Below are 115,343 nucleotides of genomic sequence, written 5' to 3' on the forward strand. Positions count from 1 at the left end.
ACATGAAGTTCAGGATGATTATTTACTACATAATGCACAAAATTTGAGCCGATAAATCCAGCTCCACCGGTAACAATGATTTTTTTCATTTCAATAGCTCCTAGCATTAAATTTCACCATAAACAAATGGGTTGTTTAACTCAGCAAGAGTCGGATGTTGCATATCTTTTTCAGACAATACCAACTTATCGATCGGCATCGGCCATACGATTCCAATTTCTGAATCATCAAACGAAATTCCGCCATCATTCTCTTTGGAATACACTTCATCCACTTTGTATTGCACATTGCAATTCGGGGTAAGCGTCACAAAACCATGGGCAAACCCTTTTGGAACAAGGAGTTGGCGGTGATTGAACTCACTTAATATATAGCCTTCCCACTTTCCATATGTTGGAGATCCAACGCGCAAATCAACCAATACATCGTAAATCACTCCAGTAGTTGCACGGATCAGTTTCGTCTGTGCCTTTGGAGGTGTTTGAAAGTGCATGCCTCGAAGCACCCCTGGTTCTACAGAAAGAGAATGATTGTCTTGAATAAAGTCATGAGATATTCCAGCTTTATGGAATTTCTCTTTCGTGTAACTTTCCGTGAAGAAGCCCCTATGGTCTCCAAAAACAGCAGTTTCAATAATTTTTACATCTTGTAAGTTCGTTTCAACTATATTCACCATTTTAAAGTCTCCTGTCTGTCTATTTCAGCAATTCGTAATAGATATTGTCCATATCCATTTTTCTTCAATGGTTGGGCTAATTCAATCAATTGTTCACGCGTGATATACCCCATCCGGAATGCAATTTCTTCTAAACAAGCGACTTTTAAGTTTTGACGTTTTTCAATCGTTTCAATAAACATACTCGCTTCAAGTAAAGACTCATGTGTCCCCGTATCCAACCATGCATATCCACGTCCGAGAACCTCTACATCAAGTTCGCCCATTTCTAAGTAACGTTGGTTGATATCCGTGATTTCTAGTTCCCCTCTATCAGAAGGTTCGATGCTTTTTGCGATGTCCACTACTTTATTATCATAAAAATAAAGCCCAGTAACCGCATAATTACTTTTTGGCTGATCCGGTTTTTCCTCAATCGATAAAGCTTTCATGTCATCGTCAAATTCAACGACACCGAATCGCTCAGGATCATTGACGTGATAACCAAACACAATGGCTCCCCTTTCTATAGAAGCAGATCGTTGTAACATATTTGAAAGCCCGCCACCATAGTAGATGTTGTCTCCCAAAATCAGACATACTGAGTCGCCATCAATAAATTCTTCCCCGATTATGAAAGCTTCAGCTAATCCATTTGGTTCTTTCTGAACAGAATAAGACAAATTTAATCCTACCTCGGATCCATCCCCAAATAATCGTTCAAATCTTGGCGTATCCTCCGGAGTAGATATAATTAAAATATCCTTAATCCCTGCCAACATTAAAATGGACATCGGGTAGTAAATCATTGGCTTATCATAAATTGGCATAAGTTGTTTTGAAGTTGATTTTGTTAAAGGGTATAAGCGTGTTCCACTTCCTCCTGCTAAAATAATACCTTTCATATGAACAGACTCCCTTTTATTTTTTTATTTTACTATTAATGCTTTCATAAATCTAAAAGTATCTCTAAAATCATTAAACTTGATACCAATATACAAAATGTATACTGTTAAATATATTAACATTCCAAACCATGCATTAATATTCCAAGCAACGAAAATAAAAATAAATGTCATAATTAATTCCAGAACGATATCATACCAGACATCAATACTTAGAATTCCAGATAAGTATTTTTCAGCTATGATACTTTTTAGTGCTAGCAAAATCACTATGGAAATCATTGCTAAAACTAGGTTCTCTAGAAGAACAGTCGTTACTATAGTTGAAATAACGCTTAAAATTACAGTTATAACATTTATTTTTAGTAATAATTTTTCTTCTCTTAGGGTTTTTAAATAAGTGTTTGTTAATAGTCCGACTTTGCCCTCAAAAATAATTATAGGAAAAACCAAGGCCATGTACTCTAGACTTTCAGCGTATTCAGGTAGCCATATAGAAAGAAGAAAATTTATCGGATAATAAAAAGTCAAAGACCCTAATAGTACTAGCATCAGAATATTCCTTATACCCATATATATTGATGATAACTGTTCTTTTCTTGCATTTCTTAAAATAGGATAAATGACTAAACTTATTGCTATAATAAATTTCATAAGTAAGTTCGATACGCTCAAAGTTAGGGATACTTTTCCAAAAGTTGCCACACTCCAACTTCGTTCTATTCCAAATTTTACTGTACCTAGTATCAGGCTACTCGCAATATTTGCAAACATTAATTTACTACCACTGCTAATATTTGCAACGATTTCTTTAATATCAATATAGAATTCAGAGATTCTTCTAAAAACTATATCTTTACACATAACCATTGTATATATTAATGAAATACATTTTCCTACCAAATCTGCAAAAACAAGTAGATAAAAACTTTTCACCCCCAATAGTATTAATCCTGATATAAGAATAAAATATATTATTCGATCTACAATTGTTGTTTTTGAGTAGTCTTTTATCCGACCAGTGGCTTGAAGAATATATATTAAGAATATTCTTGTATTTACAAAAAGCACATTCAAAGCGATCATACTAAAAACAAATATTTCATTTTCCGAAGAAAATGCAGAGCTTATTCCGATTATGGCTAATATTGCAATAAATAGTTGAAATACTGATAAAGTCCAAAACTGTGAAAAGAGTGGTTTTTTATTTAATTCTTTATATTTCATTCCTCCATATTTTAGGTATACCCCATCATTCCAACCAAAATGCAAGAAACCTACATATGAAGCGTAAAATAAATATATCTGCCAATAACCATAGTCTTCAACCCCAATAACTTTAGGTACAATTAATGTTACTAAGGCAGAAATTAACATTGAAATTAAATTAGAAGATATTGCATAAGAAAAACTCTTCACAATACTGATGAACTTATTATCCATTTTCCACCCCTCTTTCTATTACCATTTTAATTTATAACTTTTTATACAATCGAAACTAATAAATAGAATACCTATTTTTTGTAATTGCAAACATTAATTTGTAAGCTTAATTAGTAATGCTTTCTTCCATTTCACTAATTAATACGTCTACTGATTTTGCCTTAGTATTTCTTACAAATTTTATTTTTTCATCACTTTTTTTATATACAGCATTTGTAGAAACTCCCTCTAAATGTCTTATCTTTATACTAGGAAGATATACACTTTTCAACCTATTTTTCTTCAACTGTACAAACAAAATAGCTTCTTCGCGATACATAAACGTTCTAGGGTCTAAGCCTTTCATTTTTTCGAAAAAAGCAGGGGTGAAAATTATACAACATCCATGTACTATTACGTTTTCTTTTCTTTGATTATTATAATCGCGATATAGGTGTTTTTTTCTTAAAATAATTATTTTTTCGAAAAAGTTCATATTCATAATTTTATTTTTCAATACATCTTTCATTGAATCTTCTTTTTTTAATTTTGCTAATTCTTTGCGGTAGTGCTCTATTCCTCTTAGTTTTTCAGGAAATTTTTGGACTGAACCATCATTTAAAATAATTTCTGGTCCAATTATAGCTGCGTTTGATTTATTAAATTCTTTTTTTATTAGTTCGTGAAAGTTATTTTGTATCAGTAATGTATCATTATTCAGGCAACACACAAATTCTGCTTTTAAAATATCTTTTGCATACTCAATTCCTAAATTGTTCCCCTTAGCAAATCCTAAATTTTCATTTGATAATATAACTATTATTTCATTATTATCTTTATATAATTCTTGTAGTTTCTCCCCAGTACCATTGGTAGAGCCATTATCTACTATTACAATATAATAGTTATCTCTACTTTTTTTTAAGATTGAGTCAACACAATTTTTTGTTAGTTCAATTGTTATATAATGTAATACTACATAAGCTAATTTCCCCATATCTTCTCCTTATCTCTCTTTTTTTTCAATTCTGATTTAATAGATTATTCCTAAAAGAACAATCGTATCTAGTACACAAAAAAGCGATATGCATTTACGCTTAAAAAGTCCTTGAGTGTGTTAATAAGTCATTGAAGAAAAAATTAGAACTAATCATGATCAATACGTATCTTCGATTTATATAAAAGTAAAGTAGTTTTTTAAAGTTAAAAACTACTAACTAAAATATCGAACCAATGTATCTGCATACAAGTTGAAAGCATACCAAATGATTGATCTTTTCAATTTTAATTATTTCCTTTCAACAGACCAGAAAAATTAATGACTACATTTAAAGATGTAAGAACGCTTCAATTCACTATTCAAAACATGTCCGGATGCAACTAAATTATTAATAGTATTTTGTCGATTATTTAAAGCTAATATTTGAACTCTCTTAGTTAAATTGATGATTTTTCTAAGAGAGTTATATAGTGAAACATTATTAACTATATAACGTACAAAAATTTTATAAATCAAAACAAAAGATAGTTTACAAACATATTTGTTTTGAGCCAACTATTTTTTTCTATTGAAATAGGTTAGAATACAAATTTTCGTACATTTTTGACACATTCTTTGTTGAAAAGTTTTTTTCGGCAACTTTTAAACATTTGGTAGCCATACCGGAATTACCTTTAAGCTGTTTTTCGATAAAGTTGAATACGTTTAAATCAATTTCATCATTAAAACTTACCCCCACACCGTGCTCGTCTACTACTTCTTTACCACCTATCGCATTCTTATTGCATATAATCGGGACACCAGAGGATAAGTAATCTACTGTTTTAATACCCATTCTAACGTCTGGTCTTGCCATTATTTGCAATCCACATAAGCATCCAGCAATTTTTTTATGCAGTTTTTCTGGCGATTCATTCTTAACCATGTATCTATCTTTTGGAATTCCAATTTTGTTAAACTCTTTTTTTACAGTATTAATATTCTGTGCCATAACATAATATTCGAAATTAATGTCTGGAAATTTTTCTATAATTTTTTTAGTAAACGCTGCATATACTCTAATGTCATTCCATCCATAACCAATGCTTCCTACATAACATATAGATTTTCTAGATTGAGCGTTGCACAATTTTGTCATTTGACTTTCACTTTTCACTTCTGCATTATTTGGTATCACTATAGTATTATTAGAGTTTTTTGCTAAGTAATCTTGAAAGTTGTGTGTGGTAGCAATTGAAACATCAGATTTTTTTAGAATGATTTTTTCGATTTCCTCCCATGTTTTATATTTTTTAGAATGTTTTTTTACCTTATAAGTACTATTTATCTCAGTTAGATAAGGCGATCTTGCATCAAATACAGATTTAACGGAATTCTCTGTTTCACAAATTTTAGCTGCAATATATCCAGCATTATACCCTCTAGCATGTATAATATTAATATTATTGATTCTTATTATCTTTTTCAATCTATAGATGAGTTGCATTTTAAGGAAATGTATTTGTGTTTTTGATAGTGGGAATTTCAAGACTAAAACAGGTATTCTTATTACTTTAATATTATAACTTTCAAGATAGGCAGCAACTTTATTAAATTCTTCTTTCTTTTTAAACATGTAATCTAATCTACATGCCCACAATAGTACTATTTCATACTTCTCTCTATTTACAGATTTAAGTATATCTATAACTTGTGTTTTTACAATTGGAGAAAAAATTTCTTCTCGAACAATTAAGTAACCTACTTTAAGTTTCATTGGAGCACCTCTCTTTCGTAATTTTTCTATATAATAATGAGATGAAAATTACAAGTATTTCAAAATATGTTCCTGTAAAAAAATAATTGTTTTTTATGGACAATCCGAATGTAATTAAAATCATTATGACAATAATTTGATTAATATAATTAATTTCTCTAAAATTATATTTTTGCTTTATGAGCTGATTCTTAACTCTAAATGTATCTACAAAAACCTTTAAATACCAAATCATACTCAAAGTTAAGCCAATAATTCCAATTGAATAAATAGTTGTTGTGTATCCTGGATCTTGGTTAACATTTGCCGCAATTCCAAATATAATATTAGTTAAACTAAGTCCGTCAAAGTTAAAGTGATTTAAAAATGTACTTTCAATATTAGTATCAGCATAAGAATCCATAAAACCATTTACAACACTATTAAAATGTGGAAAGTAATTACTTAACGTATTTTGTAGATTCCCCCCAATACTTGTAGTAGCAAGGAAAAGCAAAAGAACTGGCACTGCTATAATACTTATAAAGATTATACCTAACCTCACTTCAAATTTTTTGTTTTTGTTTTTCCTGTTTTTTATAATAAACAAAAATAGGATTACTAACAAAATGAGAATTGAAAATCTTGATGTTACTAATGTACCACCCATAAAAAGAATCATCATAATTCTTAAATTAATTTTTTTTGTTGTTTTATAAGGAAATGCAGATGATAGGATATATCCCAGGACACAAAGTAACCCTGCCATATCAAAACCAATCATCAATCCTGTAGAACGTAAAGGCCTAATTTTTTTGTCGAATCCAGTAAACAATGATAACATATGTTGTAATTCTAAATTAAAAGCTGTAACAATTACTAAAAAAGCATGAATTGCTAGAACCTTTATTAATGAATATATTATTGCTTCATTTGATTTTTTTGAGGCCGCAAAAATAGTCCAAATAGAAATAAGTGATATTATACTTCTTAAATATCTTCCAACTAGAACAACTAAAATATTGTCATTTAACAGCATCATAAAAAACGAATACATTAATATTATTAAAATGCCTACTACGTACGAAAAGTAATTCTTATAAAAAACTATATTTTTTTTCTGTGATAATACAATTATCACAGTAAATAAGCTTGCAATTATACTAGTATCAAAATATAGGCCGATTTTAGGTCCAAAGAGCAAAAAAAATAGATATGGAGTTATCAAATAATTAAATAGATTCACCCTTGATTTGTTTTGTAATTTAGAATAATAACCACTTTTATCCATTTCAGTATTTCTCACTAATTCTTCCACACTCCACCCACTCTTCTATTTTATACCGAGAACTTTGAGCCAATAGTTTAAATTATGATTATAGGAGAAGTTTTCTGTCCAATTGACATATGAACCTCTACTATAATTCAGCCATACTTCGAATGAACTACCTAATTTAAGTACAGCTTCGATCCAATCTCTTTTATTATTTTCGTCATTTATTAAAAAGCCCGTTTCATTATTTATCACTTGTGAATTATAACCAACATTTGAACCAATTACAGGTAAACAAGTAGAAATATATTGTACTAACTTAAAACCACCTTTACCTAAAGTGTAGTCGTTTTTATTTAAAGGCATAACTCCAATATGAGCATTATATATTTGTTCTTTTGCTAAACTTCTTGTCCATTTCATATTAATTAATTTTAAATGCTTGGTTTTATACTCTACAGATTTGTTACACACACATATAAGAACTAGCTGTTTTTTTTGTTTTTCATGAAGTATTATTGAGGCTTCATCTAAAGCTTCAATAATGCTAACTAAATGAGGGATATTTCCTGAAGTTGCTACCCAGACTAATCTAATTTCATTATCAAAAGTTTCTTTTCTTTTCTTTTCTAATTTTTTTTGAGAAAAACCTTGTAAATCTCCGTCAGTTGTCGGTAGTAAATCTACTTTTTTTTCATACTTTGTGCCTAGTTTTGACTTCAAAAAATCATTAGTAACAACAATTTTGGAACTGTTTCTCATTAATATTTCTGCCTGCAAATTTGATATTTCACCACTATTAAATATATAATCATCAAAATCCCAAATAAAAAATGTGTTTTTAGTTACTTTATCAATAAGGACTCTCAATAAGAACGGAGTATATCTAGGACAAAAAGACTTCGATAAGATTATATACTCAGGTTTATTCACTAAATCAATTAATAAAAATGTTGTTACTCTAATTAACATAATAATATAATATATTATTCCTAAAAAAGCATGTAATATTTTTTTGTTTTTAGGAACTTGGAGATATAATTCGTATAGTTTATCTGGTGCAATATTTCTAATAAGTACGTCCGTTTCGAATTTTTCAACATATTGAATAATTCGATAATAGCTAGATGGAGTTATATTCGCGTTTCTAACATATACTGTAATTTTTCGGTTATTCATTAAGGACCTCATTCTCTGATGATTTTTAACATAATGATTTAGTTTTTTATTATATATAGCTTTTTCGAAACATCTAAAACATTATTTTGACTTATTTTTTTAATTATTATCAAATTATTTGTAGAGACAAATAACAACTTAAGTTTACTTTCTAAGATTAAAGGGTCTTAATTAAGATGTTTTCTCAAAATGATTATATCGCATGAAAGAAAAAGCACAAAGGAACATTAATAGCTGTAATATTAAATGTTCCTTACTAAGTAATTTTAGATAGTTCATTAGTATAAGCTTCTATTACAATTTTTCGGTCAAACTCTCTTTCAACTTTTTCTCTACCAGCTAATCCCATCTTTTTTTTCTCTTCGTAATTCAATTTAATAAATGCTTCGACTTGCTTAATTAAATCCTTAGTATTTTTTTGTTTAACGATATACCCAGTAATCTTATGATCAACAACTTCTCTACAACCACTTCTATCTGTTGTTATTATCGGCCTGCCACTAGCAGAACTTTCTAAGAGTACGTTTGATAAACCTTCGGGATAATAAGTAGGATGTATCGTGCAATGAGTTTTCTTCAGTATTTTACGAACGTCTCTTACCATACCATGATAAGTTAAAACACCTTCATTATGTAATTCATTTAGTTGTTCTTCATACTTTTCTTCACAAAAACCACACACATGAAATTTAGTGTTTGGGTATTTTGCAGTAATGTATTTTGCAGTTTCTATATATTGATCTATTCCTTTTTCTTTCATAATTCTTGATATAAAAACAAACTCTATCGTATCTTCAGAAGGATATTCTAATACTTGAAAATGATTTAAGTTAACTCCCGATCCAGGAAGTAGTTCATGTTTATCCACTACAATATTGTTCTTTTGGAAAAAATTCATGTTTTCTGTATTTTGAAAAAAAACTCTTTGAATCTTTGAAAAGGCTAATTTGTATAATGCGACAGTTATTTGTTGCATTATACCATTTTTTTCAACGGCAGTTCCTAAACCTGTAATGTTTGCTACATATGGGACGCCATATTTCTTTGCAGCAATTCCCCCGTATATATTGGGTTTTATCGTATACGTCAATACAACATCTGGTTTTATATCTTTCATTATCTTTTTATAGTAATCTAAAAGTTTTATTTCTCTTAAGGGATTAATACCATGACGTTCAATGGTTGCCTCAATATACTCACATCCCATTGCTACTAAATCATCTATTCTCTCCCCATAGGGTGAAGAAATAACGACTTCATGACCATCCAATAATAATCTCTCAACCAATTCTTTTCTAAAATTATAAATTACTACATCATGATTCACTAAAATCAATACTTTTTTAGACACTAATAACCACTACTCTCTGTCATCTCAATAGATTCTCTCAAGCTTCTTATTTGGTAGTTCCCTTTAGTATAATTGCTTAAACATTTATCATATATTAGGTTGCCAAATACTTTGTTTATAATCTCAATTCTACTACAAAATCTAATTATCCTATTAAATTTTTTTGTCATAAAAATACGTTTCCCACTAATTTCTGAGATTATCTTCACTAATTCACTTGTCTTCACATATGCTGCATTTTGCGGAAAGAATAACCCTGTTTCTTTATTATCGACCATTAGTTTTAAAAATTCGCATAAATTGTCGATATATAACATACTACGTTCATTAACATAATCTGGGAATATTGGTGTTGCTTTTGCTAACTTTACTAGTCTAGGGTAATTTCCCTTTGAGTCTTTCCCATAAATCATTGGTGGTCTCACGATCACAACTTTAAAGTTATCTGACTCCAAATGCTTAATTCCTTCTTCTGCTTGGAGTTTGCTATCACCATAAAAGTTACTCGGTGTCGGGATTGTTTCTTTGTCAATTAGTCGCTTATTGCTGCTACTATCACCATATACAATTATACTACTCATAAATATGAACTGTTTGACTCCTTCAAATTTTGCTTTATTTGCAACTTCAATCGTCAGATCTCTATTCACTTGATAATAAAGTTCTTCCATTTTCGGGTCAGAAGAAACGTGAGCTATTCCAGCCACATGGAGAATTGAATCATATTGATAAAAATCTTCATATTTCCAATCATCGTTTCTTAAACTAATTTTATCAACTTTGTAATCGTCTGGTTCTTTCAACAACCATTTCTCGACTGAATTGCCTACATAGCTATTTTTACCAGTAATTAAGATTTTTTTCATTTACTCACTGACTCCTCAACTTTGCTTTTAGAAGATGTCTTGCTTTGTTTTTTCTTCGCAGTGTCTCCTGTTCCGCCTTCTAGAACTCCATCTGACTTAACGACACTTATAATAGTTTCTACAAAACACTTCACATCCATTGTAAATCCAATTTTTTGTACGTATTCTCCGTCCAATTTCGCTTTTTCCTCGATTGGAAGCTCATCTCTTCCGTTTATCTGAGCCCACCCAGTCAATCCAGCTGGCACATCATTTGCGTTGTATTTATCTCGTTCTTCAATCAAATCGTATTGGTTCCACAATGCTGGACGAGGTCCGATGATGCTCATATCGTTTTTTAAGATATTGAGGATTTGAGGAAGTTCATCCAACGACGTTTTCCTCAAAAACTTTCCTACACGGGTGATCCATTGGTCTGGATTCTCCAATAAGTGAGTCGGCATATCTTTCGGTGTATCGATTCGCATTGTCCGAAACTTTAAAATATAGAAGTATTTCTTATTTAAACCGACTCGTTTTTGTTTGAAGAGAATTGGACCTTTAGAGTCCAGTTTGATGGCCATAATTAAGATGAGAAAAAGAGGAAACAAGACAATCAACCCTAAAAATGAAAGGATGATATCCATTACTCTTTTGATGATTTTATAATCCACTGATCCACTCACTCCTCAATCAAGTATGTAAGAGAAATAGCTTCGGTTCTTTTACCGCTCAACCAAGGCTTCCCTCCTTTTATTGTGCAAAGATGACGCTTGGATTTTCCATATCTTCTTCTACGTCTTCCGTTTGTTTGTGCTTGTTGTTGGCAAAATCCACCAACTTCACTTTCAGCTCATCATCGCTATACATTTCCAATCCATGAACAAAATGCATGACTTCTTCAATCGGTAGGTTGTTGACTTTTCCTACGAATATTTTCTCATACACTTGCCGATCGGTATGTTCACCGGTTGCCAAGAGTTCTTCGTAAAGCTTTTCTCCTGGGCGGATACCGGCTTCAGTGATGTTGATTTCGTCTTCTGTGTAGCCAGACAGCTTGATCATTTTTTTCGCTAAATCAACAATTCTAACGGGTTCCGCCATGTCTAAGACAAAGATTTCTCCGCCTTGCGCCAACGCTCCTGCTTGAAGTACTAACCGGCTAGCTTCTGGAATAGTCATAAAATAACGCGTCATTCGAAAATCGGTCACAGTGACAGGACCGCCGTTTTTAATTTGTTCTTTAAATAATGGAATGACACTTCCTCTACTGCCTAGCACGTTGCCAAAACGTACGGCAACAAAATTCGTTTTTCCTTCTTCATTCAATCCTGTGACAATCATTTCAGCAATTCGTTTAGTAGACCCCATCACATTCGGTGGGTTAACGGCTTTATCCGTCGAAACCATAACAAAGCTTTGCACATCTGCCGCTTTAGCAGCTTCTGCCATATTTTTCGTTCCGTAAACGTTATTCTTTACTGATTCTGTTGGATTGTATTCCATTAATGGGACATGTTTGTGAGCAGCTGCATGGTAAACGCGATCTGGTTTATATTGTTCCATGATTTTAAAAATACGTTCTCGGTCTTGTATATCCGCTATGATAGGGACAATTTCTGTATTGGTATGTAAATTCATTAATTCCTTATTGATTAAATAAATGGAGTTTTCTCCATGTCCTAACAATAAAATACGTTTTGGTGAAAAGCGGATAATTTGCCGACAAATCTCTGACCCAATCGAACCACCTGCTCCACTCACCAGAACGGTTTGACCAGATAAGTTTTCAGCTATGGTTTCCATATCTAACTTTACTTCTTCTCGTCCTAATAAATCGACCACGTCAATTTCTTTAAACTTGTTGACTTCATACTTGCCTAAAACGACTTCTTCTACCGAAGGCATTTGATTCACTTTAGCATTTGTTTGAGCACATATCTCTACAACTTCATTCAACTCTTGAGGTGATAAAGAAGGTATCGCTACAGTAATTTGTTCGATTTCATGAAGTTTAACCAATTCTGGAATATTTTCTACTTTGCCAATAACCGGCACACCATAAAGAGTCATACGCTCTTTGGCTGAATCATCATCTATTATTCCAATCAGTTCCACTTCAAAGTCATGTCGTTGAAGACTTTTGATAAACAAACTACCACCTTGTCCTGCTCCTACAATCAAAGTCCGTACTTTTTGAGTAATTTCGCCATGAACAGATAGTTCTTTTAATTTTTGTTGATGTTCGTTATAAATCCGCCAAATAATCCGACTTCCTGGAATAAGGGCTACAGAAAATAGGTATGTCAATAACATGAAGCGAAGACTGATGGATTCTACGAACGGTACGGATATCAATGAAGCTGCAAAAAAAGCTAACGTAACTGCTGCCATATGGTTAAATGTTTCTCGAATACTCGTGTAGCGATTGATTTTGAAAAAAAGGTGGAAACGCAAGGCAAAGAACAAGTAAAACACCCAGCTTAGACCGAGGGCAATCCAAAAATCTCTTGTTAATAACGAAATGTAAGGTTCTAAAAATATGTAAGAAAGAATACTAGAAGCCAGGATAGCAAATGTATCAAACGCTAGCAGTACTCTCCGCTTCATTTTGCGATTTATCACTTAATCTCTCCTCCTCCGTATTTTATACTGAATATAAAACAAAAAATGAATCTGCAATTTTTAATCACCTGCTAAAGAGGTAACGTGGATTCATTTTTTGCCTCCTGTATGATAGTTGCTATCTATTCTTCTCCGTAATAGTAATAATAGCTATCACTTGCTTTGTCTACTCTGTTGAAAATAGCTCCTAAAACATTGGCATTCACCATTTCTAATAACTCTTTTGATTTAAGCACTTCGTCTTTGGTGGCTTGTCCTTTTGGTAATACAAAAATGGTGCCGTCTGCTTTACTCGCCATCACTTGTGCATCTGTTACTGCAAGAACCGGAGGCATATCATAAACAATAAAGTCAAATTCTTCTTCCAATTCCTTCATTAACTCGTCCATTCGCTTAGAGCCTAAGAGTTCAGCCGGATTTGGCGGTATAGCTCCACTTGTTAAGGTATATAAACCTTCAATGTTAGTGCGATAAACCATATCTTCAATTCTTGTCCCACGGTCTGTTAATAAAGTAGTTAGTCCATCATTGTTGCGGACACGGAATGTTTTATGTACAGTCGGCTTACGCAAGTCAGCGTCTACTAAGAGAACTCTTTTGTCTTCTGAAGCAAATGTTGCGGCTAAATTAGCAGATATAATTGATTTCCCGGATCCCGGACCTGCTGAAGTAATGACTAAGCTTTTCAAGTTTTCATCTACCATTGAAAACTGGATATTTGTCCTAATAGTACGGAATTGTTCAGAGACAACTGAATTAGGTTTACTCGAAACAACTAAACCTGGACGTTCTTTTGTTGCTTGTGGTTTCTTTTTCATTCCAAACATTTCATTTCCTCCTTCTATACACGGCTTCTTGCACTGCGCGTTTCTGTATTACGCTGTGGTATTTGTTGTTCTGATTTCAACTCGTCTTCAGACATTTCAGAAACTTTCCCAAGATTTGTCCATCCCAGTTGTTCCGAGATGAATTTTTCATCTTTAACAGTTTTGTCTAAAAATTCAAAGACAAATGCTAAGCCGACTCCAACCATTGATCCCAATAAGAGTCCAATGACCAAGTTTAAAGGAGTGTTTGGTGAAACAGGACTTGTATTAGCAATTGCTTCAGAAATAATAGTTACATTATCTACGTTCATAATATTTCCAATTTCGTTTTGGAAAGTACTCGCCACAGAATTGGCAATTTCAGCCGCATCATAAGGACTTTCATCTGTTACTGTTAATGAAAAAACTTGTGAATTATCTTGTGTTATAATTTGGATTTTCTCTGCTAGTTCACCTGTAGTTAAGTTAGTCTTTAAATTTTGACTAACTTCGTCTAAGATAACCGGTCCTTTGATAATATCTTTATATGTATTAATCATTTGAACATTAGTATTAATGTCGTTTAACTGAATGCCTTCTGCAGATTCAGTGGTACGATTAACCAATATTTGCGTAGTCGCACTGTACTGTGGTGTGACAATAAAAAAAGTGAATACTGAAGCAATGATCAACCCGATTAGACCTAAGCTCACAATCATGCTCATTCGTTTTTTTATAACATCAAACAGCTCAACTAAACTAATTTCTTCTTCCATGATTTCCTCCTGAACGGCGTTTTGCCAAAATATAATGAAACATTACCATTTGGATAGACCAATTTTGACAATGTTCTTTACTACTATAACACATTATTTCCTTGATACTATGGACAAAATGTTAAGAAAACACATTTTGTATAGACAAATTATGCCAAACATTTCTTTCCATCACAACTAGAATATGTGTTATTTAAAAAAGCGTTCTTAGTATATCTAATTTTCAGATATAAATCTACATAAATAAGCAAAATAATACATAAAAACCTCACACTGCACACTTGTAAGTGTAAGCATGAGGTTCTTAATTTATTCCATATTTAATTGATTAATTCTATAAAATAACCATATACAACAATGCTGCAAGCACAGCACCTAAGATAGGTCCTACTACAGGAATCCAAGAGTAATCCCATTCAGAGTTCCCTTTGTTTGCAATTGGCAATATTTGGTGAGCAATACGCGGACCTAAGTCACGTGCAGGGTTGATTGCATATCCAGTTGATCCACCTAAAGATAGACCGATTGAAAGAATCAATACTCCTACTACCAATGGGTTTAATCCATCAGTAAAAGTGTTTTGTCCAAACATCATAAGAGCAAATACCAATACGAAAGTACCGATAGTTTCTGTCATAACGTTGCTGATGTTGTTACGAATTGCAGGTCCTGTTGCAAAAGTACCTAAAATAAATCCTTGGTCTTCTGTTTCTTTGAAATGTGGCAAGTACGTCAACCATACTAATACAGCTCCTACGATACCTCCAGCAACTTGAGCTATGATAAATGGAAGTACTAAACTCCATTCAACATTACCAATCATCGCCATACCAACTGTTACAGCTGGGTTTAAGTGAGCTGGTCCCATAAATCCTGAAACATAAACAGCGATTGTTACTGCTGCTCCCCATCCAAGAGCAATTGCAACCCAACCAGCTGCTTCTGCTTTACTTTTCTTCAAGTTAACGGCAGCACATACGCCGTCTCCCAATAACACCAAAATCATTGTTCCTAAGAACTCACTAAAAATCGTTAGTGTATCTCCACTCATTTGTCTACTCCCCTTTTAATTCTTTTAGATCAGATTCTGCAATCGCAGTTTCTAATTGTTTAGTATAGTTTGCTTTTGCTTCATCTGTCCAATCATAGTAACGAGCCATTTCTGCGATTACTGGTTCAATAATACCATCCAGTGTGTCACGCATGAATAACATATGGTTCGTACGGCGAATTAAAAAGTCGTTTGGCGTCAACGCCATTTCTTCTTCCATCGCATAATGTAAGCTCAATGAGTCAGCTAGCGTTAATCCTTCAATTTGTTCTACTTCATCTAGTAAAGCGAACACTTTAGGAGCATTTGAACCGTAAAGATTTGCCAAGTATAAAGCTTCAGATTGGCTCAATCCTTTTTCAACACCCATTTGGGATAGTTTTTCAGTTTCTTCTTCTACTTCTTGCGCGTTAATGTCTCCACCTGATACAGGGTATTTAGAAGAGTCAATCAACTCGTAAGTTTTGTTAAAGTCATTTTTCAAGATTTCAACAACAGTTCTCATTGCTCCAAGAGCCATTTTACGGTAATCCGTAATCTTACCACCAGCTATAGTGATCAATCCATCTTCATCAATGTCTAATGCACTTCCACGAGAAATCGCTGAAGGGTTAGCTTCTGATTCAGAGTTGCTAGTTTGAATGTCTTTTAATGCATCTTCTACAGTAATACGATCTACTTCACCTTGTTGGTATTTTTCGATTGTAGAGATGACATTGTCAAAGCTTTCATCTGTGATTGGTTGGCTGTTTCCACCATTGTAGTCAGATCCGCCATTTGTAGAAATCAATGGACGTAATCCTGCCCAGCTAGATTCGATATCGTTGATCGTGATACCAGCTGATGGGTAACGGTTGTTTACAACTTCCAATAAGTAGTCTACATCTTCTTGTTCTACTTTTGGATGTGAGAAATCGCCTTTGTAGTCTGTATCCGTTGTTCCAAAGTACGTTTTTTCTTCACGAGGAATCACGAATACCATGCGGCCGTCGTTTTTGCCTGTGTCGAAGTAAGTTGGTTGTGGAACTTGTAATTTTTCACGGTCTACTACCAAGTGAACCCCTTTTGTTGGGCGCATTTGAGGAGCAGCATCTGATTTAGCATCCATTTGACGGATCGTGTCAGACCAAGGTCCTGTTGTATTTAATACAATACGAGCTTTGATATCATATGTTTCGCCTGTTAATAAGTCTTCAACAGTGGCTCCACATACTTTATCATTTTCGTCGTGTAAGATACCGACAACTTTCGTACGGCTGACCATATGTCCGCCATCTTCTGCAGCGCGTTTGATGTTTTCGATTACTAAACGAGCATCGTTGTTACGGTAGTCCAAGTATACTCCAGCACCTTGTAAGCCTTCGCTTTTCAGTTGCGGTTCGCGTTCTAGAACTTCGTCTTTTGACAACGTGTAGTTTTCGTATTTTGTTCCTGTAACATTAGCTAGTCGGTCATACAAATCCATAGCTACTTTTAATGAGAACATTGAGAAAGTAGAACCTGGTTCGTCATAAACTGGCAAGATCATTGGATCTGCTTTAGGGATGTGAGGCGCGATACCTTGAACAACAGCACGTTCTTGAACTGTGTCAGCAACTACTTCTACGTCGAAGTTCTTCAAGTAGCGTAAACCACCGTGAACTAATTTTGTTGAACGAGAAGAAGTTCCTTCTGCAAAGTCCTGCATTTCCACAAGACCAGTCTTCAAACTTGAAGCAGCGGCTTGCAATGCTGTACCGGCTCCTGTGATTCCACCACCGATAATTAAGACGTCTAGCGTTTCTTCTTTTAATGCTTTGATGTCTTGTTGTCTTCTTTTAATTGAAAAAACCATGACTCTTTTCCCCCTTTTAGGATTTTGTGTTTTATTTTGTAACTTTTCTTAAATAAGCAGCTTGTTGATAGGTTTTTGTAGCCGAGAGGCTACGGATTTTGATTTGGTTTCTGCTTTTAAAACGAGTTGCGCGTTGTAGGCTACTCTAAAACGAGCTGCACGAATCAGACTCCCTACGATTTCGTTTTGGCTTTTTGGTGGTAAAGAGCACCACCTAAAAGCCAAAATCGAACTCTACGGGAGTCTAAACGGTTCGCTCCGCTCTCTATGGTTTGAATACTTGTGTTGCTTTTACGGCTAGTTTCCAGTTTTGGTATAATTTTTCGCGTTCTTCGTCGGACATTTGTGGTTCGAATGTGCCGCCTTCTTCGTACATGTCTTTGATTTCTTCGATGCTTTCCCAGAATCCAACTGCTAGTCCTGCCATGTAAGCTACTCCTAGTGCTGTTGTTTCTAAGTTGTGAGCGCGTTGTACTTTTGTTCCGATGATGTCTGCTTGGAATTGTAGCAACCAATCATTGTTCGCTGCTCCGCCGTCTACTTTTAATAGAGGGATTTCGATTTCTGCATCTGTCTTCATTGTATCAATAACGTCGCGTGCTTGGTAAGCAATTGCTTGTAAAGTTGCTTTAACGAAATCTTCTCTGCTTGTTCCGCGAGTCAAGCCGAATACTGCTCCACGTGCGTCTGAATCCCAATAAGGTGCGCCTAGTCCTGTAAAGGCTGGTACCACAAATACTTCATTTTCGTTCGTTGAAGCTTTAGCCATTTCTTCTGAGTCAGAAGAGCTTTCCAACATTTTCAATCCGTCACGCAACCATTGAACAGCTGAACCTGCAACGAAGATGCTTCCTTCTAATGCATAGTAAACTTTTCCGTTGATTCCGTAACCGATAGTGGTTAATAAGTTGTTGTCTGATAATTGTGGTGTTTCACCCGTATTCATGACGATAAATGAACCTGTACCGTAAGTATTTTTCACCATTCCTGGTTCGAATGCCATTTGACCGAATAAGGCTGCTTGTTGGTCTCCAGCCATACCTGCAATTGGAGTTGAAGCTCCGTAGAAGTGGTAGTTCGTTGTGTGACCGTAAACTTCAGAGTTCGATTTTACTTCAGGCATCATTGAACGAGGGATGTTCAATAGGTCTAAGATTTCTTGATCCCATTCTAATTCGTGGATGTTGAACAACATTGTACGACTTGCGTTAGAATAGTCCGTTACAAATGAGTCTCCGCCAGTTAATTTCCATGTCAACCAAGTGTCAACTGTACCGAATAACAATTCACCTTTTTCAGCGCGTTCTTGAGCTCCTTCAACGTGGTCTAAGATCCAACGAATTTTTGTTGCTGAGAAATATGAGTCAATGATCAATCCTGTTTTTTTGTGGATCATGTCTGCATGTCCGTCTTCTGCTAATTTAGCAGCGATTGGTGCAGATTGGCGTGATTGCCATACGATAGCGTTGTAGATAGGACGTCCTGTTTTTTTCTCCCAAACGATAGTTGTTTCACGTTGGTTTGTGATTCCGATACCTGCGATCTCAGCTGGTTTGATACCAGATTCGATGAATGCCCCTGCGATTACAGACTGCACTGAATTCCAGATTTCGTTAGGGTTGTGTTCTACCCAACCGCTTTCAGGAAAAATTTGAGTAAACTCTTTTTGTGAACTTCCAACATTGTTAGCTTTTTTATCAAAGATGATAGCTCTTGAGCTTGTTGTTCCTTGGTCAATAGACATGATATATTTTTTCTCAGTCATTTTAATAGTTCCTCCTTGTGTATGCAAGCGATTTCTAATTGATGTGTTTATTGTAATACGTTTTCACACCAAAAAAATGTCATGTTTTTGGCAGATAAGCAAAATAAATGGCATTTTTGGATACCCTTACAAACAAAAACTAATTTGGTATAGATAGAATTCATTTTATTAACCTTAATATAACAGTGATTGCGATATTTATTCAAATGATTGGTATTGAATAATTTTGGCGTTTTGTGGTGGTTTTTATTAAAATTGATTTATTGAACTCTAAGTATTTTTGAATGTTTAAGTACGATCATAGACCAATAGACATAGAAACTTTCAGTGCTTAGTTTAGTTCTTGATTCAAACCTTAACACAAGTATTGACTTATAAATTTTTATTAACCTTTTAGATACTCATCTGTATTACTGCGCTATAAAATAAAAAGCCCTCATTGATGAGCGCTTCTCTTTTCGATATTCTTCTATCATTTTTTCTCTTTCGATAAAATTCATCGTACACTTGCGGATCATCTGTGATATTTATTCTTTTGGAAACCTATAAAACCGCCTCCGATTGAGGTAGCTTTATTGTCTCTTAATGATTAATATCAATACACGTTGACGCGCAGTTTGGTTCAACTGTTGTATAGAAAATGAGAGTAGCGTTTGCCACTCTCATTCACTTATTAACTCATTGAGTCAGTTTTATTTCTGGGAAGTGTTTCATCGTCTCCCCTTCAATAATTGGAATTGATTCTTTTTCTTTTCTCAGTTTGTACGTTGGACCAGTGGTGTACCCCACTAATTCAACTTTTCTAACAATGTGAATCCCTTGAATATAAAGCGTCTCTTCCAAATAATACTTGTTCCCGTTTCTTTCAATAAACATATGACATATTCCTTTCATAGTTGGGATAGGTTACACTTCATTCCAACCATAAAAGCGGACAAAGTCAAGGACAATTTTATTTTTTTGCACAGTAGGGGTCAATTATGCATATGGGACAGCCATAAACTCCTTGTAATACTCATACAGATAGTTATTAATCGCTTTTTCAATCATAACACTTTCATAATTATAAGCCAGTGCTATCAAATGCCCGTTGTTACTGCCTGCCAATAGACCAGTTCGATAATCATCACAATACAATCCATACAGATCTATCAAATGGACATTTGCGTATAATGCAGCTACATGTCTTATCACTGCATTATAATCAGTAACCGCACTGCTTTCATTTGATGGTAACGTGAATACAAAGACTTTTGCTTTTGGATTGTAAGCCATGACCTGGCGTACTACGAAATCATAGTTACCATAAAAGGAATCTGCATTATTTTGACGGTCTGCTTAAATGTCCGTTAGTGATCCAATAGATAAACCTTGTCTTACATTGTTCACACCTAATCGGATAAGGTAACAGTCTATTTGTATATCTGCAGTCGGAATGTGAGTGTTGCGACAATCTCTTGATGTAGAACCACCAATCTCAATATTATTAAACGTTCGACCTGCACGCAGACTCAAGTGCCGTGCCAGTTATTCTTGGTTTGAACGGCTGCGGCTGAATTGATGAGTGTTCCACCTATATCCGTAAACCCTGCTGTCAGACTATCGCCAATAGTTGCCTATTCTTCAAATGCTTGCATAAGATTGGCTTTATAGCCTGTTGATAATAACTCCGCTTGCTCACTCTTTTTAAGATAAACATCCGACGCATTTTGATTGACTTTGATACTAACACTCTTGGACAAATCTCCAAAGTCTGGACGTTTTACAATCATCTGCATAAACCGGTAGTTTCCAGACACTATAAAACTAAACGTATTAGAAGCGCTGTTAACTTTATAGTCCATTAGTCTGAATACTGTTGTGCTGGTTTCTAAATCATAGAGAAAGATGGTGAGTAATCCGAACTCAATCAATTTTCCAGTTGATTCGGAAATTGTAACTTCTCTTCCATTTACGCCCTTTGATACTCGGGACGCTGTTTGTGCCAACTGCGTGGTAGAGACTCTAAGACACAAAAAAGACGCCATCCCTTTTGGAGAAGCGTCTTTTAAAGCGTCAGGTTTTGAATGATGTTTTGAATGTTTTTCATGTCAAAAGGCGACAAAATTTCAGAAAGCACATAGACTTCGGCTTTCCCGTACGCTGAATTGTCTTTTATGGCCGCGTTGGTCAATACCAAGTCGTAGTCCTTTTTCGGTTGGTACTTCTCTACATGAATCCCGTTGATGTGTCGCATGTTCAAGATCAGCAGATGGTTCAACGCTTCTGTGTAGATGGTTTCCATTTTCAGATCAATACCGACTTTTTTGATTTTTGTCATACTGAACGTCACAATGGCTAATAAGCTGATGTATTTCAGCAGCTCCATTTTCAACAAGCTGTCCTCTGTTGATTCTTCGATCTCGAATTTGCCAATACTGATCATGCGCAATTGTTCCGCGAATGAAACCAAGTCTTTTCCGGTAAACTGCTTTTCTTTCGATAGAATCGTGTCGTATTCATAGACTTCCATTGCGCCTTTTAAGAAATACATTTTCGCGTGGATCTGAGACAAGTAGTAAAACATTTCTCTTTCCAGCATATACGGCAGTCTGCGGAAGTTGTAATGGATGATGATCGTCTCGACGACATACGTATCGATCGTAGCGATCGGTGCTCGTCTAGCCCGCAGCAACGTATATTCATGAAAATCGTGTTCGGTCAATACGGGAAAAGCCAGCATAAAGACGAAATGCAGCATCGCTTCTTCTTCATCTACTTCAATCGAATAGCGGCTGAAGTAGCGCAAAACCATCGAGCGCATTTTTTGGTAAAAGTGGTCTTCCATATAGGGTTCCATCAACCGGCGCAACTCTTTGTAGATTTTCTTTTTACTGTTGACGCGATTTTTGCTGATGTGAAGCCACACCTTCAACCGTTCCTTGCCGTCTGGTTCCAAGTTGATGCCCATGAAGTTCGTGGTCGCTTGCAGCAATTTGGCAACTTGATCGTCATTTTTCTTCGCCGCACTGGTTGGTTTGTCCGAGACATACCAGTAAAACTGATAATAAAAGTAGCGGATCTGCAGCTCTTCCCCTTGCAGTCGACCATTTCGAATCTTGATTTGGAACTCTTTCAAGTAATCGTTCAATTCTTTGATTTTTCGAAACAATGAAGACTCGCTGATCATCAGTTTTTGCGTCAGCTGCACGATTGAAAATTCTTGGTGGCGATACAAGTAGCTGATGATTTTCACTTTGACCGATTCTTTTAAGTAGACTTGATAAATTTGAGCAAGGGAAAATTCATTGCTCATGAACAACGTGATCATCGGTCCATCAAAATCCACTCGGACGCTTTCCTTGAAAGGCTCCAAGCGGTAAGCCAGCGATGCCAAGTCTTTATCTAATGAAGCTCGAGAGACGTCTAGATAGTCGACCATGTCGTTGTGGCTGACTTCTCCTCCGTTCAACACGAGTTTTTTCACCAAATTCACTTCTCTGATTTCATGCTTCTCAAGAAAATTTTCAACTTTCATCCGTATCCCGCCTTATGTGTGGCCAAGCAACTAAGTTTGTCGTTTCAATAGTATTGGTAAAGGTTGGATGGAAAAAGAATTCCTTTTGACTCAGATCCTCCAACGTTTGATTTGTCTGGATAGCAAGAGCAAGTGTGTTGATTTTCTCCAGCACATCAGCTTTTGAGACCAGCTGAGCGCCTAACAGCTCGCGCGTTTCTTCATTATATACGTATTTGATTAGGACTTCTTCTGCAAATGGCAGACTGTTGGCTGGAACGATTTGCCGTTTGACACCTATAGGGTAGTCTGAAAACAAACTGTCCGATTCGGTCATTCCAGTACTTGCGATATGGTAGCCGAATGCTGACGTACCAATCGTCCGCAGCGATCCGTTGAATGTCTGTGCTGGTTTAACTAGGTTAGCTGCTGCGACGATACCGGTCCGTACGGCATTGTTCACTAGCGGAATGTACATCGCTTCTTCTCCCATACAAGAAGGCAATTGGATACAGTCTCCTACTGCTAGTACATCAGGATGTGAGGTCCGCAAGTATTCGTCTACCGCAATCGTGTGGTCCATGTGCAAGTCGATCTGTCCGTCTAAAAAGCTCAAGTCCGGTCTGACGTTGACCGCTAAAATGGCTGTATCGCTTTCAATGCTTCCGCTGCCCAATTGAATTTCTAGTTTGTCTCCTGCTTCTTTAATAGAAGAAACTGTTTGATTCATGTACAGCGCCACACCGGCTTCTTGCATTTCTTCTTGGATCGGTTGGATCATGTCTTTGTCGAAGTATTTGAACAAGACATAGTCCATATTTTCAACCAACGCCACTTGCTTGCCGTTTTTTGTCAGCAAGTCAGCTGCTTCTACGCCAATCTGACCGCCGCCGATGATGGTGACGTGTTGGCTGGCTTGTAATGTCTCCAGAGCATCTTCTGCCCCTTTTAGTCGTTTGTATTTTAGTACACGGTCTGAGTCGCTTCCTTCGATTTTGTGCGACAGCTGACTCGAACCGGTCGCAATGATCAATTTGTCATATTCTAAGGTGATGGCTTCGTTGTCATGTCGGTATGTCAGTTGATGGTTCGCGGTATCAACTTTTTCGACTGTTGATTCCAGCAAAATTTTGATGCGTCGTTGTTCCAGGTCCGCTTCTTTAATGAAGTAAGCTTGTGACAGCGAGTCGATTTTTTTATCTAAATACAAATGCAGTCCATTAGGGATGTAGCCTAATTGAGGCTGCTTCTCCAATAAGCTGATTTCAGCGTTCGGGTGGTGTTTGCGCACTTCTAAAGCTGCCGTTACGCCAGCAAATGAAGCACCAATAATGGCTACTTTCATATAGATACTCCTTTGAATTCGTTTGACTTCAGTATACCATGTTCTTTTATTTAAAAAAGGACTGGCCATTGCAACTTTATGGCAGTACGCAAAAAAGACTCCCATTTATTAGAGGAAGCCTTCTTGGTTATTGTATAAAGTCTGCTCTCGCAGTGCTTCAGCGCTTATTTTTTCATCCATAAGCTATTCATTTCCAACTAGTTTCGTGCTACAATAACTTGAACTTATTTAGAGATTCATATCTAAGGGTATGGACTGTAAAATTTCCTCTTTGTCCCCAGTCACCTCAATAAACTGGATTTCTCTAGCTAAGAAAGTGTTCAAGTCTTCAAAAGTATACTGATTTTTTCGTAAGACCGTATCAAAAGGGCAGTCCAGTATCCCGTCCGCATTGACGATGACATCTCTGTTGTCTACGTTTAAGCGAACGGTTTCATGTTGACCGATAATGACGTAAAAATAATGCTTCTGCTGCGAGTTATCTGAAGTATATTGCTGCTCTTCACTGATCACCACTGTTCGCCTGCCTTTTTATGGGCCTCATATACACAAAGCCTTTTTATTTTTAGAGTCTATAAACGAGCACTTCAACAATAGTATACCTATTAAAAACAGTATTAGAGCAAAAAGTGACAATAGTAACTAGACTATAGTAAGGAGTAATTCACATGGCTTATCAACCGATACCTATTGGTTCAACATTAAAAAAAATCCGCGAAAACAAAGGATATACACAAAAACAAATTTCAGATGAAAAAATGGCTCGATCGACTTACACCAAATTCGAAAATGATACGATCAGTCCTACTCTGCCTAAATACCTTGCTGTCATAGACCATATGGATATTTCGCACGAGGAATTCATGTATATTTTGCATGATTATCATTTAGGAGAAAAAGAATACTTCTTGCATTTATTTAAAAAATTGGAAAAACGCCCTACTCTTGCATTATTGGATGAAATTATTGAAAAAGGGGAAGCGTTAGTCCAAGACCATTACGACCAATTAGTGTTGGATATCTTGAATGCTTGCCGAGGATATAAAGCGTTGTTGGAAGAACACGATTTAGAAAAAGCAAAAGGCTATGCTGAAAAAGTGTGGGAACGAATGGCAACGTTGGACAACTGGTACTTAGCAGAATTGCATGTCATCAATAGCATCTTATATTTGTTTAACAGTGAGACTGCAGTCGCATTCACTGATCGCGCCGTGAAGATCCTCTCAAAATACAAAGATTTTGACGAAGCCGTCACTTTACAGCACAGCTTTTTGCTGCATGTGACCAACTTGTTGATGATGGATAAAAAATACGAGCAGGCTTTGATTTACCTTCGTCTATTGGAAACACCGAATATTATGCTGGAATGTCCTATCCTTTGGGGAGTCACACTGATTCGTAAAGAAGTGTGTATGACTAAAATTGGAGATCTTTCTGAACCGGGGCTGATCAATAAAGCGATTCAGCTGTTTGAATGTTTGAACCAACCGGATCTTGCAAGGTATGCAAAAGAAAATCCAGAGACTGTGTATAATCTCTATGCTCGTTTCCCGATTGCGCATATTAAAGCATTAGCGGTTTAAAAAAAGAGGTTGGAAAATTTTCCAGCCTCTTTTTGTTTATAGCTTTATTTATGAATGCATGACGCAATAATTAGTTACGACGTCCGCCGCGTCCGCCGCGTTTGCCTTCAGTGTTGCGTTTCAATGACGTCAAACGATCATCACTATCTTTTAAGAATGAACTCATCAATGTATCAAAGTCTTCTCTTTTATCTTTTTGTGCGTAAGAAGAACGATTTGTTTTTTGGTAACCTTGTCCTCTTGAAGAAGAACTTCCTCTATCGTTGCTTCGTTGATAATTACTGCTTGGTCTTGAACTTGAACTTGGTCTAGAGCTTGTAGCTGCGCTCGGTGCGCTTGTTGGCGCTGCTGCTTCTGGTTGATCAACTGCTTTACGAATAGATAGACCGATTTTACCATCAGTACCGATTGTTAATACTTTAACCGTTACTTCGTCTCCAACACTTAATACGTCGTGAATATCTTTTACAAAACTGTCAGATATTTCACTAATATGAACCAATCCTGTTTTTCCATTACCCAAATCAATAAACGCACCAAAATTTGTAATTCCTGTTACTTTTCCAGGAACTTTACTACCGACTTCAATTGACATATAAAATTCATTTCCTCCTTGAATACTAGTACTGTCATTATAGCATGACTTCGTTTGCACATAAAGCTTTTTTATTCTCTCTCATTGCCGCTTTTGTTGATATTAGCCCTTTTTTCAGCAAATGGACACTCTTAATTTTGATCAGCAGTTTTTGTTTCTTCATCACTTTTAGCGGAGTCGGACTCTTCTAGTGTTTCCTCTTTTTGCGTTTTAGCCGCATTATCTTCCGGGAAACTAAAAACAATCTCTCCTTCTTTCGATAAGTAATATTGGCTTCTAGCTAGCTTAGCTATGTATTCATCATCTTGAAGCTTTTTAACTTCGTTGTGAAGGTTTTCTTGAGTCGCCTCTACATGCTCCAACTCTTCAGCTGACGCTGCTTTTTGCGCATCCAAATCAGATATCAGCTGCGTATTTTTCACTAAATTCACAGATAATCCCGCGATAAACAATCCACTAATAACAGCGATACTGGCTACTCGTCGTTTCCGCTGTTTTCTAAACTTGCTTTCGCGATGAGCTTGAACCGTTTTGGTTTGAGTATATTCATTTCTCAACTGAGTTACCTTGCTTCTGTTTCTTTCTTTCATCCCTTACACCTCAATCCACAGTTATTTTTTCGGCTGACTGACCATACTTTTTAAGTGTAACAATTTTTCAAATTTTTATCGCGTTAAACGATTTCTAAACAATATTGTATTTTTCTCTCGCAAATAAGCTCCCTTGCCGGTCCTTTTAGAAGCTGACAAGAGGTTAAAAACCCCTGAAACTCTAAATGCTTGATCTTGCAAACATTATACCAAGTATGCCTTTACATTTCTATCACGTTTTCAAAAAGATTCAGCATTATTTTGTCTATAGATAGTCAATTTTAGTCCTTGATAATGCTCAAAGTTTATTTGTGTGATAATTTGGATGATTTCTGCTTAAAAAATGGATGGTGAAATACTCATTGGCCAAAAGCATGCTCATTAAAACCTTGAAGCTTTCTTTTACCTAATAAGGGTTTTGGCTTTTCGGCTACGAAAAGTGTCCTTTCTGCCTTGAGGGGTGGGTTTTAGATGCTCATGGCCGAGTTGGAAGTGTTTTCGGTCCATAAGCTCAACTGTTTTCTTGCTCATGGCTGTTTACTCAAGTATTCTCGGCCATGAAGAGGGGTGAAGTCGAGCTCATGGACTTTTTAGCAGCTTTTCTGCTTACCAGCAGATACCTAGACACTTATTACCCAACTGCACACTTATCAAAACCTTAAAACCTTCTTTTACCTAATAAGGTTTCAGCTTTTCGGTCACGAAAAGTGTCCTTTCTGCCTTTAGGTGTTGATTTTGATTCCTCATGGCCGAGTTGAGAGTGTTTTTGGTCCATGAGCTCAGTTGTTTTCTCGCTCATGGCTGTTTACTCTAGTCTTCTCGGTCATGAAGAGGGTTGAAGTCGAGCTCATGGACTTTTTAGCAGCTTTTCTGCTTAACAGCAGATACCAAGACACTCATTACCCAACTGCATATCCATTAAAACCTCGGAGCTTTTTTTTCCTCATCAGGTTTGGGCTTTTCGGTCACGAAAAGGGTCCTTTCTGACTTGAGGGGTTGGTTTTGGTTGCTCATGGCCGAGTTGCGAGTGTTTTTAGTCCATGGACTCAGTTATTTTCTCGCTCATGGCTGTTTACTCGAGTATTCTCGGCCATGAAGAGGGTTGAAGTTGAGCTCATGGACTTTTCAGCGGCTTTTCTGCTTACCAGCAGACACCGAGACACTTATTACCCAACTGCACACTCATTAAAACCTCAGAGCCTTCTTTTACCTAATAAGATTTCAGCTTTTCGGTCACGAAAAGGGTCCTTTCTGCCTTGAGGTGTTGGTTTTGGTTGCTCATGGCCGAGTTGAGAGTGTTTTTGGTCCATGAGCTCCGTTATTTTCCGCTCATGGCTGTTTACTTGAGCATTCTCGGCCATGAAGAGGGTTGAAGTCGAGCTCATGGACTTTTCAGCAGCTTTTCTACTAGAAAAGGAAATGTAAACAGAAAAAAGGAACGCACTTTTTTTGTGCGCTCCTTTAAGTAGTCAATTATTTTTCAGTATTGCTCAAAATAGTGTACATATCTGCTGCTTCATCTTTTTTAGTCGTTTCAACCAGCTTGTCGATGCGGATGACAAGTGTGCGGTTACCAAAAGCGATCGTTAACTCGTCGCCCTCTTTGACGGTAGAAGATGATTTTGCCACCGTTCCGTTGATTTGAATGCGGCCTTTGTCGGCGACTTCTTTAGCAACAGTCCGGCGTTTGATGATACGGGAAACTTTTAGGAATTTATCTAATCTCATAAACCTAGCTCCTTTTCTTTTGCTTTAATTTTTTGCCAGATGGCATCTACTTCTTCAACTGTGTTGGCTTCGACCCCGTCAAATACATGCGGGTGCCGACGTCTTAATTTGGTATTGATGGCTTCTAGAACGTCTTCCAACGTAAAAGCACCTGTTGATTCTGCGTAACTCGTTTGATATAAGATGTGGCACAACAAGTCGCCCAATTCTTCCGCCATATTGCGCGGATCCTTTTTGTAGATGGCTTCTACGAATTCGTCCACTTCTTCATGCAAGAACGGGATCAGCGTTTCATGCGTTTGCTGCTTGATCCAAATATCTCCGCCTTCTCCAGTGATCTCATCCAAATAAAACTGCAAGGTTTGGAACGACTTGGTGCGTTCGTCTTGCTTTAAAGCGGGAACGAACAGCGCGCCTGATTTGGATTCCATTTGGAAAGAGGGTTCTTCATTCAAGGCGAACCATTCTACGTGTTCTTGTTGGGTCCCAGGGTTCTCAACGAAAGCTACTCGATGAGTTAAAGGATATTTTTTATCTAGAATAGACGCCACTAAGCTCAGCGCCGGAACCTCGTGGATGCCATCAATGATCACAGCTTGACCCATGACGACTTGGTCGCCGTCCAGCTTGTTCACCGGAATCCATTGAAATCCAGCCGAGGCATCTTGTTCGACTGCTTTAAAAACAGCTTCTAGTACAGATAACTCCATATGCTTCCCTACTTTCTCAGTACTCTTTTGCCAAACGGGAGTGACAACCATTCCCGAAGCGTCAAGAGTTTGAATGAAATAATGATTTTCACGAAAACGGCAGCGCCCACTGCTACTCCAGCCAGAGCCAAGACAAACGCCCCTAGACGACCAGCATCTAAACTAGTCAAGCTCAAAAGACTCACAGTCGCTAGAACAGCTGCCCCCATAATGAAGGAACTGGCAGCTAACTTCCAGCCGAATCCTTTTGCAAAAACCGCTATTTTGATTGGATCTGTCAGTTTCCACCAGCTGAAAGCCACCGTAGACAACAGCGCCAAAACCGTTCCCAGACTAGAACCTGCTGTTCCTAACAACACTACTAATGGAGTGTTGAGGACACTTTTGACCACTAGACCCAGCAGCAGACCTACAAAAGCTAAGCGGTGCTGATTGCGGCTTTGGAAAATAGCATTCACTGCTCCGATCAATGAGGCTGCAAATACAGACACCACATAAATGGCGATCGTTACATTGCCTTCCTTGTCGCCGAACAACGTGTGGTTCAAATAAGGCGTCAACACGATCATCCCTATCGTTGCAGCTGCAGCGATCGTTGTCGTGATGCGTAAGAACGACTTCGCGATATGGTTAAAGTCGTTCGTTTTTCGTTCAATCACACTTGTCGTCAATGTCGGCAGCAAACTAGAAGAAAAGGCTGTGGCTACGACCATCCCTAATTGAACAAGCGGCTGGCCTCTGTCATAGACCCCTTTGATGCTTCGGGCGACAGCAGGAGTGACTCCCGATTGAACCAATCCGTTATACAACGTGAATGAGTCAATCAATTGCAGCAAGATCAGCATGGCACTCAGTAAGCACAACACCAATCCTTCTGTTCCTAACCGTTTCAACAGCGTTTGATAGGTCGGTAAAGGCACTGATTCTGGATACATGACACCAGAAAATGGGCTCTTTTTGTGATGAGATACCATAAACACCACCATCGTAACCGTGGCAGCCATTCCTGCAATCCATGCGCTGCTCATCGCATCCGCACCCATTTGATAAACGGAATCTTTGCTGGTTGTATAAGTATACGCCACCAACAAAATCACGGCTACTCGCACCACTTGTTCAACGACTTGAGAGACTGCGGTAGGAATCATTTGGAAAGTGCCTTGGAAATAACCGCGCGATACCGATAAGAAAGGCACCAGCAGAAATTGCCAGGACACGGCTTGAATGATGCCGCTGAGTTGACGGTCTCCCATCCCGTCTGCGATCCTATTTGCGCCAAGATACAAGGTTAAAAAGATCGCAGGGGAAAATCCTGCTAACAGGATAAACAGGCGTTGCTGGACTTTTCGCTGCAGACCAGCTGGAGTTTCTGCAATGATTTTGGACAAGAAGACCGGCAACCCGTTCAGCGCCAGCGTCATCCCTAACCCATATAACGGATAAATCTGTTGGTAGACGTAAAATCCAGTATTGCCGACCATATTTTGGAAGGGGACGCGATAGACAGCGCTAAGGACTTTCGCTATAAAAGCAGCAATCGTTAAAATGACCGCGCCGTTCATTGTTTTTTTCAGCTGCTGGTTTCCCATACATTCCCCGTCCTTCTTCTGCGTTTAGTTGTCTTGCTCTTTTTCTTTGATGCGGTATTCCGCAATGTGCTGCACAAATTTTTCGATGTGCCCCAACCACTTGTAAATGGATTTGAGGTAATCTTTTTCTAAGCGCAAGGTTACTTTCAGCTGATCTTTTGCAGCGGCTACATTGGCTTTCAACGGTACTTCGCTTAACGCACGGAACGTTTCTTCTCCAGGTAGAGTCTTCGTGCCTTCTTTTGAGAAGGTGATCTCTACTTCATCGTCTTTGCGGCGGATATTTTCGACCAATGCATATTCCCCGTAGTATTTGATGAGACCGATCGTCAACAGATCCGCTACTTCATCTGGGAAGTTTCCGAAGCGGTCGATCAAATCATCTTGCAGCTGGACGTATTCCTCGTGGCTGTTCAACTCGCGAATGCGCTTGTAGATCTCGATTTTTTGGCGTTGATCTGAGATGTATTCGTTCGGCAAGTAAGCATTGATGCCCAAGTCGATTTCCACTTTGGTTTTCTTCTCTTTTTCTTCCATACCGCGCTTGCGTACAACGGCTTCGCTCAGCATTTCAGAGTACAAATCAAATCCGACTGAATCGATGAATCCGTGCTGTTGTTTTCCAAGCAAATTACCGGCTCCACGAATCGACAAATCGCGCATCGCGATCTTGAATCCTGAACCTAATTCTGTAAAGTCTTTGATCGCTTGCAGACGTTTTTCGCTGACTTCGTTCAAGACTTTATTTTGCTGGTACATCAAGTAAGCGTAAGCCACGCGGTTGCTTCGACCCACTCGTCCTCTCAATTGGTACAACTGAGACAATCCCATGTGGTCGGCATTTTCGACAAACAACGTGTTCACGTTCGGCATGTCGACTCCCGTTTCAATGATCGTCGTCGTGACCAGTACGTCATATTGACCATCCACAAATTCATACAACACATTTTCCAATTGCGATTCCGTCATTTGCCCATGCGCATACGTGATTCGGGCATCTGGAATCAAAGCTTCTAGTTCACTGACTCGCTTTTCAATCGTTTCGACACGGTTGTACAGATAGAATGCTTGCCCGCCACGAGCCATTTCGCGCTCGACAGCTTCTCTAATAGCACCTGGATTTTGTTCCATGACATACGTTTGGACAGGGTAACGACTGGACGGCGGTGTCTCAATAACCGACAAGTCCCGCACTCCTAACATCGACATGTGCAAGGTTCTTGGGATAGGCGTAGCCGTCAGTGTCAGTACATCCACTTGTTTTTTCAAAGCTTTCAGTTTTTCTTTGTGCTTCACACCGAATCGCTGCTCTTCATCAATGATCAATAATCCTAAATCACTGAATTCCAAGTCATTCGACAGCAAACGATGGGTTCCTACAACGACATCTATCTGTCCGTTCTTGATGCCTTTCATCGTCTCCGTTTGTTGTTTTTTAGTTCGGAAACGACTCATGATCGAAACGTTCACAGGGAAATCAGCAAATCGTTCCACCATCGTTTCGTAATGTTGCTGCGCCAAGATTGTTGTCGGCACTAAAAACGCAGCTTGCTTGCCTTCTTGAACGGCTTTGAAAACAGCTCTTAAAGCAACTTCCGTTTTCCCGTACCCAACATCTCCAACCAATAATCGGTCCATTGGTTTTTTCCGTTCCATGTCGCGTTTGATTTCTTCCGTACTTCTCAACTGGTCTTCCGTTTCTGAATAAGGGAAGGCGTCTTCGAATTCTTTTTGGTATTCCGTATCCCGACCGAATGCATACCCTACTTCTTGATCACGCGCTGCATACAGCTGGATCAATTCGTCGGCGATGTCTTCTACTTTGCTGGCTACTTTGTTTTTCGTTTTAGCCCATTCTGTTCCGCCTAGTTTGTTGACTTTAGGTTTCTTGGATTCAGAAGATACGTATTTTTGCAGCAAATTCAACTGCGTGACTGGGATGAACAATTTCGCATCGTCTTTATAGATGATGGACATGTAATCTTGATGGACCCCATTGATCTCCAGGGTTTCCATTCCGACATATTTCCCGATCCCGTGGTTTACGTGAACGACAAAATCGCCAGGATTCAATTCGCTGTAGCTCTTGATCCGTTCGGCGTTGGTCATCGTTTGACGGCGAGTCGGTTTTTTCTTCGCTACTTTATTGAACAATTCGCGCTCTGTCAGCAACACAAACTTCTCAGTCGGCAGCTCAAATCCATTACGGAAATTCCCGATCACGATTTGGACTTGTCCGGTTTCTACCGAATCTGCGTCAACGATCTTGCTTTGGATCTCAAAGTCTTCAAATGTCTGATGTACTTTTTGCGCTCGTTCATTGGTTGGAACGGTCACTAAAACCGTATGGTGTTGTTTTTCCCAACGAGTCATCTCTGTTTTCAATAATGGCATTTGCCCGAAGAATTGCTGCATGTTGCGGTATTGGAAAGCATGGATAGCGTCAAAACGCACATTTCCCATTCCTTTTTGGAACAAGACAAAATACAAACGATCCGCTTCTGTTTCTTTGATGACCGATTTAAAATCATGCGAAAACTTTTGATTCTGTAATATTTGACGCGCTCCTAATTTGTTGACGACCCATTCGGATTCTTCCGTTTCTGCATGGCGTTCCGCTTCCAAAATGCGCGGGTAATCGTCCAGTATCATCACACTGTCGTTCGACATGTAGTCTAAGATACTGTTTTTTTCGTTGTAAATATAATCGGTGTACATCACCAACTCATTGATCGACTCGCCATAATTGAAAGCATCCACTATCGGCGCCAGATTTTTAGCAAATAATTGCTTATCGGCATCGTCAGTGATCAAACTCTTATTGTGTTCTACCGCATCATTGAAGGCCCCAGAGTTTTGCTGCAACAGCTCTTTTGTATAGATCGTGTCGCTCGCCGGCAAGATTTTGATGGATTCGATCGTGTTCACAGAACGCTGCGAACCGACTTCAAAAAAGCGCATCGAATCGACTTCCGTATCAAATAAGTCAATACGAACCGGGTTTTCTTCCGTTAGAGGATAAATATCGATAATCCCCCCGCGAATACTAAACTCCCCGTGATTTCCGACTAATTGTTGGCGCACATACCCCATATCGACCAGCTTTTGCGCCAGTTCGCTGGGATCCAATTCGCCGCCCATCTCCACTTCAAATGAATTCTCTTTCCATAGTTCCACAGACGGTAATAATTTGCGCACACCAGCCACCGGAACCAGTACGATCCCCGGCTTACCGGACAATAAGAAATCCATCGCCGCAATCCGCTCACTGCGGGCTTCTGGCGAGGCAATGGCCATTTCGGCATACACCATTTCATCTACCGGAAAAATGTGCAGCTGGTCTTCATCGACCATTCCGCTGAAATCTTCCATCAATTGATTGGCATGGAATAAATTGTGCGCGATCACAACGATCGGCTTTTGCTTTTGCTCTAAGATGGCAGCTATAACTAAAGTTCTAGCTGAACCAGACAAACCGGTAATCAGTTGCGATTGCTTCTTACCGATAGGATCGATCACTGCTTTTACATTATCCATACCAGCCAGTAACTGTACTACATCTCCCATATCAAATTTCCTCCGTTTGCATCTTCTGCATTAGTTAAAATGGTTCATTGTATCAATAAATTCATGACCTTCCAGCCAATAGTTCGTTGCTTCAGCACTTTTTTTGACAGCATTCAACATGTCTTCATGCACTTCTTTCGGAAAACCGCTCAACACATGTTGAACTACGGTTTGTTTAGGATACGGGCGATCGATTCCGATTCGGATACGGTTGAAATCTTGCGTTCCAATGTGTTGGATGATGCTCTTGATTCCGTTATGTCCGCCAGCACTTCCTTTTTGACGCAAGCGAACTTTTCCGACCGGCAAATCTAAATCATCATAAATCACTAATAAATCTTTTGCGTCTATATTGTAATAATCCATCAATGGTCGAACAGCTCTTCCTGACTCATTCATGAAAGTTTGTGGTTTAACGAACAATGTCTTTTCTCTGCCCACCCAACCTTCTGCTACGTCTGCTTCAAATTTTGATTTGTTGAAAGTAAATTTGTGTTGATAAGCTAATTCATCTAATGTAATAAAACCAATATTGTGTTTTGTGTCTTGATATTTTTTCCCAGGGTTTCCCAGGCCTACAATCATCTTCATAGTGCACTCTCCAATTTGATAGTTAATGGACGCAAAAAAGCGCTGCACGAAACAACTTTCGCCCAGTACCACTCTTTTTTTACTTTTTACTAGTATAGCACAATTCAAATCACAAAAGGAATAGGATGCTTGATTTAAAAAGTTTATGAAACTTTTCACATGATAGCGTTTTAATTAATCGCTAACTCTGTAAAAATGATTTGTTTTCCAGTATACTGAAAGTAGTTCAAAAAGGATCTAACATACTTACAAAGATTATGGGGGAATTGAACATGGAGACTAAAAAAAATAACGACAATCAAAAAATTATTTTGGTGGGGGACGGAGCAGTAGGTTCTAGTTACGCATTTTCTCTGGTCACACAAAATATTGCTCAAGAATTAGGGATAATCGATATTGATAAAGCAAAAACAGAAGGCGACGCATTGGACTTATCTCATGCTTTAGCTTTTACTTCTCCAAAAAAAATCTATTCAGCTAGTTACAGCGACTGCCACGATGCAGATATCGTCGTCATCACTGCAGGAGCCGCACAAAAACCTGGCGAAACTCGTCTGGATTTAGTGAAGAAAAATATGCGCATTTTTAAAGACATCATCGGCCAAATTATGGACAGCGGATTTGACGGCATCTTCTTAGTGGCGACAAACCCAGTGGACATCTTGACTTACGCAACATGGAAATTCTCAGGACTTCCAAAACACCGCGTTATCGGATCAGGTACATCTCTAGACAGCGCTCGTTTCCGTCAAGAGATCTCTACTTTATTAGACGTAGACGCGCGTAACGTGCATGGTTACATCTTAGGCGAACACGGAGACACTGAGTTTCCTGTTTGGTCACATGCCAACGTTGCCGGCTTACAAATCTACGAATGGATCAAAGAAAACCCTGGCGTAGACGAACAAGCTTTAGTAGATGTCTTCTTCAAAGTTCGTGACGCAGCTTACGACATCATCGAGAAAAAAGGTGCCACATTCTACGGAATCGCCGTAGCATTAACGCGTATCACTAAAGCGATCTTGGACAACGAAAACGCCGTATTGCCGATCTCCGCTTATTTAGACGGCGAATATGGTCAATCAGATGTTTACATCGGTGTTCCAGCAATCATCAACCGCCAAGGAATCCGTAAAGTCGTAGAGATTCCACTAAACGGCTCTGAACGAAACAAAATGACTCACTCTGCTGAAACCTTAAGAAAAATTGGTTTAGAAGCATTGGAAGAAGTTATGAACGATTAATAAACACGAATATTTTGCGAGCCTCTCTTTTTGAGAGGCTTTTTTGTTGGTGTTGTCTTGATTTTCGGCCATGAGCACGGTAATTAGTTCGCTCATGGCCGGAAACTAAAATTAATGTGCCATGAGCCGTTTGTTTTGTCGTCTGACGGCTGAAAGGCTGCTTCATTTCGGCCATGAGCACTTTCTTTACTCTCTTCATGGCCGAAAAAGGCCTGCTCTACAATTTACCCCACCTAAAAAGACCATTGCTTAAAGCAGGTAATTTATAAGCCTGCTTTAAGCAATGGTCTTTTCCCGATATTCTTTCAAAAGTCGTCAATCTTTTAAGTCATTTCTTTTTTGAGACTTGTCGTATTCTCTTTTCTGGAACCATCCCACCGCACCACTCTTTTATAGCAGAAACACCCACTTTACGATCAGGAAACAAAAGTTGGTACTCTTTCACATGACGGACGATTGCTTCTTGAACCTTCTCTCTGCTCCCACACTGCTCACAACAGATCGATTGATGTTTGGGTGCCAACGACTCAATAAACGAGTTACAATTTAAACAAATCATTCCTTTTTTCAACATTTCGTATTCATACTGCGGCAAGTTGTTTCCGTACTTTTTAGGTTGGTTTAAACTACATAATTTATCTGCGAGTATTGTATGGGCATGAGTCAACGGTTCTAAATTTTTTTCTACTTGTTCGAAGTAGCTGTTTATATTTGTCGGTAAAACAAGATGAGAAAAGTAAGGAGCTTCATACAAAGAAAAATTCGGATTTACATATACAAGAACAGCTTCAACCGGCATATGACCATAATTGAGTTCTTTGAGCACCTGCTTTAGTAATAGTTTACTACGGGGAAGCCTCAGCAGTGGATTATAAATTTCTATTTTAGAATCTAGTTTGTATAAACTCTCTTCTCTATACACAAACTCCCCTTCATAATTCTTCACCTCACATAAAATAACTTCCTTACTAGTAATGATTACCGTATCTAATTGAACATCAACGCCTCCAATGGTGAAGGACAAATCTTTAAGTACTATGCAATGTTTTATTTTATCTATTCTGTCATCTAAACAGCACTCACCACCATACCCTTTTGACAAATTCACATAACGGACGTGGTATTTATGTTCTAAAGTCATTCGATTCCTGAGCGCCTCCAACACTAGTAAATCATACGGCTTTCCCCTCTTTTGAATCATCACCCTTACATCCCTTCGCCAAATTCAATAGTCTCTATCTATTAAGATACGCAAATAAAATGAGTTTCGGTGTGTAAAGAATCTCTCGTGAGTATGCTCTTTTAGGTAATCAGCTTTTTTTGTTGTTAATGAAGCAAAGAATGACTACTTTTCGGCCATCAGATAGTCTTGATTCCCCCTTCATGGACGGAGATGGCCGAGATGTCGGCCATGGTAATCTAAATTTTCTGGCTCATGGCCGGATTCGCTTGCCCAAACGGCCATGAGCACTCAACTTTCTTTGCTTATGGCCGAAAAACACTAAACCAAAAAGATTTAGTGAAGATGCTTTTAGGTAGTTGTCTTTTCCACCTCTAAGCCAAGCAAAGATTGATTACTTTTCGGCCATCAGCTAGTCTTGTTGCCCCTTCATGGACGCATATGGCCGAGATGTCGGCCATGGTGAACTGAATTTCCTGCCTCATGGCCGGATTAACTTGCCAAAACGGCCATGAGCACTCAACTTTCTTTGCTCATGGCCGAAAAACACTAAAACAAAAAGCTTTAGTGAGTATGCTTTTAGGTAATTGTCTTTTCCTCCTCTAGATCGAGCAAAGATTGATTACTTTTCGGCCATCAGCTGGTCTTGATGTCCCTTCATGGACGAATATGGCCGAGATGTCGGCCATGGTGAACTGAGTTTTCTGGCTCATGGCTGGATTCGCTTGCCCAAACGGCCATGAGCACTCAACTTTCTTTGCTCATGGCCGAAAAAGAGCAACCTAACCCCCAAAAAAAACTCCACCTCTCCGAAAACCGGGGAGATGGAGCCTAAGTTTAATAATATTACTTACCAGCCAATTGATAAATCGCTTCTGCATAGATTTCCATTGCTTTGTATAATTCATCTAGAGGCAATGCTTCGTTTTCTTGGTGAGCCAAGCTTTTAGAGCCTGGGAAGTGTGCGCCGAACGCTACCATGTTTGGCATTTGGCGAGCGTATGTTGCTCCACCAGATACGAATGGTTCTGTTTGGTCACCAGTTTTTTCTTGGTAGACACTCATCAAGGTTTTTACTAATTCGCTGTCTTTTTTCACGTATAGTGAAGGAATTGAGTCGTACTCCTCGTACATCAAGCCGTAATCTTCCGCTGCTTTAGTAATGCCTGTAACCAATTCTTCTTTGTCATACGTTACTGGGTAGCGGATGTCCAATGTAATCACTGATTTATATTCGTCGATCACCAATTTACCTGTGTTCAGCGTCATTTCTCCGGATACTTCATCTTTGACTTCGCCTAAAAGACTGTATCCGTTTGTTTCATTGCCGATCTTTTCAGCGATGAAACGTAACGCTGGGTGAGATTCTACTTTGTTCAATCCTTGAACCAATTTGTTGATCGCATTGATTCCTTCGCCTGAAACGCTTGAATGAACGGATTTACCTTTGACGATAACTTTTCCGTCTTCTTCAACAAACTCAACATCCAATTGTTTCAATTCGTCTGCCAAAGCTGCTGCTTTGTCGCCATCATAGATTGCTTCTCCTGGAACCACGTTAGAAGCTTCTCCTAATGCCAAATTCAATGAGTCGCTGCCTGGACCGATCAAGTTGATTTCCCATAATCCTTTTTCAGCATATGTCAGAGGGAATACACCATCCGGAACGAAGCCTAATGATGGAATCTCTTCTTTTTTCGTATAGTGTTCCATACAACGCCATAGACTTTCTTCGTCTGTTCCGAAAATGAATCGAATGCGTTTATTGAAGGTTACGCCCGCGTCTAAAACTGCTTTAAATGCATATAATGCAGCTATCGTTGGTCCTTTGTCATCTTGAGTCCCGCGACCGTAGATTACGCCGTCACGAACATCGGGTTCAAATGGAGGTGTGATCCATTTAGCTAAGTTTCCGCCTGGAACAACGTCTAAATGACAGAGAATACCCAGCATTTCTTCCCCTTCGCCGTACTCTGCATATCCGTAATAACCTTCCGGATCAATGAACGTTTTCATGCCTAATCGTTCAGAGATTTCCAATGCTTTTTCTAAACATTCTTGGATTTTTTCTCCAAATGGCGGGAAACTCGAACCGTCTCCAGCATTTACTGAACCGATAGCAATCAGCTCTTTCAGTGCTTCAATACTTTCTTGTTGGTGATTTTCTTTTACCCATGTTGTCATTCCTTGACCTCCTAGCTGAATTTTAATCTTAAATAAATAGTACCATAAAAAAACAGCGAACATACACCCTAATAGGCTAAATATTGAATGAATATACAAAAAAACCGGATCTGCAGCTGCGCAAATCCAGTTCATCGTACTTATTTATTATTTGATGGGAATTTCTTTTCAAATAGTGGGCTGACAGATTTATTTTCATGAATCCGTTTAATGGCATCTCCCATTAATTCACTTACACTGATTTGAACGATTTTGTCGCTCATTTTGTCCTCAGTCAGTTGAATCGAGTCCGTAACAATAACTTTCTTCAACACTGAATTTTCAATCCGTTCGATCGCAGGACCGGATAAAACTGGGTGTGTACAACATGCATAAACTTCTGTTGCACCAGCATCTTCTAAAGCTTGAGCAGCTAAAGTGATTGTTCCAGCAGTATCAATCATGTCATCGATCAAAATACATTTCTTGCCTTCAACATTACCGATAATATTCATTACTTCTGCTACGTTTGCTTTAGGACGACGTTTGTCGATAATCGCAATCGGAGCTTTCAGGAATTCAGCTAATTTACGAGCACGAGTAACTCCACCATGATCTGGTGAAACAACTACTGTGTCTTCATTAGCAATATCATTGTCTAAGAAATAGGTAGCTAATAGTGGAGCGCCTAATAAATGATCCACTGGCATATCAAAGAATCCTTGAATTTGAGCAGCATGTAAATCCAGTGTTAAGATACGATCTGCACCAGCTCTAGTAATCATGTTTGCAACTAGTTTAGATGTGATCGGTTCTCTCGAACGGGCTTTACGATCTTGGCGAGCATATCCATAGTAAGGAATGACAACGTTAACCGTTTTAACACTTGCACGTTTTAAAGCATCAATCATGATCAACAATTCCATTATATTATCGTTTACTGGACTTGAAGTTGATTGAATAATGTAAACATGGTCCCCACGGATACTTTCTTCAATATTGATTCTAATTTCTCCGTCACTAAACTGATTTACTGAAATTTTCCCCAGTTCAACACCAACAACTTTAGCGATTTTTTCAGCTAAAGGCTTGTTTGAGTTTAAGGCAAAGATTTTTAACTTCGGATCGAAATATTGTTCGGACATAATGACCTCCACTTTCTTTTTTAGACGAGCTGCGCAAGGCTGCTTCACTCTCTCATAACGTATCTTATCATCAAACTAATGTTAGTCATTTTCGTTCAAGAAATCAAGCCTTATTCCAAATTTTGCTTATTTACGAGGCATTTTTTTATAGTAATCTAATTTATTCACTTGTTTTGCTCTTGCAATAGCTAAAGATTCGCTAGGAACGTCATCTGTAATTGTAGAACCGGCAGCCACATAAACATTTTCTTCTACTGTTACAGGTGCGATCAAGTTGGCATTACATCCGATAAAGGAGTTGTCGCCGATCGTTACACGGTGTTTTTTCGCGCCATCGTAATTTACGAATACTGTACCGCATCCGATATTGATGTTTTTGCCCAAATCAGCATCTCCAACATAAGTTAAATGTCCAACTTTCGTATCTTCACCAATGTTCGCGTTTTTCACTTCGACAAAGTTTCCGATATGAACAGATTTCCCAATATTGCTGTTAGGACGCAAGTGGCTATAAGGTCCGACATTGCTGTCTTCTTCCATAACTGAATCTTCGATGTTGCTGCTGACAACACGTACACGGTCGCCGATTTTGCTGTTTGAGATTTCAGAATTTGCTCCGATAAAGCAGTCTTCGCCGATCACTGTTTTCCCTTTTAATACTACACCGGCTTCTACTACTGTATCCGAACCGATCACTACTTCACTGTCGATGTAAGTCGATTGAGGATCCATGAAAGTCACACCATTGCGCATGTGCTTTTCATTGATTCTTGCACGCATCAAACGAGTCGCTTCAGCTAAAGCAACACGGTCGTTTACACCTAGAGATTCTGCTTCGTGTTCCATTTGGTAAGCTCCGACGATCTCGCCTTTGTTTTTCAAGATCTCAATTACGTCCGGCAAATAGTATTCGCCTTGAGCGTTGTCATTACCTACTTCATTCAATGCTTCAAACAACAATTTGTTGTCAAAGCAGTATGTTCCAGTGTTGATTTCTTGAACGGCTGCTTCTACAGGAGAAGCATCTTTTTGCTCAACGATTTTTTCAACCGCTCCAGATTCGCTGCGGATCACACGTCCGTACCCAGTTGGGTCTTCTGCATGAGCTGTCAGGATTGTTGCTTTTGCTCCTTGATTTTGATGATAATCAAATAGACCAGTCAGCGTTTCAGCTGTCAATAAAGGCGTATCTCCACAAATGACCAATACCGTTCCTTCTTTACCGCTCAATAGCGATTCTGCTTGCAATACGGCATGTCCAGTTCCTAATTGCTTTTCTTGTAAAGCATATTCTGAACGGTCTCCTAAGTATTCTTGAACTTTTTCAGCTCCAACGCCTACGATTGAGACGATTTTATCTGCTCCGGCTGCTTCCACTTGGTCTACCACGTGACCTACCATCGGTTTACCTGCTACAGGATGCAATACTTTGTATAATTTAGACTTCATACGTGTTCCTTGACCAGCTGCTAATACCACTGCGAATCTTTGTGTCATTTTCAAACTCCTCATAAGTGTAATTTTTTATACCGTTTAATATCATAATTTACTTTCTTACGCTGTTTTTATAATAGCTTAATAAAGGCTTGTTTTCAAGGAATGCTCATATATTAATCATTTGCCCACTTAGACCGTGTCAAAACTTTGCCACCTTTAAAATAGGTTTTGCATTCTCTCTTTAACTCGCTTAGACTAAAAAGAAAATGATAGGAGCGCATTTATGACCACACACTCAGAACAATTTTGGATAGACCAATTGCAATTGGACCCGCATACTGAAGGCGGTTTTTACAAACAAGTTTACAGCAGCGATCATTCTACGACCACTTGGGACAAACGTGAGCGTCCTTATTACACGAGCATTTATTTCTTGTTGAATCTTTCTAGTCCATCCCACTTCCACCGTTTGAAATCAGATGAAATTTGGTATTACCATACAGGCGAATCGCTGACTGTCCACATGATCCACCCGAACGGCAAGTATGAAGCTGTCAAATTAGGTTTGGCGGCTGACAAGGGAGAAGTTCTGCAGTATGTGGTTCCTAAAGGGACGATTTTTGGTTCCAGTGTAGAATCCGATGAGCCAGACGCTTTCTCTCTGGTCAGCTGCATGGTTTCACCAGGATTTGACTACCACGACTTTGAATTGTTCACTCAATCTGAATTGCTGAAAGAATACCCAAATCATCAAGAAATTATCGAGAAATTGGCTTATAAAACTTTACCTGAAAAATGATTCACGTGAAACATTTTGTGAAACTAGCGAAAGTTTTCGCCCGATAAAACTTGTGTAAGAATGTCGAGTTTGAATGGTACTGCTTTGATAATATGAATAGCGAAAGGGAGGGACAGTATGCTGAAAGAATTGAATGAAGTCATTGAATTTATTGAAGACCATTTGACGGAAGAACTTTCTTTAGAAAGTATAGCTGAGTATGCCGGTGTATCAGATTACCATTTGCGGACAGTTTTTTTCCATCTATCCGGGATGACGCTTAGCGAGTACATCAAAAATAGAAAGTTCTCCGAAGCCAATAAGGACTTGCTGCAAGGTGAAAGAGTTACCGATGTTGCGTTCAAATACGGGTACCAATCTTTAGACGGTTTCACTCGTGCCTTCAAAAGTTGGAGCGGCTTCTTGCCGTCAGAAGTCCAAAAAACCGGTATCAGCAAATCATTCCCCAAACTTTCATTTGTCATATCAGTCAAAGGAGGAAATGCAATGGAATACAAAATCGTAGAACAACCAGCGTTTAATCTAGTCGGTGCCAGTAAAAGAGTGCCCATGCAGTTCGAAGGAGTAAACAACGCCATTTTAGAGCTCGCTCAAAGTATTACGGAAGATCAGCGCAAAGAAATGCATGCTCTAAAAAATATGGAGCCTCGTCAAATCGTTAACGCTTCTTATGATTCAGACACGAATTTCATGAAGGAAGAAGGCAGCCTAACGCATCTAATAGGCGTTTTAACTACGCACGAAGATGTCAGCGACCTGTTGACCAAGGTCCCGGTAGAAGCTTCTACTTGGGCAGTTTTCCCAGTTGAAGGACCTTTTCCAACTGCACTTCAAGATACCACTGCTCGAACCTATTCCGAATGGTTGCCGGCCTCTGATTATGAAGTCGTGAATCTGCCAAGTTTCTCGTTCACCAAAATGGATCCAGATAAAGAAGGCTATGCCTATAGTGAGATATGGATGCCAGTTCGAAAAAGGGTTTAACCATTTTAAAATGATCAGCCCTCCGCATGCTGGAGGGCTTTTTTGATGATGCTCTTAGGTAATTAAGGTTTGCGTTCCTTTTTTTGTCTTTTTTTGACTCAAAAGGGAACGTATTTTTTGTTTACGTTCCCTTTTGTTTAATTTTTGCCGCTAAAAGGAACGCAAAGGACATTTGCGTGACGAAAATTCTCTTTTCTCATCATTTAGGAAACGCAAATCTATCACAACACGACGAAAAAAAAGAGCGGGCATTTGCCTCGCTCTTTTTGAAATCTACAAAAGTCAAAACGCCTTACTTCACGCTCTGGTTTTAAACGAGTTGCGAAAACCAGGCTTCCTATGTTTTCATTTCTATTTTTCGTCGGGTAAAACCGCCCAACTAAAAATAGAAAGTGAAACCTACGGAATCCTAATCGGTTTTCTTCACGCTCTTCTCAAAGTAATTACCTGGTTTTACGTGGATCGATTTGTTGCGGACGTCTACTTCGTCTACACATAACAATGAAGTATAGTCGTCTACCATTCGATTTCCTTGGAAAGTGGATTCTGCAAATACAGTGATACCCACCAATTCAGCTTCAAACTCTTCGATTAAGCTCTTCATTCCGTTGACGGTTCCGCCGCCTTTCATGAAGTCATCTACCACTAAAACGCGGGAACCTCTCTTCAGGCTGCGTTTGGACAATTCCATTTTTTCTACTCGGTTGGATGATCCAGAAACATAATTGATGCTTACTGTTGATCCTTCTGTAATTTTTGAATCTCGTCTCACCATTACAAATGGGACATCTAAGTAAGTTGAAACAGCTTGTGCAATAGGTACACCTTTAGTAGCTACGGTCATAACTGCATCTACTCGTTGATTCAAATACTGAGTAGCAATAATTTTTCCAATTGTTTTTAAAACGGCTGGTTCTCCAAGCATATCGGACAAGTACACATATCCTCCAGGAAGAAGACGGTCTACTTCTGATAATCGTTCACACATTTGCGTGATGAATTCTTCAGTTTCTTCTTCGGTGATGCTTGGGATATAACGGACACCGCCTGCTGCTCCGGCGATGGTTTCTAAAATACCTGTTCCTCTATCTTTGAATGTTTTTTTGATGATAGTCAAGTCTTCACTAATCGATGATTTTGCTGAATCATATCGATCCGCGAAAAAGGTCAATGAGACCAATGCATGCGGGTTCTCCAGCAAATAACGAGTCATGTCGATCAATCGTTCACTTCTTTTTACTTTCATTATGACACCTCTCTTTCTTAAGTCATTTTCTGGCCAAAGGGCTCTCTTCCTATTATACGCATTTATATGAATAAAAGGTAGTAAATCGGTGTGAAAAAGATAAAAATGTTCGTTTTTCCTCCTCATTTAACCTTTTTCTGACTTCAACTTTCGTATACGCGGAAAAATGATGGTTCGTTTTTTGCCAAATGAAAAATCACTCGATACTAAAAAGCATCAAGTGATTCCATTTGCAAAAGAATGTTATTTGCTTGTTCGAGCCAAGGACATCAACTTTTTGCCGGCTGATGTCAGGATAAATAAAGCGATAAAGACTAATGCGATCGTAGCTCCTGCTGGTGTTCCAGCATAATAAGAGACCGATAATCCAGACAACATACCGATCACACCAATCACCATACCGACTAAGATTACTGTATTGAAATGTTTACTCAATCGCATGGCAATAGCTGCCGGCAAGATCAAAATCGCTGATACTAATAATGACCCGGCAATCGGCATGATCACTGAGATTGCTACTCCGACCAGCACGTTGAAGCAAACTGACATCAAGCGGACAGGCAACCCTGTTGTGTAAGCTGTGTCTTCATCAAATGTCAAAACGTACATCGGCTTGCGGAAAACCAGATACATCACAACTGTCAGCACACATAATACCGCTAAAATCAGTACTTGCTGCGAGCTGATGGTAACGATCGATCCAAATAAGAATTGGTCGATACTGATATTGGTTCCGCCGTCTACTAGGCTCATCAGTACTAAAGCCAATGCCAAGCCTCCAGACATCAAGATAGCTAAAGACACTTCAGAGTACGACTTAAACTCCAACCGCAAATATTCTAAAATAACCGCGACTACGATAACCACTAATAATGTCATGATGGTAGGGTTGAAATTTAATAAAAATCCGAGCGCGATTCCGACTAAAGAAACGTGAGACAGCGTATCTGCCATCAGAGACTGTCTGCGCAAAATCAAAAACAGCCCTAATATCGGTGCAATGACGGCGATTAAGAGTGAAGCTTGGAAGGCTCTTTGCATGAATCCATAGAAAAACATCTCCAAGGGGAATCCTCCTTCCGTACCAAGTGAATGTGGCGGTCTGCGTATTGCTTGATGTCTTCATGGTCATGCGTAACCATCAAGATGCCTTTGCCGTGAAATTCACTGTTGTGTTTTAATAATTCATAAAATTGCGTCCGCGACTCGATATCCATTCCAGTCGTCGGTTCATCAAGGATAAACAAATCAGGATCTGTCGCAAATATACGTGCTAACGAGATCCGTTGTTTTTGCCCGCCGGATAGGTCACCGACTTTTTTATTGCGCTGATCCCACATGCCGACAGAGTCTAGTGCTTGTTTAACATGGACATGGTCTTCTTCATCTAAACGCTTGAACCATTTGCCGCGCTGATAACGCCCAGATTGCACCAGCTCCAGCACGGTGCTGGGAAAACCGGCATTATAAGAAGCCACTTGTTGAGGGATGTAGCCTATTGCCAATTTTTCATTTCGTGTATTAATGGGAGAAATTTTTGCAGATCCGTGAGACGGCTTCAATAAGCCTAAAATATTGCGCAACAACGTCGATTTCGCCGCTCCGTTTTCGCCGGTCAAGATCACAAACTCGCCTGGATCTACTGTGAAATGAATATTTTGCAAGACCGGTTCGTCTTCATAACGAAACGATAGATCGTCCACTTCAATATAGTGCATAGTATTCCCTTCTTTCTGTTCCATTCCTGTTTTTATCGGATGCTTAATTTCAAAGCTTCCAAATTATTGCGCATGGCTGTTACGTAGTCAATGCCTGCTTCTTGGTCTTCTTTAGTAATGCCTTCGATCGGGTCTAAAACAGCTAACTCAGTGTCTGTTTCATTTGCCAAGGTTTCTGAGATGTTAGAAGATGTTGTTTTTCCAAAGTAAATGTAATCCACGTTTTGATTTTGGATGAATTCTGTCATCTCTGCCAACTCAGACGGACTTGGTTCTGCGTCTGTTGATAAGCCGGCAATCGAAATTTGTTCCAAATCGTAACGCTCTGCTAAGTAAGCAAACGCTGCATGCTGTGTTACAAACAGACGATTCTCAGCATTTTCAAAAGCAGCCGCATATTCTGCATCCAATTCTTGCAATTCAACTTGGTAAGCTTCAGCATTTTTTGTGTAATCCGCTTCGTTTTCAGGATCTGCTTCCACTAATCCTTCTTTGATGTTCATCACTTCGTCTTGCGCCAAAACGGGATCCAACCAAATGTGCGGATCCACTTCATGCGAGTGTCCCTCTTCTTCGTGATCGTGGTCATGGTCATCTTCGTGTGCATGCTCTTCCTCTTCATGCGCGTGGTCGCCGTCCAGCAATTCAATGCCTTCGCTGGCATCAACGATCACGATGTCTGTTGAATCAATCGTTTCTAAAATACTTGGCACCCAAGTTTCCATTTCGACGCTGTTATACACGAATACATCAGCTTCTTGAATCTTCGCAACGTCTTTCGCACTTGGTTCAAATCCATGTGTGTCTGTCCCTGATGGAACCAGGACACTAACGTCTGCCAAGTCTTGGGCTACGTGTTTTGTAAAGTCGTACATTGGATAAAATGTCGTAACGACTTGCAGCTTTTCTTCTCCAGCTTGTTGCTCCGTCTCTTGTGCTGAACCGCAAGCCGCCAAGAATAATATTAAACTGGAAACAGCTGCGACTAAGGCTCCTTTATGTAATTTTTTCATTGTTACCTCCAGATAAATGCTTTTTTTAGGTTCTTTTTTCTAAATCGTAATTGTTCCTATTTACGAATCCTTAAGTAGCTTATCACTATCTCTCGTTTACGTCAATAAAAAATTATGGAAGATTGCTGGCTCCTTTATTTTCTTCTCAAATTAACTTCTGACGAGGTTTTACGTACCATTTTGGCTCTATATTTTATAAAAATGGAACACAAATTTTATTTGCGTCCTATTTTTTAAGTCAAATCGTCTAAATCGGAACGCAAGTCTATTTTGCGTTCCGATTTTCTGATAAATGGCTCTAAAATGAAACGCAAATCCTCACTCGGTTTCCATTTGCGCATAAAAAAGGCAGGACCTGTTATATGACAAGTCCTGCCTGTTCAAATCTAATCTCTATTAAGCTGTACGTTTTTTACGTTTGTTGAAACGCTCGATCCCTCGAACGATTCGGTAAATCGCAGCTGCGGCCATGATTCCTGCAGCAATACTGACAGCAATCGTCACCGTCTCGATGCCCATCTCAGAAAACAGGGTCATCTCTCCGTTTAATGCATAGCTCATGGTGTAGTACAGCCCTCTTCCGGGAACAAACGGAATGATTCCTGGAGACAAGAAAACTACAGCGGGCATTTTTAATTTGCGCGCCATGAACTCTGAATACCACGTTACCAATGCTGCTGCGAAGAAATATTGGACGATTTCATTCGGATAAAAATACCCGATCCCTAAGTAAAGTGCCCAAGAGACCATCCCGCCGATCCCAGCCAAGTTGACCGCATTTCCTCGAATGTTGTACAACAAAGCAAATGATACGGAAGTAAAATAAGCGGCTATAATCTGTATCACGTCATGCATATCCATCATCATTAGACCAGACCTCCCATCAGCAATGTTGCCAAACTGAACCCGGAGGCAATCGAAACGGCGATCACAAAGGCTTCATTCAACCGTAATAATCCGGAAATTGTATCGCCGCTGATGATGTCTTTGATCGCATTTGTCAACGCTAATCCAGGAATCAGCAGCATGATGTTTCCGATAATGATGTGGTCAACATTGGTCCCGAACCCCAAACTAACGGAGAGGATCGTGACCAAGCCTACGATAAAGGAACAAAATACGTTTGTGATCACGGTGTTCTTGTCGATTTTTCGTATGAATCCCATCATTAATTTCAACAGCATCCCAATCAATGCAGATACTATTGCATCACTGACGTCTCCTCCGAAGAAGACAGTAAACGATGAAGCTACCAAGGCATAGATCCCGTATTGTTGTTTAGGAGAATAAGTGCCTACTTCATCGACGATTTCGATTCTTCGTTCGATCTCTTCCAAATCTGGTTTATGGTCGCAAATATACCGCGACAGATCATTTAATTTGTCTAATTTATTCAAGTTCGTCAGATAAGATCTGATGCGTCTCGTTTGAGTATACATCTCGCCATCATCCATCTTTACCGTCACTAAAATACTTGACGTGATCGTCAACACATTTACGCGCTTCGCTCCGTATGCGCTGCACATTCTCGTAATCGAATCTTCCACTCGATTGACTTCCGCTCCACTGATAAGCATTTGTTCACCAATATCTAAAACAAATGTAATCAATTCCTTCGTCCTCATGTCTAAAACTCCAATCTACCCAATCTTGATGACGCAACTGCTTATTCAGTTTAATTATATCTTTCATTTAAAAGAATGTAAGCATTACGGGTTATCTTACTTCAACGTGCGGACTAGATAGACCTCGTTGCAAAAACCTTTCAGCCCATTGAATACGCGTTTTGCTCGTGAATATTTCTGACACAATCCATAAATCGTTGGTCCTGTCCCGCTCATTAAAGCAGTGTCTGCCCCAAACTGCAGCATCTTGTCTTTGATCTGCTCAATTTTCGGCTGTTTTACAATCGAGACGTTTTCCAATGCATTTCCTAAGCAATTGGTCATTTCTTCATAATTAACCTCTTCTATGGCTCTTAAAATGTCTTCTGTGTTGGGGTGAGTCAGTGTATCGACTTCCAATCCTTCAAATACAGTCCATGAAGAAATTCCTCTACGTGGTTTTACCAATACGACCCAACATTGAGGAATTTCAGTAATCGGTTCAATTTTTTCGCCGCGACCATACGCATACGCTGATCCGCCATATACACAAAATGGTACATCTGAACCGATTCTAGCACCCAATTCAGCCAATTCATCCATACTCAATCCCAAGTTCCACAAACGATTCAATCCGCGCAATGTTGCTGCCGCATCACTGCTGCCGCCGCCAAGACCAGCTGCTATTGGAATATTTTTTTCGATATACACATGAACGCCTTGTTGCACATCAAATTCTTTCTGCAGCATTAGTGCAGATCGGTAAACAATATTTCGTTCATCTAACGGCAAAAAGCCATTATTGCTCTCAATGACGATGCGATTTTCATCCAGTAAGTTCAGCGTTAAGCGATCCGCCAAATCAATCGAAGTCATCACCATTTCCATTTCATGGTAGCCGTCATCTCGTTTATGAAGGACATCCAGACTCAAATTGATCTTAGCGGGCGCTTTTTCTATAATTTCCATGATCGTTCCTCCTTTCTGCTTTTCTTTTGCTTCTCTGTAAAATATAGTAGCTGAAAAAAGCCGCTTTGAAAAGGACGAGTTGTCAATCTCATGAAAAGTTCATGAAACTATTAAGATATTGCGTCTTTTGAATGATGAGAATAGATAATTTTACTATAGTCGGCCATGAGTGAAATGTAATGGGTGCTGTCGATTGTTTTTGATGTGAGTAATTCGGTTTTAGGCTAGTTAGTCAAAGATTCAAAACCGTTTACTACTCAAGGGCATATTTTAAAGACTTAAAGAAAGGTGTGTCATGGTTTAAACGGCCATGAGCTAACAGAAAAAGAGTCTCATGGCCGTTTTGAGCGGTGGATTGGGCCATGAGAACTTTCATTCAGGTGCTTATGGCTATTTTAGGAATGTGGTCGGCCATGAGCAGCAAATTTTCTCAGCTCATGGCTTTTTTAATAGGAGTAATCAGGTTTTAAGGTGATTAGTTAAAGATTCAAAATCGTTTATTACCCAAGAGCACATTTTAAAGACTTAAAGAAAGGTGTGTCATGGTTTAAACGGCCATGAGCTAACAGAAAAAGAGTCTCATGGCCGTTTTGAGCGGTGGATTGGGCCATGAGAACTTTCATTCAGGTGCTATGGCTATTTTAGGAATGTGGTCGGCCATGAGCAGCAAATTGTCTTAGCTCATGGCTTTTTTAATAGGAGTAATCAGGTTTCAAGGTGATTAGTTAAAGATTCAAAATCGTTTTATTACCCAAGGGCATATTTTAAAGACTTAAAGAAAGGTCTCTGATGGTTTAAACGGCCATGAGCTAACAGAAAAAGAGTCTCATGGCCGTTTTGAGCGGTGGATTAGGCCATGAGAACTTTCATTCAGATGCTTATGGCTGTTTTAGGAATGTGGTCGGCCATGAGCAGCAAATTGTCTTAGCTCATGGCTTTTTTAATAGGAGTATTTCTGAGCACAAAAAAAGCCAAACCTATCAGGTTCAGCCTACTTTGGTTTTACTATTTCTGTTTTAAGCGTATTGCATAACTTCTTCGTCTAAAAATTCGACTTCAACAGCGTGAGTCAATACGTCCGTGTAACTATAAGAAACACGTTCAAATGCATTTTCTTCTTGGTCTAATTCTACTACAAATACGGAATGATAAGTATCTCGTAAAATACCTTTTCTTTCTGTCTTTCTCTTACGACCAGTTTGCGCGGTCACCATAATCTTCTTACCTAATCGACAATCTAAGCTTTCTTTAATGCTTCCCAATGTTATTGGCATTCAGATTCACCTCACCTAATATGTTCTATTATAACACATTTAGGCAAAGATTTAAAGTGTATCATAAGAAATAATTTTGCACAAATAATATTTCTCTAATAATAAAGCGCTGCTAAAACCTATAAATAAAGGTTTTAGCTTTTTTACTCGCTTAGTTTTAATCTTATTTTAACAATTCGATTCGTAAGCTGTCTGCTAATTTGCCGAACTCGGCGATGCTCAATGACTCACCGCGACGTTTCGGATCAATGCCTGCTTTTTCTAATCCAGCAGTCAATTCTGCTTTTATCTCGTCCGTTTTGCCATAACGAATCAGCAAGTTGTTCCAAATCGTTTTACGACGCTGCACAAATGAAGCTCGGATCAGTTCAAAGAAGAATTTCTCGTCTTTGACTTCCACAACCGGTTTGTCTCTGCGAGTCAATTTAAGGATCGCTGAATCGACATTTGGTTGCGGTACGAAAACCGTTTTCGGCACGATGAACGCTATTTCCGCTTCCATATAATATTGGATGGCGATTGACAACGAACCATAAGCTTTGCTGCCTGGAGCTGCCGTGATACGGTCTGCAACTTCTTTCTGCATCATGATGACCAAGCCGTCGATTCTTAATTCCGACTCTAAGAAGTGCATAATAATCGGCGTAGTAATATAGTAAGGCAAGTTGGCAACGACCATTAAGGGTTCCTCTAGATCAATTGTTTCAGCTAACACTTCTTTCAAATTAGCTTTCAGTACATCTTGGTGCACGACACGAATGTTGTCGTAAGGACTCAACGTGTCTTCCAGCACTGGAATCAATCGGTCATCAATCTCAAATGCAACCACTTGTTTACTGCTACGCGCTACATATTCCGTTAATGCACCAATCCCTGGTCCAACTTCGATGACATTTGTATGCTCATCTAGTCCAGCAGCTTTTACGATGCTGGCTAAAATGTTGGGTTCAACAATAAAGTTTTGTCCCAAACTTTTCTTCAGTGAAAAACCATGTTTTTGTAAAATTTCTTTTGTTCTGCTCGGAGTTGCGATGTCTTTAAGATTCATTTTGTTGTGCCTCCATTATTTGTTCCATTGTCTGAATCAGGGTCTCGGGTGTAATTTGAAACATTTGCAATCGTTTTTGAAGTTGTTTTCCGTTAGTATAGCCGATTTTCAACGCGTCACCAAGTTGTTTTCGGTATTGACTGGCGTTTGGTCCGCTAGTCAATCCTAAGTGGATCAGCAACTCTCTAGGAATCAATTCCTCTTGGTCGATTGTTTGCGTGTAAGCTTTTGCCAGCGCTTCTTGGATACTTTGAGGCGTTGCGTGTTCGATACCCAAGCTACCTTTGTGTTTAGGGCGAGCTTCGTCGATCGTTAAGAAAGCATGCTTCACACCGGGAATCGCTTGAGAAATCGTTTTGCGTATCTTCTCGCCTGGGTAATCAGGGTCCGTAAACACGATCACGCCTCGATCGTGCTGCGCCTTTTCAATCAACGCCAATGTTTGTTCGTTGATAGCTGATCCGTTTGTTTCGATCGTATCCGCAATAACGGATTCTTTAATACGGCGGGTATCGTCTCGGCCTTCTACAACAATGATCTCTTTTATTTTTTTCATGCATCTAACCCAAATAATCTGTTGGCATTGATCATCGTTTGGTGTCCAACTTCTTCATACGAAATGCCGCGTTGTTTCGCGACTTCTTCCGCTACATATTTAACATAAGCTGGTTCGTTGCGTTTGCCGCGGAAAGGAACTGGAGCCAAGTAAGGCGCATCCGTCTCGATCAATAATTTATCAAATGGAACAGCTTTTGCTACTTCGCGTACTTCAGGAGCATTCTTAAAAGTGACCACTCCGCTCAATGAAATATGCATGCCTAAATCCAAGAAACGCTCCATCCAGTCTATGCTTTCGCCAAAACTGTGCATGATTCCGCCGATATCTTCAATGTGTTCTTCTTTTAGAATCTTGTAAACATCTTCAGTCGCTTCACGGTTATGGATCGATACTGGAAGTTTCAATTCTTTAGCGATCCTGATTTGGCGGCGGAAAGCTTCGAATTGTTCTTCTTTCGTCGAATCCGGCCAGTGATAATCCAAGCCCATTTCGCCCATAGCAACGATTTTCGGCAATTGCAATTGGTGGTACAGCTTTTCTTCGACAGCGTCCGTATAGGAATGACTTTCCGTTGGGTGCCAGCCGACAATGCTGTAAATGTGATCGTATTGTTGACTTAAGGCAAGTGATTTGTCGATCGTTTCTGTATCAAATCCAACAACTGCCATTCTGGTTACATCGTGTTCAGCAGCTTTTTGAACTGTCTCAGGAACATCTTCATCAAATTGCACAGCATTCAAATGTGTGTGTGTATCAAATAACATAACTACATTATCCTTTCTCTCAAACTGTAAACCCAAAGAAGGGCTGGGACAATTGATCCCATCCCTTACTTTTAGAGTTTCTTATTGGCTGACTTTTATAATTTTTTCCGTTGGGTTATACGCTCTGCTCTTAAACGCGTTGCGTTCGACAGCTCACACTACCATTTCACATCAGCGACTGTTTGGAAAGAACCCAAACTGTCGTTGATGTGAGATGTACGGTGAGCTAAACGCCTCACTCCACGCTCTGAATCTCTAAGCGACTTCTGATCCGTTCGGCGCGTCTGCTGGTGCTTCGATGATTTTTAGTTCGCCGTCTTTTTCAGCGGATAGGATCATGCCTTGGCTGATTTCGCCGCGCATTTTGCGTGGTTTCAAGTTGGCTACGATAATGACTTTTTTACCGATCAATGCTTCTGGATCTGGATACCATTGTGCAATTCCGGATAGGATTTGACGGTGTCCTTTGTCTCCAGCGTCTAAGCGGAATTTCAAGAGCTTGTCGGCTCCTTCAACTTTTGAGCACTCAATAACTTCTGCTACTTTCAATTCTACTTTTTCAAAAGCATCAAATTTGATCTCTTTATCTTTGATAGAAACCAATTCTGTTTCTTCTGGGTTCCATTCTGCTGCAGCCTCTTCCTCTTCAACAGCAGGAGTTCCGCCAGCCATTTGCTCTTGGATGTAGTTGACTTCTTCTTCCGTTTCCAAACGTGGGAAAATCGGAGTTCCTTTAGCAACCACTTGAGTTTCGATGTTCATTGAACCAAATTCAACGGTCTCCCATGAACCGGCTGCATCTTCCATACCTAGTTGAGTGAAGATCTCTTTTGGAGAATGTGTCATGAATGGTTGTAACAACGTTGCTGTTACGCGCAAGCTTTCTGCCAAATGAACCATGATGTTAGACAACTCTTCCACTTTGCTTTCATCTTTAGCCAGTTTCCAAGGTTCAGTTTCATCAATGTATTTGTTCGCACGAGAAACCAATGTCCAGACATGGCTCAATGCACTGCTGAATTGCATATTGTCCATTTCCATTTGGTATTCTTCAACGACTTTGTCCGCTAGAGCTTTTAAGTCTGCGTCAAATTCCGTTTGAACACCTTTATAAGCCGGCAATTTGCCGCCAATGTATTTGTTGATCATGGCTACAGTACGGTTCAATAAGTTTCCTAAGTCATTTGCCAAATCATAGTTGATTCGTGAAATGTAGTCTTCTGGAGTAAACACTCCGTCACTTCCAAATGGAACTTCACGCATCAAGTAGTAGCGCAATGAATCCAATCCGTAACGTTCAACCAGCATTTCTGGATAAACAACGTTTCCTTTAGATTTAGACATTTTACCGTCTTTCATCAATAACCAGCCGTGTCCGAAGACTTTTTTCGGCAATGGCAAATCTAATGCCATCAACATGATTGGCCAGTAAATCGTATGGAAACGAACGATTTCTTTTCCAACCATATGCACATCTGCAGGCCAGAATTTGTTGAACAGTTCGTCGTCGTCCGTACCGTATCCCATTGCTGTGATGTAATTTGCCAATGCATCGATCCACACGTAGACAACGTGTTTAGGGTTGCTTGGAACTTTTACTCCCCAGCTGAAAGTTGTACGAGAAACTGCTAAGTCTTCCAAACCTGGTTTGATAAAGTTATTGATCATTTCATTTTTACGCGATTCTGGTTGGATGAAATCTGGATGCTCTTCATAGTATTTCAATAAACGGTCAGCGTATTTGCTCATTTTGAAGAAGTAAGATTCTTCTTTGACCAATTCTACCGGATGTCCGCTGTCAGGTGATTTTCCGCCAATGACGTTACCTTCTGCATCACGTTCGACATCTTCTAATTGAGTTTCAGTATAGAATGTTTCGTCCGGAACAGAGTACCAGCCTTCGTATTCGTCCAAATAAATATCGCCTTGCTCCAAGAAACGCTCGAAAATAGCTGCGACAACTTTTTCATGAATCGGATCTGTTGTGCGGATGAATTTATCATTGCTGATGTCCAAGGTTTTCCATAATTTTTGCATTCCTTCAGCCATACCGTCTACGTATTCTTGAGGAGAAACACCTAATTCTTCAGCTTTTTGCTCAATTTTTTGACCGTGCTCGTCGCTTCCTGTCAAATAAAATACGTCATACCCTTTCATACGTTTGTAACGTGCCATAACGTCACATGCAATCGTTGAGTACGCATTTCCAATATGCAATTTTCCACTTGGGTAATAAATCGGGGTCGTAATATAAAATGTTTCTTTATCTGCCACGGGAAATCCTCCTTATAAGTAATCAAATCAATCATTTGTCTTCTTTTATACATTCATTATGGGATTTAAGTTATATCAATAGTTACTTTCTTATAACTGCGTATTTTATGATTTTTTCAAAAATCATTCCTGAATAGTATACCACAGAACTGTAGTGTTATGCGACTTCTTCTTTGATTGTGGCTGCCAGCTTGAGATACTGATTAAGTGATTTTAAGAGACAATTTGATTTGTCGTTTTAATTGTTCTCTTCTATCGTCTACTTCTTCTCATTTATTCAGGCAAACCTTGTACATTGTCATATATGACCCAATACAAAACGTTTGCACTTTTTGGTGCTATAGTTATCCTAAGGGGGAATAAGAATGAAGCGAAAAAGTTTATGGGTTTTTCTTAGTGTATTGATGATAGGACTATTTTTATCCGCTTGTTCAAATGAAGGAGCTTTCAACGACGAATGGCACAGTACAGCTGAAGGTGAAGGAATTTTACTTCAGGCTACTGAACCAGTTACCTTGATGTTTTCTGAACAGGGAATCGAAACAGACTACAGCTATTGGGATCCGGCTAATATCATTGATTTTCCATTTGAAAACGGGAAAGTTTATGAAAATTACGAAGTGCGCCGAAAAGATGATACCATCACGATTGAAGTAGATGAAAAGATTCATTACGAATTGACTGTTTTAGGAAATCGATTGTTCAGGGACGAAGTGAATGCTCTTTTGTTTAAAACAGATGATGCTTTCTTAGATTTAGAACCTATTGAAGAGTAATCAAAAAAGCGAAAGGGGAATAGTTTACGAATATTGAATTCGTAAACGTGCTCAAAAAGGCAGCCCCAACATCCATTTCACAAATAAAGCTCGGTGGTCATCGACCACTCGAGCTTTCTTCATGAATGGATATGGGGCTAAACGCCTTTTTTCACACTCTTGCTATTTTTTCATCGATGCTTCAATCAATCCTAAGAACAATGGGTGTGGTGCATTTGGTCTGGAAAGAAATTCTGGGTGGTATTGGCTGGCAATGAAGTATGGATGATCAGCCAACTCGATCACTTCTACTAAGCGTCCGTCTGGAGATAATCCGGAGAAGACCATCCCTTTATCTTCAAGCACTTGGCGGTAATCGTTTTTGAATTCATAACGATGGCGATGGCGTTCTTCAACCGATTCTTTTTGGTACAACGAACGCGCCAGTGACCCTTCTTTCAACTCACACGGGTACAAGCCTAGACGTTGTGTTCCACCTAAGTCGCCTTGCTCATCTTGATCCGCCATCAAGCTGATGATCGGATGTTCAGCGCCTGGATGTGTTTCTGTAGAATGGGCATTTTTCAATCCAGCCACATTACGGGCAAATTCAATACTTGCCAACTGCATTCCTAAACAGATCCCTAAGAATGGCACTTTGTTTTCACGGGCAAATTGGATCGCTGCGATTTTTCCTTCCAATCCTCTATGACCGAATCCGCCGGGAACTAAAATTCCGTCTGCATCTTTCAATCGTGAGGCCACGTTTTCTGTCGTTACTTCTTCAGAGTTCACCCAATCGATATCGATTTTGTGTTTGGTCTGGTAGCCTGCGTGTTTCAACGATTCAACTACAGATAGATAAGCATCCGGCAACTCTACGTATTTCCCAACGACCGCGATGCGGACTGTGTCTTCCAAATGAGTGATATTGTCTACTAAATGTTCCCAGTGAGCCATATCAGCTTGAGGAGCTTCGATATTTAATTTGCGCAAAATGTTGTCGTCCATTTTTTGTTCTTTCAGCAATAACGGAATTTCATAAATAGAGTTCACGTCTTGGTTTTCAATAATGTCTTCTTCTTCGACATCGCAGAAACTAGCCAGTTTGCTTTTAACAGATTGAGGCAGGTCTTCTTCTGTACGCACGACTAACAAGTTCGGCTGGATACCTAAACTGCGCAATTCTTTCACACTGTGTTGTGTCGGTTTGGTTTTCAATTCCCCTGAAGCTTTCAAATAAGGAACCAATGTCACATGGATATACAGCACGTTGTCACTTCCAGCGTCTTTCCTCATTTGACGTAAAGCTTCTAAGAATGGCAGCGACTCGATATCTCCAACAGTTCCGCCGACTTCCGTGATGACAATATCAGAACCGGTCGACTCTCCGGCACGAACGATCTTATCTTTGATTTCATCGGTGATGTGGGGAATGACTTGGACTGTTCCACCTAAATATTCGCCTTTACGTTCTTTTTGGATCACGGACGAGTAAATTTTACCGGTCGTCAAATTGGAATACTGATTCAAACGAATGTCGATAAAACGCTCATAGTGACCTAAGTCTAGATCCGTTTCTGTACCATCATCCGTTACGAATACTTCTCCGTGTTGATAAGGACTCATTGTTCCTGGATCCACGTTGATGTATGGATCGAATTTTTGGATCGTGACGTTCAGTCCGCGCTCTTTCAATAATTTCCCTAAAGAAGCTGCTACGATACCTTTTCCAATGGAAGAAACGACTCCTCCGGTTACGAATATATATTTTGTCATGATAAATCCCCCTAGTTTGAATATAGAGGAGAAATAAAACAAAAAAATCCCCATTCCATACAATCGGAACAGGGAGTCAAGTTCATTTTATTTTGCTCTCACCAAATAGCGCGAGCCCATTTAAAATCATACTTATTTTCATAGTGAACGTCAAGATTTTTTTTCAAAAATGAGCCGTTACATTTTTAACGACCCTGTCATTCCTTTTACGAAGCCTTTTTGCATAAACAAGAACAATATCAAGGTTGGAATCGTCGCAATGATGATCGCGACCATTTGCGTACCATAATTGGCAACGTATGAAGCGGAAGAAAGACTTGAGATTAGCAACGTCATGGTATATTTGTTTTCCGTTTGCAAGAAAATCAACGGCAATAAGTAACTGTTCCATGAATTCATAAACGCGTAGATCGCTGCGGCTGCGTAAGTCGATTTCATCATCGGAAATACAACTCTGAAGAAGATCTCGTAGTTGCTGGCTCCCTCTATTTTACTGGCGTCAATAATCTCATTTGGAAAAGACTTGAAGTTCTGTCTGAAAAAGAAAATCAAAAACAAGTTATTGATCGCCGGCAAGATGATTGCTAAATGCTGGTTGACCAATTGTAATCCAGCCATCATTTTGAACAGCGGGATCACTAATGACGCCAATGGAATCACCATAAATAAAAGGATGAGTCCATAAATCAACTCGCTGGTCTTGGTGGTGAATTTTTCAAATCCAAAAGCGGCTAATGAAGTGATGATTAGGCTTAAAATGACTGTGACGCCTGATATTTTCAGCGAATTCCACATGATCAGCGGAATATCATAAGCTCCAAACAAATCTTGCAAGTTAACGAATAATTGATCGCCAAAAGTTAATTTCCCTTCCGCTATTTGGTTGGCGGTATTGGTCGCTCCTGCGATCATCCAGTAAAAAGGGAAAATGGAAATAAAGGAACTGATGATCAAAAACGTATACTTTAATAGACTGGTTAATTTTTTCATGTTTCCTCCTCCCTTCGCCGTTATGGGTTATTCTCTATTGGAAATTTTCAGTTGAATAATCGACAAAATAGCGATAATGATGACTAACGCCCAAGATAAAGTAGCTGAATAGCCAAAATTAGATGTGTAAATGAATGAATGATTGTAGATCAATTGGGCTGCTGTCAACGTTTCATTTGAAGGCCCGCCGCCCGTCAAGTTGACGACTTCATCAAACAATTGAATCGTTCCGATCGTTGAAGTGATCGTTGTGAAGACGATGACCGGTTTCAGTTGCGGAATCACAACTTTGAAGAACTTTTGGAATCCGTTGGCTCCATCAATTTCGGCAGCTTCTAAAGTATCATCCGAAATATTTTGCAGACCTGCTAAATAGAAAATCATGTTGTACCCTGTCCAACGCCAGCATAGCGCTATGATGACGGTCACTTTTGCCCAGAAAGGACTGTTCAGCCAATCGATCGGGTTTTGAACAATTCCGATAGCCATTAAGGTATCGTTGACGATTCCGCCCATTTGAAACATCATTTTGAACAATACAGCGTAAGATACTAATGATGTCACACAGGGTAGGAACAGCGCGAGTTTAAAGAACGTCCGCCCTTTCAAATTCGGCGTGTTCAACAAGAACGCCATCAACAATCCTAAAACGACCATGATCGGCACTTGGAAAATCAAAAATGTAAAGTTGTTCATCAGCGCTTTCCAAAATATGTCGTCTTGGAACATGCGCAGATAATTCCCGAATCCAACGAATACGGATTGCAGTCCTTGCATATTATGTAAGGACAGATAAATAGAATACAAAATCGGGTAAAGCAGGAACACGCTGCTTAACACGACGGAAAAGATAATGAATTTCCAGACATCCTGATTTTGCCGGCGTCCACGTTTGTCTTTTGACCGGATTTGCATATCCATCCTCCTTTTGCTGTACGAAATTAGTTTTAATGACACAACAATCAGTGAGGTAAAAGCCCCACTGATTGGCTGTCGACCTATTGATTGATGTTGATGCGTTCAGCTATTGTCCTACTTGCATCGTGTAAGTTTCTTCGGCTTTTTCCAACATTTCGTCTAACGTCATGGAGCCGTCAAAATACCCTTGTAATACAGAGCGCAGTGCATCTACCGCAGCTTGCGTGTTGTTTCCGTAGTCTACACCTGGGATTTCTGCCATCCATTCAGAAAAGTCTTTGTAGATTGGCGCATCATTGAAGAACGGATCTTCAAATTGATAAGCTTCTCCCGTTTGTGAAGGCAAATAGGTTCCTACTGCCCCATTTTCCACTAAGATGTCTTGATAAAACTCGTCGTTTCCGGCAAATTCGGTTTTCATGAAGTCGATTGCCAAGTCTTTATTTGGCGACTCTTCTAGGATGACCCAGCTCGCACCACCTAAGTTAGTGTATGGAGTAGCTGTCTCTACCGTTTCCAATTGAGGAACATTGGTGTAAGCCCATTTGCCCGCTTGATCTTCTGCCGAGCGAATGGTTGCTGAGAACCAGATCGCTGAATTGACTGCAGCAACTTCCCCGCTCGTCACTGCCCCGATTCCTTCTGGAGCAAAGTAGTCCACTGGTTTCGCTAATTCATTTTCTTCAATTTCTTTCAAGATCTCTGCCATTTCACGAACAGCTGGATTGTCTTTCAAATAAATGTCTCCATTTTCATCAAAATACCACAAGCCTGCTGATTGCATCGCCATTTGAATGTAGTGAGTACCTCTGTTTGGAATGAACGCTACGAACCATTTGCCCGTTTTCTCTTTCACATCTTTTCCAATCTGCACAAATTCAGACCACGTTAAATCCTGCATATCTTCTTGTGAGTAGCCCGCTTCTTCTAGATAATCGGTGCGGTAATACAAACCGGCCGAGCCTGAATCGAATGGAAGAGCATATACCCCATCGTCTTTTGTAGCATTATCAACTTTATATTCAGCAAACTGGCTGAAATCGATATCCTCTGACAATTCAGTAAATTTGCCCTCGTAATTCGTAATGTAGTTTTGCACATCGTAATCGTCCATCAAAACGATATCCGGCAGCCCCTCTGAAACGCCTGATGTAAAGCCTGAAACCAATTTCTGTTTGGTATCTTCATTAGACATCTCAACAATATTTATTTTAAATTCTTCGTTTCCATCTTGAACGTAATATTCCCCTGCTTTTTCCATGATTGGAATGTTAAAGTTGGTATCCCAAGCCCAGACAGTCAATGTGTTGTCATCTGCGCTGGCAAAATCTTCTGAACTAGCTTCTTCTCCTCCTCCTGAACAAGCTGCTAGTAAAATTAAACTCAATGTACTCGAAAATAATAGCCCTAATTTCTTTTTCATTTTTTTACCCCCTAGGAAAGATTTTATAGTTGAATGTATGTACTTGAACACATGAAAAATGGTGCGTAGTAATGATGTGAAAAAACGGAGTGCCTTTTACAGCTTTTTCTTAAAAACTAACTGGACTGCAGGCGGTTTCAATGCCTAATTTTATTATAATTTCTTCTCAGAAAAATCCAAATGATTCGCCTCTCATTTCCTCTTCATCATTTGAAATGAAAAAAATAAGACCTCTACGTTAAGAGGCCTGAAACTTATCATTCTTTTATTCTTATTAGATTGACCGTCTATTTATTAGTCAAAAAATCCACGAAAAGCTGTTTCTAAAGCAATCCTAATTTGTCCAAACCTTTATAGATACCGTCGTTCCAAACCGTATCTGTGATCATATCAGCTTTATGCTTCAACTCGTCTCTTCCGTTCCCCATCGCCACACCGATACCTGCTGTTTCAATCATTTCTAAATCATTTAATCCGTCTCCAAAAGCTACTGTTTCTTCAATGCCGATATTTAAGTGTTCAATGATTTTTTGGATCCCGACAGCTTTCGAGCCTCCTCTGCTGATGACATCCATAGAGTAAGGATTAGAACGGGTAAACGTGTATTCCGGAAATTCCTCCTCGTAAAAAGCATCAAAAGATTCGTCTGCATTTAAAATACATTGATACACTTGATGACTTTCGTATTCACTAGGGTCAACCGGTTTGGTAGATAAACGATGATTTACAAACTTCATCGCTTTTCTAGGAGCTAATTTTGACAAAAACGGACGAACGCGCTTAATCAGACCATTATTTGCTAATTTGATCGCTGAGTTGCCCGTGATTTTATCGCTGCCGCAAAACGCAATGCCTTGTTTGTTGTTGTGAGCTTCTTTAGCCAATCGACTCATTGATTCATTGGATAAAGGGCGCTTATAAATGACTTCTCCTTCATAAACTACATGTTGTCCATTAAGAGTAATTATAGTATCAATAGCGAGTTCGTCTGCGATTTCTCGCATCAAAATAGGTGCTCTACCTGTTGAAATAGCAGGGACGATCCCATTATGTTTCAGCTTTTTTATCGCTTTTTTGGTGGAATCTGGAATCGAATTGTTATGCGTGACCAATGTACCATCAATATCAAAGAAAACTATTTTCGCCATTTTATTCTCCTATATGAAAAATTCTTATTGTTTATAGCTGCAATCATTGTAGCGCTACCACCTTTGCAAATCAATAAATTATTTCTCAAATCATATCGTTATGAATACGCCACCAATTTTGTTACTATTTAGGTGTTCATGATGCAACAAAACATCAACTTCGCTTTTCCCCTTCAGGAGTTTAGTTCCATCATTCATTCTACATTTCAACCGGAAGTTGACGTCTGATCCATTTTTTAATGGTTCTTTTGCTGTGTCTGTGAATAATTGTTTCATTTTACTTATTACTTACTTATCACGAGGAGGTTAAACATAATGACAAAGTTAAAAAAACTGGGAATGACTCTTTTATTCACCACAACACTTCTTGCTGCGTGCGGCGGAGGTTCAAATGAATCTGGCGGCGACAGTGAACAAGTAGTGGTAGAATTTTTCAGTCAAAAGCCTGAAATCACTACTCAGCTGCAAGATTTAGTGGATACTTATACAGAACAAAATCCAGATGTTCGTGTGAACATCACTACGGTAGGGAGCGGGGAAGGTTCAGCAGCTCTTCAAGCTAAATTCTCCTCGGGAGATGAACCGGCATTGATGATGCTTGGGGGATTGCCTGAAGTTGAGCGTTATAGCGATTCCTTATTAGATGTTACTGAATTGGAAATGACGGATACTGTTATTGACGGCATGTTGGAAGGCGGTACAATTGATGGCGTTCCATTAGGAGTTCCGATGAATATTGAAGGTTTCGGCTGGATGTACAATAAAGAAATTTTTGAGAAAGCCGGTGTCAATCCAGACGACATCCAAAGCTATGACGATTTTGTAACCGCTGTAGAAACATTGGACAGCCAAAAAGAAGAGTTAGGAATTGATGCTGTTTTTGCTTTTAGCGGGGCAGAAAATTACATCGCTAACCAATTTTCTGCCAACTTTACTTCTCCTGAATACGACAACAGTATTTTAGAAAGTTACAGTGCAACTGAATTGAATTGGGAATACGGCGACCAAATGAAGAAATATACAGACTTATTCAATCAGTATAACGTTCAACCTATTTTAACGATCGATTACAGTCGTTCTGTAGAAGAACTCTTCATCAATGACGCTGTAGCAATGGTCCACCAAGGGAACTGGATCGTTCCTACTTTAAACGGTATTGATCCTGAATTTGCCGCTAATAAAATGGGTATCTTGCCTGTATTTGGTGAAAACGATGAAACAGGTAAAATCATTGCAGGAGCTCCATGGTACATCGGAATCAATAAAAATCTTGACGAAGCTGTTGTAGAAGAAGCTAAAGCATTTATAGACTGGATGTACACTTCTGAAGAAGGAAAAACAGCTATCGTTGAGGAGTTCAACTTCGTTCCAGCTCAAGAGGGATATGAAGTGGACAGCATCAGCGACCCTGTCTCTCAACAAATCTATCAAGCGTTATTAGATGGAGAAACGGGCGCTATGACGCACAAACAATATCCTGACGGCTGGTTCCAACAAGTTCTTTTCCCTGAATACCAAAAATATTTGAACGGCGACATCAGCTGGGAAGATTTTGAAGCCAACACTTCCAAAAGCTTCGCAGATATGCGCTAACTTTCTTCTAACAGATAACGGGAAATAGATCAGCCTTACCGTCTATTTCCTGTGTGTCTGTTTTTTTATCCTAAAGCGAAGGAGCAACATCCATATGAAACGAAAAAACGAGAAATATTTCTATTGGGCCTTTTTATTCCCCAGCATATTAGCTGTATCATTAGTGATCTTCATTCCTTTACTTTATGGAATTTATACTTCATTTACAGATTCCGACGGCTACAACATGGCCTTTACCGGTCTGGAAAATTATCGACGTTTACTTAGCGATGATCAGTTTTTGCATAGCTTATGGTTCACGATTCGATTTGCAGTCGTTTCCGTTATTGGGGTCAACGTGATCGGTTTAGCTATGGCGCTTTTAGTCACACAAAAAACTGGTCGTTTAAGCAATCTTTTCCGTACGATCTTTTTCATGCCTAACTTAGTGGGCGGAATCATTCTAGGATTTATCTGGCAATTCATCTTTGTCAAAGCTTTTGAAGGGATTGCACAATTGACAGGACTGAGTGCTTTCAGCGGTTGGTTAGCAGATACCAGCACAGGTTTTTGGGGTCTGGTCATTGTCTTTTTATGGCAAATGAGCGGGTATATCATGATCATTTATATTTCATTCTTGAACGGTATCCCGGCAGATATCAATGAAGCCGCAGCTATTGATGGAGCAAACACTTGGCAGACTTTTTGGAGAGTCAAACTGCCGATGTTGGCGCCTGCTTTTACTATCAGCCTCTTCTTGACGCTGGCTAATGCTTTTAAAGTTTATGACCAAAACTTAGCGTTAACAAATGGAGCTCCTTTTGGTTCTACTGAAATGGTGGCTATGAACATTTATAATACGGCCTTTTTCCAATACCAGCAAGGATACGCTCAAGCTAAAGGGATTCTTTATCTCTTACTAGTCGCAGCTATTTCATTGACGCAAGTTTACTACACACGAAAGAGAGAAGTTGACCTATGAAATCTGAAAAAATGCATAACTGGTTGATCATCATTTTAGGCGTAGTGGCTTCTCTGACTTGGATCTATCCATTTGTACTGATTTTTATCAACTCATTCAAAACGAGACGAGAAATCTTTACCAACACTCTTTTCTGGCCAAATGAAACCACTACGGAAAATTACCCAAGAGCCTATGAAGATTTAAATTATACTGAAAGTTTCATGAACTCATTAATGATCACAGTAGCCAGTATCATCGTGATCGTACTGTTCTCCTCTATGTCGGCCTATGCGTTGTCTCGCTATCCCGGCAAAATGAGTTCAGTCATCTACTTTATTTGTGCCATCACGATGCTGATCCCTTTTCAATCCTTGATGATTCCTTTAGTCAGCTTATTTGGTCGATTTGATATGCTGAACAGAGTGGGACTGACGTTCATGAACTTAGGATTCGGGTCCAGTATGTCGATCTTTCTGTACTTCGGTGCGCTAAGATCGGTACCAAAATCACTAGACGAAGCAGCTATTTTAGACGGAGCCAATCCGTTCCAAATCTTCTGGCGCGTCGTCTTCCCATTATTGAAGCCGACAACCGTTACCGTCATTATTTTGAACTCTATTCGAATTTGGAATGACTACTTACTGCCTTCATTGGTGATCAATAAAGATGGCATGTATACTATCCCCTTGCAAATGTACTATTTCTTCGGACAATACACGATCCAATGGGAATTAGCGTTGGCCGGATTGGTTCTTGCAATCATCCCGATCATCCTGCTTTACATGTTCTTGCAAAAACACATCATTCAAGGAATTACAGAAGGAGCTACTAAATAATCGGTTTTTAAAAGCCTGCCAAATGCGTCATGATGCATTTGGCAGGCTTTTTTCATTGTTGGTTACTATTTCTTGTGTGACGACAGATTTTTGTGTTGTGTTTTGGCCATGAGCGAGGAAATTTGAAGGCTTATGGCCGAGGAGACAATGCAAATCAGCCATGAGCAGGTAAATTCTGTTCCCCATGGCCGGCATCTCGGCTATTTCCGGCCATGAAGCGAAGGAAAATCCGCCTGATGGCCGAAAAGGTAATCAGCTTTGAATTAACTAGGATAGAAAAAGATAATTACCTAAGAGCGCATCTTTATTAAAGACTTTTATTCAGTGTTTCCTTCTTGTTTAGATCTTGTTTCGGCCATGAGCGAGGCATTTTGAAGGCTCACGGCCGAGGAGTTGACTGAAATCAGCCATGAGCAGGTAAGTTTCCTTCACCATGGCCGACTTCTCGGCCATTTCCGGCCATGAAGCGAAGGAAAGACCTCCTGATGGCCGAAAAGGTAATCAGCTTTGCCTCTTTTATAACAGAAAAAGATAATTGCCTAAGAGCGCATCTTCATTAGAGACTTCTGTTCAGTGTTTGCTTCTTGTTTAGATCTTATTTCGGCCATTTCCGGCCATGAAGTGAAAGAAAAACCGCCTGATGGCCGAAAAGGTAATCAGCTTTGACTCTCTTATAGCAGAAAAAAGATAATTACCTAAGAGCGCATCTTTATTAAAGACTTTTATTCAGTGTTTCCTTCTTGTTTAGATCTTGTTTCGGCCATGAGCGAAGCATTTTGAAGGCTCATGGCCGAGGAGATAACAGAAAACAGCCATGAGCAGGTAAATTCAGTTCACCATGGCCGACACCTCGGCCATTTCCGGCCATGAAGCGAAAGAAAAACCGCCTGATGGCCGAAAAGGTAATCAGCTTTGAATCAGAATACCACCTCATACTCAAAAAAAGCGAAAAGCACGCGGCTCTTCGCTTTTTTTGAGTATTCATTTGCAACTATAGCAATTCTTTCGCTAATAAGCGGTAAGTGTCTAGTCGTTTTTCTTGTGAATGCGGGATGCTGCAGATCATAGCTTCATCGAATCCGTAATGTTCTTGTTGACGTGTCAATTCCGCTGCAACTTCTTTAGCAGATCCTACGATATGTTGCGAACGGCTTTCTAGGATATTCATTCGGTCTACTTCTGTCAGCGGGAAATTTTGCGCTTCTTCCGGAGTCAATATCGGCCCCATTTTTCCTTGAGACATCCATAAGCGAACAATATCTTGCGGCAACGCTTCGTATTCAGCTTCTTCAGTCGTTTCTGCAGCTGTTACCATGTAAGCCACATTGATTTCAGATTTTTCCATGAATGCACTCGGCACAAATGAATTCCGGTATTGGTCTAGAACTCCTTTATCCATGTAGCCAGTAAAGAATTGCGCATATGAGTAGCCGATTCCTCTGCGACCAGCTTGAACAGCACTGCTTCCGCTAGAACCGAGTAGCCATGCCTCTGGTACAACGATTTGACTTGGAGTGGCGATAGTTTTGTTGTACAGCTCATCTTGCGGAACTTCATCATTCAATAATTGCAGAGAAACGTCCAGCTTTTCATACATATTGTCCAGCTGCGGACGATTCCCTTGAGCCAAGGCAAACATAGACGCGTGGTCTCCACCCGGAGCTCTTCCTACTCCGAAATCAATTCTTCCTGGAGCAAAAGCACTCAATGTTTTGAATACTTCAGCCATTTTCAAAGGAGAGTAGTGCATCATCATCGTTCCGCCTGTGCCCAAACGGATGTTTTTCGTTTTAGCCGCCAAATGAGCGATCGTGATCTCCGGAGCAGAACTAGCATAGTTTTCGGTACCATGATGCTCTGCCATCCACATCCGTACATAACCTAATTCGTCAGCTAAAATTGCCAGCTCTTCTGCTTTCAATAAGGCATCTGCAGCTGTATTTCCGTGGGTCACTGGAGCTTGATCTAAAACACTTAATTTCATTAAATATTCCCCTCTCTATCCTTAACAAAAACTTCCTCTTACAAGACATTCACTTTTTTATTATCCTTTTACTAATTCAAAGTAAGTCCTTTTGCAGTTAACTGTAGCACTTTTTTTATTGGATAGAAAGTTTATTGCAAAAATTCTTAGGCATCTCTTATGCAATCTCTCTTTTGTAAGACAACCTCCAGCAAATCCTTTATACTGGAAACAAATGAATTTTAGGAGGCAGGAAGAATGGAATTATATGTAGCAACAGTTGGACAGCTCCAAGAGAATTGTTATTTTTTGGTCGGAGACAATAACCGCGACACCATCATTTTTGATCCAGGGGCAGAACCGGACACATTGAAAAATGTAATCGAAGAAAATGAATTGAATCCTATTGCTATCGTTTTGACGCATGCGCATTACGATCATATTGGAGCTTTGAATGAAATCAGAGATGCTTATGAAATACCGGTGTATCAAAACCCTATTGAAAAAGGATGGCTGGTTGATCCCGCTCAAAATGGTTCAGGGAATCATCCTGGCATGGAGAATATTGCCAGCACTCAACCAGCAGATGTATATTTGGAAGAAATGGGTCCTTATTCTATCGGCGAATTCCACTTTGACATGCAGCACATTCCAGGTCATTCACCAGGCAGTACAGTATTCATTTTTAAAGATAGTCGCTTTGCGATCGTTGGAGACGTGATCTTTAAAGGCAGCGTAGGAAGAAGTGATTTCCCTTATGGCGACCACGAAAGTTTGATCGCTGGAATCCACAAACATATTGCGCCATTGCCCGGAGACACAGTTTTATTCCCTGGCCACGGGGATGCTACGACTGTAAAAGACGAACTGAATACCAACCCATTTTTGACTCATTAAAACGCAAAAAACAGCTTTCTACAAAAAGTAGAGAGCTGTTTTTGATTGCAGAACTAGAACATAAACGAGTCGATAGTCAAAGTGACATCTTTAAAGACATCGTTCATTTTCTCACTGTTTTTAATCGTTCCGTCGTATAAGACTTGGCCGCTTTCCAGGTCAGCGACGACTATGCCGACATCATGTCTAGCTTTGTCTTTCAGTGTGCTGACATAGCAAATTTGATTTCCCTTGATAGAGACTAATGGAGTGGCGTAGCCTTCAGGATTGTTTAGGAAGTTCTCCATCACTTCACTTGGTAATTCTATAAGTTGAGCTTGTTCCATAGTATTTTCTTCTATATTAAATCTATTCATCTCAAAGCCATTTTCTTTGAGCGTAGTGTAGTAAATATATTCGTCTTGTACGTTTGTTACCAATGGATACATCGACTCAGACCAGCCTTTGAACTCATTTGGAACAGCTAGTTCTGATACTTCACTTGTTTCTACATTGTAAGCCATCATTGTAATGTCTTCTGGGTTGATCTCTACTCCGGATTCAGTAGTCTCTGGTTGTACAGTAGGGTTTGATGAAATAATAATATAGGGTTCTGGCGTCATTTCACTGTTCGTTGAGCCAATATTAACAATATAAGACGTATAATCCATATCGTCATCGCTAGATGGTGCTAGAATCAAGTCTTCTACGATCTTTTGACTGTCTAAATCGATTTTATAAACGTGCAATTCTGTGATGGGTTGATATAATTCTGTCTCCCCTTCGATGTAGTTTGTTGTAAACACATGCAAAATGTTCCCGCTTTTTTGCACATCTTCTACGTAAAAACTATCGTAGTTTTTATAATCAGGAACTTCCACTTCAAAGTTTGTCTCTTCTTCTGTTTTTTTGTCTAGTACTGCTATCTCTAATTTGTCATGGATCTCCTCATAATCGTCGACCACAGTATAGAAGTTGTTGGCGTAAGTAATAAAGTCCTCATCTTCATGATACTGGAACATATTCCAGGTTTTCTCTCTGAAAAACCCACGGTGCTCGCGATATAATTTCTGAACGGAAAAATCATGTTGGTGCGTCATATCTAATTGTTGGGTAAACGGAACATCTTTGTTTCCGATTGTTCCTTCTGTTTTAATTTGAAACATATCGCCATAATCGCTATTTTCATCAAATGTACTCGCAGCCAGAACCAAGTCTTTGATAACAGCCTCGTCTCCAGAACGTGTCTCAATAGAGTATTGAGGATAACTATTTTCAGCAGAAACGGTCACAAGATAAAAAGTGCTGATGCTGATTACGCTGAATACTATTAAAGTGATTAATTTCCAATACTTTTTCATTTTTTACTCCCCCGTGTGTAGTTTGTTTTAAACCGTTACTTTTTTATTTAATAATCTATGGCTGATCCAAATCGAAAGGGTACTTGCCACAACCGTTAATACTAATGAAATCAAGAAGATTTCGCTGGCAAACAGGTACAACATAACATTGTAAAATTGCATGAAATAAACAGCGGAAAAGATCAATTGAACAAATGTTGCATAAGCAACGCCTATGATAAGTCCTTTGATTTTGTAACTTCTCTCAAAAAGAACGACTGTGGAAACTACTAAAAGTCCCAGTAATCCTTTACTGTATCTCGAGATAAATACAAGTCCTGAAGTCGGGTAAAACATCATTAAATAATAAGAGCTTTGAATCATTTGATTCAGGTTGGAATAATTGAAATAAGCTGTTGGAAGAAGCATTTGGAAAAGGCTGTTTTCTATATACAGCAGTACTAATTGCAAAGCAATCAATCCAATGACCATTAAAAAGATCGTTGTTACTTTAGAGAATAAGATGTTCAACCGTTGCGTCGGCAACATCAACAAACGGTAGATGAAAGTATTTTTCCCCAGCCAATCTCGGTACCAAATGAATACACTATAAAGCATCAATACCGCTCCGCAAAACATGATCGGACCTAAAAACCATAAGCTGTTTACGAAATCGGTCATCCCCATTTTCCCAATATTCGCAATAATCTCACTATCGTTGACTATTCCTGATTGTTTCTGCTCGCTGACAGATCTTAGATAGCCATTTGTCGTAACAAATACACCAATCAATTGAATAAGTGCTGTTAATACAGCTAATGTTGCATAAATTGGAGCAAAACGGTTGAATTCAAACCGAACTAATTTGACAAAATTTTTCATGGTTGGTACACCTCTCTCATGACATCTACAACTGATTTACCACTCTCTTCACGCATCTCTTCTGCATTGAATTCGGTAACGACTTTCCCGTTCTCAATCAAAACAGCTTTGTCGATCAAATGTTCAATGTCGCTGATTTCATGAGTGGTGATCAAAACGCCTCTATTTTCAACTAAATTGCTGGTAAATACGGATGCTATTTGTTCTCGGCTGAAAATATCGATTCCTGAAAAAGGCTCGTCCATCAGTAAGTAATCCACATCCAGAGCCAATCCCAAAACCATATTTACTTTCATCGTATTTCCTTTAGATAACTGAGAAATTTTATCTCTGGAACTCAATTTGAAAAAGTTCAACAATTCTGTTGCTCTTTCCTGATTCCAAGAGATATAGAACTCAGCCATAAACTCCATTGCCCCTTGAATTGTCATAGAAGGCATCATCGTGATCGCATCTGGAATGAACGCAATTGTTTCGTAGGTCTCTCTATCCAGCGCTTTTCCATCAATAAAAATTTCTCCTTTTTCTAAAGGAGTCAAATTCATGATCGCTTTTAATATCGTCGTTTTCCCTGAACCATTTGTTCCGATCAAACAAGTGATTTCTCCTTTATTTGCCGTAAAAGAGATTCCGTTCAACACTTTTTTTCGTTTGTATTTTTTCTCTAACTGTCTGACTTCGATCATTCGTTGTCGCCTCCGTTTTGACTGGCTTCCAGTAGATATTGTTCTTCTACTTTGTCTTGTATTTCTTTCAAAGTAACTCCGATTGGCTTAACAGCCGCAATAAAGTGTTCTACCGCATCCAACATCAGCTCAGACCGGACTTGACCCAAAATAGATTGATCTTCTGTGACTCTGCTTGGCATATTTCCTTCTGTATACAACAAGTTTTCTTCCTCCATTCGTTTGAAAGCCCTCTGAACTGTGTTGGGATTGATCCCTAATGTGTTAGCTAATTCTCTTCTGGACGGCATTTCCTCTCCAGGCTGCAATTCGCCTGAGGCTACTTTTTCTTTGAAATTACGAACCACTTGCAAATAGACCGGTTCTCTTTGATTGAACATCTCTGACATGGTTTCAGTCCCTTCTTTTTCTGTATTAACCTCTTAATACACCATAATTAAAGTAGTGTACTACTCACTTAATACACCTCTTGATGTGTATTATATGCTTAGTACACTAAAACTGTCAACAAGTTATTTTACTTTTTCTGCAATTGACATTTTGAGGGTAATTTTCTATACTGAACTTAACTCTTGTAGTTATAAATTTATAAGTTTATAACTCTCTTAAATATTCTAACTTTTGCGATGAAGGAATACAGTAGAAGTATTGTCCCTGTTTTATAGAGAGCTGATGGTCGCTGCAAATCAGCACACACAATACATCGAATTACACTCTGGAGCAACTTGATTAACCTCAAGCGCGATACTGGCGATACTAGTACTGAAGAGGCAGCGAACTCCTATAAAGGAAGTTTGTTTGCAAATTGGGTGGTACCACGGAAACTAACATTCGTCCCGATGAAAAGACACGTTCTTTTCATCGGGTTTTTTTGTGCAAAAAAATAGAAAAGGGGCAAACAACATGAACATTATTGATGAATTAGAATGGCGCGGAGCCATCAACCAACAAACTGATGAGGCTGGATTGCGCGAATTGATCTCAGAAAAAGAAATCGGTGTCTACTGCGGAATCGATCCAACTGGGGACAGTATGCATATTGGTCACTTGATTCCTTTTATGGTCTTGAAACGATTCCAATTAGCTGGACATAAACCAGTTATTTTAGTCGGTGGAGCTACAGGTTCTATTGGAGACCCAAGTGGGAAATCTGAAGAACGCGTTTTACAATCTGCTGAACAAGTTGAAGAAAATATCCAAAAACTAACAGCTCAAGTCCAAAAATTATTTGATGCCGGGAAAGACGAGAAATCGATTCGTTTAGTTAACAACTTGGAATGGACAGGCGAATTGACACTATTGGACTTCTTGCGCAATGTCGGAAAAAGTTTCAACGTCAACACAATGCTGTCTAAAGACATCGTTGCAAGCCGTTTAGAAACTGGAATCTCGTTTACTGAATTCACTTACCAAATCTTGCAATCCATCGACTTCTTACATTTATACCGCAATGAAGATGTTCAATTACAAGTAGGTGGGGCTGATCAATGGGGAAACATTACCGCTGGTCTAGAATTCATTCGTAAACAAGAAAGTGCTGAAGCTAAAGCATTCGGATTGACAATTCCATTGTTGTTGAAAGCTGACGGAACCAAATTTGGTAAAACAGCCGGCGGAGCAATCTGGTTGGACGCTGAAAAAACAACTCCTTACGAATTCTACCAATTCTGGTTGAACCAAGATGACCGTGACGTAGTTCGCTACTTGAAATACTTCACTTTCTTGAGCCAAGACGACATCAATGAGTTGGCTGAACAAGTAGAAACTGAACCGCATAAACGTGCTGCTCAAAAAACATTGGCACGTGAAATGACTTTATTCGTTCATGGTGAAGAAGCTTTAGCAGACGCTGAAAAAATCACTGCTGCTTTATTCTCAGGCGAAGTAAAAGAATTAACTGCTAAGCAAATCGAAGAAGGCTTCAAAAACATGCCGACTTTCGAAGCACCAAAAGAAGAACGCAACATCGTAGAATGGTTAGTTAACGTTGTCGGCATCGAACCATCAAGACGCCAAGCCCGTGAAGACATCAAAAACGGTGCCATCTCCATCAACGGCGAAAAAGAAACCGATGTAGAAGCCATCATCAAACCAGAAAACTCATTCGAAGAACGCTTCATCCTAGTCCGAAAAGGCAAGAAAAAATACTTCTTGGTAAAACTAGTAGAGAGCGGAGAATAGCGTTTAGCCTATCGAATAGAAGAAAAGATCAACTGACAGGTGCTTTTCACCTGACAGTTGATCTTGGCTTATAGGCGTATAGGCTGCTTTTCGCAGCTCGTTTTAAAGCAGAGAGCGGAACAGAGCGTTAAGGATTCCGTAGAGTTCGAATTTCACCTTTTCATTGGGTGCTTTTCCCGATAAAAAGGTGAAATCGAAATCATAGGAAGCCTGCTCTGTGCAGCTCATTTTAGAGCAGAGAGCGGAGAAAAGCGTCTAGCATCGAATAGAAAAATTAGCTGCTACTCTCACAATTCCAATTTTTGGGATTAAAAACGAGGAAGCAGCTACTTTTATAGGTTTTTGGTGATAAAAAGGTCTCTCACTCACAAGTCCAGAGGCTTGCGCTCCATTATTGTAAGTGAGACGGCCTCTCTCTAACAAGTTTCTCCTGTTTTCACCAGATTTTGTTAGTCAGACAATAAAACATTCATTCCCTACCCAACTTTTAAAGGAGATGATTACCATATGATTCAAATCAAAACAGCTCAACCTGCTGATGCGCATGCATTAGCTGAGCTAGCTCGTATCATTTGGAAAGAGCACTATACTTCTATTCTTGGAGAAGAACAAGTTCATTACATGTTGGAGACGATACAGTCCGAACCAGCTATCCAACAAGATCTTGAAAAGGGAAAAATCTATTGGTTGGTTCAGGAAGATGGTCAAGATGTTGGTTATGTCAGTTACGAATTCGAGGAAAACACTCTTTTCTTGAGCAAATTCTATCTGACAGAAGCTGCTCGCGGTAAAGGTTTGGGGCGTTTTTTATTTGAAAAGCTGAAGGAAGTTGCGGCAGATCAGAGTAAACAGTCGATTGAATTGACGGTCAATAAATACAACGCTCCTACAATAAAGGCGTACCAAAAAATGGGCTTCGAACAAATTCGAGAACAAGTCGCAGACATTGGGAATGGTTTTGTGATGGACGATTATGTTTTTAGGTATAGTCTTTAAAAACAACTTTGCTTATTTAGTGGATATCTGCAGCTGCAAGCGGCTGGATATCCACTTTTTTTGACTCATTTTTTGCCCTGTACGTTCTTTTCTCAAATCAGGAATGCTACACTAAACAAGAATAATTTCAGAAAAGAGGGATTTTGTGAGCATTCTTAATCGTGAAGAAGATGGTTTATTTTACGCAGAACAATTACAAAACAAGGTCATTTCTCCAAAAGAATTGGTAGAACAATCTTTTCAAGTCATCGAAAAAGAAAATCCAGCATTAAATGCTGTGATTCATCAACGCAAAGAAAAAGCGTTAAAAGAAGCGGAAGAACGAGACTTCAGCGGTAAACCGTTTGGCGGCATCCCAATCCTGGTGAAAGGGTTGGGGCAATCTTTAGCTGGCGAACCTCATACATCAGGGTCTAGTTTGCTGAAAAATTCTGTGGCTGCTCAAACGAGCCACTTCACTCAAGCTTTGATTAACGCAGGGTTTATCGTAATTGGACAAACCAATGTACCAGAGTTCGGATTTAAAAACATCACTGAACCAGAACTGTATGGACCTTCACGCAATCCTTGGAATACTGATTACTCTCCAGGCGGGTCTAGTGGTGGAGCGGCGGCGGCTGTGACTTCGGGTATGGTGCCGATTGCCGGTGCCAGCGACGGAGGCGGGTCCATTCGGATTCCAGCTTCTTTTACTGGATTGGTCGGCTTGAAGCCTACACGTGGACGAACGCCCATCGGTCCCGGATCTGGTCGAAATTGGCAAGGTGCTTCGATTAGCTTTGCACTGACCAAATCGATCAGAGATACTGCCGCTATGATGGATGTACTGCAAACTATCCAACCGGCCGCAGCTTTCCAGACTCCTCTTTTTGCTGAAGGATACATGAATCATTTGCACTATGCACCTAAAAAAACGTTTAGGATCGCTTACTCTCTGGAATCTCCTGTACTTTCCAAAGTCAGCGAAGAAGCGCAACAGGCAGTTTTGAAAACCGTTGAATGGTTAAGAGCTCAAGGGCATTCAGTTGTTGAAAAAACACCTGAGATCGACGGGGTACATTTGATGAAGAGCTATTACGTCATGAACTCGGGCGAAACAACAGCAATGATGGAAAATATCGAGTCCGCCCTTCAGCGCAAATTGACCATCAACGATATGGAATTGGTCACATGGGTTTTATACAATGCCGGAAAAACCATTTCTGCTGCTGCTTACTCTAACACATTAAGCACTTGGGACCAAGCTGCTGAAGTCATGGCGAATTTTAATGAGTCATTTGATTTATTCTTGACACCTGCCACAGCTGACAGCGCTCCAAAAGTCGGGACAGACTGGCAAGATGAAGCAATGTTGGAACGCATGCGCAATATCACTGAAGTCGACTCCACAGAGCAGCAGCAAGTTGTCTGGGACATGTTTAGTGAAAGCTTGCCGATCACGCCGTTTGGTATGCAAGCCAACTTAACTGGACAGCCTTCGATTAGTTTGCCGGTCCATTTGACCAAAGACGGTCTGCCGCTTGGCGTACAATTCACTGCTCCTAAAGGCAGAGAAGAATGGCTTTTGGCGATTGGGCGCGACATGGAAGCCGATGGACAGTTTATTTAATAAAAAATCTAGGCCGCAAACGTATATCAACGTTTGCGGCCTAGATTTTTTCTCTTTGAAATGGATCTATTAGTCAACTGAAGTATGAAATCAGCTTCACTTGATTAATAGAATAGGTCTATTGATTAAGTGAGCAGTTATTGAGCCTCCATTTGACTAATAGACCAGTCCTATTAATCAAGTGGAACTTTTAAAACATTCCGGTTGATTAATAGATCACCTTATTACCATAATCTCTTCTATAGTTGGTCTAATGCTTCTTCAATCGACTGTTCGCCCGACACTAAATCAAATGCTTTACGGTAAGTTTTCTCATTGTCTAAGCTCTCAAATACCACTTTAGCCACGTCTTCACGCGGAATCGTCCGGTCATCCGAATCGGTTAGTTGCATATTGTCAGACACGACCACTTTGCCTTTACTGGTGTCATCTGTCAGACCCCCAGGACGAACGATCGTATAGTTCAACCCGCTTTGCATCAATTCTTTATCTGCATAGTATTTCGCCACATAGTAAGATTTGATTTCTTCATTCCATTTTTCACGTTGATCTGCACCAAATGCACTCACCATCAAGAATCGATCCACACCAACATTTTTGGCTGCATCAATGACTTTCACCGCACCATCTAAATCGATCAGCAACGTTTTATCTGCCCCAGTGCTGCCGCCAGAGCCTGCTGTAAAGACTACTGCGTCAGTTCCTTTAACTGCCTCTTCCAAATCGCTCACAGAGCCTTCTAAGTCCCCTAAGTGAGTTTCGATACCGTTGCTTTCCAGTTCTTTTGCTTGTCCCTCTTTTCGGACAAATGCTCGAACAGAATGTTTCTCACTTTTATTTAACAAGTCGACCAATTGTTTTCCTATTTTTCCATTTGCTCCCACTACTAATACTTTCATGTATGCAATCTCCCTTCGAGTCTGATTCTTTTTCAACCTTAACACAAAAAGTAAGTAGAATAAAAAGGTGTGCTTCGTATAGGTTTTCTTAAAAATAAAACAGTTCTTCAAACTTTTTATCTAAAGCAATGCATAATATCAGAGCAAGTTTTGCTGTCGGGTTAAACTGCCCAGTTTCAATCGAACTGATTGTATTCCTGGACACTCCTATCATTTCAGATAGCTCTCTTTGGGATAATTGTTTCTCTTTTCTAGCTGTTTTTATATTATTTTTTAAAACCAATTCTTCCTTTTCCAAATCCATTTCTCCCATTATATAGTTTGTAAGATATACCAGATAAGAAAAGCTGCGCACAAAAAACTATTTACTATACTAAAATATAAAATCCCTTTCTCTTTTCTTAAACGATATCGTGAAAATCCTCCGGTCGCCATAAATGCAAAAAGCAACGCCGTTATATCACCAAAAGGCAAGTTATTGAAAATTTGATACATCATTATTAACAACGCTAAGAAGCACAGTGCGTAAAAACCTTGGTCATCTGCATGATTATTTTCATGATTTTTTCCTTCGTCATTGTTTTCAGAACGATATTTATTTAGTATTTCTTCTTTATCCATTCCATTCCCTCTTTTCGCCAAGTTTACTTGTCGAATACATCTTATACTTGCCAAGTAAACTTGTCAACAAAATCAAAAAAACACGCATTCAGCTGACCAAGTACGTGTCTTTCTTGCAAGTTAATCGTCTTATACTTAATTTCAAGACTATACTTCTATAAAAAAGGGAACTACAGTTGTTATACAACACAAACTGGAAAGGTCTAGTTGTTTTTCGTTTAATCGCTTCCAACGACTGTTGTCACAAATAGTTCATATGCTTATATTTACATACTTGATACGAGATGGATTTCTCAAACTCAACTTGTACAACTAAAAGTTATCTCATATAATAAAACATGTCGTGAAAGAGTCATTCGGGTAATCAAGAAATTAATTTTTAAAAGGAGTAATAATATGACGAATAATCCCACTGGTGGGGTACAAACAATAGATAGAGCCCTGACCATTCTAGAAACCCTTTCCAATTATGATAATTTAAGTTTGATGGAGATAAGCGAAAAAGTTCAGTTGCATAAAGCTACAACACATCGTTTAATCAACTCTCTATTGCAAAACGGGTACATTGAAAAAGACCCGACAACCAAAAAATACCGTATCTCTTTAAAATTATTCCAGTTAGGGAACAGACGAGTTCAAAATATCGATTTTTTGAATGTTGCTAAAAGCATGATTCGTCAGTTGTCTCAAGAAATTAATCAAACTGTTCATTTAGTAATAGAAGATGATTATGAAGTTTTATATATCGATAAACATGATGCTCAGCAATCAGATACTCGTATGCACTCTAGAATAGGGAAGAAAGCTCCTATGTATTTAACTGCTGTAGGAAAAGCTATTCTGGCTACTAAACCCAACAGTGCGGTCATCGAGTATTGGGAGCAAGCAGATATCCAAAAGAAAACAAAAAATACCATTACAGATTTAGATGCTTTTTTAGCTGAAATGGAAACTGTTCGCCAGCAAGGTTATGCCTTGGATTACGAAGAAAATGAAGTGGGTATTGTCTGTATCGGTGCTTCATTTGCTAGTTATAAGGATTTAGCCGCTGGTGCTATCAGCATTTCTCTGCCTGTTTCAGAAATTGAGAAAAAAGATCAGTATATTACTAAAATAGTGGAAACAACCAGAAAAATATCTAATTTATTAGGTCATTTCTAGTCGTTCGTCAAATAAAAAAACTCCGCAACTGACATAAAATAGTCAATTGCGGAGTATTTTGTTAAAAGAATGAACTAAACCGTTATTCGCTCCAATTTCTTGGACTCCATAAGGTTCCATCCAGTTCTCCTTCCATTTGTTGGATACGCACTGTCTGTTCTTGAATCAAACGCTTAGCTGCTGCTAACAGCGCTTTTTGCTTATAGTCCCGACTCATTTCAAAAGCACGTTCCAGTTCTTGAATCATCCATTCGTTTTGATCCATCTCATTCTCTCCAATGCTTCTTCGATTATTAGGAATTCATTTCATCTAATACCATTTTTAATCCATCTATCGTATCTCGATTTTCTTCAATAAGATCTACTGCATGCTGCATCAGCAGTTCATCGCCTGGAGCTAAAGTTTCTTCTGGTGTTTTTTCCAACTCTTGAATGATCCATTTTTCCCGAGTCGCTAAACTGTCATCTGCTTCTCTCGTAACAGCTTGCTGATAATCGATCAGTAAGGTCATTTTCTGTTCTTCTGTCATATATGGAAATTGGTAAATCACAAACGGCTTCAAATAAGTCATTCCCGTTTTCACTGCAACAGCTTGAAAAGGTTTCGTTAATTCGTTGATACTGAAAACTTCTTTACCTCCTGCTTGGTACTCGCTTTCCTTGATCCCTACAGACAGCACCAACCCAAACTCTTTTCCGCTCAATGCATGTCCATTTTTTCCATAAGCAAACCCATATGTCAGTACTTCATCTTGCCATTGCTTCAATAACGGCGGCGAGCTGTACCAGTAAAATGGAAATTGAAACAAGATACGGTCAAATTGCTTCAACAATTCTTGTTCTGCTGCTACATCTATTTGACTGTCTGGATAGACTCCTTCTAAATGGTGAACTTTTACCGATTCACTTTCGGGGATAGAACTCAGCAAAAATTGCTGACTGCCGGATTCAGAAATCTCCGGATGCGAAATGACCACTAAAGTTTTCATCTTTTTCCTCCAATACACTGAAGAAGATTTTTATTCTGCATCTTCTTCATCAAAAAATTCTATCATATCATTTTGTACAGCTGAAATCATTGGCAGTTTATAGACGGGTACCAGTTCAATGTCTAACTTTTTCAGTAATTCTTTCAATATACCGCTTATTCTATGGTAACGGCTGACATTGACGACAACGGTTGGCGGTTTTACATCATTAGCCAGCAATACCTTAATGAAAAGCCGTTGAATTTTTTCTATTTCTTCAAATTCAACCAGTTCACCCAAAAGGATTTCGGTGCTTTTGGCATCTATGATCATCAGCATAATAGAAAAACGAGGACGTTCTTCATCCATCCCTTCTCTAGGAACCGCAATATAATTCAATTCCAACTCCCAAATCGAACTGCCGATCCTTAATTGATCCACACGTCTGAGCTCAAAATCAGTTACTTTAACTGGCTCTTTAGCGTACTTTTGGGCAGCTAAACCTTGTAAGACATCCGATGGCAAGACAAACATACTATCTTCAAATTGCCCATCTTCTGTATAAGTCCGCAAAAATACACTTTCTTTATTTTCTTCAGTATCATATAGATCTAATTCAGTACGGTATTCTTCCGCCATTATCATGAATTTTTCCAGCAAATCAATCATAAATGGAACTTCATTTTCTGCTAATGGGTCAGGATAATATCCTGGCTTGTAATCTAAAAACAAAGGCCATGCTTTTTTCCCTCTGAAAGGGACGCCGCTGTTTTTGATTCGTTGGTAATCTTCTGTCGGCAAATCAAGACGGTTTTCGTACGTGAGAGAGAGCCCGTTTTGAATTAGCAACCAGTCTAATGTCGCTTCAGCATCTTTCAACTGATCTTGCTTTACCAATTCAAAATAGTACCTTAATTCTTCTAAATCACGGTAAAAGAGAAACCCGTAGTTGTCTTCTGTTTTCCCTAGAATAGACATGAAAACCGGATCGGTTCTCCCAGGCAACTGCAGCGCTAAAATATCTGTATCCCAGTAATCTTCCCAGAACGCTGCCTGGTAAAGTTGTTTGGCTAGTTCGAATAATCTTGTTTCAGCTTCCATCGCTCACACTCCTAGAGAACTAAGTTGAATTTCTCGTCCCGCTTTTATATTTCCTGTACACTAAAGTCAGATTTATCATTCCATTTTAGTGTTTCCTGTTTATTATCTCAATAAATGCTTTATCTCACAACACATTCTCAATTTTTAACTTGTTTTTCTTTTGAGTTACTATTTGTCCTCACGAGATGAAACGGTTACAATAGTAATGAAGCAACTATATTGAAGTGGAGGAAAATTCATGAAAAAAATTATTAATGATCCATCTGCAGTTGTTGATGAAATGATTAAAGGTATGGTTTTTGCTTATGATGGTTTGGTAGAGCGTTTGCCTGAAACAAACGTAGTCCACCGCAAGCATTCGAAAAACGGCAAAGTCGGTTTAGTGAGCGGAGGCGGAAGCGGTCATGAGCCAGCACATGCCGGTTTTGTAGGTCAAGGTATGCTGTCTGCCGCTGTTTGCGGAGAAGTCTTTACCTCTCCTACTCCTGATCAAATTCTTGAAGCCATCAAAGCAAGTGATGAAGGCAATGGAGTATTTATGGTCATTAAGAACTACTCTGGCGATATCATGAACTTTGAAATGGCTAAAGATTTAGCTGACATGGAAGATATTCCTGTAGACTTTGTTGTTGTGGATGATGACATTGCTGTAGAAGACAGTACTTATACAGCAGGTAAAAGAGGAATCGCTGGAACTGTCCTAGTACACAAAATTTTAGGCGCAGCCGCTGAAGAAGGAGCTTCTCTTTCCGAGATCAAAGAACTGGCTGACAAATTAGTTCCTGCAATCAAATCGATCGGTGTGGCATTATCTCCTGCCACGAATCCAGAAGTGGGTAAACCAGGATTCGAAATCGGCGATGATGAAATTGAATTTGGTGTCGGTATCCATGGGGAACCTGGGTATCGCAGAGAAAAATTGCAACCGTCAAAAGACTTAGCCGCTGAGCTGGTCAAACAATTGAAAAAAGAATTCCAATGGTCTGGTGATGAACAGTACGCACTTTTGATCAACGGAATGGGCGCTACTCCTTTAATGGAACAATTTGTTTTTACAAATGACGTACGCGAACTACTAGCAGCTGAAGGCATCACATTAGTCTTTAAGAAAGTTGGAGACTACATGACTTCTATTGATATGGCTGGAGTTTCGATTACATTATTAAAATTAGAAGACGAAAAATGGGTAGACTATTTAACTGCACCCGTAAATACAATTTCTTGGTAAGAAGGGAGTTTACACAATGCTATCAGTCGAAACAGTAACAAAATGGATGGAACTATTTGGTGAACAATTAACGGAAAACAAAACGTATTTGAGCGAATTAGACACGGCCATCGGAGACGGTGACCATGGCAACAATTTAGCTCGTGGTGCTGCAGCATTGAAAGAAAAACTCGGTGCTAATGAATACGAAGCTTTAACTGATTTATTGAAAGATGTCGGAATGGTCTTCGTCAGTAAAATCGGCGGAGCTTCTGGTCCTTTATACGGTTCAGCTTTCATCAGTATGGCAAAAGCCAGCAAAGACAATGACAGTTTGGAATTAGCTGATTTGTTGGCAGCTGGTTTAGACGGCATCCAAAAACGAGGAAAAGCTGAAGCCGGCGAAAAAACGATGGTGGACGAATGGGTCCCTGTTGTAGAAGCCGTCAAAAATAACTCGTTAACAACAGAGACTATCGAAGAAGCTGTAGAGAAAACAAAAGATATGAAAGCTACAAAAGGAAGAGCTTCTTATTTAGGAGATCGTTCTATCGGACATTTGGATCCGGGAGCTATGTCCAGCAGCCTTCTTTTCAAAACCATGTTAGAGGCAGGTGTCTATGATGGCAAATAAACCAGGAATTCTGCTTGTTTCTCACGTTTCAGATATTGCTGACGGATTGGCTACATTGTTAGGTCAAGTAGCGGGCGACGTGACAATAATAGCAGCCGGCGGAACTGAAGATGGTGAAGTCGGAACAAGCTTTGATAAAATCTCTGCTGCCGTAGAGAAATTTGAAGAAGATACTATTCTGGCTTTTTATGACTTAGGCAGTGCGAAAATGAACTTAGAAATGGCGATTGAAACAACGGATAAGAATATTACTTTATACGACACAGCTTTCATCGAAAGTGCATATACTGCAGCTTCTCTGTTGCAAGTCGATGTGCCTGTTGAAGATATCGATAAACAATTAGCCGAATTGAAAGTGAAATAATCGGTTTGGATGCCTCTATTAGTCAAGTGAGACGTATTTGAAGCTTCACTTGATTAATAGAACGCGTCTATTGATCAAGTGGGACGATTTTGAGCGTTCATTTGATTAATAGGACTGCTCTATTAGTCAAGTGACGCAGATTTCGATGTCCGCTTGATTAATAGACGGCTATCGCTTGCTCTCTCCTCTTGCTCTTTTTTTGAGCAAGAGTTTTTTTTTGCTGCCTTCATTGACACTCTAACCGCAAATAGCTAAAATGATGTACTGAAGCGGCAATTATCAAGCAAGGGGTGGAATAAATGAAGCATCATTGGAGACTAGATCGCCAGAAAATCAAGACATGGATTCTATTAGGATTCGCCAGTCTTCTAATCGGCTGTGTAGTCGGAGCTCTTGACACATTATTTGGTAGAGTATTATTAAGTTTATCTGATTTCAGAAGTGAACATTTTACACCTCTTATTTTATTTCTGGCACCTGCTGGAATGTTGTTTGTTTATCTGTTTTCGTCTTATGGTAAAACAAGTACACAAGGAATGAACCTTATTTTTCAAGTAGGTCATGAAGAACAAGACATGATTCCTAAAAGACTTATTCCGTTTGTGATCAGCGGAACGTGGCTGACACATTTATTTGGCGGCAGTGCCGGCAGAGAGGGGGTCGCGGTCCAATTAGGAGCCGCAATTTCAAATGGGATCGGTCGTAAAGTGAAGTTAGCGAATACGAATACGACCAGTATGTTTCTCATAACGGGTATGGCTGCAGGGTTTGCTGGATTATTCCAAACACCGATCGCTGCTGTTTTTTTTGCACTCGAAGTCTTAACCGCTGGACGATTGCGTTATGATGCTCTTTACACTTCTGTAATTGCTGCTTTTACTGCGAGTTTTGTTTCCAATCGGCTTGGTCTGGAGAAATTTTCTTTCGCTTTGCGTTCACCTGTACATATGAGCTTTGAAGTGCTTTTAAAATTGTTGATTTTAGGTATTGTATTTGGCTGGACGGGAGGATTATTTGCTCACATTCTAAAAAAAGTAAAATCTTTTTTAGCGCATAACTTGCCTGATCCAGTCAAGAGAATCGGATGGATAGGAATTGGTTTGAGTGTCTTTATATGGGTGTTATTTCAAGGTCGTTATGCTGGATTAGGAACTAATTTGATCGATGCCAGCTTTTTTGGACAGCCGATTTATGCTTATGATTGGGTACTGAAGTTTTTGTTGACGATACTGACGATTGGAGCAGGTTTTCAAGGCGGTGAAGTCACTCCCTTATTTTCTATTGGAGCTTCATTAGGCGTTGTACTGGCTGCTGCTTTAGGACTTCCAATCGAATTTGCGGCTGCTCTAGGTTATGCGAGTGTATTCGGCAGTGCGACCAATACCTTATTGGCTCCTATATTGATTGGTGCAGAAGTCTTCGGCTTTACTTATCTTCCTTATTTTACTATCGTCTGCTCAGTAGCCTATCTGTGCAATAGAAGCAAATCCATTTATCCTCTTCAAAAAAAATAGTAGGGGCTGGGAAATAACTCCTAGCTATGGGTTGCGTAAACGTGCTCAAAAAGGCAGCCCCGACGTCCACTTGCACCCGAAACAAATCCAACAGCACTTAATGCAAATCCACCTAATCCTCCAGCAAAAGCTTGTCCGATTTTACGAGAGAATGAGTAAACAGCATAAATCGTTCCATCTTCACGTTTTCCAGTACGTACTTCTTGATAATCGATAATATCTGAAATGAATGCTCAGATAATAATGTTAAAGTAGTTCATTCCTAAGTTTCCAACAAGCGCAAACGCCAGGAAAGCCCATACATTATTGATTTGCAAAAAAAAAATTATCCATACATAGTAGCACTAATCAGTAAAGCAACAGTTCCAGATTCTTTCTTACCAAAGCGAGCAGCAATCTTACTAGCAAATGGTGCTAAGACTAAAACCCCTACTGTTCCTAAAATACCTGAAGCAGCTAAACCTGAAGCACTATTAAAGTAAGTTGTGTACAAGTAAGCGTTCATTGTTCCAACTAAAATTTGCGCCAACAATAGAAATATTGCTGCAGAAATGATGCCTAATAAAGCTCTGTTAGTCGTTAATCCAATTACGATTGATTTCATTTGCTGTCCTACAGTTTCTGTACTGGAAGCATCTTTTTCAGGAAGTTGAATTCTCTCCATTGACCAGAAATACAATACTCCATACATTACTAAAGCAACAATACCAAATACAAAAGCAATCATTGTAAATCGTTCTGGAACAATAACTTGATCTCCCGAACTATTTGTTGTGTAAACAACTATAGGGACTACAAAAGAAATGACCATAGAAGCAATACTTGCTCCTACACTACGGAAAGTAGAAAGTGCTGCACGATCCTCTGCTTTGTCGCTGATAACAGAAGCCATAGAACCGATACCTGTATAACAAAAACTGCCCCAGAATAAATAAGTCACATTAGCATAAATCATTTTAGCTGGCATAGACCAGTCTTTTACCACATATAAGAACATTAAGAAACCAGCAATAACCGCAAATGGTGCCATTCTTCGAATCCAAGGTCTGAGTCGTCCGTCTTTGGCTGGTTTGAACGTATCTACAATTCTTCCCATCTCAACGCCTGTAAACGCATCCACGATTCTGGAAACTAAAAATAATGTTCCGACCGCTGCTCCGCTGATGCCTAAAACGTTTGTGTAAAAAACCATTCAGAATGAACTAGCGAAAATGAAAAACATATCATTAGCAATATCTCCAGCTATGTACCCTAACTTGTCCTTAATTCCAAATGGACGGATTTCTTGTGTTCTATCATCTACAACAGGATTTGCATACCTTTCTTTTGCCATAATTTCTTTACCTCTTTTCTGACAATTTCAAAATCTAACATGTGTGCCTCATAATGTAATACATAATACCATCAAAGAGACCTTTAACAAGTTTATTGAGACAAAAAGTAAACGTTTTGTTGAAAACGTTTGTTTTGCAGCCGAATTTTTGTCAAAATAAAAAACTTGTGTCCTGAGATATTATTTCTCAAGACACAAGTTTTTCTGTTAACTATCGATTATTTCTGTAAGATTCGGCAATTAGTTGTGCATTTTTAGCCTAATGGCAATACTTGGTACAATAATGCTGCTAGTGCTGCTCCGATAAATGGTCCTGCAATCGGAACCCAAGCGTAACCCCAGTCAGAGTCTCCTTTGTTAGCGATTGGCAGGATTTGGTGAGCGATTCTTGGTCCTAAGTCACGAGCCGGGTTGATTGCATAACCTGTCGTTCCTCCTAATGAAAGACCAATGGCAACGATCAGCAAACCAACAACAATCGGGTTTAATCCATCTGTAAATTGTCCTTGAGTAAAGGCTAATAGACCAAATACCAGCATCGCAGTTCCAATGGCTTCACTGATCACGTTATTGATTGGACTTTTGATTGCTGGACCTGTAGAAAAGACACTTAAGATTGTTTCAGAATCGTCAGTTGCTTTCCAGTGTGGCATGTAGTGGATCCAAACGATCACTGCACCCGCAATACCTCCAAGGATTTGAGCTCCAATATATGGTAAGACTGAACTCCAAGCAATCTCGCCAGCTATAGCCATTCCTAATGTTACAGCAGGGTTAAGGTGAGCCGGACTTAAGAACCCTGATGAGTAGACAGCAATGGTAACAGCAAGCCCCCAACCAAGAGTAATCATCAACCAACCTGTATTGAATCCTTTTGTTTTATTCAATACAGATCCAGCTACTACCCCGTCTCCAAGTAAAACTAAAATCATTGTTCCTACAAATTCTCCTATTAACTGTTGCCATAATGTCGTATCCATGATAATTTCTCTCCTTTAATGGTAAATTTTATCTAAAAATAAGTTCGTTGAATGTTTATAAAATGAATTTTATTACATAATCGTAATGATTAGAAGGATCCGTTTGAAGACCCTTCTAACCACATCTTTATTGACAACATCTTACGGTCTTACAAATGATTGTTTTATTCAGCTGATTTTTTTCTTAATGGTTTGTGCTTGAATACTTTTGTGGCTTCAACAGCGTTTTGCCATCCCAGATACAAGTCTTCACGTAAATCTTCGTCCATTTCTGGATTGAATGTAGCATCTTTTTCCCAGTATTCTTTGATTTCTTCTTGGCTGCTCCAGAATCCTGTTGCCAGTCCTGCAAGGTAAGCAGCACCTAAAGCAGTTGTTTCGCTGACTTTAGAACGTTCGATCGTAAGATCTAGAATATCGGCTTGGAATTGCATCAAGAAGTTATTGTTGGCTGCTCCTCCATCGACACGCATTGTTGTCGTTTCAATTCCAGAATCTTTGTTCATTGTGTCGATAACATCTCTTGTTTGATATGCTAACGATTCTAAAGTAGCTCTGATAAAGTGTTCCTTAGTAGTTCCTCTTGTCACACCAAATACCGAACCGCGAGCATCTTGGTCCCAGTGAGGAGCTCCTAATCCAGTAAATGCCGGTACAACATATACGTTATCTGTCGTATCCACTTTTGTCGCATATTCTTCTGATTCAGGAGATGTTCTAAACATCCGCATACCGTCACGCAACCATTGAATCGCTGATCCGGCTACGAAAATACTTCCTTCTAAAGCGTACGTAACTTCTCCATTCAATCCGTAAGCGATAGTCGTTAATAAACCGTTATCTGATTTGATCGGCTCTTTTCCTGTATTCATGATGATAAACGCACCTGTTCCGTAGGTGTTCTTCACCATTCCTTTTTCGTAACCCGTTTGCCCGAATAAAGCGGCTTGTTGGTCACCAGCGATTCCGGCAATCGGCACTTCTGTTCCATAGAAATGTTGAGGAATCGTTTTTCCATAAACTTCAGAAGAAGATTTTACTTCTGGAAGCATGACTTTAGGAATGTTCAAGATCTTTAGAATCTCTTCATCCCACTCTAAATCGTAAATATTGTACATCATAGTACGACTAGCATTAGAGTAGTCTGTAACGTGAGCAGCTCCCCCTGTTAATTTCCACACTAACCACGTATCGATCGTTCCAAATAACAACTCGCCTTTTTCAGCTCTTTCTTGAGCTCCTTCAACTTTGTCCAATAACCATCTTACTTTAGTTGCAGAGAAGTAAGAGTCGATCACTAAACCAGTTTTATTGTGGATCATTTCAGTGTAGCCGTCATCTTTTAATTTTGTAGAAATGTCATTTGTTTGTTTAGATTGCCATACCACTGCATGATAAATCGGTCTGCCTGTGTTCTTGTCCCATACAACAGTTGTTTCACGTTGGTTCGTGATTCCGATACTGTCGATTTCACTTGGTTTAAGTCCAGACTCAATTAAAACACCGGCAATAACAGTCAGCACAGAAATCCAGATTTCATTCGCATCATGTTCTACCCAACCTGGTTCTGGGAAGTATTGTGTAAATTCTTTCTGGAAGCTCCATTTCGGATTCCCTTCCTTATCGAAAATAATAGCTCTCGAACTGGTCGTTCCTTGGTCAATCGACATAATATATTTCTTTTCCATCTTCTTGCCTCCTATTTTATAATAACGCTTTCATATTGGTGAAACATAAATCTCCTATATCCACTATAACGTTCTTTATTTAAAGAGTAAAATATAAATACCGTTATTCATTGTTTTTTTATTTCAGGATTAACTTCGTTATACAGTGCCTATCTTTTTACCCTTTGTTGAATGCTTGTTATACTGATAGCGAAAAAGATTATTCTATCTTTCAAAAAAAACTAAGGAGCTGAGTTTGTTGTGAATCAAGCACAAATAGACATCATCAGAAACGGAAATGGTTTTATAGCTGCCCTCGATCAAAGTGGTGGAAGTACACCCAAAGCTTTATCTCTTTACGGCGTGGACGAAGGATCTTATTCAAGTGAAGATGAAATGTTCAATCTTGTTCATGAAATGCGGACTCGCATCATCACTTCACCAGCATTTAGTTCAAATTATATTCTAGGAGCTATTCTTTTCGAACAAACAATGGATCGCAAAATTGAAGACTTTTACACGGCAGATTATCTGTGGGAAAAGAAAGGAATTGTTCCTTTCTTGAAAATCGATAAAGGTTTAGCTGATGAAAGCGAAGGCGTTCAATTGATGAAGCCAAATCCAGGATTGAATGATTTATTAAAAAGAGCCAATGAACGAAACATCTTTGGTACTAAGATGCGTTCGTTAATCAAAGAACCAAATAAAGATGGTATCCACCAAGTGGTCGATCAACAATTCGAAGTCGCTAAACAGATTCTTCATGCAGGTCTGGTGCCTATTATCGAGCCTGAAGTCAATATTTACAGTGAAGACAAAGAAAAATGCGAAAGCATCTTAAAAGAAGAAATCTTAACGTATTTAGATCAGCTGGAGGAACATGAAAATGTCATGTTGAAGTTATCCATTCCTACCGTGTCTGATTTTTATGTCGAGTTGATTGAACACCCTAGAGTATTGCGTGTAGTGGCTCTTTCAGGCGGCTATTCTCGTGAAGAAGCCAATGAAAAATTACGAAACAACCGCGGCTTGATCGCCAGCTTCTCACGTGCTCTCTCTGAAGGTTTATACGCGAATCAATCAGATGAAGAATTCGATGCTATTCTTATGGATTCTGTCAAAGAAATCTACGAGGCTTCGGTTTCTTAAAATAATTTATTAAAAAAGCAGCTGGAAAATTGTTCCAGCTGCTTTTTTTGTCTTCACTTTAATAAGTAAATACGGTCGAATTCAATTTCTACTTCAAACGTACCGATGTTTTCAGCAATATCTTTCTTAATTGCTTCCAAAAGTTCTTGGTTGGTTTTTTCAATATTATCTGGGACTACGATATCAAATTGAATCGTTGATAAGCCCTCGTCCTCTTCTACACGAAAATCATGAAACTTCAAATTTAGTTCGTAAGATTGCAAAATGCGTTTTACTTGTTGGTAAATAGTTGTCTGTTCCTCACTCTTGATAGCGATTGGATCTAAATGGCATACCAATTCTACACCTAAATATTCTTTAAAATCTTTTTCAATGGCATCAATCACTCGATGGGCTTCCGTCAAGCTCCAGCTGTCATCAATCTCAATGTGAATCGTTGCAAATGTTTTATTTGGCCCATAGTGATGCATCAATAAATCGTGGTAGCCAATAATAGAAGTGTAATAATCTAAAAAGTGTTTAATTTCATTGATCTGCTTTTCTGTTGGTCCTTTTCCCAATAAATCATCAATGGATTCTCGAATGATACTAATCCCATTGTATAAAATGTATAGTGCGATAAATACTCCGGCGTACCCGTCGATCCGCCAACCAAAAATAGTTTCCACCACTGACGCTCCCAATACTACTAGCGTCGTGTAAACATCATTAAAACTATCTTGAGCTGCTGCATCGATGGCATTTGAATGGATTTTTTTACCTACTTTTCGATAAAAGTAACCTTGAACTACTTTGATGATGATCGAAATAACCAATAAAACAAATACTAATGTCGTTGTGTTTAGCGCTGCAGGGTCCATAATACGTTGAATCGAATTCAATAGAAACTGAAACCCGACAAATAAAATCCCTAAAGAAACTACTAGTCCTGTAATATACTCTGAACGCTCGTGACCATATGGATGCTGTTTGTCCGCAGGCTTAGCTGCTATATGAAATCCAAACAACGTTAATATGGAAGAAGCACAATCTGCTAAACTGTTGATGGCATCCCCTATAATAGAGACACTTCCTGAGATCAATCCTGCACTCATCTTAATCGAAAAAAGGGCCAAGTTGGAAAATAGCCCTACTTTTCCAGAAAAGAGACCTAATTGATTCCGTTGATTCTTTGTATGCTGCTTATTTAAATAGCGCTCCAACCATCTTTCTATCATGTTCAAAACTCCTAAAAAATTTTTTCTATCTATTATAACACATGATTCACCCCCGATAATCGAGATTGACTATCGGGGGTGAATCGATTTTTGGTGCGTAGTTCTTAGACGCGTTGCGTTCGGCAGTCTTCCTATGATTTTCCTGATTTCTTTTTGTTGGGAAAGTGCCCCAACTAAAAGAATCAGTGAAATCTACGGAAGCCTAAACGCCTCACTCCACGCTCTGATTTTTAAACGCGTTGCGTTCGGCAACTCGCCTATCACTTTCAAAAACAGAAAATTAGGGAAATTCACCCTAATTTCTGTTTTGTGAAGTGTACGTCGAGCTGGACGCCTCACTCCACGCTCTGATTATTCCACGCTTTGGAAGATGTGTTTTCCGATTTCTTGCATCCAGGCGTAGACTTGGGCTTCATTTTCGGCTTCTTGGGTCATTGCTGCGACGTAGATGTTTTTTTCTTTGTAACGGAACAGGGCTGCGTCGTGCAAGACAGTTTTGTCTTCATCTGTTTTGTTTAAGATTTCTAATACCGGGATTTCTTTTTCCGTCAGCGATCCTGGTAATCCGGTTCTGAATTGTTGATTCAATAATGGAAATTCGATGCGTTTTTGCCAATCTGGATTTTTTTCTCCCAGCTGGATAATTTCTTTCAAGACTGCGACCGCTCCTTGAGGAGACATTTCATTTACTAATCCTGAAGCATAATCCATCAAGTAGCGTCTCAATTTGACGTCTTCTTTCCATTCTTTTGTTTCAATCCATTCTTGGATAGGATTTAACCCCACATGAGCGATCAATTGATTGGTTGCTTCATGATCTGATACAGCAATCATTGCTTTTAACAGCTCTTCTACTGTCCAGACTTCTATTTCAGGTAATAAGTGTAAAACACCTTTTCCTGAGATCCGTCCTTGAGATGGAACAGAAATTTCTTCCAATATATCCAATTGCCCATAAACAGCGTGTTCATAGTAATACAAATAAATGGGTAATTTGATCAAGTTAGCTGCACTGAATAGTTTTTCTTCATGAAATGAAAACAACGTTTCTCCGTCAGAAATAACTAGTCCTTTTGTTGGCAAAGACTCGTATTTTTCATTCAATTTCTCCAGTTCCTTTTTCCATTCCATACAAATCCCCTCGCTTTCACAGAATTTAGGTAATGCCTAGAATCTACATACGAAGTTAAGATGAATACTTTAGTTGATTTGATCTTCATTTGAAAAAGGTTTTATCTGCTTTCCTTACTATCATCATATAGGGGTTTTTCTTAAATTGCCACTAATTCGATGGAAAGAAAAAAAGAAGTCAGAATGAAATTCCGACTCCATTAAAAGTTTTTACCGTTTATTTTTACTCCAGCGTTCCTACTATTTTTGTTCCGTGTAGTTCTTCTACTGATAATTCTTTTTGAAGACGACTGGAATTGTCACTGGTGATTCCTCCGCCCGGCAAAATAGTGATTCTCCCCTTAGAATAAGCGATCAATTCTTTTAAAGTAGTGGTATGTTGGTCTATTGGATTGGTTAAAGGACCGCCATGCGTCAAAATTCGTGAATATCCAGCTTCAGAAAGCCAATCAATAGCCGTTCGTTGCTGTTCTTTCGGCAATTCATCAAACGCCATGTGGAATGTGCGCTCCATATTCTCACTGACTTGAATGACTTTAGTTAAAAAATCAGTGTCCAGTGTATAATCAGTGGTCAACGCCCCAATCACGATTCCTTCTGCTCCCAATTCTTTAGCTGTTTGAATATCCCTCAGCATAATCTCTTTTTCAACTTCAGAATAGATAAAATCCCCACCTCGAGGATGAATAATAACCATAACAGGAACAGCTTTTTGTTTACAATATGTAATCGTTGTTTCCATTACGCCAACACTGACAGTCGTGCCGCCAACGGCTAAGTTATCACATAATTCTATGCGATCTGCTCCTGCTTGGATAGCATTTGGAACAAGAGTAAAATTTTCAACGCAAACTTCTCTAATCATTTTATTTTCACTTCCATTCTAACCGTTTTTGACACTGCTTGAAAAAGTGATGCAACGCTTCGCGCAAAGTTGCTTCTTGTTCTAAATAAAGTTCAGGTTTTTCTTGGATCAAGTAATCTTTCACTTTCCCTTCATAAACCAATTCCACTTGTTCGCATTGCCTGAAATCATCTGGAGTGATCAAATGCGTCGGTTTGTCGATCAAAGAGATCCCTGCATCTCCTATCACATAAGCCACAAATTGAGAACAAAAATAAGCATTCTCTCGGTAGATGTCTCGTCTCAGGGGAATGGCTAAAACTCCCAACAAGTTATACTTATACTGCTCTTTATCCCGTTCAAATTGTTCCAAGATCAGCTGCAAGTGTTCATATTGTAAAGGTGTGATTGTCAAACAATAGATTTCGCACGACGCTTCATTCAGCAAATGTTTTGTCACGTCCTCTTGAACAAATCCACCAATAAAAGGATTATAGACTTTTTTCCGAGCGAAGCTGTACACTTCTGTCAACTGCTGATCTAAAGCTAAGGACGCATGGTTATATGGCTTGCGGGTATATTTTTTGATAGCTGTGCTGAAAACAGTCCCAGTATCTGTCAAAAGTAAGTAAACGTTCATTAGTTCCCCTCATAAGTAACTATCTTTTCCGAATTTTTCAAGCAGCTGACATCTTTTCAAATAATTTCTGAAAAACGTCAACCTGCATGAATTCTCGTTCAGTATAGCACATTTTTCAGCATAAAATAGGGAGAAAAAAAGTTTGTGGAAACCCTTTTACTCCCTATCTAATCAAAGTTCTATTTGGGGTAACGAATGTATTTTTGCTGGCTCAGCATTTGCTCTTCATTCAGTTTGATCGTCTGTTCGTAATTCAATTGAAGCATCTTTTCTTCATCTTCATGCTCAATCAAATTCAGCTCATCCAAGCTTTTCTTTAACTGCTCTTTAGTCGAAGTTATTCCAGTAATAAATTCACGCTGATGGTTAGTCATCGTTTTCCACGCAGATGTGCTTTCAATATAAGCAGCAAAAGCTTTCAAATCATCATTTTTTTCCAATAATGTCTTCAATGTCTTGTATTGATACATATTGAATTTTGAGGCTGTTTTTTGAGTTGTCCTTACATCATCAACGGTGATCTCTTCTCTCACCATGACATCTTTTTCATAATAGTCTTTATATGCCGAAAAATCTTGCAAGTAATCTTGGTGCACATTCCATAGCTTGGTAAAAGCTTCCGCGCCTTCTTTCACTTGTGATTGATCAGTCGTTAATGGTACCGCTAGAGGACCCGTAAAGTAAGCAGGATCTATTTTCATCCGTTCTTCCCCGCCAAAAAGAATATTTTTGCTGATGTCTGCAAAGTTGGACAACATAAGCTGTGCTTCATAGGCTTCCTCCCGTACTTCTTCTCCGTCCAGTGTTACATACGCCGTAGCCACTACTTCATTCCCTTTTTGAAATCCGCCCATGTAATACAATTTGTTGTTCACTCGATAAGATATGGGATTAACAAATATTCCTTCTGTCCAAGTTTTATGCTTTTTGATTTTTTTCATCAGTTTTTTTATGATTGGTTTTTCCATAAGCTCTCCTATCGGCTTCAGATATGTTTATGAAGCAAATTCATTTAAAATTTGGTGCAAAATTTCTTCAGGGGTTCCATGTGAAACAACGAAATCAGTGTTTTCAACAGGCTCCAACTCTTCAGTAGATCGACTGAAATGGATACGGTGTTCAATAGCTTCTATGGAATCGCCGCGTTTTTTCATTCGTTCAGCCATTTCTTGTTCCGTAATTTTGAAAAAAATGATTTTAGTTTCTTCAGGAAACTGTTCTTTCATCACCTTTGCACCATTTTTATCCAACGTTACATGAACCATGTCGTATTTTCCCAATTTGTCTTCAACTTCCTTTACAGACAGACCATAAATATTTGACGCATAAGTTGTTTGTTCAATAAAGGGTTCTTCGGTCATTTGCTCAATGGTTCGGAAATGGTAATGGATGCCATTCACTTCACCTGGTCGCGGCTTTCTAGTGGTGGATGTCACCAATTTTGGGATTCCTTTTTCAATCAACAAATCACTGACTGTCGATTTACCGCTTCCGCTTGCCCCCACTAAAACCAAAATCCTTTTTTGACTAGGCATTTTGTTCCTCCTCATTCCTTTTTGTATCTAGTTTATTGTATCAAATAACGAACAAAAAAGTATCCTAATTTAACTTAAGACAAGTTCCTTGATCAAATTTGTCAAAACTACCCATATTTTCCCTTTTTACGGCGGATTTCCTTTGACAAAAAAGAATATATAGTGTAAATTGTTCTAGGTGCGAATTTTGATTAGACGTCGATCTTAAAAAGTTCGTGTTTTTTTGTGTGCTAATAACACTATTAATGAAACGAGGAATAGTCATGAAAATTTTTGATTACGAAGATGTTCAATTGATTCCAAACAAAAGTATCGTAAGAAGTCGTTCAGAATGTGATACTACTGTTACTTTAGGAAATAGAACTTTTGCATTGCCAGTGGTACCGGCTAATATGCAAACAGTTATTGATGAAGAATTAGCTGAAAAGTTGGCTGCTGACAATTACTTCTATGTTATGCACCGTTTTGATGAAGAAAGCCGTATCCCATTTATTGAAAAAATGCACGCTAAAGGTTTATTTGCTTCTATTAGTGTAGGGGTAAAAGAAAATGAATATTCATTTATTGAAGAACTAGCTGAAAAAGAATTGGTTCCTGAATACATTACGATTGATATTGCTCATGGACACTCACAGTTTGTCATTGATATGATCCAACACATCAAGAAACATCTACCAGGATCATTTGTAATTGCTGGTAATGTGGCAACTCCTGAAGCAGTTCGTGAATTAGAAAATGCTGGAGCAGACGCGACTAAAGTTGGTGTTGGTCCAGGTAAAGTATGTATCACGAAATTAAAAACAGGTTTCGGTACTGGTGGCTGGCAATTAGCGGCTATCAACTGGTGTGCTAAAGCAGCTCGTAAACCAATCATCGCTGACGGTGGTATCCGTGATCACGGCGACATCGCTAAATCTATCCGTTTCGGCGCTTCAATGGTTATGATCGGTTCATTATTTGCTGGACATGAAGAATCTCCAGGACAAACGATCGAAAAAGACGGCAAGAAATACAAAGAATACTTTGGTAGTGCATCACAATACCAAAAAGGCGAACACAAAAACGTAGAAGGCAAAAAAATCCTTCTTGAACACAAAGGAAACATCAAAAATACTTTAATTGAAATGAAACAAGACTTACAATCTTCCATTTCATACGCCGGCGGTAAAGACATCGAAGCCATCCGCAAAGTAGATTACGTATTAGTTAAGAACTCTATCTTTAACGGAGACAGATAGAGAGCGAAGCAAACCGTTTAGAAGACCGTAGAGTTCATCTTTTCCATTTACTTGGGGCTTTTTCCCAAGAAAATGGAAAAGTGAAATCATAGGGCTTCTGGTTTGCGCAGCTCGTTTCAGATAGAGAGCGGAGCAAACCGTTTATCTAAACAGAATTATTCAAATCAACCAATAAAACACCGCTTGGATTTTTCAGTATAAAAACTGGAAAATTTCGAGCGATGTTTTTCTTTTTACGGTATACTTCATCTGACATCACACAGTTTTTACACCCTTCCTAAGAAAGAGCTGATCAAATTGATGGATAATTTATCTCTAACAGATTTTTTCACCGTTATTTTTCTAGTACTGCTTTTTTATCCTTTAGTATGCGCATTAATAGCTTTAGTTGTCAGTATATTTAAAAAAATCACCAAAAAAGCTCCATTCAAAACAACTTTCAAGGAAACCTTTTGGAACTTTTTTCTCGAATTGTTCAATCCACTCAATTACTTCTAACTCAAAAACCACCCTATCGTTTCAGGGAATGGTCTATTGATCAAGTGAACAGGAAAAAGATGCCCACTTGATTAATACAGCGTCTCTATTAATCAAGTGAGCGAGAAAAAAGGTTCCATTTGACTAATAGCGCCAAAAACTGAACTTTCTTTCTCGTTTAAGTTTGTTTAGAGAATCAAAAAAGGTCCATCGTGAAGCCGAGTTGTTTTACTTCTCCAGATTCCAGCAGAATAATGCCGCCTTTATCTTCTAAGGTACCGATTTCGCCAGCGATATCCGGCAATCCGAAGAATGGCTCTATGCAAATAAACGGCGCATCCGCTTGTTCTTTTGTCCAAAGACATACATAAGGGAAATCAATGACGTTTAGTGTGACGCCGTGTTTTTCAGGACTTTCTAGTGTAATGGCATCCAGCTTCGGCTCATCAATGATAATTAGTCCTTCACGGAACGTCTCGTGACTCAATGTCATCACGCCGTCTTTCATTTCTTGGAGGACTTTTCGATTTCCGCTTCTGTAAGGCAATGGATTGCTCTCAAAGTATTTTACTTCTTCTTTAGGTTGAATGGTGATGGTGTAATCTTCATAGCTGCCTGCTCCATTTAAAGGCACATTGAACGCTGGGTGTCCTCCAATTGAAAATGGCATACGTTCTTTCGAATGATTTTCTACTCGATAGTCGACCGCTAAAAGCGCTCCAACCAATGTGTATTCAATCGTTAATGTAAATTCGTATGGATACATAGCGATTGTTTCTTCATTATTTTTCAATGTAAAAACAGCTTTGATGTCTGACTCTTGGTGTACTTCAAACGTCATCTCTTTCGCAAATCCGTGTTGCGGCAATTCATAGATTTGATCGTCTTTTTTGTACTTGTATTCATTCAAACGCCCAATGATAGGAAAAAGATTCGGTGCACGGCTGCCCCAAAAATCTGCATTGCCATTCCAAAGATAATCAAACTGTTCTTTTTTATTGTAGACTTTTTGCAATTCTGCCCCATTAGCGGAAATTTCCACTAGTAAATCGTCATTTTCGATTGTTATCACGTTCATCCCTCCAGAAATAGAATCAAATTCTTTTTTATCATAAGGCTTTTTCCTCTATTTTTCTATTCAAACGGGTTAGCGTAGATGTCTTTTGATGCGTGTCGCCACTACAATTGCCAGACCTGCTTTTAATACATCTCCAGGGATAAACAACCCCATACCTGTCCAAAATAATTGAAGGATGGAGTAATCCGCCCCTAAATAGCCGTTCAATAAAATCCCCATATAGGGCATGCCGACAAGGTAAATCAAGAATGTTCCTATAACTGTGACTCGGATATAAGCAGAGAGGCTTTCTTCTCGTTTCAACAATAATCGGCTCATCACAGTTGCCGCTAAAATAAAGCCGAATAAGAAACCAAAACTAGGACTCAGAATCAGTTGTCCGCCTCCGAGCAAGAGTTTTAACAGCAAATGTACCACTTGTGTTAAAAAAGCTGCTTTCGGTTTCAACAGTAGACCGGTCACTAACACAAATAACGTTTGCAGCGTGAACGGAACCGGACCAAAAGGAATCATAATAAAGCCGCTGATAAATGTCAGAGCTGCCAGTAAACTGATTTGAGTGAGGTCTTTGACTGTCAGCTTCATTTTTTGATCCCCTCTACTTGAATACTGATTTCTCCAAAACGCACTGTTTTCCATTCTCCGCTTTCCAATTTAACGACCAAACCACCTTCATCATCAATACTTTTAGCAATTCCTTTGTACGTCGTTTGCCCTTCTGTGAAAGTTACGGATCGTCCTAAAACAAAACACCGTTCCCGGTAATCATCTAAATAGTTGTTGTGGTCTAAGTTTTGATACATGATATCTAGCTGATTGATGATTTCCGCCGCAAATTGATTACGCGTCACTTTACTGGTTTCTTCGTGAGTATAAATGGAACCAATGATCGACTGGAATTCTTCAGGAATCATAGAAGCTGCTTTTACATTCAGCCCAATTCCTACAATGATGGAATCAATCGTTCCTGTTTCAAAGTTGATGACGCCTTCTGTTAAAATACCGCAGATTTTACGACCCTCTAAAAAGATGTCATTGACCCATTTGATAACGGGCTTTTTGTCGGTCAGTTTTTCAATGGCTTTACAGACAGCAACTGCTGCTGCAGTCGTTACAGAACCAGCATTTGCTTGTTGTTTATTTGGATAAATCAAGCTCATATACAGGCCTGTTTGAGTAGGGGAGTAAAATTGCCGACCCAATCGTCCTCGGCCGTTCGTTTGCTCTTCTGCTAATAGGACTCCTTTTCCAACAAACCGTTCAGTGACTAATTTTTTTGCCTCATCATTTGTCGATCCAACTTGTTTATGTACTTCTAAAACGTCTGGTTTGTCAGTCAATTGGGAATATAAAAATGATTTAGACAACACATCTGGTTCATGAGCCAACAAGTACCCCTTATTGGTTGTGGCCTCGATTTGATACCCTTCTGTCTGCAACGTTTTGATTGCTTTCCAAATAGAAGTTCTTGAGATAGCTAATTTGTCAGCTAATTCCTGACCTGAAATGACTTCACCTTTGTGCTCGATCAAATACATTAATACCTTTTCTTTTGTCGTCATGTTGACACTCCTTGCATTCATTTACTGATTCTAGTTTACTTTTCAGAGAATAAATGTCAACCATTTTTTCACCAAGGGTAACAATGATGAAACAAACAAACAGTACAAGTTTCCATTAGAATAGTACTTGTACTGTTTTATCTAGTTTGACTGTTTTTATTTTTGAGTAACTGGTTCTTCTATGGGTTTACCAATAAAGTAAATAACTCCGATGGTTACTAGGATGGAAATAGGTAAAATAATCCAAATCGGCATACCTAAACCTGCTGGAAGGAAGCCGAATAGAACGGATATGGTTCCTACCGTAAGCGCATAAGGCGTTTGTGTTTGCACATGATCAATATGGTTTACACTAGCTCCCATAGAAGACAAGATTGTTGTATCTGAGATCGGTGAACAATGATCGCCAAATATTGCTCCTGTCAAAACAGCCCCAGCTGAAAGGACAATAAACTGCGGATCTCCAGATAAGCCAGCTGCTAATGGAATAGCTAACGGCATCAAGATCCCCATCGTTCCATAAGAGGTTCCTGTTGCAAAGGAAATGACTGAGCCTAAGATAAAAATAACCGATGGCAATAGGAACGCCGGCATCGTATCAGACAATGAAGAGACTAGAAATTGGGCAGTACCTAAATCAGTGATCGAAGCACTTAGAGACCACGCCATCAATAAGATCGCTCCTGTAACTACTAGAGACTTCATACCGCCAATCCAAGTATCAACGGCTTCTCCCCAAGTAAAGGCTTTTTGATGTACCCCCATCACCATGGCCACTATACTAGCAAATAAGGCTGCTTGGAATAAAACCACACTGGCATCAGAAGCCCCGAACGCTTCTTGAATCCCTGTAAAAGAAAATGGACTGTTTTGCATGTCCGCAATCAATGCTGCATCTTCGCCAGACATAATAGTGTTGTATCCATTAAAGTAAAAACCGATCAAAGAAGTGACGATCAGCGTACCAACAGGCACTATCGCATTCCAAATACTTAATTTGACCCCTTTAGCAGGTTTCATTTCATCCAACTCACTGGACATTGCATGAGGATCAATTTCTTCTTCATTCGTTGCATCGTATTTTCTAGCTCTTCTTTCGGCTTTCAACATTGGACCAAATTCTCTTAAGAACAACGCTGTGCAGACCACAAATAACAGCATTAGAATATTGTAAAAGCGATAAGGAATCGTTTCTAAGAAAATACTATACGCATTTACGTTTTGTCCGATAGCTTCGTAGCCATCTTGAATCAACCCTACTTCGTAACCTACCCATGTTGAAATCAATGCGATACCTGCTACAGGGGCTGCAGTAGCATCAACAACGAAAGCCAATTTTTCACGAGAAATTTTCTTTTCATCTGTTACCGGTCGCATAACGGGTCCAACGATTAAGGCATTAGCATAATCATCAAAAAAGAGCAGCAGCCCTAATATCCAAGATATCACTTGAGCACTGATAGGACCTTTAGCTTTATTTGCTAAAGCATTTGCTACAGCTTTTGTCCCGCCCATTTTAGTCATTAAGGCAATCAGTCCTCCGATGACTAAAACTTGTAAAATAATCCCTGCATTGTATCGATCTGCAAGTGACGTTAAACTGTACTCCACAATGCTTAAAAATGACTGCACGATTGCGCTGAAAATCGAACCATCCACAGAATGCAAAACGAAAGCCCCTGCAAAGATTCCTAAAAATAATGAAATCAGAACGTTTTTGGTTATAAATGCTAATAGTATGGACACTACTGGAGGAACTAATGAAAACCACCCAAATTGGATTGCACCATCTGCACCTGTTGTAAAATCAGTCGCTAAAGTTATTGCCACAAAAGCAATGACGACTATCCCGATCAAAATATTTTTCTTCAACCTTTAAACTCCCCTTCTTTTAGACACAAAAAAATGCCTTGAGTTCTATTCAACTCGAGGCATTATGTTATCTCTAATAGACGTCATGTATCCGTTCGTTAATAGTCCTCCACAAATTTTTGCAAAAATTTATGACAGTGATAAACATTTTCTGCTTACCCCCAGCAAACAACAATTGGCATCGCTGTTAACTTCGGCAATTCATCCTTTCAAGTCATTTCATCGTGCCACCTCTACGACTTTACTAATACAAATTGCGCCTCTATCTTTTCTAATTTCATTTATATGATAACGACTTTACGAACTAGTTGCAATCAAGTTGCCTAGACAGCGTTATTTTTTAACGATTTACTTTCTTTTTTAATGTAAAAAAACCTATGATACAAACTGCCAGAGAACTCAATGCATCTACAATCAAATCTTCCATCGTATCTGCTAAAGCGTCACGTCCAACCAGCACTTCTCTATCAGCTGTAATAAATTTTTGCATATTCGTACCTAAAAGACCATCAGCCAAAAATTCATATATCTCCCATAACGTTCCGGCTGCCAGCGCAAAACAAAAAGCAAATAAAGTGACAAAAATTGGGCTTAACTGCATATTCACTTTTTCGGAATCATTGAAGAAACTGACCAAAACAAAACCTAATGCACCCAGCATAGCTCCACTAAACATGTGAAGAATTAGATCCCAGCTTGGAACACGGTAATAAAAATCTCTTACTTCTCCCAAATAAATAGCACAAAACAAAAACACAAAATAAAGCATTTCCATCACATCTGGAATATCCACTGAAAACTTTTTCTCAATAACAGACGGAATAAACATCACGATAACACCTACTAAACATTGCAATAATGTCAGTACGTAATCGCTCTTTACTTTTTCAAATCCGTTATCCGGCACACCTGAAGGGGCCGTAAACAACATATACACAGCATAGATAACAGATATACCAAGCAAAACTAACACGATTTGACCTACTCTATCTTTCCATTTAGCTGAATGATCTTCCTTTTTATGATCCACTCTGTTAACTCCTCCAAAATAATTTCTAAAATCTTATTTTAGCACATGTATCCTTTTCTACCCTATTCCTGTGATCATTCTAATTCTGACTTCCAATTCTGAAAAAACAGCAATTTGAAAGAATTATTGCTATCTACTCGAGATTTCCGTACAATTGTTTTATGTATTTTACCATAAATAAAGGAGATCGATGATGAGTTATATATGGATGATTTTAAAAGGAATGTTAATGGGAATAGCAAATATTATTCCAGGTGTTAGTGGAGGGACTATGGCGGTCTCATTAGGTATTTATGATGATTTAATTTATTCGATTACGCATTTGGCTAAAAATTGGAAAAAAAGCATGAGGATATTGCTGCCTTTAGGTGTAGGACTGGTTTTAGGTATTATTGGGTTTTCTTATTTGATTGAAGTGTTGCTCAGCCAGTACACTTTACCGACAGCACTAGCTTTTATTGGGTTGATTTTAGGTGGGATACCGATTTTGATAAAATCCTTTTTGCTTGCTTTACGTCAAGATAAAAAGAACATTTCTTTCTCCCACATTGCGTTATTTCTTGTGTTTTTTGCTCTCGTTGTCGGCCTTGCATTGATTCAAGCAGAAGGAAATACGATGTCAACGATCACTCTGTCTTTTGGATCTATTATTAAAATGTTCTTTGTCGGAGTCATTGCTTCGGCTACGATGGTTGTGCCAGGAGTTAGCGGGTCGCTTGTACTGATGGTTCTTGGTTATTATTACGGGATTCTAAATTCAGTTACTGGATTTTTTAGCGCCTTGACTTCTATGAATATAGAACAACTATTGCATTACACAGGAATTTTATTCCCATTTGGAATAGGAGTTTTAGCTGGGATTTTTCTTATCAGCAAATTGATTGAATACTTGTTTAAAAACCAACCTGCTTTAACATATAGCGGGATTTTGGGATTAGTTTTAGCTTCACCTTTTGCTATTTTGTATAATACAAATGCATTAGCTGACCTCCAAAGCTCGAACGCTGTCCTCTTTTTAATTCTTGGATTGTTATTTGCAGGACTGTGCTTCTTGTTAACCTATTACTTAGGAAAAACAGAAGACCCAGCTTAATTACTTTAAAACATGAACTGGTATTGTTTTCCAGTTCATGTTTTTTTGACAGCTTTTTCATTCAGAAAATGCTAAACTGTAGAAAAGAAACTAAATAAGGGTCCTCCCCTACTTCAAGCGAGAAAGGAAGTTCATTCATGACTGATCATATCACGACTCTAGAAGACAAGATAACTTACTTGGAAAACAATGCTTATTACGGAGACGATTTAGGTGCCACTTATTCTCCAACACACACTCGCTTCAAAGTGTGGTCGCCGCTTGCTGAGAAGGTTGCTGTCAATCTTTATCAAACTGGCGATATCCATGACGATTCATTGCTTGATTCTTACCCTTTAACTCTTGAAAACAACGTTTGGACCATTACATTAGACGGAAACTTTGAAAATCTTTTTTACACTTATACGATTGATATGGATGGCGACTCAAAGGAAACCATTGATATTTATGCCAAAGCTGCCGGCATCAATGGAAACCGAGCTGCCATCATCGATTTTGCAAGAACTAATCCACCCCACTGGGAAAAAGATACTCATGTAACTCAAGAAAATTTGACCGATGCGTTTATTTGGGAAGTTCATGTAGCTGATTTTTCTTCGCATGAAAATTCTGGCATCAGTGCTGAAAATCGCGGGAAATACCTAGCGTTCACAGAAGAAGGCACTACTTACAATAATGAACAAGACTTCCCTACTGGAATCGATTATTTGACTCATTTGGGTGTAAACTATGTTCACTTGCTGCCGGCGTTTGACTTCGAAAATGATGAAGCAGGTTCGGATTACAATTGGGGTTACGATCCCAAAAATTATAATGTTCCAGAAGGGCGTTATTCTTCAGATCCCTCGGACCCTATAGCGCGTATTAACGAGTTTAAGCAAATGGTCCAAAGCCTGCACAAAAAGAATATCGGTGTTGTTCTGGATGTCGTTTACAACCACACTCTAGAAACAGAGCTGTCCAGTTTTAATTTGACGGTGCCCGATTATTATTACCGCCAAACAGCATCAGGAGAATTTGCAGACGGTTCCGCTTGCGGCAATGAAACAGCCAGCGATCGAGCAATGATGCGCAAATACATGATCGATTCTGTATTGTACTGGGCAAAAGAATACCATTTAGATGGCTTCCGCTTCGATTTAATGGGTCTTCATGACGTAGAGACTATGAACGCCATCCGCACTGCTTTGAATGAGAATGGCTTAGAACATGTCATTCTTTATGGAGAGCCTTGGGATGCCGGTAGCAACGAAATCAAAGAACCAAATATTCCTGCTAATAAGAGCAACAGCGCTCATCTTATGGAGGGAATCGCAATTTTCAATGACGATTTCAGAGATTCTATGAAAGGTCATGTATTTGAAGAAACAGCGGGTGCTTTCCTTCAAGGCAAAAGCGGGACCACTGTTCAAAATACAGAGGTGATGGCAAGCATTTGTGCAAATACCATTGGTGCTGATCATTCAGAATATGGCTTGGCTGACAAAACGTGGGCGAAAAACCCAACTCAAGTCATCACGTATCATTCTGCTCATGATAATTTGACCCTTTACGATAAATTAGTTGCCAGCTTATACGAGACGCCACACTATAGACGAAATGATTGGCTGATCGAGCTGAATAAATTAGCTGCTGCTGCGCTGTTCACTTCACAAGGTGGATTGTTCATGCAAGCTGGGGAAGAGTTCGCTCGGACAAAACATGGCGATGAAAATAGTTTTATTTCTCCTATTGAAGTCAACCAGCTGGATTGGGAATTGACTGTGAAGAATCGCGACTTGGTTGATTACTACCGGGGATTATGGCAATTGCGCAAACAGTATGCTCCATTACGAGACGCAACTCCAGAAACCGCTAAAGCCATCTCATTTTCGAAAGACACTGCTGATAATTTGATTGCTTATACTATTCCAAATCTTTCAGCTGAAGGGAACGATTGGCGTTGGATGGCTGTAGTGTTGAACTCCACTAACGAGGCTCGAGAAGTCGCTTTAGAAAGTCAATCGGAGTTGCCTCAAACATGGACAGTTGTGGCGAATAAAGAAACGGTCTCCTCAGATGGTCTAGGAACGATCGAAGGGATTGTCATTACTGTAGAACCGCATAGTGCCGTTATTTTAGTAGATTAAAGATAAGACAACGAGTTAAGAGATGAGTAAATTCTCTTAACTCGTTTTTTTGTTGGGTTGAAAAGTAGAATTGGCGTCGTGGTGTTGGCCTATTAGTCAAGTGGCAGCTGAAACCTTGCTCACTTGACTAATAGAGCCCATTTCGATCATCATCTAATTCGGCTTTAAGGCTTTTTTCGTCGTTCACTTAAGCTGTTATGGTCCTTGATAGACAGGTGACTTTACTCTCACATGGTATCAAATAACAGCATAGGTGGAATAAGTAATATAAGAAAGGTCGTTGTCGGTACTAATAGGACTAACAAGAAAGATTTATTTTTACCTAAATTCACACAATAAATGACTCCGAATCCAATCATACTCCAAAATATAATATCGAATAAAAAATAAGGTAAATTAAGCAAATTTAAAAAGAATAAACCTATAAACAAGACATGACTAAATAAAACTAAATAATTTATTCTTTTTCTGTTCGTCTTTTCCATACTATAAAAGATAAAAAAGAAAGCTATAAAATAAATTGCTATAAATAATCTTAGAATTAAATTTAGATAGTACACATAATTCCCCCTTTAATAAAACTATACAACCGATTGTGAAATACATAACAATATGATATCACAACTAAAGAACATTAAAAATAAAGAGTTGATTTTATTTTTATGAAAGATAAGGGTTTTAATGGTATAACTTGTTTTGTTTTTTATAGAAAATATATTTACAAACAAGCTAAACGCAGTAAGAAGCAGTTTAGACCATCAATAAAAAACTATCGGAAACGATTCAAGAAGCTTCCACTGTCTGAAAGTGTCTTAATCAATTCCTTCAATACTATAATGAACACAAAATCTCTACGAAATACTAAGGGACTGGCTCCCTTAGTATTTCGTAGAGATTTTCTGACGGCTAGTTAATAATCCTTCCTATAAAAGGATTCCATGAAAAAAGACTTATGCGCATTGCATAAGTCTAAAACAACTATATTTTTATTTTTTAGATTCTCTACTTACAGGGAATAGTCTGCGTTATCCAGTCTCTTGTGTGTAGTAAGCTATTTTCTTCGGCAAGACTGCCGTTCGATGATCTGGTGCGGAAGAATCATTTTTACAGCCAACGATTGTTTCGCTTCGATTCGTTGAATCAACTGGTAGACCGTTTGCGATGTCAGCGAATCGGTATGTAAATCGATTGAAGTCAGTTCAGGCTGCGCTTTTTCTGCAAAGATCGAATTGTTGAACCCGATAATTGACACATCTGCGGGAACCTTCAATCCATAATCACTCAGCACATAAATCATGTTCAAAGCAATCAAATCATCACTAGCTACGATGCCGGTCGGAAAATCATCGTGATCGAACAGTTGTCGCATCTTCTCACGGTAATCCGCTTCAGGAAGCGTAATATCAACCACCATTTCCGGATTCATTTCAAGACCTGCTTCTTCTAAAGCTTGTGTGTAGCCTTTTAATCGTTCTCGAATCACCATTTGTTTAGTGTCTTCACCAATAAACGCAATCTTTTCATGTCCCAGCTGCAGCAAATAATTCGCTGCGTCTTTTCCTGCGACAACATTGTCGTTGTCTACGTACAGCATCGCATTTTCGTATTTGTAAGGCTTCCCGATCATGGCAAATGGAACCTGTTCTTGGTATAAATATTCGATGACGGCATCGTCTTTCCTTGAATATAAGACGATGAAACCATCTACACGTCCGCCTTCTGCCATTGTCTGCACACTGTCCAGCAATTCTGCTTCAGTGGTTCCTGAAGCGATCGAAACCATGTGCTTTTTCTCGTTGCACGCTTTACTGATGCCGCGGAGCATGCTTAGGAAAAACGTATTATGAAAAGCTTCTCCTTGAGAAACCGGCAAAATAACACCGATCGTTTGAGTCGTTTGATTGACTAATCCACGTGCAGTCAGGTTGGGTCGATAACCGATTTCATCCATGACTTTGCGAACATTTTGTTTTGTTTTCTCGCTGATGCTTGGAGAATCCTGCAAGGTGCGGGAAACCGTCGAAGTCGCGACCCCGGCTTTTTTTGCTACATCTTTAATGGTTACAGCCATTTTCCCGCTTCCTTTCCTGGATTGCTTGATTACCCTTTATTCTAATCTACATCTTTTAAACTGTAAACGTATACTTGGTTGAATAACGATACGTTTTTCCAGGTTCGATCACAATAGAGCGGAAATCAGGATGATGAACAGCGTCCGGCAATTCTTGGGTTTCCAATGCAATTCCCCTGTGACTGCTCATTTTTTCTCCCGCTACTAAATAGTCTTCTTCCATTCCCGTCGTCGAAAAGACCACTACTGCTTCTCGATCTGTTTCGATCGTTACTCCTCGACCACTTTGTGCATCATGCAGTCGAATCTTTTTCTCTCCTGTTAATTTGAACGGTGTATCAAATCCTTCAGGTCTTTGTTCTATGGCGTCTTGAAGGTTTTTCGCTGTTTTGAAATCAAAAGCTGTATCTAAAACTGGCAGCAGATTTCCTGTCGGCAACTTTTTCGAGTTGATTTCTGCATACAAGTCGGCATCAATTTGCAGCGTGTGATCCAAAATTTTCCTTTTAACATCCCCACTCAAATTAAAGTAAGTATGATTGGTCGGATTGAAAAGCGTTTCTTGATCCGTTTCAGCAGTGATCAGCATCTCCCATACAGAATCTTCTGTCCAATAGTAGGTGACCGTTGTTTTCAGATTACCGGGATATCCGTTATCTCCGTCTGGGCTGGTTAATGAAAACACCACGCCGGCTTTGTCTTCTTCTTGAATCAACGCACTTTCCCACACTTGATGACTGAAATTCACTGGACCTCCATGAATGTGATTGCTTCCTTCGTTTTGAGTCAGTTGCACATCAGACCATTTCCCATCAGCGATTCTTCCAGCCACTCTGCCTACTAAAGCTCCAAAATAAGGTGAATCCGTTACATAATCTTCCAGTCGGTCAAATCCAAGAACGACATTCTCGACGTTCCCGAATTTATCCGCCACTTCAATCCCAGTTACTACTGCACCATAGTTGATGCAGCGAAAAACATGACCGTTTTGATTTGTTAAGACATATTCAAAGACTTCTTGACCATTATGATGTCCGTATAGTTTTTTATGAACGTCCAACCGCTTCACTCCAAACTTCTTCTAGCAATTCTACCGTCAATGCACCTGTCTCAGGAACGACTTTTGTAGCTTTACCTAACGTATCCGCATCGCCGACTCCAACAGAAACCATATCAGCAGCGGCAATAGCTTCGACTCCTGCTGCTGCATCTTCAACTCCTACACAATCTTGAGGTTTAACGCCAAGATCTTTAGCACCTGTCAAGAAAATCTCAGGGTCTGGTTTTCCAGCTTTTAATTTAGCCGGGTCAACGATTTCATCAAAGTAATCTGTCAATTGGAGCTTTTCCAAAATGGTTGGTCCGTTTTGACTAGCTGAAGCTAATCCAATCAAAATGTTTCTTTCTTTTAATCCGTCTAACAACGCTTTGATCCCTGGCAAAATGTCTTTTGGAGACATCTCTTCAATCATTGTTTTGTATAACTCGTTTTTCTCAGCTGCCATAGTTTCTTTTTCAGTTTGAGAATAAGCTTCTTCCTTGTTTCCTTTAGCTAAAATACGGTTCAATGAATCTGTTCGGCTGACACCTTTAAGTTCTTCGTTGAACTCCTCGTCAATTTCAATACCGATTTTTTCCCCTAAAGCTTTCCATGCGTGATAATGGTACACGGCTGTATCCGTGATCACGCCATCTAAATCAAATAAGACTGCTTTCATCTGTTCTCGTCCCTTCTATGAGTTGATTGAAACCGGTTGAGCTGTTTGTACTTCACAAGTATAAACTGTTTCCAATAAGATTGTCTCGTTATAAACAGAAACTTCTAAAGCTTCTCCTTCGATCAATGTGATCGCTACTTTTTCATTTGTAACCGAAATGTTCAGTAAACGTCCGCGATAGTTGATATGGAATGCATAGTTTGTCCAGTTTTCCGGCAATAGCGGTCTGAATGATAATTGACCATTCACTGTCTGCATCCCTGCAAATCCTTCAACGATCGTTAACCAGCTTCCAGTCATAGATGTAATGTGCAATCCGTCTTCTGTATCGTTGTTGTAGTTGTCTAAGTCTAAACGAGCAGTACGTTCATACAATTCTACAGCCTTGTCCATTTTCCCTAAATCAGCAGCTAAAATCGCATGGATACTTGGCGACAAGCTAGATTCGTGAACTGTCATCGGCTCGTAGAAATCAAAGTTGCGCGCAATTTCTTTTTTCGTGAATTGATCGCGGAAGAAGTACATTCCTTGTAGAACATCCGCTTGTTTGATAAATGGCGAACGCAAGATTTTGTCCCAAGACCAGTTTTGGTTCAATGGCAACTCTTTCGGATCCAATTCAGATACCGGACGCAAGTCTTTATCTAAGAATGTATCGTGTTGTACGAATACATCACGTTCTTCATCATACGGGTAATACATTTTTTGGATGATTTCGCTCCATTTTTCCATTTCTTCAGCCGACACGTGCAAGCTTTCTTTTTTCTCAGCTGCCAATTCTAATGATTCAAGCGTGTATTGAAGTGTCCAGGCAGCTATTTTATTTGTGTACCAGTTGTTGTTGATGTTGTTTTCGTATTCGTTTGGCCCCGTTACCCCATGCATCATGTATTGGTCTTTGAAACGGTTGTAATGCACACGGTCAGCCCAGAAACGACTGATGCCCACTAATACGTCCAACCCTTTATCTTTCAAATACGTTTGGTCGCCAGTGTAGTTCGTGTAATTGTAGATAGCATAAGCCATTGCACCATTTCTGTGGATCTCTTCAAATGTGATTTCCCATTCGTTATGGCATTCCACTCCCGTAAAAGTTACCATTGGGTACAAAGCACCTTTTAATCCTTGTTGGCGTGCGTTGTGTTCAGCTTGCGGCAATTGGTTGTGGCGATACTGCAGCAAGTTTTCCGTTACTTCCGGATCAGCTAAAGCTAGATATAACGGTACAGCATAAGCTTCTGTATCCCAGTAAGTTGCTCCGCCGTATTTCTCTCCAGTGAAGCCTTTTGGTCCAATATTCAAGCGCTCGTCTTCTCCATAGTACGTTGAAAACAATTGGAACAAGTTGAAACGAATCCCTTGTTGTGCAGCAGCATCTCCGCCGATCACGATGTCTGCTTTCTTCCAGCGTTCGATCCATAGCGATTCATGACGCATACGCAATTCTTCAAATGGTAATTGATCCACCATTTTGCTGATTTCTTGAGCTTTGTCTGCCACGTCTTCTTTGTCGTAATCACGAGAAGTAGTGATCACAATGCGTTTTTCCATCACTGCTTTTTCGCCGGCAGCTAACTGACCTGCATAAGTTTGAGAAATGTGCATTTCTGTCGAAGATTCAGTCGTTTTTTCAAGATTTACAGCATGATTCGACATCACTGCGCCTACCGTAAATTGTTCGATCCCAAAATCATTCGGTTTAGTTTCGATCACTAATTGGTTTTGACCATAAGAAACTGGCAACCAGAATTTTTCTTCATAGTTAGAGTCTTCATTCGTCACGTTTCCATCTAATGCAGGAACCATTTCAACACGAATATCATCAGATAAACTTGTTACTTCTATTTTAATCGCACACAATTCTTTTTGATCCAAGCTGACAAATCGTTCTACTGCAACTTGTACTTTTTTACCTTCTTTTTCTACTATATAACTTCTCTTCAAGATTCCGCGCTGCATGTCTAATTCCAGTTCGAAGTCTGATACGTTATCTGTATACAAATCAACTTTGACACCGTCAATCAGGATATCGATTTGGATAAAGTTCATTGTATTGATCACTTTACCAAAGTATTCAGGGTAACCATTTTTCCACCAGCCAACACGCGTTTTGTCTGGATACCATACTCCTCCAATGTAGCTTCCTCTATGGTGGTCGCCTGAATAAGCTTCTTCAAAGTTTCCGCGCATTCCCATATAACCGTTTCCAATACTGGTCAAGCTTTCTTGTAATCTGCGTTCTTCTTTATCTAATACCGTTGTTTTTACTTTCCATTCGTCAATTTCAAATAGTCTATTATAAGCCACTTTTTTTCCTCCTGTACATTCATTGCATAAGTCAAAAATTGTGCAATGCTGGTTTTCTAAGTTCTTTAACGCAAGTTTAAACGCAAACGTTTGCGTTGTCAATTTGAAAAGGCTTCAATTTTTATATAGGGGGTTAAACAACGTTGAAATAACAGCATTCCTCATTTTTGTTACCGGTAACAACTTTTAACAAATTAAAAACGCTTGCATTTTTTCGAATCAGGTCTTATATTTAAAGCAATCGTTTGCATAAGCAAATTGAATATTTTAAAGGAGGATTTAAAATGAAACAATTATTTTCATTTGATTTTTGGCAAAAACTAGGTAAAGCGTTAATGGTCGTTGTGGCTGTTATGCCTGCCGCCGGATTAATGATTAGTATTGGAAAAATGATTGCCATGTTCAGCGGAGATATTACTCTTGTGTTGACCATTGGTAGTGTGATGGAAAATCTCGGTTGGGCTATTATCAACAATCTACATATCTTATTTGCAGTTGCTATTGGAGGTTCTTGGGCTAAAGAACGTGCCGGTGGAGCCTTCGCTGCTCTTTTAGCTTTTATTTTAATTAATATGACTTCAGGTGCTGTCTTCGGAGTTACTTCAGATATGTTAGTAACTGAAGGCGCTACCACAGCCACTTTATTTGGACAAATAATCCCTGTAGATGGTTACTTCACTTCTGTTCTAGGCGCGCCTGCTTTGAATATGGGTGTGTTCGTCGGAATTATTTCTGGATTTGTGGGAGCGGTTATTTTCAATAAGTACTATAACTACCGGAAATTACCGGAAGCCCTTTCTTTCTTTAATGGAAAACGTTTTGTACCTTTCGTAGTCATTGTATGGTCCGTGATTATTTCAATCGGATTGGCACTTGTATGGCCTGTTATCCAAACAGGAATCAACAACTTCGGGCAATGGATCGCAACTTCTAGCGAAACTGCACCCGTATTTGCACCATTTGTCTATGGAACATTAGAACGTTTATTGCTTCCATTTGGTTTACACCATATGTTGACAATTCCAATCAACTATACTGCTCTTGGTGGTACTTACACGGTTTTAACTGGCTCTGGTGCTGGTGGACAAGTATTCGGACAAGATCCATTGTGGTTAGCTTGGGTCAGTGACTTAGTGAACTTGAAAAACGCTGGTGATACTGCTGCTTACAATGAATTATTGACTACTATCACTCCTGCTCGTTTCAAAGTCGGACAAATGATTGGTGCTGCTGGTACATTATTAGGAATTGCTTTTGCAATGTACCGTCGTACTGACAAAGAAAAACGCCCTAAATACAAATCTATGTTCCTTTCTGCTGGTTTAGCTGTTTTCTTAACAGGTGTTACTGAGCCGCTTGAATTTATGTTTATGTTTGTTGCTCCTGCTTTATATGGAGTATATGCTGTTCTTCAAGGAATTTCATTTGCGCTGGCAGATATTATTGCTTTACGTGTTCACTCATTCGGTATCCTTGAATTCTTGACTCGTATTCCGATGTCTGTCAATGCCGGATTAGTATGGGATGTCGTTAACTTTGTGGTATCATGTGTAGTCTTCTTCTTCTTGGCATATTTTGTTTCTTACTGGATGATCGGCAAATTTAAAATTGCTACTCCAGGACGCTTAGGTAATTATATAGAAGAAAACAACGCAGAAGGTGATACTGATGCTGCAACTACTGCTGACGGAACAACAAATGGCGCTGTACCAGATGCTCAAATCAGCGGAATCATTAACGCACTAGGCGGTAAAGACAACATTTCAGATGTAGATGCTTGTATGACTCGTTTGCGTGTAACGGTTAAAGATCCTGCTATCGTTAAAGATGAAGCAGATTGGAAAAAACTAGGCGCTTTAGGTCTAGTTAAAAAAGGAACAGGCATCCAAGCCATTTACGGACCGAAAGCTGATGTGTTAAAATCAGACATCAATGATTTATTAGGAGTGTAATGATTGAAATTTTTATCTTTGAATACTCACAGTTGGATGGAAGACCGTGCGTTAGAAAAACTGGATGATATTTGCAATGCTGTACTGCGTCATCGTTTTGATGTGATTGCATTGCAAGAAGTTAATCAGCTGATGACTTCTTCCCCCGTCGAGCATGCTCATCTTGATGCCTTTACAGCATCAAAAGATAACCACATTGTCAGACAAGATAACTTTGCTTTTGTCTTGCAGCAAAAGCTGGCTGAAAAAGGTCTGCATTATTACTGGACATGGGACTCTTCTCATATTGGTTATGACCGATATGATGAGGGGACGGCATTATTGAGCTTAAAGCCGATCCAATCTGTGATGTCTTTCTTTGTTTCTGAAAATAGGGCTTATGATGATTACAAAAGCCGCAAAGCAGTCGGTATTCAAACTGAATCCGGCTGGCACTTCAGTTTGCATCTTGGTTGGTGGCATGACGATCATGACCCTTTTGCAGCTCAATGGGAAC

At 39.2% G+C, this 115,343-nt stretch carries 105 protein-coding genes, 1 riboswitch and 1 other annotated feature (2 of these 107 cut by a window edge); of the genes, 23 read left to right on the forward strand and 82 right to left on the reverse strand.

Translation table 11 applies throughout. From position 1 onward, the window contains the following. The 23 genes from rfbB to BM137_RS06065 all read right to left on the reverse strand — a co-directional run. Positions 1-89, reverse strand: the beginning of a protein-coding gene (gene rfbB, locus BM137_RS05955) for a dTDP-glucose 4,6-dehydratase (RefSeq protein WP_092480462.1). The gene continues 940 nt to the left of window position 1, outside the view; only the first 89 of its 1,029 coding nucleotides appear in the window; its start codon is at positions 87-89; the stop codon falls past the left edge of the window. A 17-nt stretch (positions 90-106) separates the two neighbouring features. After that, positions 107-676 (reverse strand): dTDP-4-dehydrorhamnose 3,5-epimerase, encoded by a 570-nt coding sequence (gene rfbC / locus BM137_RS05960; protein ID WP_177192512.1) that lies wholly within the window; start codon positions 674-676, stop codon positions 107-109. After that, the gene (rfbA, locus tag BM137_RS05965) at positions 670-1,560 is read right to left on the reverse strand and encodes a glucose-1-phosphate thymidylyltransferase RfbA (protein ID WP_092480258.1); all 891 of its coding nucleotides are present in this window, start codon (positions 1,558-1,560) and stop codon (positions 670-672) included. Before rfbA ends, rfbC begins: the two co-directional genes overlap by 7 nt. Before the next feature lie 24 nt (positions 1,561-1,584). Next, entirely contained in the window at positions 1,585-3,003 is a 1,419-nt protein-coding gene (locus BM137_RS05970) for an MATE family efflux transporter (RefSeq protein ID WP_092480259.1), read from the reverse strand. 106 nt (positions 3,004-3,109) lie between these two features. Next, positions 3,110-3,979 carry a glycosyltransferase gene (locus BM137_RS05975; RefSeq protein WP_092480260.1) on the reverse strand — a complete coding sequence of 290 codons (870 nt, stop codon included), beginning with the start codon at positions 3,977-3,979 and terminating at the stop codon, positions 3,110-3,112. Between the two features lie 568 nt (positions 3,980-4,547). After that, positions 4,548-5,738: a glycosyltransferase gene (locus BM137_RS05980; protein WP_092480261.1), complete on the reverse strand. Its 1,191-nt coding sequence runs from the start codon at positions 5,736-5,738 to the stop codon at positions 4,548-4,550. Continuing rightward, positions 5,728-7,035 carry a hypothetical protein gene (locus BM137_RS05985; protein ID WP_092480262.1) on the reverse strand — a complete coding sequence of 436 codons (1,308 nt, stop codon included), beginning with the start codon at positions 7,033-7,035 and terminating at the stop codon, positions 5,728-5,730. Before BM137_RS05985 ends, BM137_RS05980 begins: the two co-directional genes overlap by 11 nt. Positions 7,036-7,050: 15 nt before the next feature. Next, positions 7,051-8,169 carry a glycosyltransferase gene (locus BM137_RS05990; protein WP_177192513.1) on the reverse strand — a complete coding sequence of 373 codons (1,119 nt, stop codon included), beginning with the start codon at positions 8,167-8,169 and terminating at the stop codon, positions 7,051-7,053. A gap of 256 nt (positions 8,170-8,425) precedes the next feature. Further along, the gene (locus tag BM137_RS05995; protein ID WP_092480264.1) at positions 8,426-9,520 is read right to left on the reverse strand and encodes a glycosyltransferase family 4 protein; all 1,095 of its coding nucleotides are present in this window, start codon (positions 9,518-9,520) and stop codon (positions 8,426-8,428) included. Further along, on the reverse strand, positions 9,520-10,386 hold the full coding sequence (locus tag BM137_RS06000; protein WP_092480265.1) for an NAD-dependent epimerase/dehydratase family protein: 867 nt from the start codon (positions 10,384-10,386) through the stop codon (positions 9,520-9,522). Before BM137_RS06000 ends, BM137_RS05995 begins: the two co-directional genes overlap by 1 nt. Next, complete coding sequence (locus BM137_RS06005; protein WP_092480464.1) at positions 10,383-11,012, reverse strand: sugar transferase; 630 nt, start codon at positions 11,010-11,012, stop codon at positions 10,383-10,385. The genes BM137_RS06000 and BM137_RS06005 overlap by 4 nt, the downstream gene beginning before the upstream one ends. Positions 11,013-11,118: 106 nt before the next feature. Beyond that, positions 11,119-12,987, reverse strand: a complete 1,869-nt coding sequence (locus tag BM137_RS06010; protein ID WP_425248179.1) for a polysaccharide biosynthesis protein — start codon at positions 12,985-12,987, stop codon at positions 11,119-11,121. Positions 12,988-13,112: 125 nt separating this feature from the next. Further along, the gene (locus tag BM137_RS06015; protein ID WP_092480266.1) at positions 13,113-13,817 is read right to left on the reverse strand and encodes a CpsD/CapB family tyrosine-protein kinase; all 705 of its coding nucleotides are present in this window, start codon (positions 13,815-13,817) and stop codon (positions 13,113-13,115) included. A gap of 14 nt (positions 13,818-13,831) precedes the next feature. Further along, the gene (locus BM137_RS06020) at positions 13,832-14,572 is read right to left on the reverse strand and encodes a YveK family protein (protein WP_092480267.1); all 741 of its coding nucleotides are present in this window, start codon (positions 14,570-14,572) and stop codon (positions 13,832-13,834) included. Positions 14,573-14,906: 334 nt separating this feature from the next. Beyond that, on the reverse strand, positions 14,907-15,623 hold the full coding sequence (locus tag BM137_RS06025; protein WP_092480268.1) for an MIP/aquaporin family protein: 717 nt from the start codon (positions 15,621-15,623) through the stop codon (positions 14,907-14,909). Positions 15,624-15,627: 4 nt separating this feature from the next. Beyond that, positions 15,628-17,457: a type 1 glycerol-3-phosphate oxidase gene (gene glpO / locus BM137_RS06030; RefSeq protein WP_092480269.1), complete on the reverse strand. Its 1,830-nt coding sequence runs from the start codon at positions 17,455-17,457 to the stop codon at positions 15,628-15,630. Between the two features lie 265 nt (positions 17,458-17,722). Beyond that, positions 17,723-19,222: a glycerol kinase GlpK gene (glpK, locus tag BM137_RS06035; RefSeq protein WP_092480270.1), complete on the reverse strand. Its 1,500-nt coding sequence runs from the start codon at positions 19,220-19,222 to the stop codon at positions 17,723-17,725. Positions 19,223-19,900: 678 nt separating this feature from the next. Next, positions 19,901-20,098: a hypothetical protein gene (locus BM137_RS06040; protein ID WP_092480271.1), complete on the reverse strand. Its 198-nt coding sequence runs from the start codon at positions 20,096-20,098 to the stop codon at positions 19,901-19,903. 102 nt (positions 20,099-20,200) lie between these two features. Continuing rightward, complete coding sequence (locus tag BM137_RS06045; RefSeq protein ID WP_092480272.1) at positions 20,201-20,497, reverse strand: SGNH/GDSL hydrolase family protein; 297 nt, start codon at positions 20,495-20,497, stop codon at positions 20,201-20,203. A 341-nt stretch (positions 20,498-20,838) separates the two neighbouring features. Continuing rightward, on the reverse strand, positions 20,839-21,237 hold the full coding sequence (locus tag BM137_RS06050; protein ID WP_143084243.1) for a hypothetical protein: 399 nt from the start codon (positions 21,235-21,237) through the stop codon (positions 20,839-20,841). 32 nt (positions 21,238-21,269) lie between these two features. Then, entirely contained in the window at positions 21,270-22,739 is a 1,470-nt protein-coding gene (locus BM137_RS06055) for an AcpB/EbpR/MafR family transcriptional regulator (RefSeq protein WP_092480274.1), read from the reverse strand. Further along, a complete protein-coding gene (locus BM137_RS06060) occupies positions 22,729-24,063 on the reverse strand; it encodes an FAD-dependent oxidoreductase (protein ID WP_092480275.1) in 1,335 nt (444 codons plus the stop codon). Before BM137_RS06060 ends, BM137_RS06055 begins: the two co-directional genes overlap by 11 nt. Positions 24,064-24,291: 228 nt before the next feature. Next, positions 24,292-24,579 carry a hypothetical protein gene (locus tag BM137_RS06065; protein WP_092480276.1) on the reverse strand — a complete coding sequence of 96 codons (288 nt, stop codon included), beginning with the start codon at positions 24,577-24,579 and terminating at the stop codon, positions 24,292-24,294. 152 nt (positions 24,580-24,731) lie between these two features. On the opposite strand from BM137_RS06065, the gene BM137_RS06070 reads away from it, so the two are divergent. Next, positions 24,732-25,646: a helix-turn-helix domain-containing protein gene (locus tag BM137_RS06070; RefSeq protein WP_092480277.1), complete on the forward strand. Its 915-nt coding sequence runs from the start codon at positions 24,732-24,734 to the stop codon at positions 25,644-25,646. A gap of 70 nt (positions 25,647-25,716) precedes the next feature. Here BM137_RS06070 and BM137_RS06075 read toward each other — a convergent pair whose 3' ends face one another. The 7 genes from BM137_RS06075 to pth form a co-directional block, all read right to left on the reverse strand. Continuing rightward, a complete protein-coding gene (locus BM137_RS06075; protein ID WP_092480278.1) occupies positions 25,717-26,241 on the reverse strand; it encodes a S1 domain-containing RNA-binding protein in 525 nt (174 codons plus the stop codon). A gap of 131 nt (positions 26,242-26,372) precedes the next feature. Beyond that, complete coding sequence (locus BM137_RS06080; protein WP_092480279.1) at positions 26,373-26,831, reverse strand: FtsB family cell division protein; 459 nt, start codon at positions 26,829-26,831, stop codon at positions 26,373-26,375. Positions 26,832-28,304: 1,473 nt separating this feature from the next. After that, positions 28,305-28,559, reverse strand: a complete 255-nt coding sequence (locus BM137_RS06085; protein WP_092480280.1) for an RNA-binding S4 domain-containing protein — start codon at positions 28,557-28,559, stop codon at positions 28,305-28,307. Then, a complete protein-coding gene (locus BM137_RS06090; RefSeq protein ID WP_177192514.1) occupies positions 28,556-29,269 on the reverse strand; it encodes a MazG nucleotide pyrophosphohydrolase domain-containing protein in 714 nt (237 codons plus the stop codon). The genes BM137_RS06085 and BM137_RS06090 overlap by 4 nt, the downstream gene beginning before the upstream one ends. A gap of 8 nt (positions 29,270-29,277) precedes the next feature. Beyond that, positions 29,278-30,858 (reverse strand): putative polysaccharide biosynthesis protein, encoded by a 1,581-nt coding sequence (locus BM137_RS06095; RefSeq protein WP_092480282.1) that lies wholly within the window; start codon positions 30,856-30,858, stop codon positions 29,278-29,280. A gap of 24 nt (positions 30,859-30,882) precedes the next feature. Next, on the reverse strand, positions 30,883-34,425 hold the full coding sequence (mfd, locus tag BM137_RS06100) for a transcription-repair coupling factor (RefSeq protein ID WP_092480283.1): 3,543 nt from the start codon (positions 34,423-34,425) through the stop codon (positions 30,883-30,885). A gap of 30 nt (positions 34,426-34,455) precedes the next feature. Further along, on the reverse strand, positions 34,456-35,016 hold the full coding sequence (gene pth, locus BM137_RS06105) for an aminoacyl-tRNA hydrolase (protein WP_092480284.1): 561 nt from the start codon (positions 35,014-35,016) through the stop codon (positions 34,456-34,458). Between the two features lie 272 nt (positions 35,017-35,288). On the opposite strand from pth, the gene BM137_RS06110 reads away from it, so the two are divergent. After that, positions 35,289-36,260: an L-lactate dehydrogenase gene (locus BM137_RS06110; RefSeq protein WP_092480285.1), complete on the forward strand. Its 972-nt coding sequence runs from the start codon at positions 35,289-35,291 to the stop codon at positions 36,258-36,260. Between the two features lie 328 nt (positions 36,261-36,588). Here the strand turns inward: BM137_RS06110 and BM137_RS06120 are convergent, their stop codons facing one another. The 4 genes from BM137_RS06120 to glmU form a co-directional block, all read right to left on the reverse strand. Next, positions 36,589-37,401, reverse strand: coding sequence for a nuclease-related domain-containing protein (locus BM137_RS06120; protein WP_177192515.1), 813 nt, complete (start codon positions 37,399-37,401; stop codon positions 36,589-36,591). An 885-nt stretch (positions 37,402-38,286) separates the two neighbouring features. Beyond that, positions 38,287-39,624 carry a M20 family metallopeptidase gene (locus tag BM137_RS06125; protein WP_092480288.1) on the reverse strand — a complete coding sequence of 446 codons (1,338 nt, stop codon included), beginning with the start codon at positions 39,622-39,624 and terminating at the stop codon, positions 38,287-38,289. A 140-nt stretch (positions 39,625-39,764) separates the two neighbouring features. Beyond that, the gene (locus BM137_RS06130) at positions 39,765-40,748 is read right to left on the reverse strand and encodes a ribose-phosphate diphosphokinase (protein WP_092480289.1); all 984 of its coding nucleotides are present in this window, start codon (positions 40,746-40,748) and stop codon (positions 39,765-39,767) included. Positions 40,749-40,874: 126 nt separating this feature from the next. Further along, on the reverse strand, positions 40,875-42,245 hold the full coding sequence (gene glmU, locus BM137_RS06135; protein WP_092480290.1) for a bifunctional UDP-N-acetylglucosamine diphosphorylase/glucosamine-1-phosphate N-acetyltransferase GlmU: 1,371 nt from the start codon (positions 42,243-42,245) through the stop codon (positions 40,875-40,877). Between the two features lie 223 nt (positions 42,246-42,468). On the opposite strand from glmU, the gene BM137_RS06140 reads away from it, so the two are divergent. Next, positions 42,469-42,984 carry a cupin domain-containing protein gene (locus tag BM137_RS06140; protein WP_092480291.1) on the forward strand — a complete coding sequence of 172 codons (516 nt, stop codon included), beginning with the start codon at positions 42,469-42,471 and terminating at the stop codon, positions 42,982-42,984. Positions 42,985-43,101: 117 nt separating this feature from the next. Next, entirely contained in the window at positions 43,102-43,968 is an 867-nt protein-coding gene (locus tag BM137_RS06145) for an AraC family transcriptional regulator (RefSeq protein ID WP_092480292.1), read from the forward strand. 409 nt (positions 43,969-44,377) lie between these two features. On the opposite strand, the gene purR is transcribed toward BM137_RS06145, so the two are convergent. From purR to metG, 12 genes are all read right to left on the reverse strand, one after another. Beyond that, positions 44,378-45,214 (reverse strand): pur operon repressor, encoded by an 837-nt coding sequence (gene purR, locus BM137_RS06150; RefSeq protein WP_092480293.1) that lies wholly within the window; start codon positions 45,212-45,214, stop codon positions 44,378-44,380. A 243-nt stretch (positions 45,215-45,457) separates the two neighbouring features. Beyond that, positions 45,458-46,279, reverse strand: coding sequence for a metal ABC transporter permease (locus BM137_RS06155; RefSeq protein WP_092480294.1), 822 nt, complete (start codon positions 46,277-46,279; stop codon positions 45,458-45,460). Continuing rightward, positions 46,225-46,932: a metal ABC transporter ATP-binding protein gene (locus tag BM137_RS06160; protein WP_092480295.1), complete on the reverse strand. Its 708-nt coding sequence runs from the start codon at positions 46,930-46,932 to the stop codon at positions 46,225-46,227. Before BM137_RS06160 ends, BM137_RS06155 begins: the two co-directional genes overlap by 55 nt. 32 nt (positions 46,933-46,964) lie before the next feature. After that, positions 46,965-47,945, reverse strand: coding sequence for a metal ABC transporter substrate-binding protein (locus tag BM137_RS06165; RefSeq protein ID WP_092480296.1), 981 nt, complete (start codon positions 47,943-47,945; stop codon positions 46,965-46,967). 396 nt (positions 47,946-48,341) lie between these two features. Then, positions 48,342-48,812 carry a threonine/serine exporter family protein gene (locus BM137_RS06170; RefSeq protein WP_092480297.1) on the reverse strand — a complete coding sequence of 157 codons (471 nt, stop codon included), beginning with the start codon at positions 48,810-48,812 and terminating at the stop codon, positions 48,342-48,344. Next, positions 48,812-49,570, reverse strand: coding sequence for a threonine/serine exporter family protein (locus BM137_RS06175; RefSeq protein WP_092480298.1), 759 nt, complete (start codon positions 49,568-49,570; stop codon positions 48,812-48,814). Before BM137_RS06175 ends, BM137_RS06170 begins: the two co-directional genes overlap by 1 nt. 96 nt (positions 49,571-49,666) lie before the next feature. Continuing rightward, positions 49,667-50,518, reverse strand: coding sequence for a 4-(cytidine 5'-diphospho)-2-C-methyl-D-erythritol kinase (gene ispE, locus BM137_RS06180; protein ID WP_092480299.1), 852 nt, complete (start codon positions 50,516-50,518; stop codon positions 49,667-49,669). Positions 50,519-51,534: 1,016 nt separating this feature from the next. After that, positions 51,535-51,792: a Veg family protein gene (locus tag BM137_RS06190; RefSeq protein WP_092480301.1), complete on the reverse strand. Its 258-nt coding sequence runs from the start codon at positions 51,790-51,792 to the stop codon at positions 51,535-51,537. A gap of 163 nt (positions 51,793-51,955) precedes the next feature. Beyond that, on the reverse strand, positions 51,956-52,840 hold the full coding sequence (rsmA, locus tag BM137_RS06195; RefSeq protein ID WP_092480302.1) for a 16S rRNA (adenine(1518)-N(6)/adenine(1519)-N(6))-dimethyltransferase RsmA: 885 nt from the start codon (positions 52,838-52,840) through the stop codon (positions 51,956-51,958). After that, the gene (rnmV, locus tag BM137_RS06200) at positions 52,830-53,396 is read right to left on the reverse strand and encodes a ribonuclease M5 (RefSeq protein WP_092480303.1); all 567 of its coding nucleotides are present in this window, start codon (positions 53,394-53,396) and stop codon (positions 52,830-52,832) included. Before rnmV ends, rsmA begins: the two co-directional genes overlap by 11 nt. Beyond that, positions 53,393-54,163, reverse strand: a complete 771-nt coding sequence (locus BM137_RS06205) for a TatD family hydrolase (protein WP_092480304.1) — start codon at positions 54,161-54,163, stop codon at positions 53,393-53,395. The genes rnmV and BM137_RS06205 overlap by 4 nt, the downstream gene beginning before the upstream one ends. 255 nt (positions 54,164-54,418) lie before the next feature. Then, positions 54,419-56,437 (reverse strand): methionine--tRNA ligase, encoded by a 2,019-nt coding sequence (metG, locus tag BM137_RS06210; protein WP_092480305.1) that lies wholly within the window; start codon positions 56,435-56,437, stop codon positions 54,419-54,421. Between the two features lie 365 nt (positions 56,438-56,802). On the opposite strand from metG, the gene BM137_RS06215 reads away from it, so the two are divergent. Continuing rightward, the gene (locus BM137_RS06215) at positions 56,803-57,213 is read left to right on the forward strand and encodes a hypothetical protein (protein WP_092480306.1); all 411 of its coding nucleotides are present in this window, start codon (positions 56,803-56,805) and stop codon (positions 57,211-57,213) included. Between the two features lie 162 nt (positions 57,214-57,375). On the opposite strand, the gene BM137_RS06220 is transcribed toward BM137_RS06215, so the two are convergent. The 5 genes from BM137_RS06220 to BM137_RS06240 all read right to left on the reverse strand — a co-directional run bounded on the left by BM137_RS06220 (position 57,376) and on the right by BM137_RS06240 (position 63,450). Beyond that, positions 57,376-58,971, reverse strand: coding sequence for a CTP synthase (locus BM137_RS06220; RefSeq protein ID WP_092480307.1), 1,596 nt, complete (start codon positions 58,969-58,971; stop codon positions 57,376-57,378). Between the two features lie 177 nt (positions 58,972-59,148). Beyond that, complete coding sequence (locus BM137_RS06225) at positions 59,149-59,961, reverse strand: carbohydrate ABC transporter permease (RefSeq protein ID WP_092480308.1); 813 nt, start codon at positions 59,959-59,961, stop codon at positions 59,149-59,151. Positions 59,962-59,988: 27 nt separating this feature from the next. Continuing rightward, the gene (locus tag BM137_RS06230) at positions 59,989-60,876 is read right to left on the reverse strand and encodes a carbohydrate ABC transporter permease (RefSeq protein WP_092480309.1); all 888 of its coding nucleotides are present in this window, start codon (positions 60,874-60,876) and stop codon (positions 59,989-59,991) included. Between the two features lie 109 nt (positions 60,877-60,985). Further along, positions 60,986-62,302, reverse strand: a complete 1,317-nt coding sequence (locus BM137_RS06235; RefSeq protein ID WP_177192516.1) for an ABC transporter substrate-binding protein — start codon at positions 62,300-62,302, stop codon at positions 60,986-60,988. Positions 62,303-62,625: 323 nt separating this feature from the next. Then, positions 62,626-63,450 carry a Cof-type HAD-IIB family hydrolase gene (locus tag BM137_RS06240; RefSeq protein ID WP_092480310.1) on the reverse strand — a complete coding sequence of 275 codons (825 nt, stop codon included), beginning with the start codon at positions 63,448-63,450 and terminating at the stop codon, positions 62,626-62,628. Positions 63,451-63,765: 315 nt separating this feature from the next. Here BM137_RS06240 and BM137_RS06245 point away from each other — a divergent pair, with 315 nt between their 5' ends. From BM137_RS06245 to BM137_RS06255, 3 genes are all read left to right on the forward strand, one after another. Next, positions 63,766-65,043 carry an ABC transporter substrate-binding protein gene (locus tag BM137_RS06245; RefSeq protein ID WP_092480311.1) on the forward strand — a complete coding sequence of 426 codons (1,278 nt, stop codon included), beginning with the start codon at positions 63,766-63,768 and terminating at the stop codon, positions 65,041-65,043. Positions 65,044-65,137: 94 nt separating this feature from the next. After that, the gene (locus tag BM137_RS06250; RefSeq protein ID WP_092480312.1) at positions 65,138-66,004 is read left to right on the forward strand and encodes a carbohydrate ABC transporter permease; all 867 of its coding nucleotides are present in this window, start codon (positions 65,138-65,140) and stop codon (positions 66,002-66,004) included. After that, positions 66,001-66,822 (forward strand): carbohydrate ABC transporter permease, encoded by an 822-nt coding sequence (locus BM137_RS06255; RefSeq protein ID WP_092480313.1) that lies wholly within the window; start codon positions 66,001-66,003, stop codon positions 66,820-66,822. Before BM137_RS06250 ends, BM137_RS06255 begins: the two co-directional genes overlap by 4 nt. Before the next feature lie 991 nt (positions 66,823-67,813). Here the strand turns inward: BM137_RS06255 and BM137_RS06260 are convergent. Beyond that, a complete protein-coding gene (locus tag BM137_RS06260) occupies positions 67,814-68,806 on the reverse strand; it encodes an MsnO8 family LLM class oxidoreductase (protein WP_092480314.1) in 993 nt (330 codons plus the stop codon). A 237-nt stretch (positions 68,807-69,043) separates the two neighbouring features. On the opposite strand from BM137_RS06260, the gene BM137_RS06265 reads away from it, so the two are divergent. After that, positions 69,044-69,682, forward strand: a complete 639-nt coding sequence (locus BM137_RS06265) for an MBL fold metallo-hydrolase (protein WP_092480315.1) — start codon at positions 69,044-69,046, stop codon at positions 69,680-69,682. Between the two features lie 53 nt (positions 69,683-69,735). Here the strand turns inward: BM137_RS06265 and BM137_RS06270 are convergent, their stop codons facing one another. From BM137_RS06270 to BM137_RS06285, 4 genes are read right to left on the reverse strand one after another with little or no spacing between them, the layout of a single operon-like run. Beyond that, the gene (locus tag BM137_RS06270; protein ID WP_092480316.1) at positions 69,736-71,022 is read right to left on the reverse strand and encodes a hypothetical protein; all 1,287 of its coding nucleotides are present in this window, start codon (positions 71,020-71,022) and stop codon (positions 69,736-69,738) included. A gap of 27 nt (positions 71,023-71,049) precedes the next feature. Next, positions 71,050-71,883 carry a hypothetical protein gene (locus tag BM137_RS06275; protein WP_092480317.1) on the reverse strand — a complete coding sequence of 278 codons (834 nt, stop codon included), beginning with the start codon at positions 71,881-71,883 and terminating at the stop codon, positions 71,050-71,052. Next, a complete protein-coding gene (locus BM137_RS06280; RefSeq protein WP_092480318.1) occupies positions 71,880-72,569 on the reverse strand; it encodes an ABC transporter ATP-binding protein in 690 nt (229 codons plus the stop codon). The genes BM137_RS06275 and BM137_RS06280 overlap by 4 nt, the downstream gene beginning before the upstream one ends. Next, a complete protein-coding gene (locus tag BM137_RS06285) occupies positions 72,566-72,958 on the reverse strand; it encodes a GntR family transcriptional regulator (protein ID WP_092480319.1) in 393 nt (130 codons plus the stop codon). Before BM137_RS06285 ends, BM137_RS06280 begins: the two co-directional genes overlap by 4 nt. A 228-nt stretch (positions 72,959-73,186) precedes the next feature. Then, positions 73,187-73,411: a binding site (T-box leader), on the forward strand. A gap of 61 nt (positions 73,412-73,472) precedes the next feature. On the opposite strand from BM137_RS06285, the gene tyrS reads away from it, so the two are divergent. From tyrS to BM137_RS06300, 3 genes are all read left to right on the forward strand, one after another. Further along, complete coding sequence (gene tyrS / locus BM137_RS06290; RefSeq protein ID WP_092480320.1) at positions 73,473-74,750, forward strand: tyrosine--tRNA ligase; 1,278 nt, start codon at positions 73,473-73,475, stop codon at positions 74,748-74,750. A 507-nt stretch (positions 74,751-75,257) separates the two neighbouring features. Then, positions 75,258-75,746, forward strand: coding sequence for a GNAT family N-acetyltransferase (locus tag BM137_RS06295; RefSeq protein WP_092480321.1), 489 nt, complete (start codon positions 75,258-75,260; stop codon positions 75,744-75,746). Between the two features lie 145 nt (positions 75,747-75,891). After that, a complete protein-coding gene (locus BM137_RS06300) occupies positions 75,892-77,355 on the forward strand; it encodes an amidase (protein WP_092480322.1) in 1,464 nt (487 codons plus the stop codon). Positions 77,356-77,594: 239 nt separating this feature from the next. Here the strand turns inward: BM137_RS06300 and BM137_RS06305 are convergent, their stop codons facing one another. The 3 genes from BM137_RS06305 to BM137_RS06315 form a co-directional block, all read right to left on the reverse strand. Beyond that, the gene (locus BM137_RS06305; protein ID WP_092480323.1) at positions 77,595-78,254 is read right to left on the reverse strand and encodes an SDR family oxidoreductase; all 660 of its coding nucleotides are present in this window, start codon (positions 78,252-78,254) and stop codon (positions 77,595-77,597) included. An 88-nt stretch (positions 78,255-78,342) separates the two neighbouring features. Next, a complete protein-coding gene (locus BM137_RS06310) occupies positions 78,343-78,558 on the reverse strand; it encodes a helix-turn-helix transcriptional regulator (RefSeq protein ID WP_092480324.1) in 216 nt (71 codons plus the stop codon). Positions 78,559-78,566: 8 nt separating this feature from the next. Next, on the reverse strand, positions 78,567-78,875 hold the full coding sequence (locus BM137_RS06315) for a DUF6442 family protein (RefSeq protein ID WP_092480325.1): 309 nt from the start codon (positions 78,873-78,875) through the stop codon (positions 78,567-78,569). Between the two features lie 396 nt (positions 78,876-79,271). On the opposite strand from BM137_RS06315, the gene BM137_RS06320 reads away from it, so the two are divergent. Then, positions 79,272-80,036, forward strand: a complete 765-nt coding sequence (locus BM137_RS06320; protein ID WP_092480326.1) for an IclR family transcriptional regulator — start codon at positions 79,272-79,274, stop codon at positions 80,034-80,036. Positions 80,037-80,118: 82 nt separating this feature from the next. On the opposite strand, the gene BM137_RS06325 is transcribed toward BM137_RS06320, so the two are convergent. From BM137_RS06325 to BM137_RS06335, 3 genes are read right to left on the reverse strand one after another with little or no spacing between them, the layout of a single operon-like run. Then, positions 80,119-80,301, reverse strand: a complete 183-nt coding sequence (locus tag BM137_RS06325) for a hypothetical protein (protein WP_092480327.1) — start codon at positions 80,299-80,301, stop codon at positions 80,119-80,121. 28 nt (positions 80,302-80,329) lie between these two features. After that, complete coding sequence (locus BM137_RS06330; protein WP_092480328.1) at positions 80,330-81,025, reverse strand: NAD(P)H-dependent oxidoreductase; 696 nt, start codon at positions 81,023-81,025, stop codon at positions 80,330-80,332. A 30-nt stretch (positions 81,026-81,055) separates the two neighbouring features. Further along, the gene (locus tag BM137_RS06335; protein WP_092480329.1) at positions 81,056-82,105 is read right to left on the reverse strand and encodes a DUF7309 domain-containing protein; all 1,050 of its coding nucleotides are present in this window, start codon (positions 82,103-82,105) and stop codon (positions 81,056-81,058) included. A 238-nt stretch (positions 82,106-82,343) separates the two neighbouring features. Between BM137_RS06335 and dhaK the strand changes: the two genes are divergently transcribed. From dhaK to BM137_RS06355, 4 genes are all read left to right on the forward strand, one after another. Continuing rightward, a complete protein-coding gene (gene dhaK / locus BM137_RS06340; RefSeq protein WP_092480330.1) occupies positions 82,344-83,333 on the forward strand; it encodes a dihydroxyacetone kinase subunit DhaK in 990 nt (329 codons plus the stop codon). 16 nt (positions 83,334-83,349) lie between these two features. After that, positions 83,350-83,946, forward strand: coding sequence for a dihydroxyacetone kinase subunit DhaL (dhaL, locus tag BM137_RS06345; protein ID WP_092480331.1), 597 nt, complete (start codon positions 83,350-83,352; stop codon positions 83,944-83,946). Further along, entirely contained in the window at positions 83,936-84,310 is a 375-nt protein-coding gene (gene dhaM / locus BM137_RS06350) for a dihydroxyacetone kinase phosphoryl donor subunit DhaM (protein ID WP_092480467.1), read from the forward strand. The genes dhaL and dhaM overlap by 11 nt, the downstream gene beginning before the upstream one ends. 299 nt (positions 84,311-84,609) lie before the next feature. Next, positions 84,610-85,824, forward strand: a complete 1,215-nt coding sequence (locus BM137_RS06355; protein ID WP_092480332.1) for a chloride channel protein — start codon at positions 84,610-84,612, stop codon at positions 85,822-85,824. A 20-nt stretch (positions 85,825-85,844) separates the two neighbouring features. Here the strand turns inward: BM137_RS06355 and BM137_RS11455 are convergent, their stop codons facing one another. The 5 genes from BM137_RS11455 to glpK (BM137_RS06375) all read right to left on the reverse strand — a co-directional run bounded on the left by BM137_RS11455 (position 85,845) and on the right by glpK (BM137_RS06375) (position 89,825). Further along, complete coding sequence (locus BM137_RS11455; protein WP_092480468.1) at positions 85,845-86,051, reverse strand: MFS transporter; 207 nt, start codon at positions 86,049-86,051, stop codon at positions 85,845-85,847. 98 nt (positions 86,052-86,149) lie between these two features. After that, positions 86,150-87,016 carry an MFS transporter gene (locus tag BM137_RS06365; protein WP_092480333.1) on the reverse strand — a complete coding sequence of 289 codons (867 nt, stop codon included), beginning with the start codon at positions 87,014-87,016 and terminating at the stop codon, positions 86,150-86,152. Then, positions 87,017-87,157 (reverse strand): hypothetical protein, encoded by a 141-nt coding sequence (locus BM137_RS11275; RefSeq protein ID WP_177192517.1) that lies wholly within the window; start codon positions 87,155-87,157, stop codon positions 87,017-87,019. A 254-nt stretch (positions 87,158-87,411) separates the two neighbouring features. Beyond that, the gene (locus tag BM137_RS06370; RefSeq protein ID WP_092480334.1) at positions 87,412-88,137 is read right to left on the reverse strand and encodes an MIP/aquaporin family protein; all 726 of its coding nucleotides are present in this window, start codon (positions 88,135-88,137) and stop codon (positions 87,412-87,414) included. A gap of 164 nt (positions 88,138-88,301) precedes the next feature. Next, positions 88,302-89,825: a glycerol kinase GlpK gene (glpK, locus tag BM137_RS06375; RefSeq protein ID WP_092480335.1), complete on the reverse strand. Its 1,524-nt coding sequence runs from the start codon at positions 89,823-89,825 to the stop codon at positions 88,302-88,304. 240 nt (positions 89,826-90,065) lie between these two features. On the opposite strand from glpK (BM137_RS06375), the gene BM137_RS06380 reads away from it, so the two are divergent. Further along, positions 90,066-90,953, forward strand: coding sequence for a fructose bisphosphate aldolase (locus tag BM137_RS06380; RefSeq protein WP_092480336.1), 888 nt, complete (start codon positions 90,066-90,068; stop codon positions 90,951-90,953). 53 nt (positions 90,954-91,006) lie between these two features. On the opposite strand, the gene BM137_RS06385 is transcribed toward BM137_RS06380, so the two are convergent. The 6 genes from BM137_RS06385 to BM137_RS06410 all read right to left on the reverse strand — a co-directional run bounded on the left by BM137_RS06385 (position 91,007) and on the right by BM137_RS06410 (position 96,320). Then, the gene (locus tag BM137_RS06385) at positions 91,007-92,170 is read right to left on the reverse strand and encodes a cation diffusion facilitator family transporter (RefSeq protein ID WP_092480337.1); all 1,164 of its coding nucleotides are present in this window, start codon (positions 92,168-92,170) and stop codon (positions 91,007-91,009) included. Between the two features lie 351 nt (positions 92,171-92,521). Then, positions 92,522-93,301, reverse strand: coding sequence for a serine hydrolase (locus BM137_RS06390; RefSeq protein WP_092480338.1), 780 nt, complete (start codon positions 93,299-93,301; stop codon positions 92,522-92,524). Between the two features lie 223 nt (positions 93,302-93,524). Continuing rightward, positions 93,525-94,166, reverse strand: a complete 642-nt coding sequence (locus BM137_RS06395) for a copper homeostasis protein CutC (protein ID WP_092480339.1) — start codon at positions 94,164-94,166, stop codon at positions 93,525-93,527. 7 nt (positions 94,167-94,173) lie between these two features. Then, positions 94,174-94,785, reverse strand: coding sequence for a hypothetical protein (locus BM137_RS06400; protein ID WP_177192518.1), 612 nt, complete (start codon positions 94,783-94,785; stop codon positions 94,174-94,176). A gap of 179 nt (positions 94,786-94,964) precedes the next feature. Beyond that, on the reverse strand, positions 94,965-95,753 hold the full coding sequence (locus BM137_RS06405) for a hypothetical protein (RefSeq protein ID WP_092480340.1): 789 nt from the start codon (positions 95,751-95,753) through the stop codon (positions 94,965-94,967). Positions 95,754-95,780: 27 nt separating this feature from the next. Beyond that, positions 95,781-96,320 carry a guanylate kinase gene (locus BM137_RS06410; RefSeq protein WP_177192519.1) on the reverse strand — a complete coding sequence of 180 codons (540 nt, stop codon included), beginning with the start codon at positions 96,318-96,320 and terminating at the stop codon, positions 95,781-95,783. 263 nt (positions 96,321-96,583) lie between these two features. Here BM137_RS06410 and guaC point away from each other — a divergent pair, with 263 nt between their 5' ends. After that, positions 96,584-97,558, forward strand: a complete 975-nt coding sequence (gene guaC / locus BM137_RS06415; RefSeq protein ID WP_092480342.1) for a GMP reductase — start codon at positions 96,584-96,586, stop codon at positions 97,556-97,558. Positions 97,559-98,231: 673 nt separating this feature from the next. Here the strand turns inward: guaC and BM137_RS06425 are convergent. The 5 genes from BM137_RS06425 to BM137_RS06445 form a co-directional block, all read right to left on the reverse strand. Further along, a complete protein-coding gene (locus BM137_RS06425; protein WP_092480344.1) occupies positions 98,232-99,107 on the reverse strand; it encodes an aldose 1-epimerase family protein in 876 nt (291 codons plus the stop codon). 75 nt (positions 99,108-99,182) lie between these two features. Further along, positions 99,183-99,698 carry a biotin transporter BioY gene (locus BM137_RS06430; RefSeq protein ID WP_092480345.1) on the reverse strand — a complete coding sequence of 172 codons (516 nt, stop codon included), beginning with the start codon at positions 99,696-99,698 and terminating at the stop codon, positions 99,183-99,185. Then, positions 99,695-100,675, reverse strand: a complete 981-nt coding sequence (locus BM137_RS06435; protein WP_092480346.1) for a biotin--[acetyl-CoA-carboxylase] ligase — start codon at positions 100,673-100,675, stop codon at positions 99,695-99,697. The genes BM137_RS06430 and BM137_RS06435 overlap by 4 nt, the downstream gene beginning before the upstream one ends. A 156-nt stretch (positions 100,676-100,831) precedes the next feature. Beyond that, positions 100,832-102,547, reverse strand: coding sequence for a Na+/H+ antiporter NhaC family protein (locus BM137_RS06440; protein ID WP_092480347.1), 1,716 nt, complete (start codon positions 102,545-102,547; stop codon positions 100,832-100,834). Positions 102,548-102,641: 94 nt separating this feature from the next. Continuing rightward, a riboswitch (Lysine riboswitch) is annotated at positions 102,642-102,820 on the reverse strand. 67 nt (positions 102,821-102,887) lie between these two features. Then, positions 102,888-103,577 carry a DUF2238 domain-containing protein gene (locus BM137_RS06445; protein WP_218147496.1) on the reverse strand — a complete coding sequence of 230 codons (690 nt, stop codon included), beginning with the start codon at positions 103,575-103,577 and terminating at the stop codon, positions 102,888-102,890. Positions 103,578-103,770: 193 nt separating this feature from the next. Between BM137_RS06445 and BM137_RS06450 the strand changes: the two genes are divergently transcribed. Further along, a complete protein-coding gene (locus BM137_RS06450; RefSeq protein ID WP_092480348.1) occupies positions 103,771-104,670 on the forward strand; it encodes a DUF368 domain-containing protein in 900 nt (299 codons plus the stop codon). 137 nt (positions 104,671-104,807) lie between these two features. After that, positions 104,808-106,799 carry a type I pullulanase gene (gene pulA, locus BM137_RS06455; RefSeq protein WP_092480349.1) on the forward strand — a complete coding sequence of 664 codons (1,992 nt, stop codon included), beginning with the start codon at positions 104,808-104,810 and terminating at the stop codon, positions 106,797-106,799. 1,051 nt (positions 106,800-107,850) lie between these two features. On the opposite strand, the gene BM137_RS06470 is transcribed toward pulA, so the two are convergent. From BM137_RS06470 to BM137_RS06485, 4 genes are read right to left on the reverse strand one after another with little or no spacing between them, the layout of a single operon-like run. Then, positions 107,851-108,870 (reverse strand): LacI family DNA-binding transcriptional regulator, encoded by a 1,020-nt coding sequence (locus tag BM137_RS06470; RefSeq protein WP_092480352.1) that lies wholly within the window; start codon positions 108,868-108,870, stop codon positions 107,851-107,853. A 55-nt stretch (positions 108,871-108,925) separates the two neighbouring features. Further along, positions 108,926-109,930 (reverse strand): aldose epimerase family protein, encoded by a 1,005-nt coding sequence (locus BM137_RS06475; protein WP_092480353.1) that lies wholly within the window; start codon positions 109,928-109,930, stop codon positions 108,926-108,928. Beyond that, positions 109,917-110,588 (reverse strand): beta-phosphoglucomutase, encoded by a 672-nt coding sequence (gene pgmB, locus BM137_RS06480; protein WP_092480354.1) that lies wholly within the window; start codon positions 110,586-110,588, stop codon positions 109,917-109,919. The genes BM137_RS06475 and pgmB overlap by 14 nt, the downstream gene beginning before the upstream one ends. A 15-nt stretch (positions 110,589-110,603) precedes the next feature. Beyond that, the gene (locus tag BM137_RS06485; protein WP_092480355.1) at positions 110,604-112,895 is read right to left on the reverse strand and encodes a glycoside hydrolase family 65 protein; all 2,292 of its coding nucleotides are present in this window, start codon (positions 112,893-112,895) and stop codon (positions 110,604-110,606) included. A 284-nt stretch (positions 112,896-113,179) separates the two neighbouring features. Between BM137_RS06485 and BM137_RS06490 the strand changes: the two genes are divergently transcribed. Together BM137_RS06490 and BM137_RS06495 are read left to right on the forward strand one after the other, a co-directional pair. Then, positions 113,180-114,847 (forward strand): PTS transporter subunit IIBC, encoded by a 1,668-nt coding sequence (locus BM137_RS06490; protein ID WP_092480356.1) that lies wholly within the window; start codon positions 113,180-113,182, stop codon positions 114,845-114,847. Positions 114,848-114,850: 3 nt separating this feature from the next. Then, a protein-coding gene (locus BM137_RS06495; protein WP_092480357.1) for an endonuclease/exonuclease/phosphatase family protein crosses the window boundary here: on the forward strand, positions 114,851-115,343 show its 5' portion. The gene runs 323 nt beyond the window's last position; 493 of the gene's 816 nt are visible here — the first part of the coding sequence; it begins with the start codon at positions 114,851-114,853; its stop codon lies beyond the right edge, outside the window.

The organism is Desemzia incerta (assembly GCF_900115825.1).
Lineage (GTDB): Bacteria > Bacillota > Bacilli > Lactobacillales > Carnobacteriaceae > Desemzia > Desemzia incerta.

Coding starts and splice junctions, on each gene's coding strand:
- rfbC (WP_177192512.1), bottom strand. CDS start 676: ATGGTGAATATAGTTGAAACGAACTTACAAGATGTAAAAATTATTGAA.
- rfbA (WP_092480258.1), bottom strand. CDS start 1,560: ATGAAAGGTATTATTTTAGCAGGAGGAAGTGGAACACGCTTATACCCT.
- BM137_RS05970 (WP_092480259.1), bottom strand. CDS start 3,003: ATGGATAATAAGTTCATCAGTATTGTGAAGAGTTTTTCTTATGCAATA.
- BM137_RS05975 (WP_092480260.1), bottom strand. CDS start 3,979: ATGGGGAAATTAGCTTATGTAGTATTACATTATATAACAATTGAACTA.
- BM137_RS05980 (WP_092480261.1), bottom strand. CDS start 5,738: ATGAAACTTAAAGTAGGTTACTTAATTGTTCGAGAAGAAATTTTTTCT.
- BM137_RS05990 (WP_177192513.1), bottom strand. CDS start 8,169: ATGAATAACCGAAAAATTACAGTATATGTTAGAAACGCGAATATAACT.
- BM137_RS06000 (WP_092480265.1), bottom strand. CDS start 10,386: ATGAAAAAAATCTTAATTACTGGTAAAAATAGCTATGTAGGCAATTCA.
- BM137_RS06005 (WP_092480464.1), bottom strand. CDS start 11,012: ATGGATATCATCCTTTCATTTTTAGGGTTGATTGTCTTGTTTCCTCTT.
- BM137_RS06015 (WP_092480266.1), bottom strand. CDS start 13,817: ATGTTTGGAATGAAAAAGAAACCACAAGCAACAAAAGAACGTCCAGGT.
- BM137_RS06020 (WP_092480267.1), bottom strand. CDS start 14,572: ATGGAAGAAGAAATTAGTTTAGTTGAGCTGTTTGATGTTATAAAAAAA.
- BM137_RS06025 (WP_092480268.1), bottom strand. CDS start 15,623: ATGAGTGGAGATACACTAACGATTTTTAGTGAGTTCTTAGGAACAATG.
- glpO (WP_092480269.1), bottom strand. CDS start 17,457: ATGGTTTTTTCAATTAAAAGAAGACAACAAGACATCAAAGCATTAAAA.
- glpK (WP_092480270.1), bottom strand. CDS start 19,222: ATGACTGAGAAAAAATATATCATGTCTATTGACCAAGGAACAACAAGC.
- BM137_RS06040 (WP_092480271.1), bottom strand. CDS start 20,098: ATGTTTATTGAAAGAAACGGGAACAAGTATTATTTGGAAGAGACGCTT.
- BM137_RS06045 (WP_092480272.1), bottom strand. CDS start 20,497: ATGGCTTACAATCCAAAAGCAAAAGTCTTTGTATTCACGTTACCATCA.
- BM137_RS06055 (WP_092480274.1), bottom strand. CDS start 22,739: ATGAAAGTTGAAAATTTTCTTGAGAAGCATGAAATCAGAGAAGTGAAT.
- BM137_RS06060 (WP_092480275.1), bottom strand. CDS start 24,063: ATGAAAGTAGCCATTATTGGTGCTTCATTTGCTGGCGTAACGGCAGCT.
- BM137_RS06070 (WP_092480277.1), top strand. CDS start 24,732: ATGGCTTATCAACCGATACCTATTGGTTCAACATTAAAAAAAATCCGC.
- BM137_RS06075 (WP_092480278.1), bottom strand. CDS start 26,241: ATGTCAATTGAAGTCGGTAGTAAAGTTCCTGGAAAAGTAACAGGAATT.
- BM137_RS06080 (WP_092480279.1), bottom strand. CDS start 26,831: ATGAAAGAAAGAAACAGAAGCAAGGTAACTCAGTTGAGAAATGAATAT.
- BM137_RS06085 (WP_092480280.1), bottom strand. CDS start 28,559: ATGAGATTAGATAAATTCCTAAAAGTTTCCCGTATCATCAAACGCCGG.
- BM137_RS06090 (WP_177192514.1), bottom strand. CDS start 29,269: ATGGAGTTATCTGTACTAGAAGCTGTTTTTAAAGCAGTCGAACAAGAT.
- BM137_RS06095 (WP_092480282.1), bottom strand. CDS start 30,858: ATGGGAAACCAGCAGCTGAAAAAAACAATGAACGGCGCGGTCATTTTA.
- mfd (WP_092480283.1), bottom strand. CDS start 34,425: ATGGGAGATGTAGTACAGTTACTGGCTGGTATGGATAATGTAAAAGCA.
- pth (WP_092480284.1), bottom strand. CDS start 35,016: ATGAAGATGATTGTAGGCCTGGGAAACCCTGGGAAAAAATATCAAGAC.
- BM137_RS06110 (WP_092480285.1), top strand. CDS start 35,289: ATGGAGACTAAAAAAAATAACGACAATCAAAAAATTATTTTGGTGGGG.
- BM137_RS06120 (WP_177192515.1), bottom strand. CDS start 37,401: ATGACTTTAGAACATAAATACCACGTCCGTTATGTGAATTTGTCAAAA.
- BM137_RS06125 (WP_092480288.1), bottom strand. CDS start 39,624: ATGACAACATGGGTAAAAGAAAATCACCAACAAGAAAGTATTGAAGCA.
- BM137_RS06130 (WP_092480289.1), bottom strand. CDS start 40,748: ATGTCCGAACAATATTTCGATCCGAAGTTAAAAATCTTTGCCTTAAAC.
- glmU (WP_092480290.1), bottom strand. CDS start 42,245: ATGACACAAAGATTCGCAGTGGTATTAGCAGCTGGTCAAGGAACACGT.
- BM137_RS06140 (WP_092480291.1), top strand. CDS start 42,469: ATGACCACACACTCAGAACAATTTTGGATAGACCAATTGCAATTGGAC.
- BM137_RS06145 (WP_092480292.1), top strand. CDS start 43,102: ATGCTGAAAGAATTGAATGAAGTCATTGAATTTATTGAAGACCATTTG.
- purR (WP_092480293.1), bottom strand. CDS start 45,214: ATGAAAGTAAAAAGAAGTGAACGATTGATCGACATGACTCGTTATTTG.
- BM137_RS06160 (WP_092480295.1), bottom strand. CDS start 46,932: ATGCACTATATTGAAGTGGACGATCTATCGTTTCGTTATGAAGACGAA.
- BM137_RS06165 (WP_092480296.1), bottom strand. CDS start 47,945: ATGAAAAAATTACATAAAGGAGCCTTAGTCGCAGCTGTTTCCAGTTTA.
- BM137_RS06170 (WP_092480297.1), bottom strand. CDS start 48,812: ATGATGATGGATATGCATGACGTGATACAGATTATAGCCGCTTATTTT.
- BM137_RS06175 (WP_092480298.1), bottom strand. CDS start 49,570: ATGAGGACGAAGGAATTGATTACATTTGTTTTAGATATTGGTGAACAA.
- ispE (WP_092480299.1), bottom strand. CDS start 50,518: ATGGAAATTATAGAAAAAGCGCCCGCTAAGATCAATTTGAGTCTGGAT.
- BM137_RS06190 (WP_092480301.1), bottom strand. CDS start 51,792: ATGCCAATAACATTGGGAAGCATTAAAGAAAGCTTAGATTGTCGATTA.
- rsmA (WP_092480302.1), bottom strand. CDS start 52,840: ATGAATCTTAAAGACATCGCAACTCCGAGCAGAACAAAAGAAATTTTA.
- rnmV (WP_092480303.1), bottom strand. CDS start 53,396: ATGAAAAAAATAAAAGAGATCATTGTTGTAGAAGGCCGAGACGATACC.
- BM137_RS06205 (WP_092480304.1), bottom strand. CDS start 54,163: ATGTTATTTGATACACACACACATTTGAATGCTGTGCAATTTGATGAA.
- BM137_RS06215 (WP_092480306.1), top strand. CDS start 56,803: ATGAAGCGAAAAAGTTTATGGGTTTTTCTTAGTGTATTGATGATAGGA.
- BM137_RS06220 (WP_092480307.1), bottom strand. CDS start 58,971: ATGACAAAATATATATTCGTAACCGGAGGAGTCGTTTCTTCCATTGGA.
- BM137_RS06225 (WP_092480308.1), bottom strand. CDS start 59,961: ATGAAAAAATTAACCAGTCTATTAAAGTATACGTTTTTGATCATCAGT.
- BM137_RS06230 (WP_092480309.1), bottom strand. CDS start 60,876: ATGCAAATCCGGTCAAAAGACAAACGTGGACGCCGGCAAAATCAGGAT.
- BM137_RS06235 (WP_177192516.1), bottom strand. CDS start 62,302: ATGAAAAAGAAATTAGGGCTATTATTTTCGAGTACATTGAGTTTAATT.
- BM137_RS06240 (WP_092480310.1), bottom strand. CDS start 63,450: ATGGCGAAAATAGTTTTCTTTGATATTGATGGTACATTGGTCACGCAT.
- BM137_RS06245 (WP_092480311.1), top strand. CDS start 63,766: ATGACAAAGTTAAAAAAACTGGGAATGACTCTTTTATTCACCACAACA.
- BM137_RS06250 (WP_092480312.1), top strand. CDS start 65,138: ATGAAACGAAAAAACGAGAAATATTTCTATTGGGCCTTTTTATTCCCC.
- BM137_RS06255 (WP_092480313.1), top strand. CDS start 66,001: ATGAAATCTGAAAAAATGCATAACTGGTTGATCATCATTTTAGGCGTA.
- BM137_RS06260 (WP_092480314.1), bottom strand. CDS start 68,806: ATGAAATTAAGTGTTTTAGATCAAGCTCCAGTGACCCACGGAAATACA.
- BM137_RS06265 (WP_092480315.1), top strand. CDS start 69,044: ATGGAATTATATGTAGCAACAGTTGGACAGCTCCAAGAGAATTGTTAT.
- BM137_RS06270 (WP_092480316.1), bottom strand. CDS start 71,022: ATGAAAAAGTATTGGAAATTAATCACTTTAATAGTATTCAGCGTAATC.
- BM137_RS06275 (WP_092480317.1), bottom strand. CDS start 71,883: ATGAAAAATTTTGTCAAATTAGTTCGGTTTGAATTCAACCGTTTTGCT.
- BM137_RS06280 (WP_092480318.1), bottom strand. CDS start 72,569: ATGATCGAAGTCAGACAGTTAGAGAAAAAATACAAACGAAAAAAAGTG.
- BM137_RS06285 (WP_092480319.1), bottom strand. CDS start 72,958: ATGTCAGAGATGTTCAATCAAAGAGAACCGGTCTATTTGCAAGTGGTT.
- tyrS (WP_092480320.1), top strand. CDS start 73,473: ATGAACATTATTGATGAATTAGAATGGCGCGGAGCCATCAACCAACAA.
- BM137_RS06295 (WP_092480321.1), top strand. CDS start 75,258: ATGATTCAAATCAAAACAGCTCAACCTGCTGATGCGCATGCATTAGCT.
- BM137_RS06305 (WP_092480323.1), bottom strand. CDS start 78,254: ATGAAAGTATTAGTAGTGGGAGCAAATGGAAAAATAGGAAAACAATTG.
- BM137_RS06310 (WP_092480324.1), bottom strand. CDS start 78,558: ATGGATTTGGAAAAGGAAGAATTGGTTTTAAAAAATAATATAAAAACA.
- BM137_RS06315 (WP_092480325.1), bottom strand. CDS start 78,875: ATGGATAAAGAAGAAATACTAAATAAATATCGTTCTGAAAACAATGAC.
- BM137_RS06320 (WP_092480326.1), top strand. CDS start 79,272: ATGACGAATAATCCCACTGGTGGGGTACAAACAATAGATAGAGCCCTG.
- BM137_RS06325 (WP_092480327.1), bottom strand. CDS start 80,301: ATGGATCAAAACGAATGGATGATTCAAGAACTGGAACGTGCTTTTGAA.
- BM137_RS06330 (WP_092480328.1), bottom strand. CDS start 81,025: ATGAAAACTTTAGTGGTCATTTCGCATCCGGAGATTTCTGAATCCGGC.
- BM137_RS06335 (WP_092480329.1), bottom strand. CDS start 82,105: ATGGAAGCTGAAACAAGATTATTCGAACTAGCCAAACAACTTTACCAG.
- dhaK (WP_092480330.1), top strand. CDS start 82,344: ATGAAAAAAATTATTAATGATCCATCTGCAGTTGTTGATGAAATGATT.
- dhaL (WP_092480331.1), top strand. CDS start 83,350: ATGCTATCAGTCGAAACAGTAACAAAATGGATGGAACTATTTGGTGAA.
- dhaM (WP_092480467.1), top strand. CDS start 83,936: ATGGCAAATAAACCAGGAATTCTGCTTGTTTCTCACGTTTCAGATATT.
- BM137_RS06355 (WP_092480332.1), top strand. CDS start 84,610: ATGAAGCATCATTGGAGACTAGATCGCCAGAAAATCAAGACATGGATT.
- BM137_RS06365 (WP_092480333.1), bottom strand. CDS start 87,016: ATGGTTTTTTACACAAACGTTTTAGGCATCAGCGGAGCAGCGGTCGGA.
- BM137_RS11275 (WP_177192517.1), bottom strand. CDS start 87,157: ATGGCAAAAGAAAGGTATGCAAATCCTGTTGTAGATGATAGAACACAA.
- BM137_RS06370 (WP_092480334.1), bottom strand. CDS start 88,137: ATGGATACGACATTATGGCAACAGTTAATAGGAGAATTTGTAGGAACA.
- glpK (WP_092480335.1), bottom strand. CDS start 89,825: ATGGAAAAGAAATATATTATGTCGATTGACCAAGGAACGACCAGTTCG.
- BM137_RS06385 (WP_092480337.1), bottom strand. CDS start 92,170: ATGATAGAAAGATGGTTGGAGCGCTATTTAAATAAGCAGCATACAAAG.
- BM137_RS06390 (WP_092480338.1), bottom strand. CDS start 93,301: ATGGAATGGAAAAAGGAACTGGAGAAATTGAATGAAAAATACGAGTCT.
- BM137_RS06395 (WP_092480339.1), bottom strand. CDS start 94,166: ATGATTAGAGAAGTTTGCGTTGAAAATTTTACTCTTGTTCCAAATGCT.
- BM137_RS06400 (WP_177192518.1), bottom strand. CDS start 94,785: ATGAACGTTTACTTACTTTTGACAGATACTGGGACTGTTTTCAGCACA.
- BM137_RS06405 (WP_092480340.1), bottom strand. CDS start 95,753: ATGGAAAAACCAATCATAAAAAAACTGATGAAAAAAATCAAAAAGCAT.
- BM137_RS06410 (WP_177192519.1), bottom strand. CDS start 96,320: ATGCCTAGTCAAAAAAGGATTTTGGTTTTAGTGGGGGCAAGCGGAAGC.
- guaC (WP_092480342.1), top strand. CDS start 96,584: ATGAAAATTTTTGATTACGAAGATGTTCAATTGATTCCAAACAAAAGT.
- BM137_RS06430 (WP_092480345.1), bottom strand. CDS start 99,698: ATGAAGCTGACAGTCAAAGACCTCACTCAAATCAGTTTACTGGCAGCT.
- BM137_RS06435 (WP_092480346.1), bottom strand. CDS start 100,675: ATGACGACAAAAGAAAAGGTATTAATGTATTTGATCGAGCACAAAGGT.
- BM137_RS06450 (WP_092480348.1), top strand. CDS start 103,771: ATGAGTTATATATGGATGATTTTAAAAGGAATGTTAATGGGAATAGCA.
- pulA (WP_092480349.1), top strand. CDS start 104,808: ATGACTGATCATATCACGACTCTAGAAGACAAGATAACTTACTTGGAA.
- BM137_RS06470 (WP_092480352.1), bottom strand. CDS start 108,870: ATGGCTGTAACCATTAAAGATGTAGCAAAAAAAGCCGGGGTCGCGACT.
- pgmB (WP_092480354.1), bottom strand. CDS start 110,588: ATGAAAGCAGTCTTATTTGATTTAGATGGCGTGATCACGGATACAGCC.
- BM137_RS06490 (WP_092480356.1), top strand. CDS start 113,180: ATGAAACAATTATTTTCATTTGATTTTTGGCAAAAACTAGGTAAAGCG.